At 49.6% G+C, this 85,217-nt stretch carries 62 protein-coding genes, 1 tRNA gene, 1 other RNA gene, 1 pseudogene and 1 riboswitch; of the genes and pseudogenes, 14 read left to right on the top strand and 51 right to left on the bottom strand.

Annotated features, from left to right (window positions below; all coding sequences use genetic code 11):
• Positions 1-319 precede the first annotated feature (319 nt).
• From RDO88_RS09645 to ssrA, 8 genes are all read right to left on the bottom strand, one after another.
• A complete protein-coding gene (locus RDO88_RS09645) occupies positions 320-3,229 on the bottom strand; it encodes a glycoside hydrolase family 38 C-terminal domain-containing protein (protein WP_307759166.1) in 2,910 nt (969 codons plus the stop codon).
• Between the two features lie 59 nt (positions 3,230-3,288).
• Positions 3,289-5,841 (bottom strand): beta-galactosidase GalB, encoded by a 2,553-nt coding sequence (gene galB / locus RDO88_RS09650; RefSeq protein ID WP_307759167.1) that lies wholly within the window; start codon positions 5,839-5,841, stop codon positions 3,289-3,291.
• A 30-nt stretch (positions 5,842-5,871) separates the two neighbouring features.
• On the bottom strand, positions 5,872-8,133 hold the full coding sequence (locus RDO88_RS09655) for a hypothetical protein (RefSeq protein WP_307759168.1): 2,262 nt from the start codon (positions 8,131-8,133) through the stop codon (positions 5,872-5,874).
• A 138-nt stretch (positions 8,134-8,271) separates the two neighbouring features.
• A complete protein-coding gene (locus tag RDO88_RS09660) occupies positions 8,272-10,356 on the bottom strand; it encodes a hypothetical protein (RefSeq protein WP_307759169.1) in 2,085 nt (694 codons plus the stop codon).
• A gap of 159 nt (positions 10,357-10,515) precedes the next feature.
• Complete coding sequence (locus RDO88_RS09665) at positions 10,516-12,444, bottom strand: glycoside hydrolase family 97 catalytic domain-containing protein (RefSeq protein WP_307759170.1); 1,929 nt, start codon at positions 12,442-12,444, stop codon at positions 10,516-10,518.
• A gap of 4 nt (positions 12,445-12,448) precedes the next feature.
• A complete protein-coding gene (locus RDO88_RS09670; RefSeq protein ID WP_307759171.1) occupies positions 12,449-14,710 on the bottom strand; it encodes a hypothetical protein in 2,262 nt (753 codons plus the stop codon).
• A gap of 151 nt (positions 14,711-14,861) precedes the next feature.
• Positions 14,862-17,321: a PQQ-binding-like beta-propeller repeat protein gene (locus tag RDO88_RS09675; protein ID WP_307759172.1), complete on the bottom strand. Its 2,460-nt coding sequence runs from the start codon at positions 17,319-17,321 to the stop codon at positions 14,862-14,864.
• 246 nt (positions 17,322-17,567) lie between these two features.
• Positions 17,568-17,965, bottom strand: a transfer-messenger RNA (tmRNA) gene (gene ssrA / locus RDO88_RS09680).
• A gap of 590 nt (positions 17,966-18,555) precedes the next feature.
• On the opposite strand from ssrA, the gene RDO88_RS09685 reads away from it, so the two are divergent.
• Positions 18,556-21,411, top strand: coding sequence for a glycoside hydrolase family 3 N-terminal domain-containing protein (locus RDO88_RS09685; protein WP_307759173.1), 2,856 nt, complete (start codon positions 18,556-18,558; stop codon positions 21,409-21,411).
• 170 nt (positions 21,412-21,581) lie between these two features.
• Entirely contained in the window at positions 21,582-22,637 is a 1,056-nt protein-coding gene (locus RDO88_RS09690; protein WP_307759217.1) for a DUF4831 family protein, read from the top strand.
• Here the strand turns inward: RDO88_RS09690 and RDO88_RS09695 are convergent.
• The 15 genes from RDO88_RS09695 to RDO88_RS09765 all read right to left on the bottom strand — a co-directional run bounded on the left by RDO88_RS09695 (position 22,634) and on the right by RDO88_RS09765 (position 38,724).
• Positions 22,634-22,993 (bottom strand): PqqD family peptide modification chaperone, encoded by a 360-nt coding sequence (locus RDO88_RS09695; RefSeq protein ID WP_307759174.1) that lies wholly within the window; start codon positions 22,991-22,993, stop codon positions 22,634-22,636. The two genes, RDO88_RS09690 and RDO88_RS09695, sit on opposite strands and share 4 nt — an antisense overlap.
• Before the next feature lie 13 nt (positions 22,994-23,006).
• Entirely contained in the window at positions 23,007-24,671 is a 1,665-nt protein-coding gene (locus RDO88_RS09700; protein WP_307759218.1) for an MFS transporter, read from the bottom strand.
• A gap of 100 nt (positions 24,672-24,771) precedes the next feature.
• Positions 24,772-25,134: a preprotein translocase subunit SecG gene (gene secG, locus RDO88_RS09705; RefSeq protein ID WP_307759175.1), complete on the bottom strand. Its 363-nt coding sequence runs from the start codon at positions 25,132-25,134 to the stop codon at positions 24,772-24,774.
• Positions 25,135-25,141: 7 nt separating this feature from the next.
• Positions 25,142-26,002 (bottom strand): tetratricopeptide repeat protein, encoded by an 861-nt coding sequence (locus RDO88_RS09710; RefSeq protein ID WP_307759176.1) that lies wholly within the window; start codon positions 26,000-26,002, stop codon positions 25,142-25,144.
• A gap of 9 nt (positions 26,003-26,011) precedes the next feature.
• Positions 26,012-26,536 carry an LPS assembly lipoprotein LptE gene (locus RDO88_RS09715; RefSeq protein WP_307759177.1) on the bottom strand — a complete coding sequence of 175 codons (525 nt, stop codon included), beginning with the start codon at positions 26,534-26,536 and terminating at the stop codon, positions 26,012-26,014.
• Entirely contained in the window at positions 26,523-27,794 is a 1,272-nt protein-coding gene (locus tag RDO88_RS09720; RefSeq protein WP_307759219.1) for a sigma 54-interacting transcriptional regulator, read from the bottom strand. Before RDO88_RS09720 ends, RDO88_RS09715 begins: the two co-directional genes overlap by 14 nt.
• Positions 27,795-27,798: 4 nt before the next feature.
• A complete protein-coding gene (gene pdxA, locus RDO88_RS09725) occupies positions 27,799-28,896 on the bottom strand; it encodes a 4-hydroxythreonine-4-phosphate dehydrogenase PdxA (RefSeq protein WP_307759178.1) in 1,098 nt (365 codons plus the stop codon).
• Positions 28,886-29,965 (bottom strand): DUF4837 family protein, encoded by a 1,080-nt coding sequence (locus RDO88_RS09730; protein ID WP_307759179.1) that lies wholly within the window; start codon positions 29,963-29,965, stop codon positions 28,886-28,888. Before RDO88_RS09730 ends, pdxA begins: the two co-directional genes overlap by 11 nt.
• A 74-nt stretch (positions 29,966-30,039) precedes the next feature.
• A complete protein-coding gene (rlmN, locus tag RDO88_RS09735; protein WP_307759220.1) occupies positions 30,040-31,074 on the bottom strand; it encodes a 23S rRNA (adenine(2503)-C(2))-methyltransferase RlmN in 1,035 nt (344 codons plus the stop codon).
• 122 nt (positions 31,075-31,196) lie between these two features.
• Entirely contained in the window at positions 31,197-33,338 is a 2,142-nt protein-coding gene (locus tag RDO88_RS09740; RefSeq protein WP_307759180.1) for a SurA N-terminal domain-containing protein, read from the bottom strand.
• A gap of 124 nt (positions 33,339-33,462) precedes the next feature.
• Positions 33,463-34,719 carry a CNNM domain-containing protein gene (locus RDO88_RS09745; RefSeq protein ID WP_307759181.1) on the bottom strand — a complete coding sequence of 419 codons (1,257 nt, stop codon included), beginning with the start codon at positions 34,717-34,719 and terminating at the stop codon, positions 33,463-33,465.
• 11 nt (positions 34,720-34,730) lie between these two features.
• Positions 34,731-35,363 (bottom strand): LPS export ABC transporter periplasmic protein LptC, encoded by a 633-nt coding sequence (gene lptC / locus RDO88_RS09750; protein ID WP_307759182.1) that lies wholly within the window; start codon positions 35,361-35,363, stop codon positions 34,731-34,733.
• Between the two features lie 4 nt (positions 35,364-35,367).
• Positions 35,368-36,690: a hypothetical protein gene (locus RDO88_RS09755; protein ID WP_307759183.1), complete on the bottom strand. Its 1,323-nt coding sequence runs from the start codon at positions 36,688-36,690 to the stop codon at positions 35,368-35,370.
• Positions 36,691-36,743: 53 nt separating this feature from the next.
• Positions 36,744-38,006, bottom strand: a complete 1,263-nt coding sequence (locus RDO88_RS09760; RefSeq protein ID WP_307759184.1) for a hypothetical protein — start codon at positions 38,004-38,006, stop codon at positions 36,744-36,746.
• Entirely contained in the window at positions 37,993-38,724 is a 732-nt protein-coding gene (locus tag RDO88_RS09765) for a type III pantothenate kinase (protein WP_307759185.1), read from the bottom strand. Before RDO88_RS09765 ends, RDO88_RS09760 begins: the two co-directional genes overlap by 14 nt.
• 305 nt (positions 38,725-39,029) lie before the next feature.
• Here RDO88_RS09765 and sppA point away from each other — a divergent pair, with 305 nt between their 5' ends.
• From sppA to RDO88_RS09790, 5 genes are all read left to right on the top strand, one after another.
• Complete coding sequence (gene sppA, locus RDO88_RS09770) at positions 39,030-40,802, top strand: signal peptide peptidase SppA (protein WP_307759186.1); 1,773 nt, start codon at positions 39,030-39,032, stop codon at positions 40,800-40,802.
• A 16-nt stretch (positions 40,803-40,818) separates the two neighbouring features.
• Positions 40,819-41,931, top strand: coding sequence for a tetraacyldisaccharide 4'-kinase (gene lpxK, locus RDO88_RS09775; RefSeq protein ID WP_307759187.1), 1,113 nt, complete (start codon positions 40,819-40,821; stop codon positions 41,929-41,931).
• Positions 41,888-42,697 (top strand): purine-nucleoside phosphorylase, encoded by an 810-nt coding sequence (locus tag RDO88_RS09780; protein WP_204968790.1) that lies wholly within the window; start codon positions 41,888-41,890, stop codon positions 42,695-42,697. The genes lpxK and RDO88_RS09780 overlap by 44 nt, the downstream gene beginning before the upstream one ends.
• A 34-nt stretch (positions 42,698-42,731) precedes the next feature.
• A complete protein-coding gene (gene thiL, locus RDO88_RS09785) occupies positions 42,732-43,814 on the top strand; it encodes a thiamine-phosphate kinase (protein WP_307759188.1) in 1,083 nt (360 codons plus the stop codon).
• Positions 43,815-43,939: 125 nt separating this feature from the next.
• Positions 43,940-44,012: transfer RNA gene (locus RDO88_RS09790), tRNA-Phe, on the top strand.
• Between the two features lie 157 nt (positions 44,013-44,169).
• Here RDO88_RS09790 and RDO88_RS09795 read toward each other — a convergent pair.
• The 3 genes and pseudogenes from RDO88_RS09795 to RDO88_RS09805 form a co-directional block, all read right to left on the bottom strand.
• Positions 44,170-45,432 carry an Hsp70 family protein gene (locus RDO88_RS09795; protein WP_307759189.1) on the bottom strand — a complete coding sequence of 421 codons (1,263 nt, stop codon included), beginning with the start codon at positions 45,430-45,432 and terminating at the stop codon, positions 44,170-44,172.
• 261 nt (positions 45,433-45,693) lie between these two features.
• Positions 45,694-45,759, bottom strand: a riboswitch (Fluoride riboswitch).
• A 209-nt stretch (positions 45,760-45,968) separates the two neighbouring features.
• Positions 45,969-46,601, bottom strand: a pseudogene (locus tag RDO88_RS09800) (HAD family hydrolase); the annotation flags it as partial.
• A 17-nt stretch (positions 46,602-46,618) separates the two neighbouring features.
• Positions 46,619-47,797 carry a PatB family C-S lyase gene (locus tag RDO88_RS09805; RefSeq protein WP_307759190.1) on the bottom strand — a complete coding sequence of 393 codons (1,179 nt, stop codon included), beginning with the start codon at positions 47,795-47,797 and terminating at the stop codon, positions 46,619-46,621.
• A 147-nt stretch (positions 47,798-47,944) separates the two neighbouring features.
• On the opposite strand from RDO88_RS09805, the gene RDO88_RS09810 reads away from it, so the two are divergent.
• Complete coding sequence (locus RDO88_RS09810) at positions 47,945-48,697, top strand: hypothetical protein (RefSeq protein WP_307759191.1); 753 nt, start codon at positions 47,945-47,947, stop codon at positions 48,695-48,697.
• A complete protein-coding gene (locus tag RDO88_RS09815) occupies positions 48,694-49,719 on the top strand; it encodes an agmatine deiminase family protein (RefSeq protein ID WP_307759192.1) in 1,026 nt (341 codons plus the stop codon). The genes RDO88_RS09810 and RDO88_RS09815 overlap by 4 nt, the downstream gene beginning before the upstream one ends.
• A gap of 288 nt (positions 49,720-50,007) precedes the next feature.
• Here RDO88_RS09815 and RDO88_RS09820 read toward each other — a convergent pair whose 3' ends face one another.
• Positions 50,008-50,622: a type II CAAX prenyl endopeptidase Rce1 family protein gene (locus tag RDO88_RS09820; RefSeq protein WP_307759193.1), complete on the bottom strand. Its 615-nt coding sequence runs from the start codon at positions 50,620-50,622 to the stop codon at positions 50,008-50,010.
• On the bottom strand, positions 50,619-51,512 hold the full coding sequence (locus tag RDO88_RS09825; protein WP_307759221.1) for a UbiA family prenyltransferase: 894 nt from the start codon (positions 51,510-51,512) through the stop codon (positions 50,619-50,621). The genes RDO88_RS09820 and RDO88_RS09825 overlap by 4 nt, the downstream gene beginning before the upstream one ends.
• 140 nt (positions 51,513-51,652) lie before the next feature.
• On the opposite strand from RDO88_RS09825, the gene RDO88_RS09830 reads away from it, so the two are divergent.
• The 3 genes from RDO88_RS09830 to RDO88_RS09840 are packed head-to-tail and all read left to right on the top strand — an operon-like array spanning position 51,653 to position 54,929.
• A complete protein-coding gene (locus tag RDO88_RS09830) occupies positions 51,653-52,450 on the top strand; it encodes a Cof-type HAD-IIB family hydrolase (protein WP_307759194.1) in 798 nt (265 codons plus the stop codon).
• A 60-nt stretch (positions 52,451-52,510) separates the two neighbouring features.
• Positions 52,511-54,259 carry an AAA family ATPase gene (locus RDO88_RS09835; RefSeq protein WP_307759195.1) on the top strand — a complete coding sequence of 583 codons (1,749 nt, stop codon included), beginning with the start codon at positions 52,511-52,513 and terminating at the stop codon, positions 54,257-54,259.
• Between the two features lie 55 nt (positions 54,260-54,314).
• Entirely contained in the window at positions 54,315-54,929 is a 615-nt protein-coding gene (locus RDO88_RS09840; protein ID WP_307759196.1) for an L-threonylcarbamoyladenylate synthase, read from the top strand.
• Between the two features lie 104 nt (positions 54,930-55,033).
• Here RDO88_RS09840 and nagB read toward each other — a convergent pair whose 3' ends face one another.
• The 7 genes from nagB to RDO88_RS09875 form a co-directional block, all read right to left on the bottom strand.
• Positions 55,034-55,846 (bottom strand): glucosamine-6-phosphate deaminase, encoded by an 813-nt coding sequence (gene nagB, locus RDO88_RS09845; protein ID WP_021846653.1) that lies wholly within the window; start codon positions 55,844-55,846, stop codon positions 55,034-55,036.
• A 112-nt stretch (positions 55,847-55,958) separates the two neighbouring features.
• On the bottom strand, positions 55,959-57,158 hold the full coding sequence (locus RDO88_RS09850) for a flavodoxin domain-containing protein (protein WP_307759197.1): 1,200 nt from the start codon (positions 57,156-57,158) through the stop codon (positions 55,959-55,961).
• A 62-nt stretch (positions 57,159-57,220) separates the two neighbouring features.
• Positions 57,221-58,150: a TIGR01212 family radical SAM protein gene (locus tag RDO88_RS09855; RefSeq protein WP_307759198.1), complete on the bottom strand. Its 930-nt coding sequence runs from the start codon at positions 58,148-58,150 to the stop codon at positions 57,221-57,223.
• 93 nt (positions 58,151-58,243) lie between these two features.
• Entirely contained in the window at positions 58,244-59,179 is a 936-nt protein-coding gene (locus RDO88_RS09860; protein ID WP_307759199.1) for a BF3164 family lipoprotein, read from the bottom strand.
• Positions 59,180-59,822: 643 nt separating this feature from the next.
• Positions 59,823-61,421, bottom strand: coding sequence for a sulfatase/phosphatase domain-containing protein (locus RDO88_RS09865; protein WP_307759200.1), 1,599 nt, complete (start codon positions 61,419-61,421; stop codon positions 59,823-59,825).
• Positions 61,422-61,432: 11 nt separating this feature from the next.
• The gene (locus RDO88_RS09870) at positions 61,433-63,388 is read right to left on the bottom strand and encodes a family 20 glycosylhydrolase (RefSeq protein WP_307759201.1); all 1,956 of its coding nucleotides are present in this window, start codon (positions 63,386-63,388) and stop codon (positions 61,433-61,435) included.
• 214 nt (positions 63,389-63,602) lie between these two features.
• Positions 63,603-64,298, bottom strand: a complete 696-nt coding sequence (locus RDO88_RS09875) for a zinc metallopeptidase (RefSeq protein ID WP_307759202.1) — start codon at positions 64,296-64,298, stop codon at positions 63,603-63,605.
• A 330-nt stretch (positions 64,299-64,628) separates the two neighbouring features.
• Between RDO88_RS09875 and RDO88_RS09880 the strand changes: the two genes are divergently transcribed.
• A complete protein-coding gene (locus tag RDO88_RS09880) occupies positions 64,629-66,164 on the top strand; it encodes a phosphatase PAP2 family protein (RefSeq protein ID WP_307759203.1) in 1,536 nt (511 codons plus the stop codon).
• Positions 66,165-66,246: 82 nt separating this feature from the next.
• Here RDO88_RS09880 and RDO88_RS09885 read toward each other — a convergent pair whose 3' ends face one another.
• The 6 genes from RDO88_RS09885 to RDO88_RS09910 all read right to left on the bottom strand — a co-directional run bounded on the left by RDO88_RS09885 (position 66,247) and on the right by RDO88_RS09910 (position 72,967).
• On the bottom strand, positions 66,247-67,554 hold the full coding sequence (locus RDO88_RS09885; protein ID WP_307759204.1) for an alpha-L-fucosidase: 1,308 nt from the start codon (positions 67,552-67,554) through the stop codon (positions 66,247-66,249).
• Between the two features lie 107 nt (positions 67,555-67,661).
• Positions 67,662-68,933, bottom strand: coding sequence for an adenylosuccinate synthase (locus tag RDO88_RS09890; RefSeq protein ID WP_307759205.1), 1,272 nt, complete (start codon positions 68,931-68,933; stop codon positions 67,662-67,664).
• Entirely contained in the window at positions 68,930-69,418 is a 489-nt protein-coding gene (locus RDO88_RS09895; RefSeq protein WP_307759206.1) for a transcriptional repressor, read from the bottom strand. The genes RDO88_RS09890 and RDO88_RS09895 overlap by 4 nt, the downstream gene beginning before the upstream one ends.
• Before the next feature lie 94 nt (positions 69,419-69,512).
• On the bottom strand, positions 69,513-70,172 hold the full coding sequence (locus RDO88_RS09900) for a DNA alkylation repair protein (protein ID WP_307759222.1): 660 nt from the start codon (positions 70,170-70,172) through the stop codon (positions 69,513-69,515).
• A 149-nt stretch (positions 70,173-70,321) separates the two neighbouring features.
• A complete protein-coding gene (locus RDO88_RS09905; RefSeq protein WP_307759207.1) occupies positions 70,322-72,370 on the bottom strand; it encodes a dihydrofolate reductase in 2,049 nt (682 codons plus the stop codon).
• A 132-nt stretch (positions 72,371-72,502) separates the two neighbouring features.
• The gene (locus RDO88_RS09910) at positions 72,503-72,967 is read right to left on the bottom strand and encodes a helix-turn-helix domain-containing protein (protein WP_307759208.1); all 465 of its coding nucleotides are present in this window, start codon (positions 72,965-72,967) and stop codon (positions 72,503-72,505) included.
• Positions 72,968-73,246: 279 nt separating this feature from the next.
• Here RDO88_RS09910 and recQ point away from each other — a divergent pair, with 279 nt between their 5' ends.
• Positions 73,247-75,058, top strand: a complete 1,812-nt coding sequence (gene recQ, locus RDO88_RS09915; RefSeq protein WP_307759223.1) for a DNA helicase RecQ — start codon at positions 73,247-73,249, stop codon at positions 75,056-75,058.
• Positions 75,059-75,075: 17 nt separating this feature from the next.
• Here the strand turns inward: recQ and RDO88_RS09920 are convergent, their stop codons facing one another.
• The 10 genes from RDO88_RS09920 to RDO88_RS09965 form a co-directional block, all read right to left on the bottom strand.
• Entirely contained in the window at positions 75,076-75,924 is an 849-nt protein-coding gene (locus tag RDO88_RS09920) for a tetratricopeptide repeat protein (protein ID WP_307759209.1), read from the bottom strand.
• 241 nt (positions 75,925-76,165) lie between these two features.
• Positions 76,166-77,086, bottom strand: a complete 921-nt coding sequence (cysK, locus tag RDO88_RS09925; RefSeq protein ID WP_307759210.1) for a cysteine synthase A — start codon at positions 77,084-77,086, stop codon at positions 76,166-76,168.
• A gap of 6 nt (positions 77,087-77,092) precedes the next feature.
• Positions 77,093-78,154, bottom strand: coding sequence for a 3-isopropylmalate dehydrogenase (leuB, locus tag RDO88_RS09930; protein WP_307759211.1), 1,062 nt, complete (start codon positions 78,152-78,154; stop codon positions 77,093-77,095).
• 2 nt (positions 78,155-78,156) lie between these two features.
• Complete coding sequence (locus tag RDO88_RS09935; RefSeq protein WP_307759212.1) at positions 78,157-78,612, bottom strand: hypothetical protein; 456 nt, start codon at positions 78,610-78,612, stop codon at positions 78,157-78,159.
• A 192-nt stretch (positions 78,613-78,804) separates the two neighbouring features.
• Positions 78,805-80,331, bottom strand: a complete 1,527-nt coding sequence (locus tag RDO88_RS09940; protein WP_307759224.1) for an alpha-isopropylmalate synthase regulatory domain-containing protein — start codon at positions 80,329-80,331, stop codon at positions 78,805-78,807.
• A 20-nt stretch (positions 80,332-80,351) separates the two neighbouring features.
• Positions 80,352-80,822, bottom strand: a complete 471-nt coding sequence (locus RDO88_RS09945; protein WP_307759213.1) for a GxxExxY protein — start codon at positions 80,820-80,822, stop codon at positions 80,352-80,354.
• The gene (gene leuD / locus RDO88_RS09950) at positions 80,819-81,418 is read right to left on the bottom strand and encodes a 3-isopropylmalate dehydratase small subunit (protein WP_307759214.1); all 600 of its coding nucleotides are present in this window, start codon (positions 81,416-81,418) and stop codon (positions 80,819-80,821) included. Before leuD ends, RDO88_RS09945 begins: the two co-directional genes overlap by 4 nt.
• A 132-nt stretch (positions 81,419-81,550) precedes the next feature.
• Positions 81,551-82,945: a 3-isopropylmalate dehydratase large subunit gene (gene leuC / locus RDO88_RS09955; protein WP_307759215.1), complete on the bottom strand. Its 1,395-nt coding sequence runs from the start codon at positions 82,943-82,945 to the stop codon at positions 81,551-81,553.
• 24 nt (positions 82,946-82,969) lie between these two features.
• Positions 82,970-84,466: a 2-isopropylmalate synthase gene (locus RDO88_RS09960; RefSeq protein ID WP_021847122.1), complete on the bottom strand. Its 1,497-nt coding sequence runs from the start codon at positions 84,464-84,466 to the stop codon at positions 82,970-82,972.
• Between the two features lie 368 nt (positions 84,467-84,834).
• On the bottom strand, positions 84,835-85,086 hold the full coding sequence (locus tag RDO88_RS09965) for a hypothetical protein (protein WP_307759216.1): 252 nt from the start codon (positions 85,084-85,086) through the stop codon (positions 84,835-84,837).
• Positions 85,087-85,217: the final 131 nt, after the last annotated feature.

Genomic DNA, 85,217 nt, shown 5'->3' on the forward strand with positions numbered 1-85,217 from the left:
TAGAAACATCTTGATTGGCCCTAACATATCCTGTCAACAGGAAACAGCAACAAAATAGATATAGAAGTTCCTTCAAATCCTCACTCAATAAATGGTTAAGAATATATTTTATAATATGATCAATCATTTTATTATTTCTCCAACTCTAGTACTCAATTCTTCAAAAAAAGGCTCTCAAAATAAAAGATGTGACATCTTCCTCTGCCTTAATACGTGACGGACCTAATATCCGACAATGTTTCCCAACCTACAAGCATTCTCACCCAAACAAACAATCTCACCCCCTAACCTAATGTATATTGAATTTTTATACTATATTTCAAAATTCAAGCTTTAAAGTTGCCTGCCCATATGGTTTAATAACAACTGTTTCTTTCACCTCGTCTTCTGGTATCTCCTCCAACCTACATACACTGACCCGTAACGGTTGTCTGAATGGATATGTCAATGTTACAAGTTCTTCTTTATCAGACAAAGAACGAAGACGCACAATCAACTCATTATCATGGCTTGTTGACTTCAAAATAGTCGCATAAACCAACTTGTTATCAATAGCCAAAATAGGAGTCAAATGTGGATTCTTATCAGCCGCTACATGTACTAAAGGCTGAGCCTGATCCAATCCAAAACGATTGGAACTAACCATATCAAATTTTCCGTGCGGATACAAACGGTAACGGAAAGTAACCGGTCCTTCTTGAGTTGTCGGAAAATTAGTATGCCAGTGATTATTCATTACCCATGAATAAATAGTGGAACTGGGAGACAATTTTGTCTGCCATGGTCCTTGTCCTCCCCAGCCCAATGCAATATTGGCCCAGCGATTCCCATATTCAAACAAAGGTGCATCCAACGAACACCAAGTCATTCCATGAGTTTCATTTGATACATCCAGCCACCGCTGAAGTGTCATCCAGTTCCGGTTTCCCTGTTTCCATTGATCCTTTTCCACCTCCATTATACCCCAAGGAATATCCACTCTTGTGATAGATTGAGGTACATTGAATCCAAATCCAAAATGAATGCCGTCTTTCTCCTCCAAAGGTAATTTATCCACAACATTTGAAATTTCAACCCAGGGCAATCCCGACACCAAACGAACAGAGCGAGAAACACTGCGACACCCTTTAGCTCTCGAGTCTATTTTCAATTCAACGATAAAAGGCCCATTTTCCACAACCGATACAGCAGTTATAGTATCAGCATGTGGCATATCTTTATTGGCCGGAAGCCAAGAAAATGAATTTGCCCCTCCATCTACCGAAGAATCAATATAATTATATTCATCTCCTTTCTTTCGTATTGAAACAATATTGCCACTTTTTTTATCGATATGAACAGTCAAGAATTCATTCTCTAATGTTGTTCCATGAATCGTACATGAGCCCGCTGAAACCTTTTCACCCTCGATTACTCTGTAATGGGCAGCCCCTAATGCCGGTACATTCTTGGCTAAAAATGCCAATTCACCTGTTGATAAACGTTGGGACATCACCGCATTTCCGTGCTCATCAATCACTCTGTTCCCTTTACTACTTTCTTTTGCAGACAGAATCACAACTCCATTCTGATTCCAGGTATGCGTATTAAACACGGCTATTCCTCCATTAGAAGGTCCTTCTTTAGGCCCTAAACCTCCATCAGACTTATCAGTTGCAGGTGCCAACGCCTCATCCAACACCATGATGGAACGGTCTTCTGCCTCCTGAAAATAAGATTGCTTGACCTTCCAAATAGCTTCCTGGAAAAACGGTTCCGAAGGATTTTCAAAACACCAGGTATGTTCCGACCCTAAAATAATATATCTCCAAGCCTCATCCATTTCTTTACGCGGAGCAGCATGGCCGTCAGCCAGCATTGTCCATAACGTCTCAGCCTGTGAAATTCTTTCCTTCGCATTCCGGTTCATGGCAGTCAATCGGGCAGCCGTCCCCAATCCGTCTGTCCAATATTCAGTATAATCACCAGATATTACCGGCAAATCTTTTCCATATTTTTTCTCAATCATGGACATTATCTCGTGTCCTCCACAAATTCTTATTTGTGGATATGCATACGTTTTATTCCATTCCTGCACAGCATAAGGTACATCTGCATCCAAAGGGCAATTATCCCACAATGACCATGACAAAACAGTAAAGTCATACGGATAATCTTTTTTTTCCAATTGTATCAACTTATCTGTAAAATCAACATCAGCACTTCCCATCTGTATTCTGAGTGGAACTTTGGTCCGATCGCGCTGTCCGAACCATGGACGACCGGTTATTTCTCCTTTTCCCATACTTCCACTATTACCATATTTACCCGGCTGCAAAAACAGGACCTTTGATTCTCCATCCGGACCTACCCACCAAAAAGGTTTCCCATCCAAATCGGCATGAGCATTTCCTCCCCGATCCGTATTCGGCCAAGAAATAACATATTTGATTCCTTCCTGTACCATAACGGGAATCAATCCCCATGTAATCCCCGGAATATCAAACTGCTGAAAAACATCCATCGGTTGTCCGCTTATCCGTTGCATCTCCCTGGAAAACTTAAAGACATGAAAAAGCTCTTCATCCAGACAAATGCTCGTATTTAGATTCAGATAACTCGCATCCAAAGCAATCCGTCCATCTTTCATGGCAGCAACCAATTCATTCCGAAGCCCCGGTTGATCACGCCACAAACGCTCGACAGGCCATGAAACTTCCGGATTCCATACAAAACGGGCACCATCTACATGCTCTCGCGTTTCGGCTCCCAATTTCATTCCTTCCAATACATTATTTTTATGCAAAGCCTCTACATTCCGATGCGTATTCGTGTACCCCACATCTACATGTGCATGATTATATAAATAGACCGTCCAATACCTCATCGGAGGAACTTCCAATTTCCTTTTATATTTCCGATCTGAACAATGGATTGTCAAGGTTACCGAAGAACTTTCCTTTATCGGTACTGTTACTGGGAGCAGGACTTCCAATCTTGTTGAATCAGTAGCATTCACCTCATACCAGTTCTTTTCAGTTCTCTTATTAAAAGGCGTCACATCTATCCGCAACTTGCCTCTCAACTCGTTCCCCTTCAAAAACACCGAAACAACACGTCCCGGCAAACTATCTGCCCGATACTTATATACAGGTTCAACTTCGCATCGTATGGCCGTAGGAAGAATATCTGCAAACAAAGACATTGCACCTCCAAACAACGCTACTAACATCATATTCATTCTTTTCATTCTATTCCAATTTTTACATAATAAAACGACATCAAAATCTATCCATAACAAAACATTATTCAATCAGTCAGCAAATGTTTTCTTTTCTCTTTCTTATTCCGAATCTGAAAACTAACTTCTTGTTTGTCCAATCCATCAGCTTCGACACATAAACGCAATGTTCCTTTACTTCCTCTTCGAGCTTTTACTATCGCCAAATATAAACCATTAAAAGCGGGACGGGTCGGTTCTCGGAAAGGAATCAGGCAGGTTGGGTCTCCATTATCCGTCGCAACAATCATACCCGGACCAGACAAAGAACTTGTAATCAGAGGTTCAGCGGTAGGGACTTCATATCCCTCAGCGTCCAAAAGTGAAACCCGCACAAAAATCAAGTCTTCGCCATCTGCCTGCAACGCCATTTTATCTGGAACCAACTTTAATTTTACAGGCTTACCGGTAGTACACAGGTCTTTCTCAGCCCATTTCCGACCATTCTTATATGCTATCGCTTTCAATTCACCAGGAACATAGCAAATACTGTCCCAACGAAACCGATACTCATATGGCTGTTTACATTTCTTTCCTAAAGACTTTCCATTCAAGAACAACTCCACTTCATCACCGGACGAGTACACAAAGACAGGAATATTTTCCCCTATTTTATCTTTAAAATTCCAATGAGGAAGAATATGTACCATCGGAAAATCCGGTCTCCAACGTGACTGATAAAGATAATAACGGTCTTTAGGGAAACCTGCTAAATCGACTATTCCAAAATAACTGCTACGTGAAGTAGGACGATTCTGTTCTATCTTTTTAAGTTCTTCTTCCTGTTTTTTCAATTCTTCTTTACTGACAGCTGCCGCATGATTCAACAACACCGTCCTGTCGCTGTTAAAAGGAGTCGGCTCTCCCAAATAATCAAAACCAGTCCATACAAATTCTCCACAAATAGCCGGATAACGATCGAGTGACGCAAATTCCTGGTCAGGCAATCCCCCCCATCCAGGTTCATTCAAATCATACGAAGAAACATGAAACTTACGAGGGATATATTCACCGCGGGAACTCATTGTCGAACTGCTTTCACTTGAAAATCCGGACAGATGTTCATGCCCTTCCTTATTCAGAAACTTACCATAAAAATCAGCTCCACCATACACTCCGGCCGCATAATTCATTCCATGTACATCCACCTGTAATTCTGTACCGTTCATGGCCGACTTACTGGGATAAGAAGCGCCGAATGTCACCGGGCGGGTCTTGTCATACCGATGTACCACTTCCGTCAGATAACGTGCAATTCCCAATCCCGGATGATATTGCTCCTCAACTTCATTGCCTGTACTCCATAAAATTACAGAAGGATGATTTCTATCTCTACACACCAGTGCTTCCAAATCCTTCACATGCCATTCATCAAATAAGGTGCTATAGTCTCCCGGCAATTTTCCTTTCCTCCAGCAATCAAAAGCCTCATCCATTATTAGAAAGCCCATTTTATCAGCCAATTCCAGTAATTCGGGAGCAGGAGTATTATGTGATGTCCGAAGAGCATTACATCCAAAGCTTTTTAAAGTTTTCAGTTGACGTTCCAAAGCCACGATGTTGATTGCAGTACCCAATGCTCCCAGGTCATGATGATTACAAGTACCTTGAATTTGTACACGTTTTCCATTCAACAAGAAACCGTTATCATGTGTAAACTCTATAGTACGGATGCCAAATGGGACTTCGTAGGCATCTACCTGTTTCTTACCATCAAAAACTTTCACCCTTGCCATGTAACGATTGGTTGTTTCCAAACTCCAACGCTTGGGTGAAAGAATTTTCAGAGAAATTGTATCTTCTATCAATTTATTTGCAGGCAAGCATAACTGTGCAGAATTACAGGCAGCCACTTCACGACCAACGCAATCTTTTGCATCCAATTCATGGATTGTTACTGAATAATTAACTTCAACAGATTCGGGCAAATGGTTCTGTACCTTGACATAAATCACCGTTTCCGCTTCTCTATCTGAAACAGAAGGAGTTGTGACAAAAACGCCCCAATGTGCCACATGTATCTGCGAAGTCTTTACCAAACGGACATGTCTATAAATACCAGCACCAGGATACCAGCGAGAACCAAGATCTTCGGTATTCAAACGCACGGCCACAACGTTCTCACTGTCAAAAGACAATTGAGAAGTCAAATCCACGCGAAAAGAAGTATACCCATAAGGATGACCTCCCACTTTCTTCCCATTCAACCACACTTCCGCGTGAGCCATTGCACCATCAAAATCCAAATAAAACCGCTTTCCTCTATCGCTTTTATCTACTTTAAAATACTTCCGATACCAACCTATACCACGCCAAGGCAGTTTACCGGTAAATCCTTCCAAATCGGCTCGAAAAGGTCCTTCAACTCCCCAATCATGTGGTAAATCCAGCCGCCGCCAATTCGAATCATCAAATGATACGTCCTGTACAGCGACCGGCTCTTCTACTCTGGAACCATCAGTTTGCAATCCATATCGTTCAAAGAGCCAGTCATAATCAAAGTTTTCTATTACCCTCACATTTCCAGCCGTAAAATGGACAGAAAACATAACAAACAACAACCCTATTATATGTCTCTTCATCCTTATTGTTTTTAGATAGAATCTTTGTTATTATTGCTTGGGATACAAATCGAACGAACGTTCTTTCTGCCCATTTTCCATTTGATACAACGTCCATCCATTTTTCCCGACCTTCTTTTCCAGTCTCCAACTCAAAGACGGATTTTGAAGTAATCTCTTAATTGAAGTCGGAAAAGCATCGGCACGCCGAGCTTCTTCCCAAGTATAAATAGCATTGAATATAGCATATTTATCGGGGCAAGTCTCTACATCCTTAGGATTCAGATTCAGTGAATAAGTTGCATTGTAACCGACAGCTGTTGCTTCGATGTGTTCAAACTGTTCGAGTGTAGTAGTGGCTGAAACAGAGAAATTATGCCCAAAAGAAGATGGAAAGAAATTGGCAAACGTTACATCACGCAAGTCTTTTCCCTGACTGGTTGTACTCCCCCAAACACGTTTATTCACATCATACATATTCAATCCACCACCTACATTCCAGATGCTCTGATAATGCCAGGAACCTTCCGAAAGTGTAGCTCCGGTAAAACGGATATCAGGTATTCCCAAATCTTTTGCACGGGCAAACATATGACGAAAGAAACGTTTTACAGAATACGAACCGAATCCTGTATGAAAGAAAAATTCCTGTCCGTCGAAGTCATAATATCCCAAACCACTGTTTGCAGCCACTTCTGCATAATGTTCAGCTATCTTGTCCTGCAATTCCAAATTTGGAACCAAACCTTGGTAAGCACCACCTACGGTCACTTGTAACTTGTCTACTGCAACGCCTTTTTTGTGCGACGAAGGAACCGTATTCCAATAACCGCGTATTACATGCAGTAACCGATATGGCTTCTCAGCCGAAACACCCATATAATGAATCAATTCTTTCCCGATTTTCACCATATTCAATTCCCGACTATGTCCTTCCCAGCAAGCAACCTCATTCAAGTAAGTCGGATCATCAATATAAATCAAAGTGTCCGACTCAGACAAATCCTCCGTCAAATAACGACGATGCAAAATACAAATACTGTCAGATGGTATCGGACTGCAATCTTTTGTTCCTGGGGCCAACGAATTGGAAATACAGGTTCTTCCTAAAATCAACCCATCCTTTGCCAACAGTTCAGCATATGCACGGTGCGACAAATTTCCGTTAGAGAAATGAAAAGGCTTCCTTTCCTCATTCAGCCCATCAATAAAACCACCATTTCCTCTATTCGCATGCAAAAAGGGCTGATTATAGGAATGTATTACCCGTATTCCCATCTGTTTCGCATACGATGCTACACTATCATACGGACTCCCTGTGATAAACAGATCCGGCATGAAAGAAGTCGGATCTTTTACCCATTTACCATTGAAGGTAGGATAAGGCAACCCTTCATCGAGTACGATTGTCTGTATCACATCCATCAGCGCAAGACTATCCGGACTTCCCCAAAGAGCAATGGACGATCCGATATAATCCACATCTGGCACAGCCTGGCGCTGCATGTGGTTCGGTTCATTATTCTGTTGGATAGGTACACCTTCAGGAGAATAGATCAAGTCACTCTTTCGTCTGTCACGCGAATGGTAACGGATATTGATCCGTCCGTTACAGTCTACCCCTGCCGTACTTCCATATAACATCCGGTAGTATGGTTCTTTTCGGTTATAAAATGCAACGTCATTGATTCCATCTCCACCTAAAGTAAACTGCTGTCCCTCGTGCAAAGTGACCGGAAGCGGATACTTCACCGGATCTGGAGAATGAGCTATATATCCTCCTGCACCGGTTTCCGAAGTAAAGCGTGATTCTCCACCAATCGTATTGTCATCCAATGCCAGAGCACCGATGGCATAGCCTACCGCTGCTGTTGTATCACGAGCAACACCAATTATTTCTCCCAACAGATTGTTGATATTGGTATAATAATTACCCCATTGTACACCGTCTATTCCCTCTCGGTTTTCAAGTTCCTCCAAAGTCAACTTTAAATAACGGCTTTTTTCTTCCAACCTTACTGTAGCTATAGAACCGTTCCCATATTCCAAACGATACTTATTGTGACTAAAATGGGCTTTCTCCGGATAATAATACCGTTTCAGCTGACTATTATAAAGAATCAACAATGGTGATGGCTGGTCTACCGGACTAAAGTTACGGTTTTCTTTCGTCCGATCCCACATACCGACAACATATCCTTTGGAGTTGACATCTATCCGAAAGTAATCCGTATCAAAAGAACGTATTCCATCAGAGCTACAACTTCCTAACATGCATGCAAATAAAGCATACGCCAATACATTTTTTTTCATGATATTCCTTTTTCTTCAATACTTCAGTCTTTTTCACTAAAATATTAGAACATAACTATGTTAATTCTCTATCTTCAAATCAGTACATCAACACCGATTTATGTTTTGATTAAACTTTACATTTCATATATATGCAGATTAGTAAACAATCGGCAATGGAGGAGCGTCAACGGCATCAAGAGAAGAAGGACCATCAACCGGTATTCCGCCCAATTTCTCCCTATATATCTTCAACCCTCGTATCGGGGCGTTCCACACACTGACAAGAGTTCCTTCACAGCCTCTGTCCAACAACATTTCGGCATGTTTTTTCATATATTGGTCAAAAATCAAAAGAGCCTTGTCACATACACTTCTAACAAAAGCCTTTGACTCGTCTGACTGACAATTATCCTTGCCCATCACTTTCTGTATATTCACCGCCTCATCGAAAGCATCAAGATATAACACAGAACACAATACACGGTTACAAATAAAAGACAAATAATCATAAGCAGCCGACTCCTTATCAGCCTTCCGTACAATATCAGCCAAAATGTTTCCCGCCTCAAAATACAGATTTCTTGCATATTCTATGTTATCTTTCTGCATCCACGTATACGATCCACCGTTACGCCATGCCCCCATCCAACAAAAACCGATATTACCAAGATTTTTTGTCGCAAAAGTATCAACTTGATTTAAGAGTTGCATAGCCTTACTATATTCTGACTTGGAAGGAACAGCCAAACGTGCCGAATACGAATCATAAAAAGAGGAGGAAGAAAGACGAGCGTCGATGGTAGCTTCCGCAACAAAACGAGCAGATGTTCTGCTCTCAGCTGTACGCCAATGATTAAAGAGAATTGAGCCAGCCTTTTTTCCATCAAAACCAGTAAGCCATCTCATTATTTTCTCATTTCCGGAAATCGAATTCTGATAAAGATACATTAAGCCGTCAAACTCTATCCATGAATAAATCTCTGTCATCTCCAAATCTTTTCCTGTTCTCACGATAGATGGAAGTGCCTTGAAAGTTCCTTCACTTCCATGAGAAGCCATCAGACAGATATGGGTTTCGGGCAAAGCAAGGCGGGCCAAACGATATGCACCTTCTGCATAAGGTGTTATGGAACAATAAATACCCAATTTCAATTCCGGATATAATTCTTTTTCCGCCTGCATTCTCTTTATAGCATGCGAAATGATTCCAATTTGTGTATAAAGGTCATTAAGATCCGACTGGCTCTCCCTTATCGGTGCAACGACAATGGAATCTGAAGTAATACCGGCATCAAAATACTTGTTCAAAGTAGTTATCGTTTCTTTACGCGTACACCTTCTGCCCCATCCGCCTGTTTCCTCCGTTATCATTTCAAGAGCATCGATTTCCGGATAAGTATTAAGGATATCATGGGCGGTAGATACAATCTGATCTACCGTCGCAATTCTTGGTTCAAAAGAATATTGCACATAAAGACCCATACTTTTGGCATAAGCAATCAGCCGTTTCATCCACGATACAGCAAACCGGCTATTAGCTTTCGGATTATGCCTCAACTTTTCAGCCTCAGGTATACAAAACAATGAATCATTAGAGGATATTTTTTTCTGAAGGAATACATTATCATACATATAATGTTTATTCCCATAAAAATAGTTACCGGCCAATACAAGGCTATCATCTACCAGAGTTTCATACCATTGCCCCGGATAACTATGCACAACCAGTTTATTGAACCTGAGCCTTACCAGCTGGTTGATATATTCTTCAGCGTCTTCTATATTATAAGAAGAAATATCCATCGGGAAATTCACATGTTGTCTGACACCACGCCAACGGATAAAGGGCCTCACCAGCGTATCGACAGGCTCCGATAGCGATTTGTCAAATGATGAAGGAGTAGATATACCGGTAATGTCAAATGTATAACCCAATTTTTCAAGATAAGTATATATAGCATGAGCTATACCAATTTCATCACCAGCACGAAATATGACGTTACCCGATTCATTCACTTTATAACCGAATTCACCATTAACCAAAGTACTGTCAAGCAAAAGTTGAAACGCCCCTACGTTAACAGAGGAAGACTTTGACAGACATGATTTAAGATCATTCACTGCCAGTTTAACAACCGGCGATTTCTCCGAAACTGTTCCATAATCAATAAGAAATCCAATGTGCGAACATCCACACAAGACCATAAAGGTCACCAATAAATAATAAAGAGCTTTAATCATACTAATTAACATGAATTCAATAGATGACTTAAATTCGATACATAATCCGTTATTAACAAGCCTCACATCAATGATGGAGACTCTTGTTTGAAGGGCAATAAGCCATAACCATTACTCCATTATTTTCTACTAAATTACATCAATAATAAAGAAATGTTCCTATTCATTCTTACGAATTTTCAGACAAGTTCCACCACCAGCAGCCAATCTGACAGAAATTTCATCACCGGACTTCACCTTCAGGACTTTTACTTGATACGACTCTCTGTTCGTCAAATAATGTGCATCATCCCCATCTTGTATCAACGTTGCCTGGTAAATGCCCTTCGGTAAGAAAGAGGTAGGAATGGACAAGGTTCGCTCTTCCTCATTCGTCACTGCGGCTACCAAATAATCATCAGCCGTTTCACGCATCATCACAATATACTCGCCTATTTCTCCCAACAAGGTCCTGCTTTCCTTCCAAGGCATCTTTTCTGAAGCTATAAATTCCAACAATTCAGGATATCTCTGATACATTTCCGGAATATCAGGTAGTATGGTTACCCCAGAAAAAGTTATCAAAGTCCGTGCTGCTTCCGATACAACAGTAGAAGGGACCGGCTGATTTTCATCTACACGAGTAGTGGGTCCCTGTCTTAAATCAAACATTCCGTTATTCATATCAATCGGACCAGCCAACATGTTTACAAAAACGGTTGTAACAAATGTTTTTGGTTCAAATACCCGATGAGCATCCAATTGGGCATGGCAGAATTCCCGTGTCACCGCATTCGGCCAAGTACGCATTTGTCCACAAGGATGAACTGGACCGTCATGAAAATCTACCAGCAGCTTATTCTCAGCACACAATTGCGTAATCTTCCGTGTCCAATGATTCTTTTCTTCAGGAGTACCATTCATAAAACCATACTTGATACCGGAAGCTCCCCACTCGCTATACTGCTTCAAAGTCTTTTCTATAGGATATTTCCTACCACCGACATCATTCAAATACAACCAAATTCCTATACCTTTTTCTTTAGCATAAGCCAATAATCTCTGTACATCTTTGGCCTTCTCTCCAGTAACAGGATCAGAATCCGCCTCAAATTCAGGACCATACCAATTGGCATCCAAAACCAAATAACTGAATCCCTGTTCTGCCGCAAAATCGACCATCCGAGTCCAAGACGGATAAGACATCGTATATCTAAAACCACCATCCGTAATAGCTCCATTGATACGCCAGTCCCATACAGCCAAACCTGGCTTGACCCATGAAAAGTCGCCGTTCGGATCGGGATTCAACAATTCAATCAGATGAGAATCAACCAAGTTCCCCGGCTTCGTTCCGTAAAGCAATACACGCCAGGCCGAAGTATAGCCAGCCTTCAATTCTGACGGTTTGGACGAAACTTCAAACAAGCTATCTCCTTTAAGCGAAGTCAAGACTAAAGGTTCTCCTTCTGTCAGATTAGCCTCGTGAACTGCCATAAACTGATTTTCTCCTGCCTGCACTGTCATAACAGGGAAACGGATTCCAGCCACTTCCGACAACTTATCAGGTCCTAAATTATGATGTTCACCGTTATAGAACCATGATGTATAATCACCGGCAAAGCGATATTGGGTCAATTCCTGTTTTACTCCGACTGCTGCCCTCTCTGTTTCAGGAACTACGTAACGGAAAGCCCAACCATCATTATACACACGAAAAACAATTTCAAACGAATTCAACCCTTGCTGTCCTTCCGGAGCAACGAACGCCAAGGTCAATTCATTATACTGGTCTTTTACCTGCTCTCGCTTTCCCCACACAGGTTTCCATATTCCATCGTGACTTCGTTCGGAAGAAGAAACCGACCAATCTGAGGACGGAATTAGATTTTCCGGTGCAGTGACATAGCCCAAACGGGAATCTTCAATCAGTCTTTCCCCATTTCCGATAAACGAATATTCCCATAAACCCATTGAATCCTTTTGAATAGACAAAACCAACTTGCCATCCGGAGAAATCAAGCGATAATACTCATCGGACTTTTGCGAACACGAAGTTATACAGAATAACCCCAACAAAACTACTGCTAAAAACGTATGTGTCTTCATGATTTTATAACTTTACTACTCTTGAACTATTTCCCTTTACATTCACCATTTTTACTTTGGATGCATCTTTCAAAGAATATAATCTCCGACGAGCCTCCCCTGAAGTTTCCACATAGAGTTTAACGTCTGCATCGTATCGGGTAGGATTCGAAATTTGCAATTCCACATTTTTATTATCCCGCCTCAACAATTTTACATCCAAATGATCAAATACCTCCACTAAGCCCTTATCTTTCTGCACATAAATACTCGGAAGCTGTGTCACGGTAAGCATAGTGGCTACCTCTACCCATGCACAAGAAGCAAACAAATTTCCACCAACGCTCCCTTTTCCTTCCCAATCAGACAGGTTCACCCGTTCACAAGCACCTCCTGGTTCCATCTTTCCAACCCTACGGTCGGGATGGCTGATATATTGAGGAATCCCATGTGAAATGTCCCTCAACAACTCTACCGCATATTTATCCCCTGTAGCCCGATAATATTTCAGCAACGATTCTCCAGACCATGTACAAATGGCTGGAGCCCCATGTTTATTAGCGACACTTGCCCAAACCGCTCCCGTCGAATGGACATTTATTTGATTCATGACAGAATGTTCTGGAAACTTAAAATCGTATGAAACGACCCAACTGGCACATATCGGTAACAAATCTTTGGCATATCTCAACCATTTTTTCTTTCTTGTTACCTCATACAAAGTGACATACGACTCGAACAAGGCAAATGCAGATTCGCTATCAGGGGTTGAAAGGATTTCGCCCGGTCCTCCTGTAGTATATCCTTTTAAAACAAACTCTTTATAAAATTTATCACCCAATCCTTCTGCCGCACGCAGATAGTTACTTTTGCCGAAAGTCTGCGAAGCCAACGCTAAACCCGCAGGAACAATGGCTCCAGCCGTTGAACCACCAATGCAAATATCCCCCGTTTCCACATTTACAAACTGCCCAACCTGTCCATAGCTGTTCCACAAATTATAGAACACATCAGCTTGTCTTTTCAAGCTATTCCACCAAGCTACCGGAATTTCTTTCCCCAGATTTCTTAATTGGGAAAACTGTTTCTGTGCCATATAAAGAAAATCCCCCTGTGAACGGACAAAAGTTTCATTGTTTTCAAGAGCCTTTCCAAAGCCAAACCCCTTGAACTCTTTTCCATTCCCATAAGCATAATACAAGCCGGACGGCGCTTGGGTCTTAGTAAAAATCATATCCAAATTCTTGATGGCCCGATTTACTCCGACTTCATCCCCTTGCAATAACAGAGGTAATGTTGCCTGTCCACCACCAACCCAGCCCAATTGCCAAATCTGATTCCAACCAGCATTCGATCCAGGCTTCGTCAAACAATACATACCAATACTTTCATCCCACCTATCTTGCTGAAACAACCGATTCATGACGCGCCAGACTTCACTGAAAGGCATAACGGCATAATCCGAATCAGCAGGATTGAAGTCTTTGCGGTTATGCAAAAAACAAGTATACATATCTTGTAAGGAACGAGCAACTCGACTATACACCCTGAACTTCAGTTCCACTACATCGCCTTTAACTAAATTGGCAGCCCGATCTTCCGATACAGCAAAACCTGAACCTGTGGCACGTTTCTCTCGAACCGCCGGAGACATAATAGCAAAATCAGCCTTTTGTTTTACTTTGTTTTCCTCAATGAAAAGCCCAAAATTTCCCCACTTGTTCCCTTGCAGACATTGTACCATCCAACTTCTTGCTTTTGCCGGCGAATAAAAAGCCATCAACGGCGTTGCTGCATTTCCTGTCGTCAATTCTATTTTCCCACAATTTTCATATTTCTCCAAACTGGGCACCAAAGTAGTAGTTGTAGGCATGTCTATCCGCCATTCTTCCCGATTATACCAATAAGGCGGATAAGCCATTACTTTTTTATCAAAACGGTTTCCAGCGTATACAATAGAAGGAACAAAAACAAAATTGTCCGCAGACCAGTCCTCAAAATCAAAACTCACCCCCATTGCAACCTGAGAAGCACGCTGACTTAACAACGTATACTTGATTGTATAATCAACAATTCCCTGACGTTTGTCCACAACCATGCTATCAATCTCTACCTGCCACGTTTGAGACCGATTATCCTTTACGGTACCACTATTCCACGAAAAAGTCTGAGAATCTTCTACCTTATTCCCCGAATAGTAATTTAGAACAAGCCGTTTATCTTGCGCATGAACATGCAGACCGAAAAGTGCAAGCAGAAAAAAAGAAAATACCTGATTTCTCAACATAACACACAACGTTTATTGAAAGGTTCTCCTAACGAAAAAAGATGTCTGCAATCTTGCCATTCTGAACAAAACGAAGAATTACAATTGATAAATCTTCCTTCAATTCTGAATGGCAAGATCTCCTAATAATATTCTGAATTCGGAAATGATGTTATTTCCGCTTCATACAAAAGGCATAAACATTTCCTCCAAAATCAGAAACGAACAATGTGTTTCCGGAAAAAGAAACCGAACTGAATACCGGAGCGCCCAAATTATACTTGGCAGTGATACTTCCCTTATTTTTATCTATGGCATAAAGATAACCGTCTGAAGCCCCGACAAAGATAGTATTTCCGACTATAACAGGGCTTGTTTCTATTGTCTGAGAATCAGGACGCGTATAAGATGATGTATAAACCAAAGCTTTCCCGATCGAGCAATGCCATTTTTCTTCCAGCGTATTCCTGTCAAGAGCTACCAAACCAGCCGTCGATGTACCAAAAATTATTTCATTTTCTGTAATGACAGGGGTAGAAGTTCCATCCACACCGTAAGATAAATCTTTCCGCACAATGATATCACCTGTTTTTGCATCCATTATGAAGAATGCTTTCTCTGATGCCAAATAAAGAAGTCCGTTTATTATCGCCGGAGATGAAGCTCTGAATCTAAGTCCGTCCTGTGATTTACTCCATAACATCTTCCCAGTCTTAACTTCATTTCCATACAATGCTCCCCATTGGGTAGAACCTATGATTACTTCATCGGACACAGACAATGTGGCTGTTGATCCCTGGTTCTGTCCCCAGTCGCGGTTTTGCCACAAAATTTCACCAGTAGAGGCATCTATGGCTTGCAGGTATTTGCCGGTACCGGCATAAAGGATTCCATCTTTGGTAGCCAGTCCTTCTATCAATGAAGGCAAAACTCCCATGCCGATATCCTTCTTCCAGCATAAAGAACCGTTATTACAGTCAATTGCGTAGATATTTCCATAGATATCTTGTGCAAAAATTCTTTCTTTGTCTATTGCTATCGTATTTTTTATAGAACCTTCAACACCATACTTCCAAACGATCTTTCCTGTTGTTGCATCCAAAGCATATATGGCAGCACGACCGCGGTTGTCATCATCCACTGACGCCGTATAGACTTTCCCGTTATATACAACAGGGGAAGTCATGAAAATGTTACCTCCTACATTTGTACTCCATGCAAGACAGAGCAACGAATCGAACGAAGAAGAAATGATTCCACCTGTATGCTCAGAATTGGCCAAAAGATTGGTCCAGTTCTCTCCCAATTCCACCCATGACTTCTCCGGGCAATATTCGAACTTGCTTTCCTCCACGCTTTTTTCACCATTCGAGAACTCAGCAGAAACAAGCAGTTTGAGTTCCTTATTATAATATTTACTATCAAGTGTCAGTTCAGTACCCCAAGTCCAATCAGTCTTGGGAGTAAGTTTCTTGTCTTTTATTATCACCTTCTCGCCATACATGCAAGTATATGTTACCTGTTTTGTGGAAGCATTTGAAGAGTAGGCATTTACACTTATTGCATTGGATGTAGTTTTCCCGAATGGAGAAGAAATGCAAAGCTGATTATCAATATACGGATAACGTACTTCAGAAATAAAATCGCCATTTCTATCCACATTCATTACTCTATAGGAAGATGTAGAATGGTCGATTCCTCCCTTATCTACCGTACTGGAACATACTGTATATACATCTCCCTGTTTCTTTATATGGTTTATATGCCAGTGTCCGTAAACCCATGCTTTCAGGTTATGTTCATTCAAGTTGACCGATTCGGACTTTCCTCCGTATATAAACTTATCTCCTTCTGTAAGGATATCATGATTAAACACATAAACAGGGGTTCCCGGTTTTACATACTTCAAATCATTCTTCATCCATCTGCAAACATCATCTCTCGTATAGCCCGGCCAATAGTCTCCTCCCGCCATCGGTGTGACAATGTAATGAACATTGTCTACATCAAAAGAGTAATATACGGGACCATAGATACTTTCGAACAGTTCCTCTCCATATTTGCCTTTTACCAAATCGTGATTTCCTATACAATAATATACCGGTACATCCATGTTTCTGGTATTCACCAGCTTTATATGGGACTTCAGGCCTTTCTCATAACAGATGTCACCTGTGTGTACGATGAACGCCACTTTTTCGTTCGTCGAATACCGATGCAGATTCTCAGCCCATTCTTCATTACCCTGTACCTGAGAAATTTCAGTATCGGTTATTTGAATGAATTTATGAGCACCTCGCTTGTCTATACCAACCGTATACGGAACAATTCCAAAATCGTAGTTTTCTATCGACTTATCAATTTTACGATAATGATCGTATACAGCTTTATACCCGGAAGGTACTGTTATAAACACAAATTTTTCCTTTTCGTGTCCCGGCAAGACAAACTGTCCTTTTCCGTCCGTCTGAACGACGTTTAATCCGTCTGAAACTTTAATTCCCTTCAGAAGTTTTTCGCCGGAGTCGTAAATGCCATTATTATTTTCGTCAACGAAGACCTTACCGGAATATTGTGCATATCCCGACAATGCAAACACAGAAATGATAAATGTTGAGATTAACTTTTTCATGATATTAACATTGTAAAAATAGATTCTATCTATAATAAATGCAAGTAAAATCTAGTTTGTGGTTATTTAGCCGCAAATATACGAAAAATCAAACAAAACTATATTACTCAATATTATTTTATAGCATCAAGAACAACCACAGAATCTTTAATTCAGAACATTTAATACCGAAAGATTAAAAAGGATGCAGTACATATTATATAAAACGAGAAAAGCCGCTGAATATCAGCGGCTTCTAACTCATATCCGTGGAGCTGGAGGGAATCGAACCCTCGTCCAAACGAGGAAATCATAAGCTTTCTACATGCTTATCTCTGCCTTCAGTTTTCGAGCGCAGGCAAGACCAGAGCCACCAACCTGCACCTTATCTCCTAAAACTTCGCAAAGGCCGCGGAGAAAGACCTGAGCTATTCCCGATTTTGCTGTGCCACTTTACCAAACGCTTCGGAACAAGAGCTTTTGAGTGACATCTCGTTTCCACCACTGTGGTGGAAATAAAGCTAATCTACTGTACTTCGATTAAGCAGCGAGAGCATAATTTTCGTTGCCAGATAATTGTTTGATAACTGAGATTAAAGTGGAAATTACCGACCCACTGCATGCTTACCTACCATTTCTGCCCGCTGTCAAATCCAGTCAACCCCGGTTAGTAATAATAAGTTCTTCTACAAACACACCGCTCATTTTCATCAGCGGAATGATGCAAAGATACAAATTCTTTTGTTTCCAACAATAATATATTTGCAAATATTAATTGATGCCATCTATCCAAGGATATAAACAAGTTCATCGGATATTGAGAAATTTCCACACAAAAAATATGATTCCAAACATTACCCGGAAAAAATCTACATAAACAGGTTTCAACCCCAAGGCCCCTATGTTTGAAACATAAGGGCCGAATGTTTCAAACATACCCCCCGAATGTTTCAAACCTACTTAAAGCAGGGCTATAAGACGGTTCATAAAAGATATAAGGAGAAAATCTTATCGGAAATCAGAATAATTTACAATTCAGCAGTCCGTTTCTCCAAATGCCAGAGAATCCTTGATAAAGGACAGAATGAAATGCCGAAAAGCCGGTAAAGTATTTCCTCTCCAATAGCAGCATAACAAGCGAAAAACGGTAAAAAGGAGATGTTTTGGAAAATATTGGCCATCGAAACGGACAATATTATCCCATCGTTCAAGGAAATCTGTGTATTTTTGTCCCAAACAAATAATCGATTTATTCATGAGGAAACTGATTCTAACCACCCTGCTGGCCGGAGGATGCTTGTCTGCCTTCTGCGCCCAGACAGAAAGGAAAACACCAAAAATGTATAAGCCCGTACGGACAGAAATGTACCGCAAGGGCTGGATTGACTTCAACAAGAACGGCGTGAAGGACGTCTACGAAGACTCCAACGCCCCCATCGACGCACGCATCGAGGACCTGCTCGGGCAGATGACACTCGACGAGAAGACCTGTCAGATGGTGACCCTCTACGGCTACCAGCGCGTGCTGAAGGACGACCTGCCCACACCCGAATGGAAACAGGCGTTGTGGAAAGACGGCATCGGCGCCATCGACGAGCACCTGAACGGCTTCCGCCAGTGGGGCCTACCGCCCTCGGATAACGAGAACGTGTGGCCGGCCTCGCGCCACGCCTGGGCCTTGAACGAAGTGCAGCGCTTCTTCGTCGAAGAAACGCGCCTGGGCATCCCCGTAGACTTCACCAACGAAGGCATCCGCGGCGTGGAGAGCTACCGCGCCACCAACTTCCCCACCCAATTGGGCATCGGACACACCTGGAACCGAAGCCTCGTGCGCCGCATCGGCGAGATAACGGGGCGCGAAGCCCGCATGCTGGGCTATACCAATGTCTATGCTCCCATCCTAGACGTGGGACGCGACCAGCGCTGGGGACGCTATGAAGAGGTGTACGGCGAGTCGCCCTACCTTGTGGCCGAACTGGGCATCGAGATGGTACATGGCTTGCAGAAAGACCACCAGGTGGCCGCCACGGCCAAGCACTTCGTGGCTTACAGTAACAACAAGGGCGCCCGCGAAGGCATGGCGCGCGTCGACCCGCAGATGTCGCCGCGCGAAGTGGAGATGATACACGTCTATCCCTTCAAGCGCGTCATTCAGGAAACGGGTCTGCTGGGCGTGATGAGCTCGTACAATGACTACGACGGCATCCCCATCCAGGGCAGTTTCTACTGGCTCACCACCCGCCTGCGCGGCGAGATGGGCTTCAAGGGATATGTCGTGTCGGACAGCGACGCCGTCGAATACCTCTACACCAAGCACGGCACGGCCAAAGACATGAAGGAAGCCGTGCGCCAAAGTGTGGAGGCAGGGCTGAACGTGCGCTGCACCTTCCGCTCGCCCGAATCGTTCGTGGAGCCGCTCCGCGAACTGGTAAAGGAGGGCGGCCTGAGCGAAGAGCTGATAAACGACCGCGTGCGCGACATCCTGCGCGTGAAGTTCCTTGTCGGCCTCTTTGACGCTCCCTACCAGACCGACCTGGCCGGAGCCGACGAAGAGGTGGAGAATCCTGCGAACGAAGACGTGGCCCTGCAGGCTTCGCGCGAAAGCATCGTCCTGCTGAAGAACGACAAGCAGACTTTGCCCCTCGACATCGACCGCATCAAGACCATCGCCGTCTGCGGCCCCAATGCCGACGAAGAAGGTTATGCGCTGACCCACTACGGCCCGCTGGCCGTCGACGTGACGACGGTACTCGAAGGCATCCAGGCCAAAGTGGAAGGCAAGGCCGAAGTGCTCTACACCAAAGGTTGCGACCTGGTGGATGCCCACTGGCCCGAAAGCGAACTGATAGAATACCCGCTGACCGATGACGAACAGGCCGAAATAGACCGTGCCGTAGCCAACGCCCGTCGTGCCGACGTGGCCGTCGTAGTGCTGGGAGGCGGCCAGCGCACCTGCGGCGAGAACAAGTCGCGCAGTAGTCTCGACCTGCCCGGCCGCCAGCTGAAGCTGCTCCAGGCCGTACAGGCCACTGGCAAACCCGTCGTGCTGGTACTTATCAACGGGCGTCCGCTCTCCATCAACTGGGCCGACAAGTTCGTGCCCGCCATCGTCGAAGCCTGGTATCCCGGCTCCAAAGGCGGTACAGCCGTGGCCGACGTGCTCTTCGGCGACTACAATCCCGGCGGCAAGCTCACCGTCACCTTCCCCAAGAGCGTGGGACAGATACCGTTCAACTTCCCCTGCAAACCTTCGTCGCAAGTGGACGGCGGCAAGAATCCAGGGCTGAAAGGCAACATGTCGCGCGTCAACGGAGCCCTCTACCCCTTCGGTTATGGTCTGAGTTACACTACGTTTGAATACTCCGACCTGAAAGTCAGCCCTGCCGTCATCACTCCGAACGAAACAGCCACCGTCACCCTGAACGTGACCAATACCGGCCGCCGGGCTGGCGACGAAGTGGTACAGCTCTACACGCGCGACGTGGTGAGCAGCGTCACGACCTACGAAAAGAATCTGGCCGGCTTCGAGCGCGTCCATCTCCAGCCGGGTGAGACGAAGCAAGTCACCTTCCACCTCGACCGCAAGCAGCTGGAGCTGCTCAACGCCGACATGAAATGGGTGGTAGAGCCGGGTGAATTCGTCGTCATGGCTGCCGCCTCGTCCGAAGACGTCCGCCAGACCGCCGTGCTCAGCGTGGAAGACTATGCCACACGTAACGCCCGCCTGAAAGCACAGAAGGAAGAAAGTCCCGTCACCGCCAGCACCAACCCCGAAAGTGTACTGAACGTGCTCGACGGCAAGCCCGAAACCTACTGGCAGGGCAACAAAGGCGACTACCTGACCGTTGCCCTGAAAGGTAACCCGAAAGTGGACGAAGTGACCCTGACTTTCAGCCGCGACAACCAGCTGCCCGCCAACTTCGAGATTCAGCTCTCGGGTGGTGGAGGCCAGTTCCTGACCGTTTATTCGGGTACCGTCAGCGAATATGGCAAACCGCATACCTACACCTTCCGCGGCACGACGGCCAGCGATCTGCGCATCCTGCTCAACGACGACCGCGTAGGCATCGCCGAAATCGGCCTAAAACTGCCGCAAAAAGCAGGCAAATAACTCCACGGGCACGGACAATACAGACTGCGTCGGGTCATACCGGCGCACACTCCTGTAGGGTCCGTGCCCGTATCTTTTGTTAATTATGGCAAAATCTGTTCAAGGCACCGATAACTTCCTTATCTTTGTTTAATTAAAGAAGTTACTAACCAAAACCTAAGAGAAGCATGATGAAAAGTATATTCTTATTGTCGTCCGCACTCACCCTGAGCCTCGTGGCATCGGCCCAGACGGAAGTAACCGTCGGCGTGACGCAGGGCAAAGACTATGGAGTGACCTATATGCTCCCGAAAACTGAAATCGAAATCAAGGTTCATGCCACCAAGCACACCTATACCCCCGGCGAATTCTGCCGCTATGCCGACCGTTACCTGCGCCTTGCCGGCGTTTCGGATGATCCAGATATCTACTGGACGCTCGACCAGATAGAAACGGCCCTGGTGGGAGTACCCGATAAGGAACATGTCTATTTCGTCAAGATGAAAGACAAGACCGTCGCTCCGCTGATGGAGCTGACGGAAGACGGCATTGTACACTCCATCAACCTGCCATTCAGCGGAAAGAAAGCACAGGAAGCTCCGCAGGCTACGAAGCCCGAAAAGGAAGTGGACCCACGCAGTTTCCTTACCGAAGAAATACTGATGAGCAGCTCTACTGCCAAAATGGCCGAACTTGTGGCCAAGGAAATATACAGTATCCGTGAAAGCAAAAATGCCCTGATACGAGGTGAAGCCGACAACATGCCGACCGACGGCAACCAGCTTAAGCTGATGCTCGAGAACTTGAACATTCAGGAAAAGGCTCTGACAGAGATGTTTACAGGAAAAGAGAAAAAAGACACGCAGATACTCACCATCCGTATAGTCCCCGAAGAGAAGGAGAATGCCGTAGCACTGCGTTTCTCGAGCAAACAGGGTGTAGTAGACAAGGACGACTTGTCTGGCGAACCGGTCTATATCAGTATCCGGAACAAGAAAGTACTGAACCTGGCTCCCACGGACGACAAGAAAAAGCTGGAAGGTATCATCTACAATGTACCCGGCCAAGCTCAGATTGTCATGACTTACAAGAACAAGGAAATATTCAACAACGAACTGCCGGTAACCCAATTCGGTACACAAGAATACCTGGCTCCGGTGTTGTTCAACAAGAAATCCAGCACAACCGTACTGTTTGACACCACAACAGGCGGCCTGCTGAAGGTGGACAGAGGGAGCGAAAACTAAACTTCCGCTCCGTCATCCTTCTTTACCACAAGACGAATAAACCCATCCCGTTGCAGCTGCACGACATAGGCAGCTACACGGGATGCGTAGTTTTCATCGGGTGCAAAATGTGTCTGTAGCATCGCAATGATTTCGGCCACGGTATGCTGCCCGTCAATCAGTTTCCACACCGCCGTGCCATGTTCCTCCAATGGGATACGCACCTCGGGTGACAAAGCCTCCGGCCGTAACCAACGTTGCATCCACGCCTTCCTGAAACGCGGGAGGATGAGCACTACGCACTCATCCTCCCAAACTGTACGGACCATTTCCGCACGCACAGGTACGGTGTCCAGCAAATTAAACTTTTCCTTCATTCCTACAGAAACATCAGTCCTTAATGTTAGGTTCTTCCAGACCCAGACCTTTTTTCTTGTCGACCACTTTCAGAACGAAACCTAAAACCAAAGCGGCTACACCCAGACAGGCAAGCATGACGAGCGGTGCCGTATAATCGTAGGACACAGCTGCCTCTTCGGGCGTAATTGCTCCACTCTGCAAGTCGGCCACCAACTGAGGATTGGTCTTGTCGAGTACCTTACCTATCAGCAGAGGGAACAGCCAAAGACCGATGTTCTGAATCCAGAAAATCAATGCATAAGCACTACCGATAATCTTGGCATCCACTAGCTTGGGCACACTCGGCCACAATGAGGCCGGTACCAGCGAGAAGCTTGCACCAAGAACCAGAATGGTGAGGTAAGCAACAATAATTCCACCCACCGCACTGCCCTTGAGCGCAGGCAATACGAAGGCAAACGTGAGGTGACAGAAAATGAGCAGCAGCGAGCCAATAACCAACATACTGGCGGCCTTGCCTTTATGGTCTACATAGTTACCCAAAATCGGTGTAATGCCTACGGCCAGTAAGGGGAATACAGCAAACACGGTCTCGGCACTCTGACGCATGTACCCCATATAACAGAAAATCACCAGTGCCACACCGGCCAAAACCAACAGGCCGTTCTTCATCGAGGCACGCTTGGAGAAGTTGCTGGCAAAAGCAGCTACTGCCACCACCAGCATAATGAGATATTGGATAACTGTCACTGTATTGGTAGCCCAGAAAGAATCAGCAGGTACTTCGGTAAATACCAGATTGCACTGCAACATATTGACGGCATACTTCTGGAACGGGAAGATGGCTGAATAATACAATACGCACAACAAAGCGACCAGCCAGAAACCTCCACTCGACAGAATGCTTCCCAAGTCGCTTATCTTGAACGGATCGTCCTTCTCTTCAGCTTCGCCCGTCTGTGCATCCAGTTTCTTGTCCATAAAGAAATAGACAATGAACATAATGAGGGCAATCATCAGAAGAACTACACCAAACGCAACCGAACGAGAAACGTCGATTACACCACCCAACTTGGCAAACATCGGTGAGAAAATCATACAGGTAGCCACACCCAAACGGGCCAATGCCATCTCAGAGCCCATAGCCAAAGCCATTTCGCGTCCCTTGAACCACTTGACAATACCACGGGATACGGTAATACCTGCCATCTCGACTCCGCAACCGAATATCATAAAACCTACCGCTGCAAATTTGGCCGAAGCCGGCATCCCTTCATAGAAAGGAGAAATACCCAGTTCATCGAAACCGGGAATATAGTTCAGGTTATTGTTAAACCAAGTTTCAAGTCCGCTTCCCTGAAAACTCTCAGTCACAGCATACCAGTTGATTGTTGCACCTACCAGCATTACCGCTCCCGAAAGAACTGCCGTGAAACGCACTCCCATCTTGTCCAGGATGATACCCGCAAAGATAAGGAAGAATACAAATACATTCAGGAAGGTTTCCGACCCCTGCATGGTTCCGAAGGCTGTAGAATCCCAGCCGCGCGTAGACTGCATCAGGTCTTTAATAGGAGAAAGGATGTCCATAAATATATATGAACAGAACATGGCAAAAGCCAGGAACAGCAACACCATCCAGCGTATACCTGCCGAATCGCGCAAAGTCTGAAGATTGGGAGTTGTTGAAGTCATCATATCAGTCTTTAATGAAATAATAAACGAAAAGCGGGATTGCCCATACCTCGGTATGCAGCAATCCCGCTCTTTCAGAAAATATAAAGTTAGTTCAATATCAGTTTACAGAGTCTGCAGGAGCATTTGCTGCAGGAGCCTCGGCCTGCGGAGCTGCCGTGCCGGCAGGCATGTTATACGGATTGGTTGCTTCCTGCTGCTGTGCCTGCTCCATGATGACATCGGTACCTTTCGAAGAAGCACCGGGCAATACATAGGCAGTAGCAATGCTGAACACTACCATCGCAGCAGCCAAAGTCCATGTGGCTTTCTCCAGGAAGTCAGTAGTTTTGCGCACACCCATAATCTGATTGGATGAAGAAAATCCGGAAGCCAAACCGCCTCCCTTAGAATTTTGAATCAAGACAATGAAGCACATCAACACAGATGCAAGCAACATAAAAATAACTAATAATAAATACATTTTTTACCTATTTTGTTTTAGCGTTAATAATCAATTTCTCCAAAAATCGGATTTGGTCTGCAAAGTAAGCATTTTTTTTTGGATAATTCAAGCTTAACTTTTTAATTATTTCAAGAGCCTTCTCATATCGGTGCTGTTTTATATAGATTTTGGCCAATGTCTCAGTAAAACAGCTGTCATCCAAGTCTTCGGACGACAATATGGACGTTTCAGAAGAAGCCTCTTCTTCAAGATCATTTTCAGAATCGGACATCACATCACAAACAGGTTCCACATTCATGTCTTTCTGTTCCTCATCATCAGAAGCCGCTATTGAATCGACGAAAGTATCTTCTACTACGGCCTGTGGTAAATCATCCGTCTGTCCATTGTTATCCATTCTGTTCAGGAAGCCGTCAATGAGGTCCTGCCCTCGAAGTTTGGGAACATTTTCCTGCTGTTCAGCATTTGTTTCTTCCTTCAGCAGGTAAGCAGTATAGTCCATCGCATAATCCAAACCGGAGGATTCATTCTGTTCTGCCGGCATCGTTGACAAGAAAGCGTCAATCAAAAACAGCGTACGATCCACGCCGGGTTCCTCCGAACCGTCCGACTGACAGATTGGCTCCCCATCACTTTCCCGTTGCAAAGCATAACGATCGCCTTCTATGAGATAGAAAAGCGAACGACGGTCGGCCACATAGAGTACAGCCTTGCGCAACTCACTACCGAAACTGTCGTCATGCAACAAAAACAGATTTTTCAAATAGAGCAGTCGCAATGATTGAAAATAGGGATAGCGGGCCACCAATGTACGAAGCTCGTACAAAGACTCTCGGTCCAAACGCTCCGGATGCTGAATCCATTGATGTAATTGGGCTGACGTCATATTCTTTTCTTACCAATTGGCTACCGTAGCATTGAAAATCTGTTCCGTAATATCTTTCACCATCAACGTAATCAACTGATCCTGAACATCTGTCAACAACTGATTTGAATCATACGTCTGAAAAGCGGAGAACTGTTGCTCAAAATCCTCCTCATGATTGGTATTATTAGTATAACGTACATTTACGGTCAATGTAACTTTTACTTTCGAAGCAAACCCGCTGGCATCAACCGACTCATTATATTGGTTATATCCCGTAATCTCACCGTCAATATCCAAATCTCCACCCGAATCGACTATTTTCAAACGAGTTTGCTGAATGAACATATCCTTCAATTTCGTATTGAATTCAATAGCCAAGGGAGCATATACGTACTCAGCCCGATTCTGGAAATCGGCAATGGAAATAGTCTTTACCTTCGTATAGTCAATCGAACTGATAGGCGCCAAACCAAAAGAAACCCGACACGAATACACAATAACCACCACAAAGATACAGGCAGCTATGATACTTATCTTCTTAATCCAATCCATATTCCTTAATCTTTCTGTATAGCGTACGTTCTGAAATGTTCAAATCCAAAGCTGCAGCTTTCCGCTTCCCATGATGTTTCTCAAGTGCCTTTCGAATCATTTCTTTTTCAACATCATCCAAAGCCAAAGACTCTTCGACATATTCTTCCGTATCCTGAATATCATCATCGGCAGAAGAAGTAATGGGAGTAACCGGCTGGACTGCCGGATGAATGATGGTGGGGACATTAGGTTCTACCGATGCTGGAGTAACCAACTGTGGCGCAGGCGTATAATAAGCAGAAGACGGCACAGAAGCCCCGACATTACTTCCCCCTGAAGCACGCTCAGACATAATCTCATGAACAAGTTTTTTCAATTCGGTTACATCCTGACGCATATCAAACAAGACTTGATACAAAATCTCCCGTTCACTACCAAAGCTCTTCCCTTCCTTAGTGCCCAACAGGGCCGGCAAACGCTGTTCATTGTTAGCAGGCAAATAACCTTTCAGAATATCAGCATTGATTTCACGATTGGACTCTATGATTGATATTTGTTCTGTGATATTCTTCAACTGACGAACATTACCCGGCCAAGCGTAAGACATCAGCAACCGACGTGCATCTTCGGTCAACTGAAGCGGAGGCATATGATATTTTTCTGCAAAATCAGAAGCAAACTTTCGGAACAGCAGCACGACGTCTTCACCCCGTTCACGCAAAGGAGGTACCTGGATAGGTACCGTATTCAAACGATAATATAAGTCTTCACGAAAACGTCCTTCAGCAATAGCCTGAGTCAGATTGACATTCGTGGCAGCTACGATACGCACATCAGTCTTCTCTACTTTCGACGAACCGACCTTAATAAATTCACCACTTTCAAGAACACGAAGCAGACGAGCCTGTGTCGGTAAAGGAAGTTCACCTACCTCATCCAGAAAAATGGTTCCACCATTGGCTTCGCCGAAGTATCCCTTACGATCACTGATAGCACCGGTAAAGGCTCCTTTCTCGTGACCGAAAAGTTCTGAATCTATCGTTCCTTCTGGAATGGCTCCACAGTTCACCGCGATGTACTGCCCATGCTTACGGCGGCTGTACTGATGTATAATTTGCGGAAAACTCTCCTTTCCTACCCCACTTTCTCCCGTAATCAGTACGGACAAGTCGGTAGGAGCCACCTGCATAGCTACATCAATTCCACGCAACAATGTTTCGTTGTTGCCGATAATGCCAAAACGCAATTTGACCTGTTGTATTTCCGCTTTTGTCATCATGTTACAAATCCTCTTCTACACTATCCAACTTCAGTTTATCACTGTCGTCACGTTTATCATAATATTGCTTACGCAACGGATTAGCCTTTGCCATAGCTTCATGCAGACGATTACGGTAAACATCGATAGCTACATATACTGCCTGACGGAACGAATCTTCAGAAGCGACACCCTGGCCTGCAATATCATACGCCGTGCCATGAGCTGGGGAAGTACGTACAACGGGCAAACCGGCCGTAAAGTTTACGCCCTCATCCATAGCCAGCGCCTTGAAAGGAGCCAAGCCCTGGTCATGATACATAGCCAATATACCGTCAAAATGAGAAAAGCTGCCCGATCCCATAAATCCGTCAGCGGGATAAGGTCCGAAGCAAAGCACACCTTCCTCAGTCATTTCCTTCATCGCAGGAATGATAATATCTTCTTCCTCAGTACCCAGCAAGCCATTATCTCCTGCATGAGGATTGAGTGAAAGTACGGCGATTCGCGGAGCACCGATACCAAAATCCAGTTTCAGCGAACGATGGAAAATACGCATCTTTTCCTTTATCAGATCTTTAGTCAAGGAAGAAGCTATCTGACTTACAGGAATATGTCCGGTAACCAACGCTACACGCAAATCATTCTTCATCAGAATCATCAACGCTTTCTCTCCTTCGCCTAACTGCTGCTCGATATATTCAGTATGACCCGGAAATTTAAATTCCTCTGACTGAATGGTATGTTTGTTAATAGGAGCTGTAACGATTACATCGATCAATCCCTCCCTATACTCTTCAAAAGCTTTCTCCAAGGCCAATAGAGCTGCATGGCCGGCTTCGGCGTCAGGTTTCGAAAATTCCACCTTCACTTCCGTATCCAAACAGTTCACGATACTCAACTTATCTGGAGCAGCTTCTTTGGCCGAATCTATAATACTGAAATTTGTCGGCAGATCAAGTGCCTTGCGATGATAGGCAGCGACCTTGGGTGAACCATAGATAACGGGGGTACACAATTCAAGCATAGTAGGTTCTGCAAAGGTTTTCAGAATAACCTCATATCCTACTCCATTAATATCACCCTGAGTAATACCGACTCTTACTTTTCTATTTTCCATTGTTCTGTTCGTTTGTTACTACATCCGTCTTTTCTTTTCCCTCCTGAGCAGTTTGGTCTTCCGCCTGTACCTTTCCAGGCAAACGCAATGTATAAAGGGAAGCCTCCATCCGACGAACCAGATTACGTTTCAACTTATCAGGTGAGTAAATAAAGATTTCGGAAACGATAATACGCTGGTTCTTCTCATCCAGACGCATATGGGACACAAAAGGTCCTCCCATAAAATCACCCTTGATGCGCCACAAGCCACGGGCTTCCAATGCATAGGCATCCTGCACCGTAATAGGACGTACATCCGTCATCAGTGTATCAGTAGCCATATACATGCCTTCACGCGCACCCGGTATATTTTCTTTCATCACCGAATCACGTTTCTGCAGGAAATATTCCTTGGTAAACGTATTCTTATCACGATAGGGGAAAGAATAGATTACGAAATTCTGGTCACCCGTTGCCGTATTCGTACCAGCCCAGAAGAAATTCTCGCCAGACTTATGGGCTGTAAGTTCACCAGGTACCCACACCTCACAACCGAACATTTTCTTTACTTCATTGTATACATAGTTATTATGTTTGGTTTCAAGCACTGTAATCTGACGGTTCATTTCCGCATGGGTAAAGAAGTCTATAATCGTCTGCTTGTTTTGCGTAACATATTCACCAAACGACTCTTCATCAGGTGCCTGAATGGTCAAAATAGCCTGAGGATAGGCATATACATCCTTGCCATACTTCATTTTAGGCTGGGTGTATATATTCTGAACATCAGCCACAATGATGTTACGTACCAACTTCAGCGTAGCATCATAATGTGTCGGCTCGGTATACATCATTCTGAACGAACGTTCCGACTGGGGAAGACCAGGTACATCGGTATCCAAAACATTGTATAGAGCTCTACCGGCCGGGCGCTCCCACATGTCTTGATCGATCACAACCAGTATTTCATATGCACGGCCGCTCGAAGTAGGCGTCAGTACACTTTTTCCGCCTTTTTTACCGCCACCACAAGAAACAAAAAGCAGTGACATGACAACGACACTGAAATAAAACAAGTGCTTTTTCATATTAGTTACCTTTTAAAATTTTACAAAGCTACAAAGAATGCCTCTATTCGCCATACCGAAGTTAATAATTTATATTAATTCGCACCGCCCTCTTCCTGTTTGGCGGTTGACAACATTCCACATGCGGCAAAAATATCTTCACCTCGAGAAGCACGTATCGTAGTAAACAGGCCATGTGAAGTGAGATAATCACGGAAACGAACCATTGTATCCATATCCGCCCCCTGCAAATCAACATTAGGAATGGCATGGAAACGAATGAGGTTGATGCGGCAATCCAGCCCACGAAGAAGTTTCAGAAGTTCCTTGGCATAAGGCAAACTATCATTTACACCCTTGAAAACAATGTATTCGAAAGACAAACGGCGCTGTTTGCTGAAGTCATAGTGATGCAACAAGTCTACAATTTCCGTAATAGAAAAAGCCTTTTCAGCAGGCATCAGCTCTCTGCGTTGTAGAGGCAATGGCGAATGAAGGCTGACAGCCAGATGACAATCACTCTCCTCAATAAAACGTTTCAATCCCTTACGAAGTCCCACTGTCGAAAGCGTCACACGCTTCGGACTCCAACCATAGCCATAAGGAGCAGTCATCACTTCCAGTGCTTTCAACACTTCATCCAAATTGTCCAGCGGTTCGCCCATCCCCATCATCACGACATTGGTCAGTTTGTCGCGTTCGGGTAAAGAATGTATCTGATTTAAAATCTGTGCAGCGGTCAGATTGGCCGAGAAACCCTGTTTGCCTGTCATGCAGAACTTGCAATTCATCTTACATCCCACTTGAGAAGACACACACAGGGTAGCCCTATCCGCATCGGGGATATAAACAGATTCGACATAATGATTTTCGCCTACCTGATATAAATATTTCACCGTCCCGTCTACCGAACGCATTGCTTCGACGGGCGCACTGGTACCAACTTCAAACAATTCTTTCATCAGGTCGCGATGTTTTAACGACAGGTTCGTAATTTCGTCAATCGACGCAACCTTCTTGTCGTACAACCACGATGCAATCTGCTTTGCCGAAAAAGCAGGCATTCCCAAACGCCCCACCACCGAACGAAGTTCGGCAAGCGTCATTCCCAATAAAGACTGTTTCTGCATATTCATATGTCAAATCTTAGTGCAAAGATACACATAAAGTTGCATAAAAACAACAGGAGTTGCCTGAGGAACATCTCAGGCAACTCCCGTCTTATATCAATATCCCAAACTTTGGGAAACTATCAGAAGAACAAGTAACGTTCGTCTTTCACCTGACCATTCAGATAAAGGTCATTGATGAATTGTCTTACAACCAAGTTGGTATACATACCCTGAAGTTTCTCTACCTCAGCCTTCTCATCGTAAGTTTCATTCAACTTCTCTTCTGCATAAGGTTGAAGTACAAACACACCGGCATTACCCTTGATAGGTGCGCTCAACTGGTTCATAGCACCTGTAGAAGCGTATGCACTGACTAGCGGTTCGCTGCTGCGCAATGCAGAAACGAAAGCGGAAGCATCGAAAGTCACATGTTTTACAGAATCGGAAACCGCATTGGCAAGAGCCTTGTATTGGTCGAAAGTCGTAGCATTGGCAGCCTTCATATCAGCCATGATTTTCTCAGCCTTCTTGTCGCGAACCAGTTGCATTCTCAGTTCGTTATGAACAGCAGCCAACGAGCGATAGCCTTCGGGAGCAACTGAAACCAGACCAACTACCATCATGTGGTCGTTCTCACCACACTCATACAAGCCTGAAACCTCGCCGGGTTTCGCAGAGAACACCCAACGGAGCGCCTCTTTAGTACCACGCACACCACCAATGGTATGTTCTGCGCTATAAAGATCCGTACGGTCGAGCAGACGATAACCTGCATCTTCTGCATTGGCCACCATCTTGTCCAACGTATTGTTGGCTGCAATGAACTGACTGAAGTCATTGTATGCCTTGCTGTAGGTTTCCTTACTGAACTCTACGGCACGTTTCACCACTGCCACTTTATACTTATCCTTATAAGCTTTCTTGCCGGTTACCTGCAGAATGACACTGCCTTGCCCCAAAGTGAGGTTCTGCAATTCGTTAGTTTCTGCAGTAGTAACAGCTGTGATATATTTCAAATTGTCACCATCAATCTGTGCACCTTCATAATTGGCAGAAGTAATCCATACAGACTCACCTGTCTGACCATATTTCTTGGCAATTTCTGCGAAATCGGCTCCGCCTTTGATGGCATTGTAGATACTGTCGGCCAATGTCTTTGTCTTTTCAGGAGTTTCAGCTGCAACCTGAATCTGACGATATTGGATTGAGTCAGGCATAGAAGCTTTTGCCAATTTCTTGAACGAGTTCATCGTATTGTCGGCCACATTGTAATAAGGACCGTAAACTTCACCCATAGCAACCGAATCCAAACGTGCAACTACATCGCCCGGCAATGCTCTTGTCGTGCAATACAAATCGACATAAGGTTGCTCGGAGCCAGTAGAGCGAACAAGCGAAGCATAATCGGAAGAAGCGGCAGCCAACTGAGCTGTATATTCATCCATCTCCTTACGCAATTCGGCCTTGTCTTCATCGCTGGCAGTTACCTGAATATCGATATATTTGATGTTGCGGGTTTCAACATACTGACGATATTGTTCTTTCTTCTCATCGTAAGCAGCCTTCAACTCGGCATCGGTCACTGTAATGGTTGAATCCACAATTGAAGAGTAAGGCACGGAAGCCAACAACATATCCTTCTGGTCAATGCGTCCGTCGAAAGCCATCTGTGCCTCCACGGGATTAGAAAGCAAAGACTTCGAAATGAGGTTGCTATATTTCTCCTGCAAACGAGTCTGAATAAGGGTCTTCTCGATGAAAGACCATACCTTATACATTGATTCATAATATTCGGCATACTGAGAGGGCATCTGTGCCGTGTTCATCTTGGCATAATCGGCGAGGAACTTCATCAGCATATCCTTGTCGAAAGCACCTGTCTGAGGATTACGGAAAGGTGACTGTGACAGCAAAGGATGAGTTCCTTCATTGATGATGGATTTGATTTCTTCCTTGGAAACGGTCAAGCCCAGCTTTTCGGCTTCGGCTTCAATCAACTGGTTGTTGACATACGTACGCCACACTTCATCGCGCAGCTGGTTGAGCTGGTCGTCACTCAATGCATTCATACCGCTCGTAAACTTCACGACTTCTGCATATTCGTCTACCATTGACTGATAATCCTGAGCGGAGAGCACTTGTCCGTTCACTTCACCTATGTCCTGTGATTGATGCGGCTGGAGTACTCTCCAAGCGTCGCCTGCAATAAAGGCGAACAAAGCCAGACCCACCACAATCACCAATAAAGGTCCTTTGGACCGAATGTTTTGTAATGTTGCCATTTTATTAATTGATTTTTATTTGTTTATTATTCTTTTTTCTGCAAATATTCATTTTAGCGCACGAAGATACAAAAAATGCAAATACACTTCCATTTATTCCAAGAAAAATTACGTTTCTCCACATTTATTCGACCACTTTCATTCGTACAAGCTCTATTTTGGTGGCTGTCACCTTGATTATCTTGAAATGAAACTTGTCAATCACCACTTCTTCATTCAGTTTCGGGAAACTTTGGTAAACACTCAGAATAAGGCCTCCTATCGTCAGGTAATCGTCCGACTCAGGCAAATCCAAATCGAATGTCTCGTTGACCTTTTCTATTTCGAGACGGGCGGACAACAGATACTCATGTTCAGCTATCTGCCGGCAGACGTAGGATGTATTATCATGTTCGTCTTCGATATCACCAAAAATTTCTTCTACCAAATCTTCCAAAGACACAATCCCCGACGTACCACCAAATTCATCGACCACAACAGCCAGCGTTTTTTTCTGCTGCATAAAGAGTTTCATCAGTTTATGGGCAGGCATGGTTTCAGGTACAATGGGCACCTCCTTCACATTGTTGTGCCAATCGGCCGGATTGCGAAACATTTCAGAAGAATGGATATATCCTATTATATTGTCTATGTTTCCCTTATACACCAAAATCTTGGACAAACCAGACTCAATAAAGATATTCTTCAATTCGTCCAACGTAGCAGACATGTCGACGGCCACAATCTCCGTTCGCGGCACGATACAATCTCGTATTCTGACATTCGAGAAATCCAAGGCGTTTTGGAAAATCTTGACCTCCGTATCCAGTTCTTCTTCATCGCTTGCATTTTCGATACTCGATTGCACAAAATAGTCCAAATCGACCTTACCAAATGCCCTGTCCGAATCTTCCTTGTTGATGCGCATACCTGCCAGACGCAGGAAAAGACACGAAAGTCCTGAAGCCAACTTGGAAATGGGGAAAAGTATAATATAACAAACCAATAAAGGGAAAGCAAAAATCTTGAGCACCAGATTGGGGTTGATCTTGAACAGATTTTTCGGAAGGAATTCCCCTGTAACGAGTATAATCAAGGTAGAGATAATGGTCTGTATCAACACCTGCAGGAAATGGTTGTCAATGACACCCGCCAGCAGATAGCCTTCTATAATCTGAGCCATCAGAATACCATAAATGACCAGGGCTATGTTGTTGCCCACCAACATCGTGGAGATAAAGTTATTGGGATTTCTGAAGAAGTAAGACAACACAGACGACGTCCACCCTTCACGTTTGTCCATCTCAAAGCGAAGTTTGTCCACCGAAACGAACGCAATCTCCATCCCTGAAAAGAAGGCGGAGAAAGCCATGGTCACCAACAAAGATATGATTATTCCCATACTCAAAAAAACTACTTGACCGTGTCGGCCTGCAACGTATCGGCTGGGGCCGTACCTGTCTCTTCATCGATATAGAAGATTCCGTTGGTCTTGAAGAATTTATATTTCGTCATCTGCTCGTCCGACTCAAACCCTACGGCATATATTATCTGGTCGGGTTGTTCAATACGAACCTGCCTGTCCGAATAGACTTTCTTCTTATTCTGATCCCAAAACAACAAGTCTGTATCAAACTTTTCTCCTTTCAGATTGCGGATATGCACATTGCTCATCAGTTTCCAAAGCTTCTGTTTGTCGTAATAGTAAGCCGTATCGGCTTCAATGCTGGCTTCCACCTGAAAAAGGGAATCGAACTTCTCTACATATACCCCTTTCTCGAAGGCCCAATAGGAAGGCGACTTGCGGTCGTACACTTTCCACTCTTCAGCGTTTACGCGATAGCGGATAATGCCCGAATCGGATACAAGCGTCACCACTCCACGCGTATCCATCACAGGCAAGGAGTCGCGCTCGGTAATGGCTTCCCCCAATTCCTTCTTGCGGCCCGAACAGGAAGAAAATAAAACAAGCATAACCATTGCCCCGACGGCAATGGTTATGCTCAACATTCTATATTCGTTCAATCGAAAAGTTTCTGAAGACATACCATTATCTGATGGTTGTGCTCTCACCGATCCAACCTTCAACAGTGATGCGGTCGCCAGTCTTGTAACCCAACATGAAGAGGTCTTTAGTTTCGGGCAAGTGTGCAGAGTAAGTCTTGATCAGCTCATTGGCCTGATCGGCTACAGAAGGATCTACCGACTTGGCTTTCTGAAGCTTGTCGAGAACTACATAATAAGTACACTTGTTCAGAGCAGGTTCGTCGTTCCAACGAGGATTGGAGCCGTAAGCCTGAGCCAGGAGGATGTAAGCGTTACCATAGTTTTCGTTGAAGCTGATGGCTTTGTAGCAATAGCTGCGTACCTGAGCCCATTTTTTGGCAACGAACATGGCACCAGCGGCAGCATAAGCCATTTCGGCTTTCTTCGCATTGTCTGTTTCCATACCCATAGCCTCATCGAAATACTTAACGGCTGTTTCGTAGTCACCCTTCTTGTATGCCTGATAACCGCAACCTACAGCTGCATCGGCAGTCGGGTCAATCTTGTACATATAGTAAGATGCCTGGAAATAGGCTTCGCTTTCTGTACACTTCATCATCTTCAGTACATTGATGGCTTTCTTCAGGAAAGTGGAATCATTCTGATTGGCTTCTACCTGAGGACCATAGATTTTCTGCAAAGACTCGCAATCGGCTACACCACTGTTGATAAAGATAGCGTCAACTGTTTGCTTCATCTTCTCCAGATTGCCTTTCTTGGCAGCATTTGTTTCAGCAGCAAGTGCATCATTCAAGAACTTGCCTACATTGAGGTAATCCTGGAAGAACTGTTCAGTATGAGTGGCATCAGCTTTTACGATGCGCATGGAAGCGTCCATAAAGTAATAGAAGATGGGGCTCCAGGTTTCTGCCTTGTCAGTCTCGACAGACTCTTTCAACCAAGCATAAGCCTGCTTCACATCAGGTTTCGGAGCATAAGTCAGATAATCGATAGCCTTACGTCCCAAAGCTCCGGCTACAGAATAGGTCAATCTGGTACCTTTAGCCGTAAATTCGGGCATATATTTCATCTTCTGATCGTGTACAAACATCAGTTCATCGAAATACTTCTTGTATTCGGCGGAGTTACGGTCCTTGATAGGTTTCATCAAAGCGCCCAAGATGTCTTCCGCATCTGTAAATGTATAGAATCTCAGTGTCGGACATTCCTTCAACACCGCCATACAGGGGAGATAGGCATCCTTGTAATTTTTAGCCTTTACAGCTTCGTGAGAGATACTGCTGTTGGCATTACAGTCGTTTTGTGCGTAAGCGCCGGCTGCTCCACCCGAAAGGAGCAAGACCGCTACAAGCGTCTTAATTTTCATTGTATTTAAAATTTTTAGTTGTTATACTTTGTCTATTCAATGTCTTCATCTTATTAATCTACCTTGCGTTTGAAGAACCAGCGTTCATTGAACGTGATTCCCACTACAATCCGCAATGTGTTTTCGTCGACAAACGAAACAGTCGAGCCGTTGGTCTTCGCATACTGTGCCGTCACGCTCACCATCGAACCTGTACGGGGCAGAGGCAATCCAAAACCAGCCGACACTCCGAACTCCTTGGCCGCCCGCTGTCCTGCTATCTTATAATAGGGCAACGAATAGTAGGCGCCTACGCGATACTTGACATGGCTCAGATAGCTGCGCCCCAACAGATTGGGGATATATTCGGCTCCGACTCCTATCTTCATGCGAGAGCAGAAGGCATTGTCGTCGTTCAGGTAAGACACCTTGTCCCATTGCTGCATCATGAAGTCGGCTCCCACCGTCAGGCGTCTGTCGTACACGTATGCCAGACCTACACCCAAAGTCATCGGCAAACCGAAAGTTGCCACCGAGTCGCGCGAGGAATAAGTGCTGCCCGTTGTGGTATTCCCTATTGTCTCACCGATAACGGTTGTATTGTGCAAGTCGTGTCCCGGCGAGAAAACAGCACCCAGTGTCAGCGCATTTTTCTTTCCCCAATGCTGGGTATATTGGACGCCCAAATCCAGCTTATAGCTCTTGATACCCGTGTTCAACACCTTCGTATAAGGGAATTTGGTTGCATCCGAAGGGAACGACAGATACGACGTTCTCGTGATGTCTCCCCAAAGGTACGAAATATTTGCGCCAATAGAAAGATTTTTAAATATTTTAAAACCTAAGCCCATGTAAGCCTGATGCAGACCTCCTTCACCCGAATAGGTAACCGAGCTCGAATTGGCCGAATTGTTCTCGTCTTCACGATACTCGCTCATGCTATAGCCTACATTGGAGAAAGGCACGACGCCGGCGCTCATACCGCACCATTTAGCCAGACGGAACTGCATGGTGATATAGTCGAAACTGGAGTTCTTGGCATTCTGCTTCAACGTCCCGTTGCTGAAGTTGGTATTCTGCAACGACACGGCTCCGTCGAAAATGAACGTCAGCGAGTCGACCGCCGTATAGGAAGCCGGATTGGCATAGTTCACTTGCGAACCGTCACGCAGGCCATAGGCCACACCACCCATAGCCTTGCTGTTGCTCGAGCCCTGGTCCGACAAATGGCCGTATCCATACCGCGTATAAGGTGAATTCGTATTGTTTTGGGCCACTACTGCCCCGGACAGCATGCCGAGTAAAAGCGCCAAGAGTGTCAGTCTATATCCTGTCATTATTGTATATCAATATTCGGTTTAATCCTTTCAACACTAAAAATTTGTCTGCAAAGATGATACTTTTTAAGTTTGTATCAAAAGAAAATTCGTCGCCCCCCGTTAAAAAAACCAAAAGTGCGGGATATTTCTTCTTCAGTTCCCGTATATAGCCCTGCATTTCATATTCGATGCCCCGAAGCACTCCGCCGCGGATGGCCGTTTCCGTATCCTTTCCCATCGGCAGCAGGCGGCCTTCGGGAGCCACCAGCGGAAGGCGGCCCGTAAAGCAGTTCAGCGCCTTGAAGCGCATCTGCAAGCCGGGCGAAATGTTGCCTCCATGATAACGGCCGGCCGCATCGACCAGTTCGTAGGTGATGCAGGTACCTGCATCGATTACCAGAATGTCCTTGCCGGGAAAGCGGTCGGCAGCCCCCACAACGGCGGCCATACGGTCGTAACCCAGCGTACGAGGCGTTTCATAAAGGTTCTCCACAGGGAGAGGAGTGTCGGCTCCCAGCCTCAGCAAGGGGCAGGGCAGTTCGGCCAAACGCGCTTCGGCCTCGTCCGTCAGGTCGATGACCGTGGCCACGATGGCCTTCTCTATGGGATAGCGGCGGCAGACATCGGGCAGCGACTCCAACGTACGGTTGGAGTCGTAGGTCACATCCAGCAGTTCCGTCCCCTCGAACAGGGCTATCTTGGCCGCCGTATTTCCTATATCTATAATCAGATTCACAGTCTTCTTTATTTTTCGGGTGCAAAGATACGACTTTATTCCATTATTCCGCACAACGGAAAGCAATGCATTCGCAAGCGGAAAGCACTGTTTTCCGCTCCGCAAAGCAATGCTTTCCTGCAAGCCCTGCCACAAGCCTCTCCAGCCAAGCCCCTGAAAGAGACTGACGACACAGATATTTTTCTGCCGAAAGACCGACATTCTTGTGACAAAACAAAAAAGATAGCGACAGATAGGGAAAATATCAACCTTATTATTTATCTTTGTTAGCTTGAAAAAGTTAGCAAATAAACGAAACTACCAATATGAAAGATTTCTTCAAATTTACCTTCGCGACCGTCACGGGTATCATCCTGTCCTGCGTCGTGTTGTTCTTCGGGGGCATCCTGATACTGTTCAGCGCCCTGGCCTCCTCGGAAGCCGAAACGCAAGTAAGCGCCAACTCCGTTATGATGCTCGAGCTGAAAGGCGAACTGAGAGAGCGCAGCCAGTCGGTTCCCTACGAATCGCTGCTCAGCGAAGATTATCAGGTATATGGGCTGGACGACATCCTCTCGTCCATCCGCAAGGCCAAGGAGAACGATAATATCAAGGGAATCTATCTGCAACTCAGCTACCTGACCGCCGGCTATGCCGCCATCGAAGAGATACGCAACACGCTGCTCGACTTCAAGGAAAGCGGCAAGTTCGTCGTGGCCTATGCCGACAACTACCAGCAGAGCCTGTACTACCTGGCCAGCGCGGCCGACAAGGTGCTGATGAATCCCAAAGGTTCGCTCGAATGGCGGGGCATCGCCTCGACTCCCGTCTTCTACAAGGACTTGCTCGAAAAGATAGGCGTCGAGATGCAGATTTTCAAGGTGGGCACCTACAAGTCGGCCGTCGAGCCCTTCATCGCTACCGAAATGAGCCCTGCCAACCGCGAACAGGTGACGGCCTACATCAACTCCGTATGGGGCGCTGTGACCGAGGCTGTATCCGAGTCGCGCAACGTCAGCACAGACAAGCTCAACCAGTATGCCGACAACATGATTATGTTCGAGCCTTCGGAAGAGACTGTGAAATGCGGCCTGGTGGACACCTTAATATATAAGAACGACGTACGCGACTACCTGAAGCCCCTGGCCGGCCTCGACAAGGACGACGACCTGCCCGTATTGGGATTGCAGGACATGGTGAACGTACGCAAAACCCAGCCGAAGGACAAGAGCGGCAACATCGTGGCCGTATACTACGCCAGCGGCGAAATCGTCGACTACGAAAGTTCGTCGTTCAGCGACCAGCCCACCATCATCCCCTCCAAGGTCATCCGCGACCTGCGCCGCCTACAGGAGAATGACGACGTAAAGGCCGTTGTGCTCCGCGTCAACTCGCCCGGCGGAAGTGCCTACGGCTCCGAGCAGCTGTGGTATGCCGTCAGCCAACTGAAGAAAGAGAAGCCCGTCATCGTCTCCATGGGCGAATATGCCGCCTCGGGCGGATACTATATGTCGTGCAATGCCGACACCATCGTGGCCGAGCCCACTACCCTGACAGGCTCCATCGGCATCTTCGGCATGTACCCCAACGTAAAGGGACTGACCGACAAGCTAGGTCTTGACTTCGATGTAGTGAAAACCAACGCATACGCCGACTTCGGCGCTACCGGCCGCCCCATGAACGAGGGCGAGAAGGCCCTGATGCAGAAGATGGTAAACCAGGGCTACGACCTCTTCCTGACCCGCTGCTCCGAAGGACGCGGCATTGCCAAGGAAGAACTGGACAAGATTGCCCAAGGCCGCGTATGGACGGGCAGCACCGCCAAGGAACTGGGCCTCGTCGACGAGCTGGGCGGATTGGACCGTGCCCTGGAGATTGCCTGCCAGAAAGCCGGCATCGATGGCTATACCATCGTATCCTATCCGGCCAAGCAGACGTTCCTCGAGATGCTGATGAACACCAATCCGGGCACTTACCTCAAGTCGCGCTTCCTCAGTGGCAAGGCTGGCGAACTTTACCGCCAGTTCAGCATTCTGGAGAACTTCGACAAGCGCGACCGCATCCAGGCACGCCTGCCCTTCGAACTGAATGTAGAATAATACCGCTCCTGTACAGATGACAGAACGTACCGTCCCCATACACCGCTGGCTTCTCCCCCTCTCATGGATTTATGGAGGGGGAGTATGGCTCCGCAACAAGCTCTTCGACTGGAAGATTCTTCAGTCGAAGAGCTTTGACGTCCCTGTCATCTGCATCGGAAACCTGACCGTAGGCGGTACGGGCAAGACGCCCCACACGGAGTATCTGATACGGTTGTTGCAACAGGCAGGACTGAACGTCGCCGTACTGAGCCGCGGCTACAAGCGTAAAAGTAAAGGCTATATACTGGCAGACGCCCATAGCAATGCCACCCGGATAGGCGACGAACCCTATCAGATGAAAGAGAAATTCCCTCAGGCACGCATAGCGGTCGATGCCGACCGCCGCCATGGCATCAGCCAACTGCTGGAGCTGGACAATCCCCGCCCCGACGTCATTCTGCTGGACGATGCCTTCCAGCACCGCTACGTGCAGGCAGGCCTGAACATTCTGCTGACCGACTACAACCGCCTGTTCACCGAAGACAGCCTGCTGCCCGCAGGACGGTTGCGCGAACCCGCCTCGGGCAAGACCCGCGCACAGATAATCATCGTCACCAAGTGTCCGCAAGACATCAAGCCGATCGACTTCAACATCACAGGGAAGCAGCTCAACCTGTACCCCTGCCAACAGCTTTACTTCACACGAATACGCTATGGCATGCCTGTAGCCGTATTTCCACAAGCCGTGGCCGACCGTCCTTTGTCCAAGGTACTGAGCGGTGAGGAGCATGTGCTCCTCGTCACCGGCATTGCATCGCCGCAACCGCTGGTCGAAGAAGTAAGGCTCTACGCCAAGACCCTCAGACAGCTCTCGTTCTCCGACCATCACGACTTCAGCGAGAAAGACCTGAGGCTCATCGAAAAAGAATTTTCACAAATGGAGGGATGCCAGCGTCTCATCATCACAACCGAGAAAGACGCGGCACGGCTCAAGGCCCATCCAGCATTGAGCGAAGACCTGAAGCCCTACATTTACGCCATCCCCATCGAAGTGGAAATCCTATTGAACCAACAAGAATCCTTTAACCAAAACATTATTGGCTATGTTAGAAAAAATTCAAGAAACAGCAGCTTACCTCAAAAGTAAGATGCACACGCAACCCGAAACAGCTATTATCCTCGGCACCGGTTTGGGAAGCCTGGCCGGCGAAATCACCGAGAAGTATGAAATAAAGTACGAGGATATCCCCAACTTCCCCGTCTCGACCGTCGAAGGGCATAGCGGAAAGCTCATCTTCGGCAAGCTGGGCAACAAGGACATCATGGCCATGCAGGGCCGCTTCCACTACTACGAAGGCTATTCGATGAAGGAAGTGACCTTCCCCGTACGTGTCATGCGCGAACTGGGTATCAAGACACTGTTTGTGTCCAACGCCAGCGGCGGCACCAACCCCGCCTTCGAAATCGGCGACCTGATGATCATCACCGACCACATCAACTACTTCCCCGAACATCCTCTGCGCGGCAAGAACATCCCCTACGGTCCCCGCTTTCCGGACATGAGCGAAGCCTACGACAAGGAACTCATCCGCAAGGCCGACGCCATTGCCGCCGAAAAAGGTATCAAGGTGCAACACGGCGTTTACCTGGGCACACAGGGCCCGACATTCGAAACGCCTGCCGAATACAAACTCTTCCACATCCTGGGAGCCGACGCCGTCGGCATGTCCACCGTGCCCGAAGTCATCGTGGCCAACCATTGCGGCATCAAGGTCTTCGGCGTATCGGTCATCACCGACCTGGGTGTCGAAGGCAAGATTGTAGAAGTGTCGCACGAAGAAGTTCAGAAGGCAGCCGACGCCGCCCAACCCCGCATGACCGAAATCATGCGCGAACTCATCAACCGTGCTTGAGACGAACCATACCTTTATATATAAATAAGTAAAGATGAGAACAGAAATAGCTACCCTCGGCGAGTTTGGCCTCATAGACCATCTGACCGAGGGCATCCAACCTCGAAACGAATCGACCCGCTACGGCATCGGCGACGATGCCGCCGTGCTCTCCTATCCTGCCGACAAGGAAGTGCTGGTCACCACCGACCTCCTGCTCGAAGGCGTACACTTCGACCTGACCTACGTGCCTCTGAAGCACCTGGGCTACAAGGCCGCCGTGGTCAACTTCTCCGACATTTACGCCATGAACGGCACTCCCAAACAGATTACCGTCTCACTGGGACTGTCCAAACGCTTCTGCGTGGAAGATATGGAGGAGCTGTATGCCGGCATCCGTCTGGCTTGCGAGGCCTACCATGTGGATATTGTGGGCGGCGACACCTGCTCGTCCTACACGGGCCTCACCATCAGCATCACCTGCATCGGCGAAGGTGAGAAGGGAAAGACCGTCTATCGCAACGGGGCCAAGGAGACCGACCTGATATGCGTCAGCGGAGATTTGGGCGCAGCCTATATGGGCCTCCAGCTGCTGGAGCGCGAGAAAGCCGTACTGAAAGGTACCGACAAGGACGTACAGCCCGACTTCGCCGGCAAGGAATACCTGTTGGAACGCCAGCTCAAACCCGAAGCCCGCAAGGACATCATCGAGCGGTTGCGCGAAGCAGGTGTGCAGCCCACGGCCATGATGGATATCTCCGACGGTCTCTCGTCCGAACTGATGCACATCTGCACGCAGAGCAAGGTGGGTTGCCGCGTTTACGAGGAACACATCCCCATCGACTATCAGACGGCAGTCATGGCCGAAGAATTCAACATGAACCTCACGACCTGCGCCCTGAACGGAGGCGAAGACTATGAACTGCTGTTCACCGTGCCCATCGCCGACCACGAAAAGGTGGCCGACATGGAAGGTGTCAAACTGATAGGCCACATCACCAGACCCGAACTGGGTTGTGCCCTCATCACCCGCGACGGCCAGGAGTTCGAACTGAAAGCCCAGGGATGGAATCCGCTGAAAGACGGCGGGAACACCACCTGTTCAGCCGAAGAAGAAACCTCCGAAGAGGAAAAATAAAAAATATTTCATGCATTAAACACTGGCTATAAGGCAGATAGGCCTCAGCCAGTGTTTTTTTATTCTCCGACTGCTTGCAGAATCCAAAACTTTCACTACCTTTGCAACCGCAAACCTGAAACGATGGTGTCATAGCTCAGTTGGTAGAGCAAAGGACTGAAAATCCTTGTGTCCCCGGTTCGATTCCTGGTGACACCACGAAAAAAGAAGCGACCAATTACTTGGCCGCTTCTTTTTATGTCTTTGTACTATCCTGAAAAAGGGTCAACGTAAAAACCTGAGGGATTCGTTGGATCAACGTAAAAGCCTTCTATTATCAGTATTTTCACAGCCACAATACTATCGGATAAAACACCTATATCTTACTTAGTGACAAGCCATAGGCCACACTATGGAAAGTGTCACCGTAATGAACATTCCCTACCCCAAACATATTGTCGAAAATACTTCTTATAGGTCTGGAAAGACTACTTCCACCTGTAAGATAGACCGAATCTATACATTCTTTCCCATATCCAGACTCTTCCATCATCTTCTCAATATACAGCTTTATTTTTGTGATGTGATTTCCAATGATTTCTTCATACTCATTGAAAGTAATTTGCTCACAAATCTCTATATCAGGTTTTGTAAAATGAAACCCAGTATGGTTTTCATCCGACAAAGTAATCTTAGAGGCTTCTATTTCCTTGAATAAAGAATACACATAATTATTGTCGATTAGAGTCATACAATTTACAATTTTAGGACTACCTCCTGAAAACACATAATATTTGTCCATCATTTTACGTGCCTTCGATTCTTTAAGAAGAAAACTTCTTTCCCAATTTCTCAGTTCCCGATACAACGTATTGGGAATTTCTATATATTTATCGTATGACTTATATTCAACACCTCTTCCCAACAATGGTGTCACCTTATGCCACATAATTTCAGAATCGAACACATCACCTCCAATATACAATCCACCATGTGCCAAAATATCCCTACTTCTATCTTTTAGCAGGGTTCTTTCCGGAGAAAGTCGTACGATACTGAAATCTGAAGTACCTCCCCCAAAGTCAGCCACCAATACTACCGACTCCTTAATAAGATTCTGCTCGTACGAAAGGGCCGCAGCTATTGGTTCGAGTTGTAATTTTACGTCCTTGAACCCAGCATTGTATGCAGCAACAAGCAAACGTTTTACCGCAGTATTTTCTTCTTCCACCTTTTCCGAAAAAATGGCAGGACGCCCCAATACGACCTTATCTATACAGAATCCAAGATATTCTTCAGCCTTAAGTTTCAACTCCCTAATAATGTAAGTCACCATCATGTCCGGTGTTACTTTTTTACCGTTAATCCATGTAAATAGAAACTTGTCTTGCTTGAGTAAGGTCTTTACAGACTTTAACAATCTACCTTTCATTTCATCTTCCACATATTTTTCCTCAGCATTCTTACCAACATAACAAGTATCTGTATCTGATTCAGGAAAATATAATATTGATTGTACAGAATATGTATAAATTTCCTCTCCTGTTGACAAGTTTGTTATGGAAATAACTGAATTTGATGTTCCAAAATCCAATCCACAAGAAATATTGTCCCTTTCCATATCCAAGAAATTATTCATCTTTATTTTTATTTCAATTTCTATATTTTAATAATGAAGATTCAAGACCTATAAAAGTCCTACAGCGTAAGCAATAATAAGAAGACACTTGAGTATGTATCCCCCAATAATCTGTTCCAGTTTAGTCAAATTGATATTACGTTAATTCTCTCATTCATATATCTGCCCAATAATAAAACATATAAAAAGTGGAAGGCAAAATGACAGAATATGACGAGGATACAGCAAAATAATTCCTGTCAATTCTTGTCAAAGAACCAACTCACAACAGGAACTATCAGCTTTTTCAGCGGTTTATAACAGGGAAGTCCCATTCCCTTCTTTTAAGAGGATGCAAAAATAATGTTTTATCAGATTCCTCGCAAACTACGGTTGCCTAAATTATATATTGTTTTATTTTCATGTATAAAGAGAAAAAGAAAGAGCCGTATCCTAAGTCAAAACAAAGTTCGATACGTCTCTTTCTATTCCTATAGTTATCACAAGGTGATTTTCAGAATGCCCCTACTCAGATTGAGATACAACCTTTTATATTAAACCAGCTCCTCCAGACTTGCCATAATCAGCCGATGGGGATAGGCAGAGAGTTCTTCTGCCGTCGTAACGCCGTGGGTGACGCCGCCAAAGCCGACACCGGCCGCCTGAGCCGTCTCGGCATCGACCACACTGTCGCCCACGTAAAGCACCTCTTCCTTGCCGGCCTGCAGACGATTCAAGGCCATCAGTACACCCTCGGGCGAAGGCTTGGCCGTCTTTACATCCTCACCCCCTACAATGAGGTCGAACACATCGTCCAGCCCTCTGTCCACCAGCAACTCGCGGATGCGGTAACGGTATTTGGTCGAGATGATGCCCAGCCGCGCCCCACCCGCCTTCAGACGGCGAAGCACCCCCTCTACTTCAGGGAAGAGCACCGTGTTGGCCGTCATGCAGGCATCAGCTTCCTTTACATACTGCCGCTTGAACTCGGCCAGACGGTCGGCATCGGTTACCCCCGTCATCAGGGCAAAGGACTCTTCCAGCGTCTTGCCGATGGTACGCTTGATGTCGTCGTCCGTGGGCGAAGTGTATCCGTGGCGGTCCAGCACGCAGCGATAGCACATGACAATCCCCCGCGAAGAATCGGCCAGGGTATAGTCGAAATCGAACAGATATACTTGATATTCCATATTCCTTACTTGACAGGTTACTGCATGTTGACGGCCATCTCCAGTTGTTGCAGGGCCTTGCGGAGCTGCTCGCGCGGACAACCCACGTTGAGTCTCATGAAACCACGGCCCGGCTCACCGAACATGGTACCCGAGTTCAGTGCCAGACGGGCCTTGTCGGCAAACAGCCGTTCCAGTTCCTCCTGACTGAGTCCCAAGGCACGGCAGTCGAGGAATATGAGGTAGGATGCCTGCGGACGTATCATGCCGATGGAAGGAATGTGTTCCTTCAGATAGGCTTCGGTGAAGTCGATGTTGCCCTGAATGTAGGCCAGCATCTGCTCCAGCCACTCCTCTCCGTGCTCGAAGGCAGCCTTGCAGCCGATGTAGGCGAAGAGATGGCCCTCGCAGAACTCGCCTGCCTCCATAAATTCGTTGAAACGCGCACGCAGGCCGTCATCCGGGACAATGGCAAAGGAGCTCTGCACGCCGGGCATGTTGAATGTCTTGCTGGGTGCCATGAAGGTGACACAATTGGAGGCAGCCGCTTCGCTCACCGAGGCAAAGGGATGATGCTTGTAGGACGGCAGGGTGAGGTCGGCATGGATTTCGTCGGAGATGACCAGCGTACCGCTTTCCTTGCAGATGTCGGCTATCCGGCGAAGTTCGTCCACCGTCCACACACGTCCGCCAGGGTTGTGAGGATTGCAGAGGATGAGCGCACGGCAGCCCTGCACGTCGCAGCGCAGGCGGTCGAAGTCGATGTGGTAGTGCCCGTCGCGCAGGTCGAGCGGCGAACGCACCACTTCACGCTTCAGCCGTTCGGTAACGAGAAAGAAGGGATGGTAGACGGGCGTCATCACCAGCACCTTGTCGCCCGGCCGCGTAAAGCAGAGCAGAGCAAAGGCCTGTCCGCGCACGATGCCCGGCACAAACGTCAGCCAGTCGGGCCGCACTGCCCACTGATGGCGCTTCTGCAACCAGCGGCAGATAGTGGTGTCCCAGCCCTCGCAGGCCGATGTATAGCCCAGCACCTCGTGCTCCAGCCTGCGGCGCAGGGCATCCATCACAAAGGGGGGCGTACGGAAGTCCATGTCGGCCACCCACATGGCCGTCAGGTCGTTGTGCCCCCATACATTCTTCATGCCGTCCCACTTCACCGAATCGGTGCCGCGACGGTCAATCATTTCGTCGAAATTATAAATCTGTTGTTTCATATAAATGAATGTAATTGTATATTACGGAACCAAGAACGGTTAATTGTTACAAATATACAGCATTCTTTGAAAACAAAGGGTATCCATCTAAACGCAAAAGTACTATATTTGTACAAACTTAATATACGTTCATTTAAACTAAAACTTATGGAAAAGTTAGAAAACTTGCTCAATTTAACCGACAAAGACATCTGTCTGCAATCCATAGAACAAGAATTTTCATCAATCGCAAGAGAACTGATGGAACACTATTGCATACTGCAAAAAGGTATTTTTCTCCCCAACAGAGCAGCTTCACCAATAGATGTCGAATACAGATTTCTGGAAATAGAGTTTTACTATATCAACCCCAACCATCCAGATACTAAAGAAGATGGAAAAACACCCTTCCCATACCCCAGAAACTGTGCAAAAGGAGGAGTTTATTTCTTACACTCCAGCGGTACAGATATCTGTTTCAAAGGGAAAGTGGGCAATACACTGGAAGAATGTACCGAAGGAGGAGGAGGAATCCTAATCCGAACCCTTCTAAGAACAGAAATTATTGATAAACAGAGGAGTGAAAGTAGTATCGTTACAGGACCATGGGATTGTACTGATGCTCTATTCAACTATACAGACCACAATTCCTTTCCGCAAATCGTACCGCTTCAGGAAGCACACGAAAATCTCAAACTTAGTTGGGCAAAACGGTGCAATGACCCAGGAGTATACAAAGAAAAAGGATATTGTGCTTATGATGCATTCTATCAAACAGGCAACCAATGGGGATATGCCAACACTTTCTTCAAACGCTACGATCCTCTATCAACAACAATAAAAGCCAACAATTATACATTCAAGCCCTGGAACAGACAAATCCCAACCAATACGAACCCTTCAGCCGAAAACAAAATATGATAACAGAACAATATAAGGATACTGTATTCTTTTCAAACTTATTTGCCAGACATTATCCTCTAGAATACAAACAAATCAAACAAATTCTACAACAAAACCATGTTCGTTCAGGTCTGCTATACAATACCGCCGACTATTGGTGCAGAGATTACATGCCTGTCCAGCGATACTACAATGACTTTGTACAATTCAAATATTTTCCAGACTATCTGCAGGGAAAGGAGCCATACAGAACAGACTCTACACCTGTTATACAATCTCTAAAACTTAACTTCCATTACAACCAGTCTCCACTGAATATAGACGGAGGAAATATCGTGTCATGCGAGCAGAAGCAACAAGAAACATCCCACGTTCCGAAGCTCAAAAGCGACATAATCATGACCGAAAAGATTTTCAAAGAGAACCCTAGCTTTACACGCCAACAGGTAATGGAGGAATTATGCAAGACATTTCCCGACGACGACATAATACTGATACCTTGGGATAAAGAAGACATCTGCGGACATACAGATGGAATAGTACACAACATCGGAGACGGGAAAATACTGGCAAACCTCAATCTGTATCCTCAAGCCATCGCCAAGGAGATGAGAAAAAGGTTTGAAGCGAGATTCGATGTCGTAGACTTGGAAATAAGCAAATATCATGAAAACAGCTGGGCGTACATCAACATGTTACAGACACGTGACATTATTATCGTACCTGGTCTGGGACTGCCACAAGACAAAGAAGCTTTAGAACAAATCAGAAAACTCCATCCGTCATACGAAGACAGAATTTATCAAGTCAACATTGCAACTATCATCAAAGAATGGGGAGGAGGTATAAATTGCATGACATGGACTGTCAGCAATGAAATGTCAAAGCTACATCACACAAATGAACTTGACAAAAGATTTAAAGTAATAGTCAATCATCCCAATATCCATGCACTGTCTTGGGAAGATATTTCATTTGCAGGCAACTATCAACCCACACTGCTACCTTATGAACTTGACAAACTATATTTCGGCTTTTAAATCCGTTAAAACAAAACGGTCAATCATTTCGTCGAAATTATAAATCATGTTCCTTTTACTTTAGCCTCTTTCCCGTCGGGAAAGCCATATATTTTACACATCAGTTAACTACCTCATTACCAGCAAAAAGAGTTTCTACCCATTTCACTCAGGCGAGGAAACACTTTCTCTCCTATAGAGAAAACATTTCTCCCATAGAGAGAAAGCCTTTCCCTTTTAAAGGGAAAAGTCTTCCCATCGGCAGGGAAAAGGTGTGCCATACGGGAAAATCCGTCCTTTCCTCCGCTTTCAGATGGGAAACCATACGAACACCGCCACATCCCAAACGGCATGCGACACGATAATGGCCCCCAGTCGCCGGGGAAACAGACGGTACAGACCGCCCCACACCACGCCGGCCACGGCGGCAGCCATCACCAACATGAAGTTGCACGAAGCGGCATGTACCAGCGCATAGACTAACGTCGTGACCGCAAAGCCCGCATCGGGGCTCCAACGGTCGGAGAGGGTGCGCTGCACGTAGCCGCGCCAGAAGATTTCCTCCGCCGGGCCTATCAGCACCAGCATCAGCAGGGAGAGCAGCCAGAGCGATTCGCCCTCCTTCATGCCGTATATCAGGTCGACCTGCGGACGGGCGAAATCGAAAAGCCACGACGAGACCTTGTCGCCCGTCCAGAAGATGCCCCACAAGGCGGCGGCAATGCCCACGCCTGCCAGCACCTCGCCCCAGCCGAAACGGACGGCATGCCACCAGCCGCGGTTGAAACAGGTGGAAAGGATGGAAAGCGTGAGGGCCGAAGCCGTCATCATCCACCAGAAGTTGACATACGGCGCCGTCAGGGGCGAGAACATCACCGCCCACAATACGGCGGCCAGCACGACGGTAAAGACCAGTTTCTTCATGACAACACGCGGGCTAATACGAACGACAACGTCAGAAGCAGGCTGAACAACAGCTGGAGCTTGGCCGTCAGCTCATCGAGGCGCGAGATGCCCTCCATGCCCCGCACGGAGTAGGAAGACATGAGCCGCACATTGCCCACGGCAGGTACCAGCGCCGGAAGCACCAGCAACGTCCACCAGGGGAAGATACCGGCGGCCGCACATCCCGCAATCCACACGAAGGGGAACAGCACTTCCACGTAGTAGACCGCCATGGAGGCTTGTGCCCCCACCGTCATGGCCAGCGTGCGGATGTCGGCCCGCACGTCGGTTGTAATGTCGCGCGTGTTGTTGGCGTGCAGGATGGCTACGGTAATAAGTCCCACGGGGACACCTGCCCACATGGTCGTCCAGTCCATCACGCCCGTGGCCACATAGGCCGTGCCCAGCATGGGCAGCAGGGCATAGGCCACGAAGATGACCACGTCACCCAGCGCCCGGTACTTCAGCGCCGGATAGAGCAGCGTGCAGGCCGCTCCGCCTATACCTATATATAATAAAGGAAGCCCCGTCCGTACCAGCAGTCCGATGCCTGCCACCAGCGCCACCACAAGCAGCGAGAGCGAAAGGCGGAAAATCTCCTGCGGACGGAAGAGGCCGCCCGTCAGCGTGCGCACGCCGTGGGTGTCTTCGCGGTCCACACGGTGCTTGTAGTCGAAGTAGTCGCTCCACGTATTGCCTGCGGCATGAAACACGATGATGTTGAGCAGCGCCCACACACCGTTTGTCCAGTTCACGTCTTGCTGCATCCAGTACAGGAAGGCCAGCGTCACCGCCACGGGCATTGCCGAAGCGGGAAACGACCAGGGGCGCACGGCCACCAGCCAGTCTTTCAGGGAATGTTTGTTCATCATAAAAAAAGAATAGTTAATTGGTTAGGACGTGCAAAGGTACGAAATATCTTTGCCATTTCCCGAAAAAGGGAAGAGAATGCGTTGGATTATTCCACCTAAAATCTTTAATTTTGTACCCCGTATTAAGCAATGAGCCAATGACCAAAGCACTGTTTTTCGACATCGACGGAACGCTCGTCAGCTTCCGTACCCACGAGATACCCGCCTCGGCCGTCGAGGCATTGTCGGCCGCCAAGGCCAAGGGGCACCGCATCTTCATTGCCACCGGCCGCCCGCGCGTCATCATCAACAACCTGGGTCCCCTGCAGGAGCGGGGACTGATAGACGGTTACGTCACCATGAACGGTGCCTACTGCTTCGTGGGCGATGAGGTAATCTACAAGAGTGCCATCCCCACCGAAGACGTCCGTACGCTTACCGGCTACTGCGCCCAGCGGAGCATCCCCTGTATCGTGGTGGGCGAGCACACCATCTGCGTCTGCCAGCCCGACGAACGCGTGCAGCAGATCTTCCACGAACACCTGCGGGTCACTGCCCCCATCCCCGACACGCCCCTCCACGAGGCCATCGACGGCAAGGAAATTTTCCAGCTGACGCCCTTCCTCGACGAAGCGCAGGAGGCGGAAATTGCGCCTTCCCTCACCTGTTGCGAGATGGGACGCTGGCATCCGGCCTTCGTCGATGTCACCGCCCGCGGCAACACCAAGCAACGGGGCATCGACGAAATCATCAGCCACTTCGGCATCCGCCTCGAAGACACCATTGCCTTCGGCGACGGCGGCAACGACATCCCCATGCTGCGCCACGCCGGCATCGGCATCGCCATGGGCAACGCCCGCGACGAAGTGAAGGCCGCCGCCCGCTACGTCACCGACACGGTGGACGAGGACGGAATTGCCAAAGGCATAATGAAGTTGTTAGCGGTTAGTGGTTAACGGTTAGTAACTAACCACTACATACTAACCACTAACCGCTAACAACTAACCGCTGACAACTTGCCCTCCTTCCTCCCCGACACCAGCAACCGTGAGTTTCAGGACGCCCTGAACCTCGTGAAGTACACCCGCCAGTCGCTCTTCCTGACGGGGAAGGCTGGTACGGGCAAATCGACCTTCCTGCGCTACGTCTGCGACAACGTGCGCAAGAAGCACGTCGTGCTGGCCCCCACAGGCATCGCCGCCATCAACGCGGGTGGGAGCACCCTGCACAGCTTCTTCAAGCTGCCTTTCCATCCCCTGCTGCCCGACGACCCCAACCTGAGCCTGCAGAAGGGGCGCATCCACGAGTTCTTCAAGTACACCAAGCCCCACCGCAAGCTGCTCGAGGAGCTGGAGCTGGTCATCATCGACGAGATTTCGATGGTGCGGGCCGACATCATCGACGCCGTCGACCGCATCCTGCGCGTCTACAGCCACAACCTGCGCGAACCCTTCGGCGGCAAGCAGCTGCTGCTCGTGGGCGACGTCTTCCAGCTGGAGCCTGTGGTGAAGGCCGACGAACGCGACATACTGAACCGCTTCTACCCCACGCCCTACTTCTTCTCGGCCCGTGTCTTCAGCCAGATAGAACTGGTGTCGGTCGAGCTGCAGAAGGTGTACCGCCAGAGCGACCCGCAGTTCATCGGCGTGCTGGACCACATCCGCAACAACACCGCCGGTGCCGCCGACCTCCAGCTGCTCAACACCCGCTACACCACGGCTGCCGAACCCGTCGATGCCGACGACCTCTACATCACCCTGGCCACCCGCCGCGACAACGTGGACTACATCAACGAGCGCCGCCTCAAGGAGCTGCCCGGTCAGCCCGAAAGCTTCCTCGGCGAAGTGCACGGCGACTTTCCCGAAAGCAGCCTGCCCACCTCGCAGGAACTGGTACTGAAGCCCGGCGCACAGGTCATCTTCATCAAGAACGACTACGAACGCCGGTGGGTGAACGGCACCATCGGCGTGGTGAGCGGCTTCGACCTCGACAGCGAGACGCTCTACATCACCACCGACGACGGCCGTGCCTGCGACGTACGCCGCGAGACGTGGCGCAACATCCGCTACACCTACAACGAAGAGAAGAAGCAGATTGAGGAAGAAGAACTGGGTACGTTCACCCAGTTTCCCGTCCGTCTGGCATGGGCCATCACCGTCCACAAGAGCCAGGGACTGACGTTCAGCCGCGTGGTCATCGACTTCACGGGCGGTGTCTTTGCGGGCGGGCAAACTTATGTGGCCCTGAGCCGCTGCACCTCGCTCGAAGGCATCCGTCTGAGAAAGCCCGTCAGCCGTGCCGACGTCTTCGTCCGCCCCGAAATCGTACAGTTCGCCGAACGCTTCAACAACCGCCAGGCCATCGACCGCGCCCTGAAGCAGGCACAGGCCGACGTGCAATATGCCGCCGCAGCCAAGGCCTTCGACTACGGCGACTTCGACACCTTCCTCACGGAGTTCTTCAAGGCCATCCACTCGCGCTACGACATCGAGCGCCCCGCCGCCCAGCGCCTCATCCGCCGCAAGCTAAACGTCATCAACCGCCTGCGCGAAGAAAACCGTGCCCTGCGTGCCGCCGCCCTCGAAAAGGAGAAGACCCTCGTGAAGTTTGCCCGCGAATACATCAATATGGGCGACGAATGCCTGAAGCACGACATGCGCGAAGCCGCCCTGCGCAATTATGAGAAAGCCGTGGCCCTCTGCCCCAAATTCAAGGAGGCATGGAAGAAAATCAAGAAACTGGAAAAGGAAATGCGGAAGGAATAGGTACAGGCAAGGGAAAAAATCCGTATTTTTGCAGAAACCAAGCCTCTAAAATGCTATGCTTCTGAAACTTTACAACAAGAACAACAACCCTGCCGACCTGCAACGGGTAGTCGACCTGCTGAACGACGGCGGCCTCATCATCTATCCCACCGACACCATGTATGCCATCGGATGCCACGGCCTGAAGGAACGTGCCATCGAGCGCATCTGCCGTCTGAAAGACATCGACCCCAAGAAGAACAACCTCTCCATCATCTGCTACGACCTGAGCAGCATCAGCGAGTATGCCAAGGTGGACAATACCACCTTCAAGCTGATGAAGCGCAACCTGCCCGGCCCGTTCACCTTCATCCTGAACGGCACCACGCGCCTGCCCAAGATTTTCCGCAACCGCAAGGAAGTAGGTATCCGCATGCCCGACAATCCCATCATCCAGGAAATAGCCCGCCTGCTGGATGCTCCCATCATGACCACCACTCTGCCTCATGAGGAGCACGACGACATCGAATACGTCACCGACCCCGAACTGATTGACGAGAAGTGGGGCGACACGGTAGACCTCATCATCGACGGAGGCATCGGAGGTACGGAAGGTTCTACGGTAGTGGATTGCACGCAGGGCGAAGCGGAGATTATACGCCAGGGAGCCGGATGGCTGGAGGAAGGATAAAAAAATGAAGAATGAAGAATATCGGCTTCGCCTCCGAATGAAGAATTATTCCGTACGCTTGGAAATCCTTCATTCTTAATTCTTCATTCTTCATTTAAAAAGTTTTACTTCAGCAGTGACTCGGGATCCAAGTGGTCGGCCTCGATGTCCTTGAAGTAGCGGTATGTACCCACTTTCAGTTCGTCGGTAGCAGCATCGTCGCAGATGATGATACCCTTCTCGTGCATCTGCAGGGCACTGATGGTCCACATCTGCATCACAGGACCTTCTACGGCATGATACAGGGCGCGTGCCTTGTTGTGGCCATTCACAATGATCATCACTTCCTTGGCGCTGAGCACAGTGCCTACACCTACGGTCAGGGCTGTCTTGGGCACCTTGTTCACGTCGTTGTCGAAGAAACGTGAGTTGGCGATGATGGTATCCGTAGTCAGCGTCTTCTGACGGGTGCGAGAAGACAGGGAAGAACCCGGCTCGTTGAAGGCAATATGTCCGTCGGGACCGATACCGCCCATGAAGAGGTCGATACCACCGTACGACTTGATTTTCTCCTCGTAGCGGGCGCACTCGGCGTCGAGGTCGGCAGCATTGCCGTTCAGTATGTTGGTATTCTCCGGCTTGATGTCGATGTGGCTGAAGAAATTGTTCCACATGAAGGAATAGTAGCTTTCAGGATGTTCCTTCGGCAGACCTACATATTCGTCCATGTTGAAGGTAACGACATTCTGGAAGGAAACAAGTCCCTTCTTGTTCAGGTCAATCAGTTCCTTGTACATACCCAGGGGTGAAGAACCTGTGGGGCATCCCAGTACAAAGGGTTTCTCTGCCGTAGGATTGGCGGCCTTGATCTTCGCAGCTACATAATGAGCTGCCCACTTCGATACGGATTGGTAATCCGGCTGAATGATTAGTCTCATGTCTGATCAATTTTTATAAGGTTAGTAATAATAGTAATGATGAATGGTTAATGGCAAATGGTAAATATCCGTCCGGATGGTTACTCACCGCCAACCACTAACCGTTAACCGCTTATTTCCGGTCCTTCTTCAGGCGGTCGGCCATGGCGCGGGCCAGGTTCTCACACTGTTCGTAGGTAATCTCCTTCATGGCCTGCTTCATTTCCACAGGGTCGCCCACTATTTCCAGCTTGCTCTTCTCGGCAAACTCGGCGATGCGCTTCACGGCTGCACCTGCCCATGTGAACGAACCGAACCAGCCCAGATAGCGTCCCTTTACCTCGCGCACCAGTATCTTGGAGAGGAGCGAGTCCACTTCGGGATAAATCTGGTTGCTGTACGTGGGGCTGCCCACAATGAGCCCGCGATATTTGAAGATATCTTTCAGGATGTACGAAGGATTGCTCTTGCTTACGTTGTGCATCACAATGTTCTTGATGCCCTGTGCTGACAGTTCGGCGGCAATGGCTTCGGCCATCTGCTCCGTATTGCCGTACATGCTGCCATAGACGATGACCACACCCTCCTCGGCCTCGTAGCGGCTCAAGCGGTCGTAAACACCTACCACACGGGCGATGTTCTCTGTCCACACCGGTCCGTGGGTCGAACAGATGGTCGTGATGGGCAGGTGTCCCAGCTTGGCCAGTGCCTTCTGCACGGGGTTGCCATACTTGCCCACGATGTTGGAGTAGTAGCGCACCATCTCTTCCCAATACTTGTCCAGATTGATGCGTGTGTCGAGGAAACCGCCGTCCAGCGTGCCGAAGCAGCCGAAAGCGTCGCCGGCAAAGAGGATGCCTTCGGTTTCGTCGAAAGTCATCATCGTCTCGGGCCAGTGTACCATCGGTGTCAGGTAGAATTTCAGTTTATGGTGGCCCAGGTCGAGCATCGACTCGTCCTTCACCTCGTAGCGGTCGCCCGTCACGCCATAGTAACCCTCGATCATGCCGAAGGTCTGCTTGTTGCCCACGATGACGATGTCGGGGTAGTGCTGCTTGATGAGGCGGATGGATCCCGAGTGGTCGGGCTCCATGTGGTTGATGATGAGGTATTGGATGGGGCGGTCGCCGATGATGCAGCGTATCTTGCGCAGATACGTCTCGAAGAAGCAGGCATCTACGGTGTCCACCAGTGCCACAATGTCGTCGTCTATCAGATACGAGTTGTAAGAAACGCCGTAGGGCAAAGGCCACATTCCTTCGAAAAGGTGCTTGTTACGGTCGTTCACGCCTACGTAATGTACTTTTCCTTTAATCAATGTTTTCTGGTTCATACTTTGATCGTCTTATTTGGATTCATTCCAGTCTTGATACATGGTGCAAAAATACGATATTTTTATTGATTATACAACTTTCCCTGCCAGGCGTCCAGTTCTTTCATTCTTTTTTGCAGGCGGTGGTTGAATTCGTAGTTTTTCAGCCCCCAGTCGGGTGCGATGAGCAGTTCTTTGGGCGACTGTGACACGAATCGTTCCAGCACCAGGTCGGGGCGCAGACGCTGGATGTAGTCCACCACCAGCGCGATGTACTCGTCCACGTCATGGAACAGGTGGAAGTTTTCGGGCCGCTCCTCGTACTCGCGGGCCATGCGGGTACCGCGTATCAGTTGCAACTGGTGCAGCTTCAGGGTATCGAGGGGCAGACGCGAGATATCTGCCGCCTGACCCAATATATCCTCGCGCAACTCGCCGGGCAGCCCCAGAATGACGTGCCCGCCTACGGGCAGCCCGCGGGCGGCCGTACGCTCCACAGCGTCCACCGCCGCCTGCCACGTATGTCCGCGGTTGATGCGGCGCAGGGTGTGGTCCAGCGTACTCTCGATGCCGTACTCCACCAGCACGAACGTCCGCCGGGCCAACGCTTCCAGGTAATCCAACAGGGCGTCGGGCATGCAGTCGGGACGTGTACCGATGACCAGCCCCACCACGTCGTCCACCGCCAGTGCCTCTTCATACTTGCGCTTCAGCGCCTCCAGCTCGCCATACGTGTTGGTGTAGGCCTGGAAGTAGGCCAGATACTTCATTTCGGGATACTTGTGCGCAAAGAAGCGTTTCCCTTCCTCCAGCTGTACGGATACCGATTTCTCCGTACGGCAGTATTCTGGGTTGAACGTCTGGTTGTTGCAATACGTGCATCCGCCGTAGCCCACCGTCCCGTCGCGGTTGGGGCACGTGAAACCCGCATTGATCGAAATCTTCTGCACCTTGCCGGTGAAGAACCGCTTCAGAAAAGTCGGGAAATCGTTATAGCGTATTTTTGTTTCCATCCATTCTTGTTATAGACAGAGACCAAAGGTAGACAAAAACAGACAAAGAGCCAAACATCCGAACCGGAATATAATACCGGAAATGCCATCCGTTCAATCATCGCCCCAGCCGAAAGTATATATTTCCGCCTCATTCTCGGCAAACACGCCATAGATGGTCCGCCTGTCCTCATCCACCACAAACGAACTGACCAAACGGTCCAGGAGCCATTGCGCCAACGGTGTTCCTTCCCACGAAAATACCTGAATGGAAGGAAGACACTTCCGGCTATAGATTTCTTCGGGCTTCATATCCAAGTTCAAGGTATAGATATGATCCTGTGTTGCATAGACCGACAGTGTATGGATCCGCCGTTCATCAGATGCAACAGGAATCTGCGGGTCTTTGGGAGCAATGTCCAACAGAATGTCATGCAGAATATTTCCGGAACGGTCGATGATGCGGAAACGGCGGTCGGACACATAGAAAGAGGCGAAGCACTCTCCTGAAGGACGGGCTGCGGTCAATCGTTCATACGCCTGATTACGGGCCAATACACTTCCGAAACGTTCTTCGGTTTCCGGATAATCAACTTTCTGCTCCTGACTTCCGTCCGGATGGATAAAAATATATTCTTTGGAATCTTCGTGGTCGGCTTCACAGACGTACAAAGAATCGGCCAGCATCATCAAGCCGTTGTAATAGCTACGCTGTACAGGAAGCGGATGGACGGAAATGACTGGTTTTCCCGATTCAAAAGAGATGGACTTCAACTTGTCCATATCTGTCACAAAAGTCTTCCCCGCATGCTGGCCCGCAAATTGCCCTACAGGCAACTGAAAATCTTCGGGACCTTCACCCAATACGCCAAAACTGTACAGATACCGGAAATCGTTACGGTCGAACACCTGAAAGCAGGTATCCATCTTGTCATTGAAAACGACCAGACGGGAACCGTCCAGGAACAACCCTCTCGGATACAGCATGACAGGAGGGATGGAATGCACCTGGGCGACCAGCGTATCCGTCGTTTCAAAAGAAGTATACACATGGGTAGCGGTTTGACGGGAACAGGAACAAAGCCCGACGATACAAAAGAAAAGAATTAACTTTTTCATACCATATCTCAAATATATAGAAATAACATCCAACAAAATCTATCAGACAAATCTCCCAACACTTCAACTACTTTACATAGCAGCATACTACATCCCAATCACTTACCTTCGGATAGGCCTCTGCAAAAAACAATGCACACGCGGCACCAGCCAGCAGGCAAACATAAAAAGGAAGTCTTCGGTTTTTCATCTATACTCACGCTATTTTCATTGCAAAAATAAGAAAAAAACTGATTTCAACCATTTCTTCATCCACACTTCCAACCTGCACGGACGAATCAGAAGAAAGACAAGCCCTATCCTAACAAGCAGGAGCGACCTTTTTCCTCCCCTTTCCCCGAGTGAGGGAATGTTTTTCTCTTTAAAGGGGAAAGGCTTTACCTTTGAAAGGGAAAGGTCTTCTCCTTTAAAGGGAAAAGGTTTCCCCTATTTTAAGAAGGCTATAGAAAGTTTTTCCCCGTTTTGGAAAGGTGCATAGAAAAACCCGCTACCGGAGGTATGAACCATCCGGTAACGGGCATCTATTTATTCTTACAGCAATCCTGCGGAAACGGTTCCGGCTGTGCCGCAGAGACTATTTCTGCCGGGCCTTTGCCGCCTGAAGTTTCTCCTCAATAGGGTCCTTGTACTGGGCCTGGAGTTTCTTCAGCTCGGCGTGCAGCTCGCGGGTCACTTCCTCGTAGCCCGGCTTGCCATAAAGGTTGTTCATTTCCTTGGGGTCTTCCTGGAGGTCGTAGAGTTCCCACTCGTCGATGTCGTTGTAGAAGTGGATGAGCTTGTAGCGCTCGGTACGCACACCGTAGTGGCGCTTCACCATGTGCTCGGCGGGATACTCGTAGAAGTGGTAGTAGAGCGACTTGCGCCAGTCGGCCGGCTTCTCGCCTCGGAGCAAGGGCAGCAGAGAGACGCCCTGGATGTCGTCGGGGATGGGTGCTCCGGCCAGGTCGAGGAAGGTGGGCGCGTAGTCGATATTCTGCACCAGCTGCGGGATGTCGCCACGCGTCTGGAAGTCCTTGGGCAGACGCATCACGAGCGGCGTGCGCATGGACTCTTCGTACATGAAGCGCTTGTCGAACCAGCCGTGCTCGCCCATGTAGAAGCCCTGGTCGGAGGTGTAGACCACGAGGGTGTTGTCCAGCAGGCCCTGCGCCTCCAGGTAGTCGAGCACACGGCCCACGTTGTCGTCGAGCGACTTCACCACCTTGGCATAGTCGCGCATGTAGCGCTGGTACTTCCATTCGGCCAGCTCGCGTCCCTGCGGGTTCTTCTTGTAGAACTCCTCGATGATGGGTGCGTAGAAAGCATCGTACTGGGCACGCTCTTCGGGCGTCAGACGGCCAATGAAGGCTTCATAAGTTCCCTTGAGCGGAGTCTTGAGATCCTTGCGGTACATCTTCGTATCGTACATGATGTCCATATCCTTCCAGATGCTCATCTCCTGCGCAGCGGCGGCCGGACGGCCCTCGTAGTCGTCATAGAAGTTGTCGGGCATGGGGAAAGTCTTGTCCTCGTAGAGGGAGAGATACTTCAGCTCGGGCAGCCAGTTGCGGTGGATGGCCTTGTGGTGGATGAAGAGGCAGAAAGGTTTGTCCTTGTCGCGCCGGTTCTCCATCCAGTCGATGCTCTTGTCGGTGATGAGGTTGGTCAGATAACCTTTCTCCGTGACGGTATCGTTCTGCATGGTGATGAAGCGCGGGTTGTAGTAGTCGCCTTGGCCGGGCAGGATTTCCCAGTAATCGAAGCCGGTGGGCAGGCTTTCGAGGTGCCACTTGCCGACGATGACCGTCTGGTAGCCCGCCTGCTGGAGCAGCTTGGGCATGGTCTGCTGGGAGCCGTCGAACACGCAGGTGGTGTTGTCCGTGAAGCCGTTGGCATGGCTGTGCTTGCCCGTAATCATGCAGGCACGGCTGGGACCGCTCAGCGAGTTGGCCACGAAGCTGTTGGTGAAGCGCACACCGTCGGCGGCGATGCGGTCGAGGTTGGGCGTCTCGATGTAGCGGCGGTCGTAGCAGCTCATCATCTGCGCCGTGTGGTCGTCGGTCATGATGTAGACGATGTTGTAGGGCTTGGCCTCGGCCTTCTTCTGCGCGGAGCAGGACGAAAGGAGGGGCAACACGGCTGCCGTGCCCGAAAGCGAGCACAGCAGCGAGGTGGAGAGGTGGAAATGCTTCATCTAAAAGGAAATTATCGGTTGTAAACTTTCAGGTTGGTAATCTTGCTCTTGAACGAGCCGGCCTTCTTGAGGGGGAAGACAAGGGTACGCACATAGTTCAGGGAAGTCTTGCCTTCGTCAAAGTAGCGTTTCTGGATGTCCATCGTCTCGACGAGCTTGCCGTTAATATAGAGCGAGGTGGAACGGTTGTCACCCTTCACCTGTACGTTCAGCTTCTCGCCCGGATAGGGACGGAACTGGAAGGTGTTCAGATAGCCGTCGCGCGCAAAGCCGAAACGGCCGCTGACGGGATCGGCCAGGTAGAAGACAGCGTTGTCCGAACGGAAGAGCTCGGTGCCGGGAGTCTCGTCGGCAGCCTCGAGGTCGAAGCTGACGGTATAGCCGTAGCCTATCTCCTCATGGGCCAGGCTGGAACCCGGACGTACTTCGGCCACTTCGTAAACCAAGCCTTCGGTGCGGCCGATACGCCCCATCTGGTTGACGCCGGGAGCTTCGCTCAAGCCCTGACGCAGACGGTCGAAGTCGGCGTATGGCAGGCCTGCCTGTGCGCCCCACGTCTTGGCGGCCAGCGTCTGCAAGGCGGGGAAGAGGCGGTGATGGATGTCCTTGACGGAGATACCGTTGCCCACGTGGTCGTTCCATACGGCAAACATACCACCCAGGATGGCGGGGTCTTTCTCCTCGAAGACAGCCTTGCCCACGTGGGCAGGCGTCCACTTCTCATAGAGATATTGGGTATTCAGGTAGTCGTAGTAGTAACCGGCGGCAGGCACGATGTAGACCAGTCCGTCGGGGATACTGATGAGTTTGTAGCCCTGGCGCACCATCTCTTTGGGATCGGCATAGCCATTGTACCAGGCGCTCATGATGACGTTCTCCGACTTGACGGGCGTATCGCCGGCAGCATGGGTCAGTGCACCCCATACGCAGGCCTGCTTGCCGTAGCTCTCCACCAGGCGGATGTAATGGTCGGTAAAGGCACGGAACTTCTCCACTACGTCTTTCTTCTTGTTGGAATACTCGTCGGTACCGATGTGGACACGCGGGCCACGGAACACAGGCTTGTCTCCTTCCAAATATTCCTTGAAGAGGCCGTCCATGAACTTGTAAGTCTCGGGATTGAACAGGTCGAGATGGTCCATGCCATACTCCTTACTGCCTATCTCTGGTTTATATTGGGTGAAGGCCAGCGTATGGGCGGGCGCGTCGATTTCGGGGATAATCTCGACGAAACGTGAAGCGGCCTCTTCCTGGAAGTCAATGAACTCACGCTTGGTATAGTAACCGTCGCGGGCGGTGAGGCCGGGATAGGTATCGCACTCCAGACGGAAAGCGGCGTAAGTGCGTCCCCAGTCGTGGCCGAAGAACTGCTTGAAGCCGTTGTCGTTGAGGTGCACCTGCAGGGTGTTCATCTTATAGTAGGCCATCATCTTCACCAGGTCGCGCATATAGGACATGGGGATGAACTTGCGTCCGCAGTCCATCATGAAGCCGCGCATGGCATAGTCGGGCCAGTCGCGCAACTGACCTTTCGGCAACTGGTGGTCTTCCGTCTGTTCGCTCATCTGGAGCAGGGTACGCGTAGCCCAGTAGGCACCGACCACCTCGGGAGCGGAGACGGTGACGTAGCGGTCCACCCGGATGGCATAGCCTTCGCGGCCCAGTTTCTTGTCTTTCTTCAGCGTAAAGTAGATGTCGCCCTCTGAAGGCTTGCCCTGAGCGACAGCAGGAGCGGCGCCGAACATCTGCCCATAATCGGCAGCAAAGGCTTCGGCCACAGCACGCAAGGCCTCATCGGCATAGACCACACGCATGTCGGCCGAGGGAACAAAGGCACCCTCCTTACCCTTCCATTCCTTCAGTTCGGGGATGACAAACGGTTTCGCATTTTGGGCATACACGGCCACTTGGGCACAAAAAAGCAACAACAGAAGGCCCAAGGCCTTGAACGAAATGATTTTATTCATATAAGAACACATTAAAGTTAAAAATACGTTGCATTGTCTCTCTCGCGTTTTCTGTATAGAATACCTGCAAATGTAACCATTTTCTTCCAAAGAGCCCCTATTGTCCGCAAAAAACAAACACGGCCGATGCAAATCCGCCGAAAACGGATTGCACCGGCCGTGCATATAAGATGAGGAAAAGCCGAAGACAAAGGGGAACGATTCCCCTCTTCCATTACTCGCGGCGTCCCATGAAAATCATCACATAATAAATCAGCGTAGCCAACGAACCCAAAGCAGCCACTACATAGGTATAGGCAGCAGAGCGGAGGGCGTCTTCGGCCTTATCGTGGTTATAGGAATTGGTGATGCCGCTCGCACTGAGCCATACCAACGCCCTGCGGCTGGCATTGATTTCCACCGGCAGAGTGACAAAACTGAACAGCGTGGTCATCGCAAAGAGGATGATACCTGCCAGCAGGAAGTTCGAATTGACGTCCAGCAGCAAAATACCGGCCAGTAGCACCCACGTCATGATGTTTGAAGCAAACGAAACGACCGGCACCAGCTTGCTGCGCAGGGTGAGCGGTGCATAGGCACGGGCATGCTGCAAGGCGTGTCCACACTCGTGGGCGGCTACGGCGGCGGCCATGATGCTGTTGCTGGAGTAAACGCTCTCACTCAGGTTGACGGTCTTGTTGGCGGGGTTGTAGTGGTCGGTCAGGTGTCCGGGCGTACAAGTGACCTGTACGTCATAAATCCCGTTGTCGTTGAGCATCTTGCGGGCCACGTCGGCGCCTGTCATACCGTTTCCAGTAGGTATTTTCGAATACTTCTTGAACTTGTTCTGCAGGTTCATCTGCACCAGCCAGCTCACAACGGCTACGCCGATAAATATAATCCACTGCATTCCTATCATTCCTGTTCCCATAATCTATTCTCTTCTTTTTAAATTTGACAATATGCGTTTTTTAATAACATACAAATAGTTTGCCAAAGATAAAGGATGACAGGCAAGTAACCGCATGAATTAACACAGATTATAGATTTTCTCCCAACCTGCCCTTTCCTACCAAGAAGCATATCTCACATCCAACTGCACTGACAAAGCAGAATGCAATGTACATCACATCCAGAATCATTCGTCTGTATTTCAATCGATTAGATAGAATCAAAGTACATCAGTCCTCCATGGTTGGCGGGAGAAAAGGCTGTACCTTTGCCGACGCATCTGCATGAACCGATACAAGAAACAAAAATCATGACACGCAAGTATTTCTTCATCCCCATCCTCCTGGTCCTGACAGCCCTCAACCTGACGGCGGCTACACCCAGCGCCAAAGACACGCTGACCGTATCCACTTACCGTGCCCGCGAAGCCTTTGCGCACAACTTCTCGTATATGGGGCTGCCCTTCATCCTGGCAGGCGTCGTGGTCAAGGAACATAACACACACTTCCGAACCCTGCGCAACCGTTTCGAGCCCGCCTTCCACAAGCGTTACGACGACTACACGCAATATGTGCCGCTGGCCGCCACCTGGGGCCTGAAGGCAGCAGGCGTGCAGAGCCGGAGCACATGGGGCGAACTGGCGGTGAGCAACGCCTTCTCGGCAGTTCTGATGGCAGGCATGGTGAACGGCCTGAAATACACGGTCAGGGAATGGAGGCCCGACCACTCGACCCGCAACTCCTTTCCTTCGGGACACACGGCCACCGCTTTCCTCTGCGCCACCATCCTGCACAAGGAATATGGCATGAAAAGCCCGTGGTACAGTATCGGCGGCTACACACTGGCAGGGCTGACAGGCGTCACCCGCCAGCTGAACAACCGCCACTGGATAAGCGACGTGCTGGTGGGGGCCGGCATCGGTATCTTGTCGGCCGACTTGGGATATTTCCTGAGCGACCTGATATTCAAGCCGCAGGCAGCCACCCGAAAAAATACGCCCGACTACAACCGGACGGACGCCCCTTCATTCCTGGCCTTCAGCATGGGAGCAGCCACCGGGCCTGCCTATCTGCCCACGGCTGAACTCTATGACACCCAAGACGGCACACCACTGGGCATGCGGCTCCGGACGGGTACAAGTACCGTGGTAAGCGTGGAAGGAGCCTGGTTTGCCAACACCTACATCGGATTGGGAGGCCGTCTGAGGGTGAGTACCACGCCTGTCGTGGCCGACATCCCGACCGAGAACCTGGAGCGTTTCGACATGGACGGCGACCGCAAGGAAGGCGCACCTGTCAACCTGTTCCTGCTGAAAGGACTGGAATCGGACCACCTCGGCCTGTTCGACATGGACCTGGGTATTTACCTGTCCTACCCTTTCAGCCGACAATGGCAGGCGGGAGGCAAACTGCTGGCCGGGCGAAGGCTGACAGCAGACTTCAACCTCCACTCCGTATGCCGCATCAATCCGCAGATATTCGACCGCAAGCTGGTGGACGAAGCAAGCTACAACCGCTATTACAAGCAGGATGTGGAACACTACATGCGGGAAGAAGGCTTGTCTGCCTACGAACTTCTACAGGAGGAATTTGTGGACGAAGAATTTCTGAGCATAAGGAAAAGCCGGGCATGGAAGGCAGGCACAGGCGTCTGGCTGAGTTACCGCTACAAAAAGGATGCCGCCCTGCGCCTCTATGCCGACTACGACTTTTCCGCCCCGCGCCTGACGTACGACCTGCGGAACTCGTGGACGAACGAAAACGGCCACCGTACCCCCCAATCGTATACCCGGCGAACCCGCATGCACAATGTCACGCTGGGAGCTGCCGTTACCTTCGTCTTCTGACTCCCAAGACAACAAACGCAGATTCACTCAAGGCTCATGTCCCTGAGAGAATCTGCGTTTCCTGATTATGGTTCAATCTAAATCAGTCGAGCTGCAACTCAACAACCTTGTCCACTTCCGTGGGCACTTCGTCGAGCTGGAGGGTAATGCCGCCGTCCACCCGCTTGAACTTCAAGGCCTGCCGGCTTGCAAAATCAACCGCGCTCTTCACTTTCTTACCTTCCAAAGGCAAGAAGAGTGCCTTGTCCTGCAGGTCGAGGATGTGGACAAACAACCGGTTGCCCTTCTGCGTGGTCACGCCCCAGGGATGGGGAGCCACACAACCGCCACGCGTGCCATAGATGGTTTCACCATAGGTCTTCATCCATTCGCCCATCTCCTTCAGACGCTCTACGGCTACCTGAGGCAGGCATCCGTCGGGCTGAGGGCCGATGTTCATCAGCAGGTTGGCATCCTTGCCGGCAGCCTTCACCAGATAGTGAATCAAAGTTTTGGTCGATTTATAGTTCTGGTCGGTAATCTTGTAACCCCACATGCCGTTCATTGTCTCGCACGTTTCCAGCGGCAGGCGGCTGATGTCCTGACCCGAAAGGCCAGCCTTGTTCTCACCCGGCAGGTCGCGTTCGAAAATCTGGATATCCTCGCCCTCGAAAGGCACCTGATGATGATTGTTGCCCACGAGGCAGGCGGGTTGCAACTTGTGTATCAACTCATACTGGCCGGGCAGCTGCCAGTCGAAGTCGGGGTTCTGGTCCTGGTCCCACCAGCCGTCAAACCAGATGGCACCTATCGGGCCATAGTTGGTGAGCAACTCCGTCAGCTGGTTGTTCATGAACTGATAGTAGCTGGCCCAGTTGCCTTCAGGATTGGAGCGGCCTGTACCCCGTCCCGTGCGTCCCCACGGATAGTCTTCACGATACCAGTCGAGGTGTGAATAATAGAGGTGCAGACGGATGCCCTGCTTGTGGCACTCGTCGGCCAGCTCCTTCAAGACATCGCGCTTGAAGGGGGTAGCGTCCACCACGTTGTAGTCCGAGTATTTTGTGTCGAACATGGAGAAACCTTCGTGATGACGGGTTGTGAAGCAGATGTACTTGGCTCCCGAAGCCTTGATGGCGGCCACCCACTCGGCAGCATTGAACTTCGAAGGATAGAATCCGCCTGCCAATTTGGCATACTCCTTGTAATTCAGGTCGTTGTTGGTCATGGTCCATTCGCCCGTAGCCAGCATGGCGTACAGTCCCCAATGGAGGAATATGCCGAAACGGGCATCGCGGAACTCCTGACGTGACTTCAGATTCTCTTCCGTGGGCGTATAACTCTGGGCACGCACAGGAAGTGACAAACAGGTTCCCATCAAAAGGAACAAAGCAAAAATACGTGTTTTCATAACGAAAAGGGTGTTTTAGGTAAATGAAAAGTATGTTTTAAGAAACAAAAAACGCAGGCTTCCTGAAGCGGGCAGGAAAAGCCTACGTTTTGTCTGTCGCATCCGAATTATTCCTCGGTATATCGTTCGATGGTCTGTTCACGGTCAGGACCTACAGACACAATCTTGATGGGCACACCCAGCTGCTCTTCGAGGAAGGACAGATAGGCGTTGAATTCTTCGGGGAACTCGTCCTCGCTCTGCATCTTGGTCATGTCGGTCTTCCAGCCGGGCAGCTCTACGTAGACTGGCTCTACGCCCTCGGCAATGTCGAAGGGGAAGTAGTCGATTTCCCCGCCGTCCATCTTGTAGGCCACACAAGCCTTGATGGTTTCGAACGTGTCGAGCACGTCGCTCTTCATCATGATGAGCTTCGTCACGCCGTCTACCATGATGGCATATTTCAATGCTACGAGGTCAATCCATCCGCAACGGCGACGACGGCCAGTGACGGAACCGAATTCATGTCCGAGGGTACAGATCTTGTCGCCCGTCTCGTCGAAGAGCTCGGTGGGGAAAGGACCGGCACCTACGCGCGTACAATAGGCCTTGAAAATGCCGTACACGTCACCTATCTTGCAGGGAGCCACACCCAAACCCGTGCAGGCACCCGCACAGATAGTGTTGGACGAAGTAACGAAAGGATAAGAACCGAAATCGATGTCGAGCATCGTACCCTGTGCACCCTCGCAGAGGACAGACTTGCCTTCGTTCAGGAGGCCGTTGATTTCGTGTTCGCTGTCCACCAGCTGGAATTGCTTCAGGTATTCGATGCCTTCGAACCAGGTCTTTTCGGCCTCAGCCAAGTCGTATTCGAAGTTCAGGCTCTTGAGTATCTGCTCGTGGCGGGCCTTGGCGGCGGCATACTTCTGGTCGAAGTTGTGCAGCAGGTCGCCCACGCGCAAGCCGTTGCGGCTTACCTTGTCGGTATAGGTAGGACCGATGCCCTTGCCTGTCGTGCCCACCTTGGCATCGCCCTTGGCAGCCTCATAAGCGGCGTCGAGCAGACGGTGGGTAGGCATGATGAGATGAGCCTTCTTCGAGATGTGAAGGCGTTGCTTCAGGTCGTGACCCGAGGCCTCGAGCGCTTCGGCCTCAGCCTTGAAGAGGGCCGGGTCGAGCACCACGCCGTTACCGATGATATTCACCTTGTCGCCCTGGAAAATTCCCGAAGGAATCGAGCGGAGTACATACTTCTGACCTTCGAACTCCAGCGTGTGACCGGCATTCGGTCCGCCCTGAAAACGAGCCACCACGTCGTAGCGCGGCGTCAGTACGTCGACGACTTTGCCTTTGCCTTCGTCGCCCCATTGTAATCCTAACAGTACATCTACTTTCATTTTTCTTTCTTATGAATGTTGTTCTTCAATTTTTTCTTGTTGGCCCGCTCGCACTTGCTGCACAATCCATACATGTAGAGGGAATAATGCGTCAGATTGAAACGGCTGAGCTTGGTATGCTCGATGGCATGCTGGAGGTCTTCGTTCTGAAACTCCGTCACCTTGCCACACTGGGTACAGATCTGATGATGGTGTGTGTCGCGGTTGTAGCTCTTCTCGTATTGCGACGAATTGCCGAACTGGTGCTTGATGACCAGCCGCGCGTTGATGAGCAGGATAATGGTATTGTAAAGAGTAGCCCTGCTGACACGGAACTTTTCCTGGTCGGCCATGAGCGAGTAGAGCGTGTCGATGTCGAAATGGCCGTCGATGGAGTAGATGGTATCAAGTATGGCATAGCGTTCGGGAGTCTTCCGATGCCCGTTCGCATTGAGATATTCGGTGAATATCTGCCTGACTGTATCTTTCACATTTTGAACCTCCATCTTTCAGTCCGTTTCTTTTTAATCAGCCAACAAAGTTAAGCCTTTTTTGTGGAAAGCAAAAGGAAAAGCGGGAAAAGTTACAGCCACCCCCAAGTCATTCGACCACAGCGCTCACCACTTCATAAAGCAGGCGTTCAGCTTCGGAAGAAGAATCTTTCATACCGTCCACGCATCGGCAAACCCTGAACGCATGCTCCTCGCTATGCTCCATGAAGCGGCGGAGGGCAGCGGCAACAGCATTGCGTACGGCATAGGAGCCCGCGAGGAAGCACGACACAGCCTGGTCGAGAAACTCATTGGCTACGCGGTCGTCCATATCGCCCTTCTTCTGAAGCAGGCGGGCGATGGTGAGGAAGCCGCACACTTGTGCCAACTCGCGCTCGTCAGCTATCCAACGGAAGGCTTTGGCAGGTGCATAAGGTAGATGCTGGAAGAGATTCATTGACGTGAGTTCGGCAATCTCGACCGTGGGCATGGTATCCACCCAGATGTCGGCTATCTCGGGCAGGAAGGTATCAACAGGCTGGAGCAGGCCGGCCAGTATCTTGCATTCGCGGATGTCTTCCTTCCACAAGGCCTGAGCCAGAGCGTGGTCTTTCTCATAAATGGCGGCAATTCCCTTGATGCGGGGCAGCTCGACGCCGAAGTTCAGTCTATAGACAAGCCCCTTCTCGCGCATGCTTTGCGACACGGCGCCGTTCATCGAAAGGCGGAGCTGAGTCTTGATATCTTTCAGTTGTTCGTGTAAGTCCATCATTCAAATATAGTGAAAATAACAATAGTAGCCTCATAAGGCCTTCTCTTGGGACACTTTAGGCACGAACGACACGAATTGTCACATGGGCTCGTCCGTGAAAATCCGTGGCATCCGTGCCTAAAGACAGGTATATCGTACGTCAAGTCTTATTCGTTGACGTAAGGCAGGGTGGCATAATCCTTGCTATAGCGGAGCATCTGCTCGGCATAGCCTTCGTCGTAGGTCACCTTCACGTCGGTGATGTTGCCTTCGGCGTCGGTCACGGCCTCATACTTCGGATTGACAAAACCCTTGTAGGGAGCCAAGTTCAGCTTCTTGTAGCGTTCGAGCACTTCGGCATGCAGTTCGGGATCGACCTTCACGGCATAGTTCTCGACCAGCTGGCGTGCGCCTTCGAAGTCGCCCGTCGACTTGATGCGCTGGATTTCGGCCAGCAATTCGCCGAAGAGAACACGCACCTTGGCATAGTCGTTCACCACCACGTAGGTCTTGCCATCCTTCTTCTTCAGTTCGACCACCTTGTCGGCCGCTCCCTTCTCGTACACCCAACGGGCGATAAGGGCACGGTTGCGCATGTGGGCTTCCTCAATCTGGTTGCCCGGCTCAATGCGTACCAGCTGGGTCATCAGGCCGTTCATCAGGTAGGTATAGAACTGGGCCTTGTAGGCATCGGCATCAGGCAGAAGTCCCAGCTCAACCAATTTGGGGTCGGCTACATAATAAAGGCCGAACAAGTCTGCACGGGCCTCCTCGATAGTAGAGCCATAAGCCTTCAGGGCATCGGGGTCAACACCTGGAAGCAGCTTGCCCGAACCATGGCCGAGGCATTCGTGCAGGTCGGTATGAAGTTCGTCGGTCAGGTCGGCATACTTGTTGATATTGTCCAGTTCGGCTTGGCTATAAACAAACTCTTCGTTGAAGCCATTGCCGTGGGCGGCCTTGTTGTAAGCATCGGTAATGTTGCCGATAGTCACCGACTTGGAGCCGTGCTGGCTACGTATCCAGTTGGCGTTGGGCAGGTTGATGCCGATAGCCGTAGCCGGATAGAGGTCACCTGCCAAGATGGCGGCGGTGATGACCTTGGCCGAAACGCCTTTCACTTCTTCTTTCTTGAATTGCTTGTCCACCGGCGAGTGGTCTTCGAACCACTGGGCATTACTGCTGATGATTTCCGTACGGCGGGTAGCCTCGAGGTCCTTGAAATTGACAAGCGACTCCCAGCTGGCCTTCATGCCCAGCGGGTCACCATAGCTTTCGGTAAAGCCGTTCACGAAATCCACGCGCGAATTCAAATCTTTCACCCAAAGAATTGCATAGTCGTCGAAAGTCTTCAGGTCGCCTGTTTCGTAGTATTCCACCAACTTGGCGATGACCGCCTTCTGTTCGGGTGTCTCGGCCACACCTTCGGCTTTCTTCAGCCAGTAGACAATCTTCTCGAGTGCCTGGCCATAAAGTCCACCCACCTTCCATACCTTTTCCTGAACACGGCCGTTTTCCTTCACCAAACGGCTGTTTAGTCCATAGGAAACGGGCGTTTCGTCCTTGGGATCCTTCAGGGCGTTGTAGAAGTCTTCAGCTTCCTTCTGCGTTACACCCTCATAGTAGTTGCAGGCGGAGGTGAGCACCAGGTCTTCGCCATCGGCCTGATTGACGCGCTTGGGCATCACGGCCGGGTCGAAAATGACGGGGAAAATCTCGTCACAGAATTGCTCCAGTGTCTGCCCTTCGGCCAAAGGAAGCTGGAAAGCATCGACACCGGCCAGAGCCTGCTTGAAGAATTCGGGGGTAAAACCCGGCACAAACTTCTCGCATCCGTAGTGATGGTGGATGCCGTTGGAGAACCATACGCGCTTGAGATAAACCTCCATTGCCTTGAAGTCGGCCGACTGCTTGTCGCCCTTATAACCTGTATAAACAGCCTCCAATGCCTTGCGGATGCGGAGGTTGTATTTGCCGTTCTGGTCGAACAGGATGTCACGGCCCTGCAGAGCCGCTTCTGTCAGATAATAAACCAGCTGCTTCTGCTGGAGTGAAAGCTCCTCAAAGCCCGGCACACGATAGCGTAAAATCTGTAAATCTGCAAATTGTTCCACTGTATAATCAAATTTTTCTGCCTCGGCAGTCGTTTGTTTCTGACCTCCGCAAGCTGAGAGCAGGGTCAGAGCGGCGGCCATCGAAATAAGTTGTTTTCTCATATCTATATATCAGTAGGTTTTAGAATCATCGGTTCCTGCATGCTGCATAAAAAGGGACAAATAAAAAAGGAAGTACTCCGAAGTGCAGACTTCCGAATATTTCCTTTTTCACCATCTCCTTACGGAGTCAGCTTATTTCTTCTTCTCGGCATGCTTTTTACGATAGCTGTTGGGAGTCTCACCTACATTCTTGTAGAAAGCAGCATAGAAAGACTGACGGTTGGCAAAACCTACCATCATACTGATTTCCTCCACATTCTTGTCGGCATATCGTTTGTCCTTGAGCAGGTGCATCGCTTCCTTTACACGATACTCGTTCAACAGGCAAGAATAGTTCATACCAAAACGTGAATTGACTACAGCAGAAAGGTAACGGGTATTGGTTTCCAAATCCTTTGCCAACTCTTTAGCCGAATAATCACGGTCTCTGTACTTCTTTTGTACCACAATGATGTTCATAATCTTGTCATACAGTTCGTCAGCCAGTTCGGGACGGATCAAAGCACGGTAAGCCGCGTCTTTTTCTTTCTTTTCACGCAAATTGTACGGACGTTTCTTAGGCGCCTCTTCCTGCGTTTTGTTTTCTAAATCACTCATTGAATTAACTGGTTAGGGGTTTTACATTTATATCCTGACAAAGTATTTTTGTTTTGGACATACAAAAGTCTGCTTTTTTTTTGAAATATGCAACAGTTTTCGTACAAATTTTTCGCCCAGAAAGAATAAAAAAGTTTGAATAAAAGCATAAAAATGTAACTAAATCGGTTTAACCATCGCAAGACGCATCCGAATATTCACGGGAAAAGAGGGAGAAATATTAAAATAAATGGTGTAACTTTGCCAAACAAAAAATATAGACACCACCCTATGAGCCAAATCCAACAAGTACTCAAGACCTATTTTGGATACTCCAGCTTCCGCCCGCTACAGGAAGAAATCATCGGCCATCTGCTGCAAAAGAAAGACACGCTGGTGCTGATGCCTACCGGCGGCGGGAAGTCTGTCTGCTACCAGGTACCGGCCATTGTGTGCGAAGGTACAGCCGTCGTGGTGTCGCCCCTCATCTCGCTGATGAAGGACCAGGTGGAAAGCCTGTGCAACAACGGAATCGCCGCCGCAGCCCTGAACAGCAACAACGATGAGACAGAGAACCTGCGCATCCGACGGGCATGCATGGAAGGCCGGTTGAAACTGCTCTACATATCGCCCGAGAAGCTGGTGGCCGAAGCCAACTATTTCCTGCGCGACATACATGTTTCCTTTTTCGCCATCGACGAAGCACACTGCATTTCGCAATGGGGACACGACTTCCGCCCCGAATATACCCAACTGGGCATCCTGAGAAGTTTCTTCCCGCAGACGCCCGTCATCGCCCTGACCGCCACGGCGGACAAGCTGACGCGCGAAGACATTGTGAAACAGCTCCACCTGCGGGAACCGCGCATCTTCCTCTCCTCATTCGACCGCCCCAACCTGAACCTCACCGTCAAGCGGGGATACCAGTCGAAAGAGAAGAACAAGGCCATCCTTGAGTTCATCGCCCGCCATCGGGGCGAAAGCGGCATCATCTACTGCATGAGCCGGAAGAATACGGAAAACGTGGCACAAATGCTACAGAAGAACGGCATCCGCACCGCCATCTATCATGCAGGGCTGGAGGCAGAGAAGCGTAACCGTGCGCAGGACGACTTCATCAACGACCGCGTACAGGTGGTGTGCGCTACCGTCGCTTTCGGCATGGGCATCGACAAGAGCAACGTGCGGTGGGTCATCCACTACAACCTGCCCAAGAGCATTGAGAGCTTCTATCAGGAAATAGGACGGGCCGGACGCGACGGCCTGCCGAGCGACACGCTGCTCTTCTACTCGATGGCCGACCTCATCCTGCTCACCAAGTTTGCCACCGAAAGCGGACAAAGCGAAATCAATCTGGAAAAGCTACAGCGCATGCAGCAATATGCCGAAGCCGACATCTGCCGCCGGCGCATCCTGCTGAACTATTTCGGCGAACAACGGACACACGACTGCGGCAATTGCGACGTGTGCAAGAATCCGCCCGAACGCTTCGACGGAACCATCATCGTGCAGAAGGCCTTGAGTGCCATCGCCCGCACCAACCAGCAGGTGGCCACCCCGATGCTGACAGATATCCTGCGCGGCAACCTGAATGCCGAACTGAAGGAAAAAGGCTACCACCAGCTGAAGACCTACGGTGCCGGCCGCGACATACCGGCCCGCGACTGGCAAGACTATCTGTTGCAGATGTTACAGATGGGATACTTTGAGGTGGCCTACAACGAGAGCAACCACCTAAAGATTACTCCCGCCGGAAGCGACGTGCTCTTCGGTAGGGAAAAGGCCAGCCTGGTCGTGATACGCAGAGAGGAAGCGTCGGCCAACCGGGGCAGGAAAAAGAGAAAAGCCGCCCCCATCCTGCGCGAACTGCCTCTGGGCGCGGAAGGCGGCGAAAGCACCGACCTCTTCGAAGCCCTCAAGGCCCTGCGGAAGCAGCTGGCCGACGAAGAAGTACTGCCCGCCTATCTCATCCTCTCCGACAAGGTACTGCATCTGCTGGCCCTGCAGCGGCCGGTCACACTCGAGGCCTTCGGCAACGTGAGCGGCATCAGCGACTACAAGAAAAAGAAATATGGGGCAGCGTTCGTGAAGCTCATACGGCGCTTCGTCTGAACGGTGCCCCATTCCCTTTAACGACACTGGCGCATCAGATCGCGCACCTCACTCTGAGGAACACCCAAGGCGACGGCTTTCTCCAGGTCGCGCTTGGCCTGTGTCTTTTTCCCCTTCATCAGCCAGACACGCCCGCGCATCAGGTAGGCTTCGGCCTGCGACGCATCCAGGCGGATGGCCTCGTCCAGGTCCATCAGCGCAAGGTCGGGGTTGAGCATGTCCAGCTCGACGCCGGCACGGGCCACGCAGACCACCGCCAACTCGCGCGGAGTGTAGGGCGACGGCCCGCCTTTGTCGGTCAGCATGCCTTCGAGCACCTTCAGGGCTTCGCCGTAGCGGGATTCGCGCTGATGAAGCGTGGCCAGCCCGAGGCGGGCACTGTAATGCTGCGGCTCGACCTTGAGGAGGGTGTCGTAGTCTAGGCGGGCAAACTTGTAGTCGCGCTGCTGCATGTAGATATAGGCACGCATCAGGAGGGCTTCGCAATTGTGGGGCTCCAGCTCGATGACCTGAGAGTAGTCGGCACGCGCCTTGTCGTATTGCCCAAGCTCCAGCGAGAGCGTGGCATGGTTCATCAGGATGGGTACGGACATGGGCGCGATGTTGAGGGCCAGCCGATAGGACTCCAACGCCTGCTCGTAGCGGCGCTGGCTGCGCTGGATAGTGCCGAGGTTGGAGAAGAGCAGGGCGTTGCGCGGATTGGCAGGCTCCAGACGCAGGGCCTGGCGGATACACTCTTCGGCACGCGCAAGGCTGTCTTGCTCGGTAGCTGCCACGGCGCGTTCGCACCACTCGTCGTAGGTTTGCGACAGGGCCGGCAGGCTGACGGAAACGGCCAGCAGGAGAATCAGAACGGTTTGCTTCATAACGATAAACATATCAGGACAATCAGGAGTTAAGGAGTTAAAGAAGTTACCACTCCGCTACGCTCCGTTCAGAAGTTAAGCCGAATGCTTTGCCAAATGCTACGTACCGCCGGACACAAGGAACAGATACGAGGCCACAGCCGGAACATTGGGCTTAACTTCTTAACTCCTAGCGGAGCGATAACTTCTTTAACTTCCAATCAACATATACTATATATATAAGGTGTAACACGAGGCACGGTCAATACAGCCCCGCCGAGAGGTAGCGCTCGCCCGTATCGGGCAGAAGCACCACGATGCGCCGGCCCAGCCATCGGGGCCTGCGGGCCAGGACGCAGGCGGCATGCAGGGCGGCACCCGAGGAGATGCCGGCCAGCAGACCTTCGGTAGCGGCCAGCTGGCGGGCGGCAAGGAAGGCGTCGTCGTCGGCCACGGGAAGCACTTCGTCGACCACCGTGGCGTCGTAGTTGCCGGGCACGAAGTTGGCCCCGATGCCCTGCAGGCGGTGCGGACCTGCCACGCCGCCGCTGAGCACGGGCGACGAGGCCGGTTCGACGGCCACTACGTGCACGTCCGGACGGTGACGCTTGAGCGCGCGGGCCACGCCGCTGACGGTGCCGCCCGTACCTACGCCCGCCACGAAGACGTCGACCTGCCCCGCTGTGTCGGCCCACACTTCCTCGCCGGTGGTGCGCTCGTGCACGGCGGCGTTGGCGGGGTTGTCGAACTGCTGGAGGATGACGGCGCCGGACGTGGCGTCGCGCAGGGCCTCGGCCGCGGCGATGGAACCCGCCATGCCCTGCGCACCGGGCGTGAGGACAATCTCCGCGCCGAGCGCCGCAAGCAGGTTGCGGCGTTCGAGGCTCATCGTCTCGGGCATGGTGAGGACGAGGCGGTAGCCCTTGATGGCGGCCACCATAGCCAGTCCGATGCCCGTGTTGCCGCTGGTGGGCTCGATGAGCGTGGCGCCCGGACGCAGCTGGCCGCGCGCCTCGGCGTCGGTTATCATAGCGAGGGCGGTGCGTGCCTTGACGCTGCCCGAGGGGTTGAACATCTCCAGCTTCGCCACCAGCGGGCAAGCCAGACCGTGCAGGCGGCTGTAGGCCGACAGCTCCATGAGCGGTGTGCGGCCCACAAGGTCGATGAGGTTACGGGCTATCATGGTGCGTCAGGCTTTCTTCAGATAATCCACCAACCAGGCACCCACTTCTTTCGTGCCGTAACGTTCGCCGCCTTCAACCTGAATCTCGGGCGTGCGGACGCAGGCATCGAGCGAGGCGTCGACGGCACGGCGGATGAGGGCACCCTCTTCCTTGAGGTCGAAGTACTCGAAAAGCATGGCCACGGACAGCACCTGCGCCAGCGGGTTGGCGATGTTCAGTCCCCGTGCCTGCGGCCACGAGCCGTGGATGGGCTCGAATACCGGCGTGCTCTCGCCCGTCGAGGCGGAGGGCAGCAGCCCCATCGAACCGCTGATGACGGAGCCCTCGTCCGTGAGGATATCTCCGAAGGTATTCTCTGTCACCATCACATCGAAGAAGCGCGGTTCCTGTATCATCTTCATTGCGGCGTTGTCCACATACATGTAGTCCGTCGTCACTTCGGGATACTGCGGGGCCATTTCCTGGGCTATCTGGCGCCAGAGGCGGGAGGAAGCCAGGACGTTGGCCTTGTCCACCACCGTCAGGTGGCGGCGGCGCTTCATGGCGTACTCGAATCCGACGCGCAGGATACGCTCTACCTCGGGGCGCGTGTAGTAGTTCGTGTCCCATGCCTTGTCGTTGTCCTGATACTTCTCGCCGAAGTACATGCCGCCCGTCAGCTCGCGGATGCAGAGGAAGTCGGCGCCTTCGACCAGCTCGGCACGCAGGGGCGACTTGTGGAGCAGGCATTTGAACGTCTGCACGGGGCGGATGTTGGCAAAGAGCCCGAGCCGCTTGCGCATGGCCAGCAGGCCTTGCTCGGGGCGCACGCGGGCGGTGGGGTCGTTGTCGAAGCGCGGGTCGCCCACGGCCGAGAAGAGTACGGCATCCGCACTTTGGCAGATGCGGAAGGTCTCTTCGGGGAACGGGTCGCCCACCTCGTCGATGGCATGCGCGCCGCAGAGGGCGTACTCATACGTCACTTTGTGTCCAAACTTCTCACATACGGCGGTCATTACATCCACGCCTACGGCGGATATTTCGGGGCCGATACCGTCACCGGCCAGTACTGCTACTTTCAGTTCCATATCTATTGTTCGTTGTTATGTAGTAATTGCTTCAGTTTGTCTCTGTAGGGTTTGTTCCGCCGCCAGCGGCGGTCGGCGGCGGCGAAGCCTGCGGTGAACAGGGCCGTCGCCACGAGGTTCACCAGCAGATTGCCGTCTTTCCATTCGTCGCCGGGACTTATCCAGCGCAGTCCTGCGTTCAAGGCCAGCAGCGCGGCGAACACTAGCGCGTAGCGCATCCAAGGTTTCAGCTTTGTCTTCTTCATACGTTCCGTTTCCGTTCGGGCGGTGAAATTAGTAAAATTTTTCAGTATCTCCAACGATAGTTTCCGATAAAATCGGCAGACCTCCGACGGCCTCCGTCCGCGGCGACGCGGGCGGGGAGCCGAAAATGGCCCAAAGTGCCGCCAGAAGGGTCTGTAGAGGGGGTCGAAACGGCGATACTTCGTCGTTAAAAATGCGTTACTTCGCAGTTTCAACTGCGTTACTTCGCATTTTCAACGCCGTAGTATCGCAGTTTCAACGCCGTAGTAGGGCAGTCTTGGAGGGGTACTGAAAAGCCCCCTTCCGCCCCCCTTCGGAGGCCCCTCGGAGCAGGGTCTCGATGTAAAGAAAACTGATTTGCGACGGACGACGGACGATGGTCCGTCCGCCTGCGCGCGGCAGCCCGTTTACACCGCGGCCGGTGCCTCGTCGTAGCTGTCCTCGATGAGGTTCAGCATCTTCATCGTGGCCTTGATGGCCGCCTCCGTCTGGTCGGCGTCGAGGCCTCGGGTGCGAAACACCTTGTCGTCGAAGCTCCACGTGATGACCGTCTGTACGAAGGCGTCGGTGCGTCCGCCGGGAGGTATGCTCACGGCGTAGTTCGTCAGCATCGGGAAGCGCCGGCCGAGGGTACCCTTATACACCTTGCGCAAGGCTCGGACGAAGGCGTCGTACTGACCGTCGCCGCTGCTGTTTTCCTCGTATTCCTTTCCGTTTACTTCTACCTTGATGGTGGCCATCGGCTTCAACCCGTAGGCCAGGTTGACGATATAGCTCTTGAGCTTGACGCGCTCGGTGCGGACGTCGTGCTTCAACACGTCGGAGACGATGTAGGGCAGGTCTTCCTGTGTGACCAGCTCCTTTTTGTCGCCCAGCTCGATGATGCGTTCGGTGACCTTGCGCATTGACTCGTCGTCGAGCTGCAGCCCGAGGTCTTCCAGATTCTTGCGTATGTTGGCCTTGCCGGAATTCTTGCCCAGCGCATACTCGCGCCGTCGGCCGAAGCGTTCGGGCAGCAGGTCGTTGTAGTAGAGATTGCGCTTGTTGTCGCCGTCGGCATGTACGCCCGCCACCTGCGTAAAGACGTTTTCGCCGACGATAGGCTTGTTGGCGGGGATGGCTATGCCCGAGTATGACTCTACGACACGGCTCACTTCGTTCAGGCGGCTTTCGTCGATGCTGGTCCGTGCGTTGAAGTGGTCCTTCAGGATGGCTTGCACGCTGGCCAGGGGTGCGTTTCCGGCGCGTTCGCCCAGTCCGTTGATGGTGGTGTGCAGGCCCCGGCATCCACTCAGCACGGCAGCCAGTACGTTGGAGACGGCGAGGTCGTAGTCGTTGTGTGCGTGGAAGTCGAAGTGCGCCTGCGGATAGCGCTTCTTCATCTTGCGCATGTATTCGATAACCTGCAGGGGGTTGAGTATGCCCAGCGTGTCGGGCAGCATGAATCGGCGGATGCTCGTTCCGGCCAGCGCGTCCATCAGTTGGAAGACGTATTCGGGCGAGTCCTTCATGCCGTTGCTCCAGTCTTCGAGGTAGACATTGACCTCCATGTCGAGGCCCTCGGCGTAGTCCACCACCGCACGAATGTCGGCGATGTGCTCCTCGGGAGTCTTCTTCAGCTGGTAGGTGCAGTGTTTGAGCGAGCCCTTGCACAGCAGGTTGATGACACGGCATCCCGCGGCGTGTATCCAGTCGGCAGAGGCATGCCCGTCCACGAAGCCCAGTACCTCGACGCGCTGTAGCAGTCCGCGGCGCGCCGCCCAGTCGCAGATCATGCGTACGGCATCGGCCTCGCCGTCGGACACGCGGGCGGAGGCAACCTCCACGCGGTCCACCTTGAGCTCCTCGAGCAGCAGACGGGCTATCATCAGCTTCTCGTGGGGCACGAAGGAGACGCCGCTGGTCTGCTCCCCGTCGCGCAGGGTGGTGTCCATGATTTCTATTTTCGGATGGTTCATAGTTCGTTGCTTTTGTTTACTTGGCACGCAGATGACGCCGATTCAGCCGATGAACGCAGATTTATCTTTCTTTCATTGGCAAAGACCTTTCTCTTAAACTGAGGCCGTTCGCCGAAATTCAGCAGAAGTCCCACTTCTATCTCTGTTGACTTCAGATAGTTTATCAGTTGCAATTCGTGTTCGCGACAAAGACTTTCTGCTGCTTTCAGTTCAAGAATGATACTTTGATTCACAAGCATATCTGCATAATAATCGCCGACCTTGCACCCCTTGAAATACACCTCTATATGTTTCTGAGTCTCACAGGAGAATCCACGCCGCTTCAGTTCCTGATAGAGCGCATTCTGATACACCCTCTCCAGAAAACCATAACCTAAGGCATTATACACTTCATAGAAAGCTGCGATAATTTCTTTTGTTTCCTCTTCATATAAAAAATCTGCGTCCATCTGCATAATCTGCGTCATCTGCGTGCCATCGATTCGTATTCTTCAATCTTCCCCCTGTTCTCCACCAAGAAGTCGATGTCGTCCAGTCCGTTCATCAGGCAATGCTTCTTGTAGGCATTGATTTCGAAGGTCTCGCTGCGGCCCGTCGCCTTGTTGGTCACGGTTTGGGCGGGCAGATTCACCTCGACCTCGGTCTTGGAATCGGCGGCGATGCTTTCAAACAGTTCCTTCAGGAAGCTCTCGCTCACCACAACGGGCAGCACGAAGTTGTTCAGCTCGTTGTTCTTGTGGATATCGGCAAAGAAGCTGGAGATAACTACGCGGAAGCCATATCCGGCGATAGCCCAGGCAGCATGTTCGCGGCTGGAACCCGAACCGAAGTTCTTGCCGGCCACGAGGATGCAGCCGCTGTAGGCAGGGTTGTTCAGTACGAAGTCCTTGTTCAGTGTGCCGTCGGCATTGTAGCGCCAGTCACGGAAGAGGTTGTCGCCGAAGAACTCCTCCTCGCGGGTTGTAGCCTTAAGGAAGCGGGCGGGAATAATCTGGTCGGTATCCACGTTCTCCAGCGGAAGAGGAACGCAGGTGGAGGTTATGATGTTGAATTTCTGTTTCATTGTATGATAAATTTATGAGTTATGAGCTAAGCACACAGATAACACAGAGGATACGGATGACCACAGATTGAGAAAAAAGAAAAAATCTGTGAGAATCTGTCGTATCTGTGTCATCCGTGTGCTATATTATTCTTACATCAGCTCGCGCGGGTCGGTAATCACGCCCGTCACGGCGGCCGCGGCGGCGGTCAGCGGGCTGGCCAGCAGCGTACGTGAACCCGGTCCCTGACGGCCCTCAAAGTTGCGGTTCGACGTAGACACGGCATACTTGCCTGCAGGCACCTTGTCATCGTTCATCGCCAGACAGGCCGAGCAGCCCGGCTGACGGATTTCAAAACCAACTTCGGCCAATACCTTGTCGAGTCCTTCCTCGCGTATCTGCGCATCGACCATCCACGAGCCGGGCACCAGCCAGGCCACCACGTGCGGAGCCTTCTTGCGTCCTTTGACGATGGAGGCAAAAGCACGGAAGTCTTCGATGCGGCCGTTGGTACAGGCACCAAGGAAAACGTAATCGATCTTCTTGCCCAATAAAGACTCACCCGGCTCGAAGCCCATGTAACCCAGCGATTTCCTGAACGAAGCCTGTGCCGCCTCGCCCATGCCTTCGGTTGTAGGAATGTGGGCGGTGATACCCATGCCCATGCCGGGGTTGGTTCCGTAAGTAATCATCGGCTCGATGTCGGCAGCATCGAAGCGCACTTCTTTGTCAAAGACGGCATCGTCGTCGCTCTTCAGCGTCCTCCAATAAGCTACAGCCTTGTCCCACGCTTCTCCCTTCGGGGCATATTCACGACCTTTGATGTAGTCGAAGGTCACCTCGTCGGGCGCCACCATACCGCCGCGTGCCCCCATCTCGATGGAGAGATTACACAAGGTCAGTCGGCCTTCCATCGTCAGGCTGCGTACGGCCTCGCCCGCATATTCCACGAAATAACCCGTGGCACCGCTGGTTGTCATCTTCGACATCATATAGAGGGCCAAATCTTTTGCCGTCACCCCCTTGCCCAGCCTACCATCGACGGTAATCCGCATCGTTTTAGGCCGTGTCTGGAGGATGCATTGCGAAGCCATCACCATCTCCACCTCGCTGGTACCGATACCAAAAGCTACGGCGCCCATCGCTCCGTGGGTCGAGGTGTGCGAGTCGCCACAGACGATGGTCATACCTGGCAGCGTCAGTCCCCGTTCAGGACCTACGACGTGAATGATACCGTTCTTGGGGTTCATCATGCCGAAATGTGTCAGGCCGAATTCCTCAGCATTCTTAGCCAACGTATCTACTTGTGTACGAGAAACCGGATCTTCAATCGGCTTGTCCTGATCGTGCGTCGGCGTGTTGTGGTCGGGCATGCAGAAGATCTTCTCAGGACGGAAACAACGAAGGCCGCGGGCACGCAAACCCTCGAAAGCCTGCGGACTGGTTACCTCGTGGCAGTAGAGACGGTCAATGTAAAGCTGTGTAGGGCCGTCCTCTACCTTCTGTACCACGTGGGCGTCCCATATTTTATCAAAGAGTGTATTCATATCTATCAATGGATGCTATTAAAATCATGACTTAAACTTGTTGATACAGTCGATATAGGCCTCGACAGAAGCGGCGATGATATCGGTATTGGCACCGAAGCCGTAGTAGATGCGGTTGTCGTACTCCACCTGCATGTGTACCTTACCCATGTCGTCGCTACCCTTGCTGATAGCCTGAATGGTGAATTCCTTCAGCGTCATCTGACGGTCGATAATCTTCTTCAATGCCTTGATGGCAGCATCTACCGGACCGTTTCCGCTGGCGGCCGCCTCGAATTTCTCACCAGAAATGTTCAGGCCGAGACTGGCAACAGAACGAACACCCACGCCACTGGTCACCTGCAGGTATTCCAACTTGATGCGATGGTTCTGTGTGCGATCGGCACCGGCCAAAACAAGGATATCGTCGTCGTTAATGTCTTTCTTCTTGTCGGCCAGTTTAAGGAATTCTTCGTATATTTTATCCAGCTTTTCCTGCGTCAGTTCCACACCCAACACGTGCAAACGATTCTTCAGAGCTGCACGTCCGCTACGGGCGGTCAGTACAATGGAATTATCGTCGATACCTACATCGTGCGGGTCAATAATTTCATACGTCTGTACGTTCTTCAGCACGCCGTCCTGATGGATACCCGAAGAGTGGGCAAAAGCATTGCGACCCACAATGGCCTTGTTGGGCTGTACAGGCATATTCATCAAGCTGGATACCATGCGGCTCGTAGGATATATCTTCTGCGTATTGATATTCGTTTCGATGTCGATATCCTTGTGACACTTAATGATCATCGCAATTTCTTCCAACGACGTGTTGCCCGCACGCTCGCCGATACCGTTAATAGTCACCTCCACCTGACGGGCACCGTTCAGCACACCAGCCATCGTATTGGCCGTAGCCATTCCCAAGTCATTGTGGCAGTGCGTGGAAATAACGGCGTTGTGGATACCATCCACATGCTCCATCAGGTACTTGATTTTGGCTCCATACTCCGAAGGAAGACAATACCCCGTCGTATCGGGAATGTTCACCACCGTTGCTCCCGCTTTGATGACGGCCTCAATGACACGGGCCAGGTATTCATTCTCAGTACGGCCGGCATCTTCGGCATAAAACTCCACGTCGTCCACAAAACGGCGGGCATATTTCACGGCCGCTACAGCCCGCTCAATAATTTCCTCGCGATTGGAATTGAATTTATAACGAATATGCGAATCTGAAGTGCCTATACCCGTATGAATACGTTTATGCTTGGCATATTTCAGGGCTTCAGCCGCCACGTCTATATCTTTCTGCACAGCACGTGTCAAGGCACAAATAGTAGGCCATGTCACAGCTTTGGATATTTCAATCACCGAATTGAAGTCACCAGGACTCGATATGGGGAATCCCGCTTCTATAACATCAACACCCAGCAGTTCCAGTTGTTTGGCCACTTGGATCTTTTCTACTGTATTCAACTGACATCCTGGAACCTGCTCACCATCGCGAAGCGTTGTGTCGAAAATAAATAATCTGTCACTCATCTTGTATATCGTATTTATAGTTATATCCAACAAAAAAGCCTTTCGCACCACGGAAGTGAGAAAGGCTTCATATATCATTCAACATACATATAATCACGCACGACACTCACTTCCGCTACATTTTCCTAGCAGAATAATAATGCCACACAGCAGAATATATGTAAAGTTCTGAATCATCATATCTTCATTTTGACTTTAAAACGATGCAAAGGTAGAGATTATTTCATAGCACACAAACAAAACCGTTACTTTTTTCAATTAAAATGTGATATTCTATAACAATACGTATATTATTACAGATAATATAACACTAAAAAGGGACGTATCCACTGGACACATCCCAATCATTTATTAATCAGTACTGAAGATTATTTCTCGCAAGACTTATCACATGCATTCTTCTGGCAACCTTCCTTTTCACAGTCACCAGCACAAGCACCATTACAATTACCATTGCAAGTGCTATCGTTGTCACAACACTCTCCAGCGTTCTTCGTACATGCAGAATCACAAACCTGCACAGTTGTTTCCACATTAGCATCTGCAGCCTTCTTATTACCGCAGGACATCACTGCCAGGGAAAAAACAAATGCCACAGCCAAAAATACTCTTGTTTTCATAAATCTAATCTGTTTTTAAATAAGTCAACTAAGAAAATCCGGGCAAATATAGCAAAAAGAGTCCAATCCTCCAAACGCAGAAAGTCCCCCGTAACATACTTGTTACGGAGGACTTCTCAAGAAAACGGCGG

It is taken from the genome of uncultured Mediterranea sp. (assembly GCF_902493215.1).
GTDB lineage: Bacteria > Bacteroidota > Bacteroidia > Bacteroidales > Bacteroidaceae > Bacteroides.

Excerpts from the sequence above, each read along its gene's own strand:
- RDO88_RS09645 (WP_307759166.1), bottom strand. The coding sequence starts at position 3,229 with ATGAAAAGAATGAATATGATGTTAGTAGCGTTGTTTGGAGGTGCAATG.
- galB (WP_307759167.1), bottom strand. The coding sequence starts at position 5,841 with ATGAAGAGACATATAATAGGGTTGTTGTTTGTTATGTTTTCTGTCCAT.
- RDO88_RS09655 (WP_307759168.1), bottom strand. The coding sequence starts at position 8,133 with ATGAAAAAAAATGTATTGGCGTATGCTTTATTTGCATGCATGTTAGGA.
- RDO88_RS09660 (WP_307759169.1), bottom strand. The coding sequence starts at position 10,356 with ATGATTAAAGCTCTTTATTATTTATTGGTGACCTTTATGGTCTTGTGT.
- RDO88_RS09665 (WP_307759170.1), bottom strand. The coding sequence starts at position 12,444 with ATGAAGACACATACGTTTTTAGCAGTAGTTTTGTTGGGGTTATTCTGT.
- RDO88_RS09670 (WP_307759171.1), bottom strand. The coding sequence starts at position 14,710 with ATGTTGAGAAATCAGGTATTTTCTTTTTTTCTGCTTGCACTTTTCGGT.
- RDO88_RS09675 (WP_307759172.1), bottom strand. The coding sequence starts at position 17,321 with ATGAAAAAGTTAATCTCAACATTTATCATTTCTGTGTTTGCATTGTCG.
- RDO88_RS09685 (WP_307759173.1), top strand. The coding sequence starts at position 18,556 with ATGAGGAAACTGATTCTAACCACCCTGCTGGCCGGAGGATGCTTGTCT.
- RDO88_RS09690 (WP_307759217.1), top strand. The coding sequence starts at position 21,582 with ATGAAAAGTATATTCTTATTGTCGTCCGCACTCACCCTGAGCCTCGTG.
- RDO88_RS09695 (WP_307759174.1), bottom strand. The coding sequence starts at position 22,993 with ATGAAGGAAAAGTTTAATTTGCTGGACACCGTACCTGTGCGTGCGGAA.
- RDO88_RS09700 (WP_307759218.1), bottom strand. The coding sequence starts at position 24,671 with ATGACTTCAACAACTCCCAATCTTCAGACTTTGCGCGATTCGGCAGGT.
- secG (WP_307759175.1), bottom strand. The coding sequence starts at position 25,134 with ATGTATTTATTATTAGTTATTTTTATGTTGCTTGCATCTGTGTTGATG.
- RDO88_RS09710 (WP_307759176.1), bottom strand. The coding sequence starts at position 26,002 with ATGACGTCAGCCCAATTACATCAATGGATTCAGCATCCGGAGCGTTTG.
- RDO88_RS09715 (WP_307759177.1), bottom strand. The coding sequence starts at position 26,536 with ATGGATTGGATTAAGAAGATAAGTATCATAGCTGCCTGTATCTTTGTG.
- RDO88_RS09720 (WP_307759219.1), bottom strand. The coding sequence starts at position 27,794 with ATGACAAAAGCGGAAATACAACAGGTCAAATTGCGTTTTGGCATTATC.
- pdxA (WP_307759178.1), bottom strand. The coding sequence starts at position 28,896 with ATGGAAAATAGAAAAGTAAGAGTCGGTATTACTCAGGGTGATATTAAT.
- RDO88_RS09730 (WP_307759179.1), bottom strand. The coding sequence starts at position 29,965 with ATGAAAAAGCACTTGTTTTATTTCAGTGTCGTTGTCATGTCACTGCTT.
- rlmN (WP_307759220.1), bottom strand. The coding sequence starts at position 31,074 with ATGCAGAAACAGTCTTTATTGGGAATGACGCTTGCCGAACTTCGTTCG.
- RDO88_RS09740 (WP_307759180.1), bottom strand. The coding sequence starts at position 33,338 with ATGGCAACATTACAAAACATTCGGTCCAAAGGACCTTTATTGGTGATT.
- RDO88_RS09745 (WP_307759181.1), bottom strand. The coding sequence starts at position 34,719 with ATGGGAATAATCATATCTTTGTTGGTGACCATGGCTTTCTCCGCCTTC.
- lptC (WP_307759182.1), bottom strand. The coding sequence starts at position 35,363 with ATGTCTTCAGAAACTTTTCGATTGAACGAATATAGAATGTTGAGCATA.
- RDO88_RS09755 (WP_307759183.1), bottom strand. The coding sequence starts at position 36,690 with ATGAAAATTAAGACGCTTGTAGCGGTCTTGCTCCTTTCGGGTGGAGCA.
- RDO88_RS09760 (WP_307759184.1), bottom strand. The coding sequence starts at position 38,006 with ATGACAGGATATAGACTGACACTCTTGGCGCTTTTACTCGGCATGCTG.
- sppA (WP_307759186.1), top strand. The coding sequence starts at position 39,030 with ATGAAAGATTTCTTCAAATTTACCTTCGCGACCGTCACGGGTATCATC.
- lpxK (WP_307759187.1), top strand. The coding sequence starts at position 40,819 with ATGACAGAACGTACCGTCCCCATACACCGCTGGCTTCTCCCCCTCTCA.
- RDO88_RS09780 (WP_204968790.1), top strand. The coding sequence starts at position 41,888 with ATGTTAGAAAAAATTCAAGAAACAGCAGCTTACCTCAAAAGTAAGATG.
- thiL (WP_307759188.1), top strand. The coding sequence starts at position 42,732 with ATGAGAACAGAAATAGCTACCCTCGGCGAGTTTGGCCTCATAGACCAT.
- RDO88_RS09795 (WP_307759189.1), bottom strand. The coding sequence starts at position 45,432 with ATGAATAATTTCTTGGATATGGAAAGGGACAATATTTCTTGTGGATTG.
- RDO88_RS09805 (WP_307759190.1), bottom strand. The coding sequence starts at position 47,797 with ATGAAACAACAGATTTATAATTTCGACGAAATGATTGACCGTCGCGGC.
- RDO88_RS09810 (WP_307759191.1), top strand. The coding sequence starts at position 47,945 with ATGGAAAAGTTAGAAAACTTGCTCAATTTAACCGACAAAGACATCTGT.
- RDO88_RS09815 (WP_307759192.1), top strand. The coding sequence starts at position 48,694 with ATGATAACAGAACAATATAAGGATACTGTATTCTTTTCAAACTTATTT.
- RDO88_RS09820 (WP_307759193.1), bottom strand. The coding sequence starts at position 50,622 with ATGAAGAAACTGGTCTTTACCGTCGTGCTGGCCGCCGTATTGTGGGCG.
- RDO88_RS09825 (WP_307759221.1), bottom strand. The coding sequence starts at position 51,512 with ATGAACAAACATTCCCTGAAAGACTGGCTGGTGGCCGTGCGCCCCTGG.
- RDO88_RS09830 (WP_307759194.1), top strand. The coding sequence starts at position 51,653 with ATGACCAAAGCACTGTTTTTCGACATCGACGGAACGCTCGTCAGCTTC.
- RDO88_RS09840 (WP_307759196.1), top strand. The coding sequence starts at position 54,315 with ATGCTTCTGAAACTTTACAACAAGAACAACAACCCTGCCGACCTGCAA.
- nagB (WP_021846653.1), bottom strand. The coding sequence starts at position 55,846 with ATGAGACTAATCATTCAGCCGGATTACCAATCCGTATCGAAGTGGGCA.
- RDO88_RS09850 (WP_307759197.1), bottom strand. The coding sequence starts at position 57,158 with ATGAACCAGAAAACATTGATTAAAGGAAAAGTACATTACGTAGGCGTG.
- RDO88_RS09855 (WP_307759198.1), bottom strand. The coding sequence starts at position 58,150 with ATGGAAACAAAAATACGCTATAACGATTTCCCGACTTTTCTGAAGCGG.
- RDO88_RS09865 (WP_307759200.1), bottom strand. The coding sequence starts at position 61,421 with ATGAAGCATTTCCACCTCTCCACCTCGCTGCTGTGCTCGCTTTCGGGC.
- RDO88_RS09870 (WP_307759201.1), bottom strand. The coding sequence starts at position 63,388 with ATGAATAAAATCATTTCGTTCAAGGCCTTGGGCCTTCTGTTGTTGCTT.
- RDO88_RS09875 (WP_307759202.1), bottom strand. The coding sequence starts at position 64,298 with ATGGGAACAGGAATGATAGGAATGCAGTGGATTATATTTATCGGCGTA.
- RDO88_RS09880 (WP_307759203.1), top strand. The coding sequence starts at position 64,629 with ATGACACGCAAGTATTTCTTCATCCCCATCCTCCTGGTCCTGACAGCC.
- RDO88_RS09885 (WP_307759204.1), bottom strand. The coding sequence starts at position 67,554 with ATGAAAACACGTATTTTTGCTTTGTTCCTTTTGATGGGAACCTGTTTG.
- RDO88_RS09890 (WP_307759205.1), bottom strand. The coding sequence starts at position 68,933 with ATGAAAGTAGATGTACTGTTAGGATTACAATGGGGCGACGAAGGCAAA.
- RDO88_RS09895 (WP_307759206.1), bottom strand. The coding sequence starts at position 69,418 with ATGGAGGTTCAAAATGTGAAAGATACAGTCAGGCAGATATTCACCGAA.
- RDO88_RS09900 (WP_307759222.1), bottom strand. The coding sequence starts at position 70,172 with ATGGACTTACACGAACAACTGAAAGATATCAAGACTCAGCTCCGCCTT.
- RDO88_RS09905 (WP_307759207.1), bottom strand. The coding sequence starts at position 72,370 with ATGAGAAAACAACTTATTTCGATGGCCGCCGCTCTGACCCTGCTCTCA.
- RDO88_RS09910 (WP_307759208.1), bottom strand. The coding sequence starts at position 72,967 with ATGAGTGATTTAGAAAACAAAACGCAGGAAGAGGCGCCTAAGAAACGT.
- RDO88_RS09920 (WP_307759209.1), bottom strand. The coding sequence starts at position 75,924 with ATGAAGCAAACCGTTCTGATTCTCCTGCTGGCCGTTTCCGTCAGCCTG.
- cysK (WP_307759210.1), bottom strand. The coding sequence starts at position 77,086 with ATGATAGCCCGTAACCTCATCGACCTTGTGGGCCGCACACCGCTCATG.
- leuB (WP_307759211.1), bottom strand. The coding sequence starts at position 78,154 with ATGGAACTGAAAGTAGCAGTACTGGCCGGTGACGGTATCGGCCCCGAA.
- RDO88_RS09940 (WP_307759224.1), bottom strand. The coding sequence starts at position 80,331 with ATGGACACCACCCTGCGCGACGGGGAGCAGACCAGCGGCGTCTCCTTC.
- RDO88_RS09945 (WP_307759213.1), bottom strand. The coding sequence starts at position 80,822 with ATGACGCAGATTATGCAGATGGACGCAGATTTTTTATATGAAGAGGAA.
- leuD (WP_307759214.1), bottom strand. The coding sequence starts at position 81,418 with ATGAAACAGAAATTCAACATCATAACCTCCACCTGCGTTCCTCTTCCG.
- leuC (WP_307759215.1), bottom strand. The coding sequence starts at position 82,945 with ATGAATACACTCTTTGATAAAATATGGGACGCCCACGTGGTACAGAAG.
- RDO88_RS09960 (WP_021847122.1), bottom strand. The coding sequence starts at position 84,466 with ATGAGTGACAGATTATTTATTTTCGACACAACGCTTCGCGATGGTGAG.
- RDO88_RS09965 (WP_307759216.1), bottom strand. The coding sequence starts at position 85,086 with ATGAAAACAAGAGTATTTTTGGCTGTGGCATTTGTTTTTTCCCTGGCA.